This window comes from Acidicapsa dinghuensis (assembly GCF_025685685.1).
GTDB classification, from domain to species: domain Bacteria; phylum Acidobacteriota; class Terriglobia; order Terriglobales; family Acidobacteriaceae; genus Acidicapsa; species Acidicapsa dinghuensis.
In genome coordinates, this window is record NZ_JAGSYH010000010.1 from 1 (window position 1) to 115,343 (window position 115,343).

At 56.7% G+C, this 115,343-nt stretch carries 95 protein-coding genes (1 of these 95 running past the window's edge); 49 read left to right on the forward strand and 46 right to left on the reverse strand.

The annotated features are described in order from the left end of the window. On the forward strand, positions 1-121 hold a 121-nt coding region (locus OHL22_RS23075), incomplete at its 5' end, for an integrase core domain-containing protein (RefSeq protein WP_263342294.1). A 96-nt stretch (positions 122-217) separates the two neighbouring features. Here the strand turns inward: OHL22_RS23075 and OHL22_RS25165 are convergent. Genes OHL22_RS25165 through OHL22_RS23090 form a run of 4 tightly spaced genes read right to left on the reverse strand, consistent with a single transcriptional unit; the run spans position 218 to position 4,467 of the window. Then, positions 218-388: an HNH endonuclease gene (locus OHL22_RS25165; RefSeq protein WP_377819774.1), complete on the reverse strand. Its 171-nt coding sequence runs from the start codon at positions 386-388 to the stop codon at positions 218-220. A 40-nt stretch (positions 389-428) separates the two neighbouring features. Next, positions 429-944 (reverse strand): hypothetical protein, encoded by a 516-nt coding sequence (locus OHL22_RS23080; RefSeq protein WP_263342165.1) that lies wholly within the window; start codon positions 942-944, stop codon positions 429-431. Positions 945-991: 47 nt separating this feature from the next. Then, positions 992-3,472 (reverse strand): glycoside hydrolase family 38 N-terminal domain-containing protein, encoded by a 2,481-nt coding sequence (locus OHL22_RS23085; protein ID WP_263342166.1) that lies wholly within the window; start codon positions 3,470-3,472, stop codon positions 992-994. Between the two features lie 2 nt (positions 3,473-3,474). Then, on the reverse strand, positions 3,475-4,467 hold the full coding sequence (locus tag OHL22_RS23090) for an ROK family protein (protein WP_263342167.1): 993 nt from the start codon (positions 4,465-4,467) through the stop codon (positions 3,475-3,477). Positions 4,468-4,938: 471 nt separating this feature from the next. Here OHL22_RS23090 and OHL22_RS23095 point away from each other — a divergent pair, with 471 nt between their 5' ends. Together OHL22_RS23095 and OHL22_RS23100 are read left to right on the forward strand one after the other, a co-directional pair. After that, on the forward strand, positions 4,939-7,209 hold the full coding sequence (locus OHL22_RS23095; protein ID WP_263342168.1) for a fused MFS/spermidine synthase: 2,271 nt from the start codon (positions 4,939-4,941) through the stop codon (positions 7,207-7,209). A 40-nt stretch (positions 7,210-7,249) separates the two neighbouring features. Then, on the forward strand, positions 7,250-8,236 hold the full coding sequence (locus OHL22_RS23100; RefSeq protein WP_263342169.1) for an SMP-30/gluconolactonase/LRE family protein: 987 nt from the start codon (positions 7,250-7,252) through the stop codon (positions 8,234-8,236). Positions 8,237-8,943: 707 nt separating this feature from the next. On the opposite strand, the gene OHL22_RS23105 is transcribed toward OHL22_RS23100, so the two are convergent. The 7 genes from OHL22_RS23105 to OHL22_RS23135 all read right to left on the reverse strand — a co-directional run bounded on the left by OHL22_RS23105 (position 8,944) and on the right by OHL22_RS23135 (position 20,495). Continuing rightward, positions 8,944-9,537, reverse strand: coding sequence for a hypothetical protein (locus OHL22_RS23105; RefSeq protein WP_263342170.1), 594 nt, complete (start codon positions 9,535-9,537; stop codon positions 8,944-8,946). Positions 9,538-9,681: 144 nt separating this feature from the next. Next, a complete protein-coding gene (locus OHL22_RS23110; RefSeq protein ID WP_263342171.1) occupies positions 9,682-10,233 on the reverse strand; it encodes an REP-associated tyrosine transposase in 552 nt (183 codons plus the stop codon). A 104-nt stretch (positions 10,234-10,337) separates the two neighbouring features. Further along, positions 10,338-11,006, reverse strand: a complete 669-nt coding sequence (locus OHL22_RS23115) for a hypothetical protein (protein ID WP_263342172.1) — start codon at positions 11,004-11,006, stop codon at positions 10,338-10,340. Between the two features lie 316 nt (positions 11,007-11,322). Further along, complete coding sequence (locus OHL22_RS23120) at positions 11,323-12,648, reverse strand: Hsp70 family protein (RefSeq protein WP_263342173.1); 1,326 nt, start codon at positions 12,646-12,648, stop codon at positions 11,323-11,325. A gap of 260 nt (positions 12,649-12,908) precedes the next feature. Next, positions 12,909-16,784 carry a beta strand repeat-containing protein gene (locus OHL22_RS23125; RefSeq protein WP_263342174.1) on the reverse strand — a complete coding sequence of 1,292 codons (3,876 nt, stop codon included), beginning with the start codon at positions 16,782-16,784 and terminating at the stop codon, positions 12,909-12,911. 236 nt (positions 16,785-17,020) lie between these two features. After that, positions 17,021-19,765 carry a bifunctional YncE family protein/alkaline phosphatase family protein gene (locus OHL22_RS23130; RefSeq protein ID WP_263342175.1) on the reverse strand — a complete coding sequence of 915 codons (2,745 nt, stop codon included), beginning with the start codon at positions 19,763-19,765 and terminating at the stop codon, positions 17,021-17,023. Between the two features lie 304 nt (positions 19,766-20,069). Next, positions 20,070-20,495 carry a VOC family protein gene (locus OHL22_RS23135; RefSeq protein WP_263342176.1) on the reverse strand — a complete coding sequence of 142 codons (426 nt, stop codon included), beginning with the start codon at positions 20,493-20,495 and terminating at the stop codon, positions 20,070-20,072. A gap of 225 nt (positions 20,496-20,720) precedes the next feature. On the opposite strand from OHL22_RS23135, the gene OHL22_RS23140 reads away from it, so the two are divergent. Beyond that, positions 20,721-22,241: a glutamate decarboxylase gene (locus tag OHL22_RS23140; RefSeq protein ID WP_263342177.1), complete on the forward strand. Its 1,521-nt coding sequence runs from the start codon at positions 20,721-20,723 to the stop codon at positions 22,239-22,241. 598 nt (positions 22,242-22,839) lie between these two features. Continuing rightward, on the forward strand, positions 22,840-23,730 hold the full coding sequence (locus tag OHL22_RS23145) for a DUF535 family protein (RefSeq protein ID WP_263342178.1): 891 nt from the start codon (positions 22,840-22,842) through the stop codon (positions 23,728-23,730). A 185-nt stretch (positions 23,731-23,915) separates the two neighbouring features. On the opposite strand, the gene OHL22_RS23150 is transcribed toward OHL22_RS23145, so the two are convergent. Together OHL22_RS23150 and OHL22_RS23155 are read right to left on the reverse strand one after the other, a co-directional pair. Beyond that, positions 23,916-25,061, reverse strand: a complete 1,146-nt coding sequence (locus OHL22_RS23150; RefSeq protein ID WP_263342179.1) for a lactonase family protein — start codon at positions 25,059-25,061, stop codon at positions 23,916-23,918. Between the two features lie 237 nt (positions 25,062-25,298). After that, positions 25,299-25,949: an HD domain-containing protein gene (locus tag OHL22_RS23155; protein WP_263342180.1), complete on the reverse strand. Its 651-nt coding sequence runs from the start codon at positions 25,947-25,949 to the stop codon at positions 25,299-25,301. A gap of 72 nt (positions 25,950-26,021) precedes the next feature. Between OHL22_RS23155 and OHL22_RS23160 the strand changes: the two genes are divergently transcribed. Next, positions 26,022-27,671 carry a VWA domain-containing protein gene (locus tag OHL22_RS23160; RefSeq protein ID WP_263342181.1) on the forward strand — a complete coding sequence of 550 codons (1,650 nt, stop codon included), beginning with the start codon at positions 26,022-26,024 and terminating at the stop codon, positions 27,669-27,671. A 57-nt stretch (positions 27,672-27,728) separates the two neighbouring features. Here OHL22_RS23160 and OHL22_RS23165 read toward each other — a convergent pair whose 3' ends face one another. Further along, on the reverse strand, positions 27,729-28,097 hold the full coding sequence (locus tag OHL22_RS23165) for a DUF7677 family protein (RefSeq protein WP_263342182.1): 369 nt from the start codon (positions 28,095-28,097) through the stop codon (positions 27,729-27,731). Between the two features lie 136 nt (positions 28,098-28,233). On the opposite strand from OHL22_RS23165, the gene ald reads away from it, so the two are divergent. The 3 genes from ald to OHL22_RS23180 all read left to right on the forward strand — a co-directional run bounded on the left by ald (position 28,234) and on the right by OHL22_RS23180 (position 30,634). Continuing rightward, positions 28,234-29,349 (forward strand): alanine dehydrogenase, encoded by a 1,116-nt coding sequence (gene ald, locus OHL22_RS23170; protein ID WP_263342183.1) that lies wholly within the window; start codon positions 28,234-28,236, stop codon positions 29,347-29,349. Positions 29,350-29,401: 52 nt separating this feature from the next. Further along, the gene (locus tag OHL22_RS23175) at positions 29,402-29,746 is read left to right on the forward strand and encodes a cupin domain-containing protein (RefSeq protein ID WP_263342184.1); all 345 of its coding nucleotides are present in this window, start codon (positions 29,402-29,404) and stop codon (positions 29,744-29,746) included. A gap of 81 nt (positions 29,747-29,827) precedes the next feature. Next, positions 29,828-30,634, forward strand: coding sequence for an NIPSNAP family protein (locus tag OHL22_RS23180; protein ID WP_263342185.1), 807 nt, complete (start codon positions 29,828-29,830; stop codon positions 30,632-30,634). Positions 30,635-30,702: 68 nt separating this feature from the next. Here the strand turns inward: OHL22_RS23180 and OHL22_RS23185 are convergent, their stop codons facing one another. Then, positions 30,703-31,188, reverse strand: a complete 486-nt coding sequence (locus OHL22_RS23185) for a DinB family protein (protein WP_263342186.1) — start codon at positions 31,186-31,188, stop codon at positions 30,703-30,705. Between the two features lie 43 nt (positions 31,189-31,231). Between OHL22_RS23185 and OHL22_RS23190 the strand changes: the two genes are divergently transcribed. From OHL22_RS23190 to OHL22_RS23200, 3 genes are read left to right on the forward strand one after another with little or no spacing between them, the layout of a single operon-like run. Next, complete coding sequence (locus tag OHL22_RS23190) at positions 31,232-33,571, forward strand: sensor histidine kinase (RefSeq protein ID WP_263342187.1); 2,340 nt, start codon at positions 31,232-31,234, stop codon at positions 33,569-33,571. Positions 33,572-33,607: 36 nt separating this feature from the next. After that, a complete protein-coding gene (locus tag OHL22_RS23195; RefSeq protein WP_263342188.1) occupies positions 33,608-35,407 on the forward strand; it encodes a CocE/NonD family hydrolase in 1,800 nt (599 codons plus the stop codon). A gap of 11 nt (positions 35,408-35,418) precedes the next feature. Next, positions 35,419-36,795: a sigma-54-dependent transcriptional regulator gene (locus OHL22_RS23200; RefSeq protein WP_263342189.1), complete on the forward strand. Its 1,377-nt coding sequence runs from the start codon at positions 35,419-35,421 to the stop codon at positions 36,793-36,795. Positions 36,796-36,851: 56 nt separating this feature from the next. Here OHL22_RS23200 and OHL22_RS23205 read toward each other — a convergent pair whose 3' ends face one another. Continuing rightward, positions 36,852-37,550 (reverse strand): toxin-antitoxin system YwqK family antitoxin, encoded by a 699-nt coding sequence (locus OHL22_RS23205; protein ID WP_263342190.1) that lies wholly within the window; start codon positions 37,548-37,550, stop codon positions 36,852-36,854. 116 nt (positions 37,551-37,666) lie between these two features. Here OHL22_RS23205 and OHL22_RS23210 point away from each other — a divergent pair, with 116 nt between their 5' ends. Further along, positions 37,667-39,475, forward strand: coding sequence for a mechanosensitive ion channel family protein (locus OHL22_RS23210; RefSeq protein WP_263342191.1), 1,809 nt, complete (start codon positions 37,667-37,669; stop codon positions 39,473-39,475). Positions 39,476-39,531: 56 nt separating this feature from the next. On the opposite strand, the gene OHL22_RS23215 is transcribed toward OHL22_RS23210, so the two are convergent. After that, a complete protein-coding gene (locus tag OHL22_RS23215; protein WP_263342192.1) occupies positions 39,532-41,607 on the reverse strand; it encodes an alpha-galactosidase in 2,076 nt (691 codons plus the stop codon). Positions 41,608-41,819: 212 nt separating this feature from the next. Here OHL22_RS23215 and OHL22_RS23220 point away from each other — a divergent pair, with 212 nt between their 5' ends. Together OHL22_RS23220 and OHL22_RS23225 are read left to right on the forward strand one after the other, a co-directional pair. Then, positions 41,820-42,179 (forward strand): PadR family transcriptional regulator, encoded by a 360-nt coding sequence (locus tag OHL22_RS23220; RefSeq protein ID WP_263342193.1) that lies wholly within the window; start codon positions 41,820-41,822, stop codon positions 42,177-42,179. A 15-nt stretch (positions 42,180-42,194) separates the two neighbouring features. Then, complete coding sequence (locus tag OHL22_RS23225; RefSeq protein ID WP_263342194.1) at positions 42,195-44,825, forward strand: ADOP family duplicated permease; 2,631 nt, start codon at positions 42,195-42,197, stop codon at positions 44,823-44,825. Between the two features lie 33 nt (positions 44,826-44,858). On the opposite strand, the gene OHL22_RS23230 is transcribed toward OHL22_RS23225, so the two are convergent. Further along, positions 44,859-45,884 (reverse strand): hypothetical protein, encoded by a 1,026-nt coding sequence (locus tag OHL22_RS23230; RefSeq protein ID WP_263342195.1) that lies wholly within the window; start codon positions 45,882-45,884, stop codon positions 44,859-44,861. A 205-nt stretch (positions 45,885-46,089) separates the two neighbouring features. Between OHL22_RS23230 and OHL22_RS23235 the strand changes: the two genes are divergently transcribed. Further along, a complete protein-coding gene (locus OHL22_RS23235; protein WP_263342196.1) occupies positions 46,090-46,413 on the forward strand; it encodes a hypothetical protein in 324 nt (107 codons plus the stop codon). A gap of 207 nt (positions 46,414-46,620) precedes the next feature. Next, positions 46,621-49,371, forward strand: a complete 2,751-nt coding sequence (locus tag OHL22_RS23240; protein ID WP_263342197.1) for a TonB-dependent receptor — start codon at positions 46,621-46,623, stop codon at positions 49,369-49,371. A 33-nt stretch (positions 49,372-49,404) separates the two neighbouring features. Here OHL22_RS23240 and OHL22_RS23245 read toward each other — a convergent pair whose 3' ends face one another. Beyond that, positions 49,405-49,941 (reverse strand): O-acetyl-ADP-ribose deacetylase, encoded by a 537-nt coding sequence (locus tag OHL22_RS23245; protein WP_263342198.1) that lies wholly within the window; start codon positions 49,939-49,941, stop codon positions 49,405-49,407. Between the two features lie 152 nt (positions 49,942-50,093). Between OHL22_RS23245 and OHL22_RS23250 the strand changes: the two genes are divergently transcribed. From OHL22_RS23250 to OHL22_RS23280, 7 genes are all read left to right on the forward strand, one after another. Next, positions 50,094-51,746, forward strand: a complete 1,653-nt coding sequence (locus tag OHL22_RS23250) for a CTP synthase (RefSeq protein WP_263342199.1) — start codon at positions 50,094-50,096, stop codon at positions 51,744-51,746. A gap of 619 nt (positions 51,747-52,365) precedes the next feature. Beyond that, positions 52,366-52,965 carry a hypothetical protein gene (locus OHL22_RS23255; protein ID WP_263342200.1) on the forward strand — a complete coding sequence of 200 codons (600 nt, stop codon included), beginning with the start codon at positions 52,366-52,368 and terminating at the stop codon, positions 52,963-52,965. 110 nt (positions 52,966-53,075) lie between these two features. Beyond that, the gene (kdsA, locus tag OHL22_RS23260; protein WP_263342201.1) at positions 53,076-53,897 is read left to right on the forward strand and encodes a 3-deoxy-8-phosphooctulonate synthase; all 822 of its coding nucleotides are present in this window, start codon (positions 53,076-53,078) and stop codon (positions 53,895-53,897) included. A gap of 28 nt (positions 53,898-53,925) precedes the next feature. Next, positions 53,926-56,004 (forward strand): S9 family peptidase, encoded by a 2,079-nt coding sequence (locus OHL22_RS23265; RefSeq protein ID WP_263342202.1) that lies wholly within the window; start codon positions 53,926-53,928, stop codon positions 56,002-56,004. A gap of 174 nt (positions 56,005-56,178) precedes the next feature. Next, on the forward strand, positions 56,179-57,192 hold the full coding sequence (locus OHL22_RS23270; RefSeq protein WP_263342203.1) for an HNH endonuclease: 1,014 nt from the start codon (positions 56,179-56,181) through the stop codon (positions 57,190-57,192). A 248-nt stretch (positions 57,193-57,440) separates the two neighbouring features. Then, positions 57,441-57,827, forward strand: coding sequence for an ArsR/SmtB family transcription factor (locus OHL22_RS23275; protein ID WP_263342204.1), 387 nt, complete (start codon positions 57,441-57,443; stop codon positions 57,825-57,827). Next, positions 57,805-58,314 (forward strand): SRPBCC family protein, encoded by a 510-nt coding sequence (locus tag OHL22_RS23280; protein WP_263342205.1) that lies wholly within the window; start codon positions 57,805-57,807, stop codon positions 58,312-58,314. Before OHL22_RS23275 ends, OHL22_RS23280 begins: the two co-directional genes overlap by 23 nt. A gap of 133 nt (positions 58,315-58,447) precedes the next feature. Here the strand turns inward: OHL22_RS23280 and OHL22_RS23285 are convergent, their stop codons facing one another. Together OHL22_RS23285 and OHL22_RS23290 are read right to left on the reverse strand one after the other, a co-directional pair. After that, entirely contained in the window at positions 58,448-59,431 is a 984-nt protein-coding gene (locus OHL22_RS23285) for an SPFH domain-containing protein (RefSeq protein WP_263342206.1), read from the reverse strand. Between the two features lie 390 nt (positions 59,432-59,821). Continuing rightward, positions 59,822-60,277, reverse strand: coding sequence for a hypothetical protein (locus tag OHL22_RS23290; protein WP_263342207.1), 456 nt, complete (start codon positions 60,275-60,277; stop codon positions 59,822-59,824). Positions 60,278-60,780: 503 nt separating this feature from the next. On the opposite strand from OHL22_RS23290, the gene OHL22_RS23295 reads away from it, so the two are divergent. From OHL22_RS23295 to OHL22_RS23315, 5 genes are all read left to right on the forward strand, one after another. Beyond that, positions 60,781-63,276, forward strand: coding sequence for a hypothetical protein (locus OHL22_RS23295; protein ID WP_263342208.1), 2,496 nt, complete (start codon positions 60,781-60,783; stop codon positions 63,274-63,276). 149 nt (positions 63,277-63,425) lie between these two features. Further along, on the forward strand, positions 63,426-64,319 hold the full coding sequence (ribH, locus tag OHL22_RS24945) for a 6,7-dimethyl-8-ribityllumazine synthase (protein WP_317890917.1): 894 nt from the start codon (positions 63,426-63,428) through the stop codon (positions 64,317-64,319). Beyond that, positions 64,316-64,741 carry a transcription antitermination factor NusB gene (nusB, locus tag OHL22_RS23305; protein WP_263342209.1) on the forward strand — a complete coding sequence of 142 codons (426 nt, stop codon included), beginning with the start codon at positions 64,316-64,318 and terminating at the stop codon, positions 64,739-64,741. The genes ribH and nusB overlap by 4 nt, the downstream gene beginning before the upstream one ends. Positions 64,742-64,783: 42 nt before the next feature. Then, complete coding sequence (locus OHL22_RS23310) at positions 64,784-65,566, forward strand: enoyl-CoA hydratase-related protein (protein ID WP_263342210.1); 783 nt, start codon at positions 64,784-64,786, stop codon at positions 65,564-65,566. A gap of 133 nt (positions 65,567-65,699) precedes the next feature. Continuing rightward, entirely contained in the window at positions 65,700-66,245 is a 546-nt protein-coding gene (locus OHL22_RS23315; RefSeq protein ID WP_263342211.1) for a hypothetical protein, read from the forward strand. Between the two features lie 224 nt (positions 66,246-66,469). On the opposite strand, the gene OHL22_RS23320 is transcribed toward OHL22_RS23315, so the two are convergent. Beyond that, positions 66,470-67,123, reverse strand: a complete 654-nt coding sequence (locus OHL22_RS23320; protein ID WP_263342212.1) for a PadR family transcriptional regulator — start codon at positions 67,121-67,123, stop codon at positions 66,470-66,472. Positions 67,124-67,299: 176 nt separating this feature from the next. On the opposite strand from OHL22_RS23320, the gene OHL22_RS23325 reads away from it, so the two are divergent. After that, positions 67,300-67,596, forward strand: a complete 297-nt coding sequence (locus tag OHL22_RS23325) for a hypothetical protein (RefSeq protein WP_263342214.1) — start codon at positions 67,300-67,302, stop codon at positions 67,594-67,596. A 10-nt stretch (positions 67,597-67,606) separates the two neighbouring features. Here OHL22_RS23325 and OHL22_RS25170 read toward each other — a convergent pair whose 3' ends face one another. From OHL22_RS25170 to OHL22_RS23340, 4 genes are read right to left on the reverse strand one after another with little or no spacing between them, the layout of a single operon-like run. After that, the gene (locus OHL22_RS25170) at positions 67,607-67,894 is read right to left on the reverse strand and encodes a type II toxin-antitoxin system RelE/ParE family toxin (protein ID WP_377819777.1); all 288 of its coding nucleotides are present in this window, start codon (positions 67,892-67,894) and stop codon (positions 67,607-67,609) included. Further along, the gene (locus OHL22_RS23330) at positions 67,891-68,157 is read right to left on the reverse strand and encodes an antitoxin PaaA2 family protein (protein WP_263342215.1); all 267 of its coding nucleotides are present in this window, start codon (positions 68,155-68,157) and stop codon (positions 67,891-67,893) included. Before OHL22_RS23330 ends, OHL22_RS25170 begins: the two co-directional genes overlap by 4 nt. A gap of 42 nt (positions 68,158-68,199) precedes the next feature. Then, positions 68,200-68,571: a hypothetical protein gene (locus OHL22_RS23335; RefSeq protein WP_263342216.1), complete on the reverse strand. Its 372-nt coding sequence runs from the start codon at positions 68,569-68,571 to the stop codon at positions 68,200-68,202. A 43-nt stretch (positions 68,572-68,614) separates the two neighbouring features. Further along, complete coding sequence (locus OHL22_RS23340) at positions 68,615-70,102, reverse strand: aldehyde dehydrogenase family protein (protein ID WP_263342218.1); 1,488 nt, start codon at positions 70,100-70,102, stop codon at positions 68,615-68,617. A gap of 255 nt (positions 70,103-70,357) precedes the next feature. Here OHL22_RS23340 and OHL22_RS23345 point away from each other — a divergent pair, with 255 nt between their 5' ends. From OHL22_RS23345 to mreD, 4 genes are all read left to right on the forward strand, one after another. After that, entirely contained in the window at positions 70,358-70,831 is a 474-nt protein-coding gene (locus OHL22_RS23345) for a site-2 protease family protein (RefSeq protein WP_263342219.1), read from the forward strand. Positions 70,832-71,105: 274 nt separating this feature from the next. After that, positions 71,106-72,170, forward strand: coding sequence for a rod shape-determining protein (locus OHL22_RS23350; RefSeq protein ID WP_317890918.1), 1,065 nt, complete (start codon positions 71,106-71,108; stop codon positions 72,168-72,170). A gap of 59 nt (positions 72,171-72,229) precedes the next feature. Continuing rightward, positions 72,230-73,549, forward strand: coding sequence for a rod shape-determining protein MreC (mreC, locus tag OHL22_RS23355; RefSeq protein WP_263342220.1), 1,320 nt, complete (start codon positions 72,230-72,232; stop codon positions 73,547-73,549). Between the two features lie 2 nt (positions 73,550-73,551). Then, the gene (gene mreD, locus OHL22_RS23360) at positions 73,552-74,073 is read left to right on the forward strand and encodes a rod shape-determining protein MreD (RefSeq protein WP_263342221.1); all 522 of its coding nucleotides are present in this window, start codon (positions 73,552-73,554) and stop codon (positions 74,071-74,073) included. 163 nt (positions 74,074-74,236) lie between these two features. Here the strand turns inward: mreD and OHL22_RS23365 are convergent, their stop codons facing one another. The 4 genes from OHL22_RS23365 to OHL22_RS23380 form a co-directional block, all read right to left on the reverse strand. Then, a complete protein-coding gene (locus OHL22_RS23365; RefSeq protein ID WP_263342222.1) occupies positions 74,237-75,832 on the reverse strand; it encodes an NAD(P)/FAD-dependent oxidoreductase in 1,596 nt (531 codons plus the stop codon). Between the two features lie 243 nt (positions 75,833-76,075). After that, the gene (locus OHL22_RS23370; RefSeq protein ID WP_263342223.1) at positions 76,076-77,617 is read right to left on the reverse strand and encodes a DHA2 family efflux MFS transporter permease subunit; all 1,542 of its coding nucleotides are present in this window, start codon (positions 77,615-77,617) and stop codon (positions 76,076-76,078) included. 36 nt (positions 77,618-77,653) lie between these two features. Next, entirely contained in the window at positions 77,654-79,051 is a 1,398-nt protein-coding gene (locus tag OHL22_RS23375) for an isoprenoid biosynthesis enzyme family protein (protein ID WP_263342225.1), read from the reverse strand. A gap of 122 nt (positions 79,052-79,173) precedes the next feature. Further along, a complete protein-coding gene (locus tag OHL22_RS23380; RefSeq protein ID WP_263342226.1) occupies positions 79,174-79,893 on the reverse strand; it encodes a sterol desaturase family protein in 720 nt (239 codons plus the stop codon). Between the two features lie 158 nt (positions 79,894-80,051). On the opposite strand from OHL22_RS23380, the gene OHL22_RS23385 reads away from it, so the two are divergent. From OHL22_RS23385 to OHL22_RS23410, 6 genes are all read left to right on the forward strand, one after another. Then, complete coding sequence (locus OHL22_RS23385) at positions 80,052-80,957, forward strand: GntR family transcriptional regulator (RefSeq protein WP_263342227.1); 906 nt, start codon at positions 80,052-80,054, stop codon at positions 80,955-80,957. A 272-nt stretch (positions 80,958-81,229) separates the two neighbouring features. After that, a complete protein-coding gene (gene mrdA / locus OHL22_RS23390) occupies positions 81,230-83,455 on the forward strand; it encodes a penicillin-binding protein 2 (RefSeq protein WP_263342228.1) in 2,226 nt (741 codons plus the stop codon). Next, on the forward strand, positions 83,455-84,555 hold the full coding sequence (gene rodA / locus OHL22_RS23395; RefSeq protein ID WP_263342229.1) for a rod shape-determining protein RodA: 1,101 nt from the start codon (positions 83,455-83,457) through the stop codon (positions 84,553-84,555). Before mrdA ends, rodA begins: the two co-directional genes overlap by 1 nt. Positions 84,556-84,669: 114 nt before the next feature. Further along, positions 84,670-85,158: a hypothetical protein gene (locus tag OHL22_RS23400; protein WP_263342230.1), complete on the forward strand. Its 489-nt coding sequence runs from the start codon at positions 84,670-84,672 to the stop codon at positions 85,156-85,158. Continuing rightward, positions 85,082-88,153 carry an Rne/Rng family ribonuclease gene (locus OHL22_RS23405; protein ID WP_263342231.1) on the forward strand — a complete coding sequence of 1,024 codons (3,072 nt, stop codon included), beginning with the start codon at positions 85,082-85,084 and terminating at the stop codon, positions 88,151-88,153. Before OHL22_RS23400 ends, OHL22_RS23405 begins: the two co-directional genes overlap by 77 nt. A gap of 198 nt (positions 88,154-88,351) precedes the next feature. After that, the gene (locus tag OHL22_RS23410; RefSeq protein ID WP_263342232.1) at positions 88,352-89,173 is read left to right on the forward strand and encodes a porin family protein; all 822 of its coding nucleotides are present in this window, start codon (positions 88,352-88,354) and stop codon (positions 89,171-89,173) included. 85 nt (positions 89,174-89,258) lie between these two features. On the opposite strand, the gene OHL22_RS23415 is transcribed toward OHL22_RS23410, so the two are convergent. From OHL22_RS23415 to OHL22_RS23440, 6 genes are read right to left on the reverse strand one after another with little or no spacing between them, the layout of a single operon-like run. Beyond that, positions 89,259-89,645 (reverse strand): hypothetical protein, encoded by a 387-nt coding sequence (locus OHL22_RS23415; protein WP_263342233.1) that lies wholly within the window; start codon positions 89,643-89,645, stop codon positions 89,259-89,261. Positions 89,646-89,648: 3 nt separating this feature from the next. Next, complete coding sequence (locus OHL22_RS23420; RefSeq protein WP_263342234.1) at positions 89,649-89,990, reverse strand: hypothetical protein; 342 nt, start codon at positions 89,988-89,990, stop codon at positions 89,649-89,651. Between the two features lie 11 nt (positions 89,991-90,001). Then, positions 90,002-91,372 (reverse strand): M24 family metallopeptidase, encoded by a 1,371-nt coding sequence (locus OHL22_RS23425; protein WP_263342235.1) that lies wholly within the window; start codon positions 91,370-91,372, stop codon positions 90,002-90,004. Between the two features lie 59 nt (positions 91,373-91,431). Further along, positions 91,432-91,650, reverse strand: coding sequence for a hypothetical protein (locus OHL22_RS23430; RefSeq protein ID WP_263342237.1), 219 nt, complete (start codon positions 91,648-91,650; stop codon positions 91,432-91,434). Further along, a complete protein-coding gene (locus tag OHL22_RS23435; RefSeq protein ID WP_263342238.1) occupies positions 91,637-91,930 on the reverse strand; it encodes a BrnT family toxin in 294 nt (97 codons plus the stop codon). The genes OHL22_RS23430 and OHL22_RS23435 overlap by 14 nt, the downstream gene beginning before the upstream one ends. Positions 91,931-91,939: 9 nt before the next feature. Next, positions 91,940-93,604, reverse strand: a complete 1,665-nt coding sequence (locus OHL22_RS23440) for a cellulose synthase family protein (RefSeq protein WP_263342239.1) — start codon at positions 93,602-93,604, stop codon at positions 91,940-91,942. A gap of 490 nt (positions 93,605-94,094) precedes the next feature. Here OHL22_RS23440 and OHL22_RS23445 point away from each other — a divergent pair, with 490 nt between their 5' ends. From OHL22_RS23445 to OHL22_RS23460, 4 genes are all read left to right on the forward strand, one after another. Further along, positions 94,095-97,754, forward strand: coding sequence for an Ig-like domain repeat protein (locus OHL22_RS23445; RefSeq protein ID WP_263342240.1), 3,660 nt, complete (start codon positions 94,095-94,097; stop codon positions 97,752-97,754). A gap of 270 nt (positions 97,755-98,024) precedes the next feature. Then, positions 98,025-98,453: a YtxH domain-containing protein gene (locus OHL22_RS23450; RefSeq protein WP_263342241.1), complete on the forward strand. Its 429-nt coding sequence runs from the start codon at positions 98,025-98,027 to the stop codon at positions 98,451-98,453. Between the two features lie 115 nt (positions 98,454-98,568). After that, on the forward strand, positions 98,569-99,069 hold the full coding sequence (locus OHL22_RS23455; RefSeq protein ID WP_263342242.1) for a hypothetical protein: 501 nt from the start codon (positions 98,569-98,571) through the stop codon (positions 99,067-99,069). Between the two features lie 92 nt (positions 99,070-99,161). Further along, a complete protein-coding gene (locus OHL22_RS23460) occupies positions 99,162-100,265 on the forward strand; it encodes a YncE family protein (protein WP_263342243.1) in 1,104 nt (367 codons plus the stop codon). Between the two features lie 25 nt (positions 100,266-100,290). Here the strand turns inward: OHL22_RS23460 and OHL22_RS23465 are convergent, their stop codons facing one another. From OHL22_RS23465 to OHL22_RS23485, 5 genes are all read right to left on the reverse strand, one after another. After that, entirely contained in the window at positions 100,291-100,647 is a 357-nt protein-coding gene (locus tag OHL22_RS23465; protein WP_263342244.1) for a bleomycin resistance protein, read from the reverse strand. 850 nt (positions 100,648-101,497) lie between these two features. Further along, entirely contained in the window at positions 101,498-101,752 is a 255-nt protein-coding gene (locus OHL22_RS23470) for an aminomethyltransferase beta-barrel domain-containing protein (protein WP_263342245.1), read from the reverse strand. Continuing rightward, the gene (locus OHL22_RS23475) at positions 101,752-102,105 is read right to left on the reverse strand and encodes a nitroreductase family protein (RefSeq protein WP_263342246.1); all 354 of its coding nucleotides are present in this window, start codon (positions 102,103-102,105) and stop codon (positions 101,752-101,754) included. Before OHL22_RS23475 ends, OHL22_RS23470 begins: the two co-directional genes overlap by 1 nt. 3 nt (positions 102,106-102,108) lie before the next feature. Next, the gene (mnmA, locus tag OHL22_RS23480) at positions 102,109-103,275 is read right to left on the reverse strand and encodes a tRNA 2-thiouridine(34) synthase MnmA (RefSeq protein ID WP_263342247.1); all 1,167 of its coding nucleotides are present in this window, start codon (positions 103,273-103,275) and stop codon (positions 102,109-102,111) included. Positions 103,276-103,285: 10 nt separating this feature from the next. Then, positions 103,286-104,476, reverse strand: a complete 1,191-nt coding sequence (locus OHL22_RS23485) for a cysteine desulfurase family protein (protein ID WP_263342248.1) — start codon at positions 104,474-104,476, stop codon at positions 103,286-103,288. A 230-nt stretch (positions 104,477-104,706) separates the two neighbouring features. Between OHL22_RS23485 and OHL22_RS23490 the strand changes: the two genes are divergently transcribed. After that, positions 104,707-105,276, forward strand: a complete 570-nt coding sequence (locus tag OHL22_RS23490) for a DinB family protein (protein ID WP_263342249.1) — start codon at positions 104,707-104,709, stop codon at positions 105,274-105,276. Between the two features lie 72 nt (positions 105,277-105,348). On the opposite strand, the gene OHL22_RS23495 is transcribed toward OHL22_RS23490, so the two are convergent. Then, positions 105,349-106,485 carry a citrate synthase gene (locus OHL22_RS23495; protein WP_263342250.1) on the reverse strand — a complete coding sequence of 379 codons (1,137 nt, stop codon included), beginning with the start codon at positions 106,483-106,485 and terminating at the stop codon, positions 105,349-105,351. A 379-nt stretch (positions 106,486-106,864) separates the two neighbouring features. Between OHL22_RS23495 and OHL22_RS23500 the strand changes: the two genes are divergently transcribed. Next, positions 106,865-107,695: a coiled-coil domain-containing protein gene (locus OHL22_RS23500; RefSeq protein ID WP_263342251.1), complete on the forward strand. Its 831-nt coding sequence runs from the start codon at positions 106,865-106,867 to the stop codon at positions 107,693-107,695. A 74-nt stretch (positions 107,696-107,769) separates the two neighbouring features. Here the strand turns inward: OHL22_RS23500 and OHL22_RS23505 are convergent, their stop codons facing one another. The 4 genes from OHL22_RS23505 to OHL22_RS23520 form a co-directional block, all read right to left on the reverse strand. Then, a complete protein-coding gene (locus tag OHL22_RS23505; RefSeq protein WP_263342252.1) occupies positions 107,770-108,396 on the reverse strand; it encodes a hypothetical protein in 627 nt (208 codons plus the stop codon). 191 nt (positions 108,397-108,587) lie between these two features. Next, complete coding sequence (polX, locus tag OHL22_RS23510; protein WP_263342253.1) at positions 108,588-110,375, reverse strand: DNA polymerase/3'-5' exonuclease PolX; 1,788 nt, start codon at positions 110,373-110,375, stop codon at positions 108,588-108,590. A gap of 317 nt (positions 110,376-110,692) precedes the next feature. Further along, complete coding sequence (locus tag OHL22_RS23515) at positions 110,693-110,926, reverse strand: cold shock domain-containing protein (RefSeq protein ID WP_263342254.1); 234 nt, start codon at positions 110,924-110,926, stop codon at positions 110,693-110,695. A 289-nt stretch (positions 110,927-111,215) separates the two neighbouring features. Beyond that, positions 111,216-111,944 carry an NUDIX hydrolase gene (locus tag OHL22_RS23520; RefSeq protein ID WP_263342255.1) on the reverse strand — a complete coding sequence of 243 codons (729 nt, stop codon included), beginning with the start codon at positions 111,942-111,944 and terminating at the stop codon, positions 111,216-111,218. A gap of 241 nt (positions 111,945-112,185) precedes the next feature. Between OHL22_RS23520 and bshC the strand changes: the two genes are divergently transcribed. From bshC to OHL22_RS23535, 3 genes are all read left to right on the forward strand, one after another. Continuing rightward, on the forward strand, positions 112,186-113,796 hold the full coding sequence (bshC, locus tag OHL22_RS23525; protein WP_263342256.1) for a bacillithiol biosynthesis cysteine-adding enzyme BshC: 1,611 nt from the start codon (positions 112,186-112,188) through the stop codon (positions 113,794-113,796). Positions 113,797-113,958: 162 nt separating this feature from the next. After that, positions 113,959-114,861, forward strand: coding sequence for an alpha/beta hydrolase (locus OHL22_RS23530; RefSeq protein ID WP_263342257.1), 903 nt, complete (start codon positions 113,959-113,961; stop codon positions 114,859-114,861). Positions 114,862-114,995: 134 nt separating this feature from the next. Next, a protein-coding gene (locus tag OHL22_RS23535) for a hypothetical protein (RefSeq protein ID WP_263342258.1) crosses the window boundary here: on the forward strand, positions 114,996-115,343 show its 5' end (the start). 459 nt of this gene lie beyond the right edge of the window; 348 of the gene's 807 nt are visible here — the first part of the coding sequence; its start codon is at positions 114,996-114,998; its stop codon lies off the right edge, out of view.

Here is a 115,343-nt window from a genome sequence, read left to right on the forward strand (position 1 = left end):
GGACTCACATCTGCAGCCATGGACTCACTACTACAACCACGAAAGACCTCATGGTAGCCTCAACTACAACCCGCCCATCAGCCGCTCCGAGATACCGCTCGCCGATGGAACAACCTCTTGAGCTTCTACAATTACCCAAGGCAAAATGTGCGGAAATTGCAACGGAGGACGAGGACACAACCTTTGTATAGAGATACGTGGCACTACCTGTCTTTCTCTAAATGTTCAGCAGGACTTTACACTCAGATATTGTCAACCATCCGCCGTTCAATTTTATGAGTCTATGCACATAACGATGGCAATTGGCGCATAGCAGAGCGAGATCTTTTAGCTTAGTTCGCGTCATTCCGATTTCAGAGATAGGAATGACGTGATGAACTTCAAACATGGCGTCTGATATCGTGATGTCCGAAAAGAGAGCGCCTCTTCTACAGAGTTCGCATTCGAGTGTACCGAAACGCTTCTTGTAAGTTAAAAAAACGCTTCCTCAAAGAAGCGCTTCGTTCGATTCTTCTGTGCATCTCAGATAGCGTACGACCCTCGAAGAATTCATCATCAGCCTCAAAGTCAAAAGGGAACGTAGCAGTTCTGACGATAGTCGTAGCGCGCTTGATTTGTTTGGCGAAGGCAATAACCTGATTGGGAATTTCACGGTAAGTTTGCCAAACCTCACGATCGATGCGCGAGGTGTTTCCCAGCCCATCTCCCGTATCCAGGTAATGCAGGTTTTGTAGCTTGAATGCAACGCCGTCCGGGTTCCTGAAGTTCTCTTTTCGTGCAGGGCCTTGGTGAAAAGGTAGATTGGCCAGCAACATTGAAAGTTCAATCACTTGTCGGTCAGTCTTAGGAAGTATTTTACGACCGACCTCAAAGTAGAGCGACAGCGCAAGCATGACTTCTTCGCGTGTCCACTTAGGATTGCCATGTCCATTGGTTCTCGCCATCGATCGTCAAACTCCTTGAGATAGGACGGGTAGCCTGAAGGCCCATCTTATATCTCCAATAATGAAACTTCCTTCACTTCACCCTTCACCGCACGTGTGATGCGCATGGTCTTTAACTCGCACGGCTTTAACGCAAACGAATGATCCAACCCAAACGCCTGGCTCTTCAACATCGCCGTCGTAGCATTCCCGCTCCGCTCCTGCACACGCACAATGATGTCCTGTGTATTACCCTCCGCCTGCTTCAATGCCAGCATCCATACATTCGCCGGGCTCACTTCCACCAGTGATCGCTCCCAGGGTTCCGTTCCAGTATGTCCTGAATCCATCACGTACTCAGCCGGTGTCTGCAACTCTTCCGCGCGACGATCAAGATGCATCGCTGCTGACAATCCACGCGCGCCCATCAGCCAGAATCGCCGCTCCTGCCGTCCTTGATCCTGCCAGGCGTTGTTGTCATCATGCGGCACCTGCCCCGGATTATGTCGCGCAAACGGAGCCGAGCGAATCAACACCGTGCGAAACAATCCATTCAGGCAGTCATAGCTGTACGTCGAGTTGTTCAGCAAGGCTACGGTGTAGTCGCTGCCATTCACCTTGCCCGTCACAGCGCCCCAGTCCTGGTAAGGTTCTTCCTGTCCATTCGTGCTGCGCTCCAGCACCTCACCCGGAACCTTCGCAAAGAACTTCGTATCCGTGAGCGCTGTCGGAATCTCCAGCTTCAACATCTGCTCATGTTCATGCCAGTCAATCACAAAGCGAAGCTCCACAAAATCGAGTCCCGCAAACTGCGCAATATCGAGAATGATCTCCGAGTTTTGCCACTTCGCATGATGGCGCGTCACCCGCGTCACGGGTCCATTTTCGACAACCGCGGCAGACGTCAGCATCGGCCTGCCCATCTCTTGTCGAAACTCATCAATGCCATGGGCCCAGGTATCGCTCGTATCCGAAATAACCACCAGCCCAATCGAACTCGCCAGCAACTCCGCTCCATCTTCTGCCTTGAGGGACGATATGCCAAAGCCACTGTTGGATACCTTAACGAATTCGCGAAAAGGCTCCGCATTCGGCGCATCTCCGTGAGCAAGCTCAAGCACCTTGTATCCGCACGGCGGCAAATCCACCCACGCTGAGAGCCGTGGAAAGAACGTCGTCATGCTCGCAGATGGCCTCCATTGAATCGGTATCCGCGTTCCATCCTGTGTCTTCAAGTGCGTGATCTCTGCAGTACCCGATGGGTTGCGCTCAGCGTAATACTCAACCAGCGCCTTGCGAGCCCAAGGCAAAGGATTGAAGAGAAACACCGCGCTCTCCTGCACACTGCTCAGATCGACGTGCTTCGCCATCGTCTCAAGCGCCTCCACCTTTGAAGTGGTAGCCACTTCACACGCATAACCCACACTGTCGCGCACGTCCTGATAGTCGCTGTACAGAGATGTTCCAGCCATCATGTCATGAAACTGGCAGAACAATACCTTCCACCACGACTCGGCGTATTCATTGGCTGGATAAGCATGCTTTGCCGTCAGCGAAGCTGCAAGCGATATCGTTTCTGCCTGCACCAGCGAGCGCTCCGCACGACGATTAAGAAACTTACCCTCACCATTTGCCGAATAGCACCCGCGCGAGTGATGTTGCAATTCCGTGTGTATCGTCGGCAGATTAGCAAACGCCGCTGATTGCTCCACTGCGCGAAAGAAATCGCGCAGCGTGCTGAATCGCAACTCAGGCAGAGCAGAATCATGCTGCATCGCCAGCACCTGTTGTATCTGCGCCTTCGTCACTGCGCCGCCATGATCGCCCACGCCAAGAAAGAAAGCAGCATGATCGAAGCCGGGTGCAAACGCATTGTTCGCAGCCGCTCGAATCAGGTCCGCATCTCCGTCGTAGTTGCGCCAGATGCGCAGCGTCAGCACACGCGAACCGTCCGCTGCCTCCCACCAGAAAAGCAGTGGCAGTTTCATCTCATGCTCCTGCGGCCGCATGAAGACGTAATACTTGTAGCCTGCATGATGCAGCACAGTCGGCAATCCCGCCGCGTGTCCAAACGAATCCGGATTGAAACCGATGTTCACATCCACACCAAGCGCCTCGCTGCAATACGGCTTGCCATAGAGCGCATGGCGCACAAAGCTTTCAGTAGCCGGTATGTTGCAGTCCGGCTCGACAGGCCATCCACCAACCACCTCCCATCGGCCCTCACGAATCCTCTGCTGAATCTCGGCAAACATGCCAGGGTCGGCGCGCTGCACCCAGCGATAATGCGCCGATGACGAATGCGAGTAGCAGAAGCCCGGCGTTTCTTGCATGCGGTTTAGCGCACTGCGAAACGTCGTCAACACCGTATCTGATCCATCACGCCACGGCCAGAGCCAAGCTGCGTCGATATGCGAATAGCCGATGATGTGCATCACCTTCGACTTCGGTCCAGCCTGTGCAGCAATCTCGCCCAGCAAAGGCTGCGCAGCCGCTGCTCCAACAGCAGTAGCCGAGCGCAACAAAAAATCTCTTCGTGATACCGTCATAGTCATAACTCCGAAAACGCGTGAATTGATTCGCGAAACATGGGACTGGTCACTGCAGCCATCAACGAAGCAACATCGCCGATGTGACTGCCAAGCGCACATGGCAGCAGCTCGCATGCAGAAGCGGCCTGTGGCAATGCCTCCTGCGCAATGACCTTGCGCGCAGGTCCAAGAATGCGTTCGCCAAGCACGACGCCTAGCGAACCGAAGACGATGATCTGAGGATTGAACGCGTCAATGAGTAGCGACAGGCCGCGGCCCATGTAATGGCCAGCCGCGGCTGCCACCTGCATGGCATCCGCATCGTTGGCAAGCATTGCCTCGACGAGATCGCGAATAGGAGTGGATTGCTGCCATCGCGAAGGAAACATTTGAGCCGCTATTTCGATCAGTCCTTGACCAGACGCAAACGATTCCCATGACCCTCGCTTGCCGAAGCCGATCGGGCCATTCTCGGCGAGACGCCAGTGACCGATTTCGCCAGCGGTATCGGTGGCTCCACGCAAAATGCGCCCATTCACAATCAGCCCCGCGCCAATCCCCGTCCCAAACGTAAGGAAGATCAAATGCTCAAGATTGTTTCGCGACTTTCCAACCCCGAAATGAAATTCCGCTAGTGCGCCGGCGTTGCCGTCATGTTCCACGTAGACCGGCAGGCCGGGCAAAGCCTGTTCCAGGTGTTGCTTGAGCGGTGTGTTGAACCAACCGGGCAGGTGCGGCGGATCGATTAGGAAACCCTCCTCGATCCGCAGCGGTCCACCAATAGATACGCTGATTGCAGCGATGTTGCGGCCATGCGCCTGAGCTTGGGCTATGACTTTGTTGGCATGATCGACGAATGCCGGGAAGGTTTCGGCGAAGGGTTTAGTGGCCTCGGTGGGGAACTCGATGCGCTGGAGGATTTCGGCGTTGTGGGTGCCTTCGACGATGGCGGTTTTAGTGCCGCCGATGTCGAGGCCGAGGATAGTAGAGGTGTTGAGTGGGAGCTTTGCCATGCGTAAGAGCTTCGCCGACAAGTGTAGCTGGGCAGACTTGAAAATTGCTCCACGTGGAGCAATTTGCGTTGGGAGGGGAGTATTCCACGTAGCGCAATTCCTATCCAGGTTTCGCGATGTTCAAGCGGATTTGTTGGAAGTGGGAGCGTTGTACTTGCGATTGTGAGGAATTTGGGTCGTTTGTGTGTAGAGCCTGATGGTTGCCAGCTGCTTTCGCAGACGGCAATAGGATATGTACGCGATTAACCAACTACTTTGATGGATGGCTGAGGAGTGGTGGATACCAGGCTGAAACCGCGGAGCTTTTGTTTCGAGCGTGGGTATCGAAAGAGTGCTTTGGCGTTGCGTAGAGTCTCAGGGGAGCCTCGTGGATCTTCATCTGAGTTACCAATTCGAGTTATTGAGTACTCCAATTGTTTTCGTCAATAGTAAAGTAAATACACGATTTCCATCGAATCTGTGAGGGACGGAATGTCTGTTTTGGTAAAGCAGAGGGAGCTGAATGTCCGCGATCCCGAAGTATCCAGTGCACACGTGCGCTGGTATTTCGTTTTTTTTGTGATTTCCGGATTCTGTGGACTGGTTTATGAAGTGGTCTGGACGCGACTGGCCATGGCCAGCTTTGGGGTGAACACAGCTCTCGTTTCCATCGTGATTGCAATGTTCATGGCCGGTCTGGGTTTGGGATCGTGGGGCGCTGGACTATTTACGCGCCGGCTTCTAGTTACCAACGGGCGGCTGGCACTCCGAATTTACTCTATGACCGAATTGCTTATCGGTGTGTCGTGCCTGGCGGTCCCCATCGAGTTGACATTTGGGCGTGAGCTATTGCAAAAGATTGGAAGTTTTGCAGGGTGGCAAAGCTCTCGTTACTTCCTCGTAGTGGGCGTTTGGCTGGCCATTACTTTGATCCCTTGGTGCGCTTTTATGGGGTCAACTTTTCCGATGCTGATGGCTGTTATCCGTCAGGTTGCAAGACCTGCCTCCGAACGTTCGTTCAGCTACCTGTATGTCGCCAATGTTCTTGGCGCACTTATTGGCACCCTCGTTTCAGCTTTCGTAGCAATAGAACTACTTGGCTTCAAAGGGACGCTCTATGTTGCAGGTTGTCTCAACGCGGTTGTCGCGTTGCTTGCCTTTGGCTTGAGTTGCACTATCAGCTCATCTTGTTTCATCGATCAGCCAGCAGCAAGAGAAGAGGGGAAGCTCAAGCTCTATGGTCTGCCCCCGAAGATGGCTCTCCTTCTGTTGTTCACGACCGGTCTCGTGAGCATGGGCATGGAGGTCGTTTGGATACGGGAGTTTACTCCCTATCTTGGGAACGTCGTTTATACCTTTGCCGAGATCCTCGCAGTTTATTTGCTGGCAAATGTCGTGGGGTCGCAAGACTATCGCCGCTGGATTAAGACGCATAAACCAGAAGAGAGCACTTCCGCGTGGAGTCTGCTCGTGCTATTTTCTGCGATTCCTGTAATTGCCGCGGATCCCCGCGTGTCGTTAGGCCCCTTCCAACTTTCGGGGGTGAGACTGGCGTCCATTGGGATGTTCTGCTGTATGACAGGTTTCCTTACGCCATTGCTGGTGGACTCCTGGTCATCCGGGCGGTCCGATAAAGCTGGAACTGCTTACGCAGTGAACATTGCGGGCTGTATCTTCGGACCGCTCGTAGCAGGGTTTCTGCTCTTACCTTTGCTTGGAGAACGGTGGGCGCTCCTGGTTCTGTCTCTCCCGTTGGTTGCGATCGCGGCCTGGACCGCTTTCCAAAAGCCGCACGAGTCTGCCGCAACGAAGCCCGGGCTCGGGGCGAAGTATAGGTTTGCGCTTGCCATCATTGCCACGATGTTGATTTTTGCAGTGGGCCGAGACGTCGAAACGAAGTATGCCCAACGAGAAATAAGACGTGATTACACCGCGAGTGTTGTTGCGACGGGAACGGGGTTTCATCGACAACTCTTAGTCAACGGGTATGGAATGACAGTCCTCACTCCAATCACGAAGTATATCGCCCATTTACCGCTCGCCTTCATGGCCAGGCGCCCTCAGAATGGATTGGTAATCTGCTTTGGAATGGGAACCAGTTTTCGCTCCATGCTTACATGGGGAATTCCTACCACAGTAGTGGAATTGGTTCCGAGCGTCCCCAAACTGTTTGGCTATTACCATGCTGATGCGCAGAAAGTGGTTAGCTCTCCTTTGGCCCACATCGTTATTGATGACGGACGCCGCTTCCTGGACGGCTCAGCGCAGAGCTACGATGTCATAGTCGTAGATCCTCCACCCCCACCGCAAGCCGCGGGGTCCAGCTTGCTTTACTCACGCGAGTTCTATGAAGTGGTGAAGAAACACCTGAGGAAGGACGGAATTTTTCAAACCTGGTACCCGGCAGCAGATGGCGATACGGCTACCACAGTTGCAATTACCAAGGCGCTTGTGGAGTCGTTTCCGTACGTTCGAGCTTTTTATTCCTTTGATCATGCGGGGATTCATTATCTTGCGAGCATGACGCCGATCCCCGCAACTTCAAGTTCGGAACTCGCGGCGCGCATGCCGCCCGAAGCGGTCGCGGATTTGGTGGAGTGGGGCCCGAAGCCAACTGCTCAACAACAGTTCGAACTGGTCCTTTCCTCCGAGCAAAATGTGGGGCAGTTGATTGCCGAGAATCCTCGAGTGCCGGCATTGTGTGATGACAAGCCCATCAACGAGTATGACCTGCTACGAGATCGATTTCATCTCCTTCGATGAAGGGAAGCACTGACTGCAATTGTGCTGGAGAGCGATGCTCATGACGATTTCTCGATTTGTGGCGCGGCGATTTTATGAGCCTGAGATTGAGGCTCTGCGGTATTTGCCAGAGGGACCGCGGGTGTTGCGGAATGCTCCGTTTGCAGAGCCGACTGTGGCGTGGGTGGCGATTCAGCATGGAGCCGATGCGAGGGAGGGAAGCATCAATCTGCTGGATTTGAAAACGCAGCGCAACCGGAGCTTTGTGTTGCCGGGCAGGCCGGGGTTCTTTGTGGAGACGATTGAGCCGGGGTTATTGCTGGTGGGCATGGAGCGGCGGCTGGTGTATTTCGATCTGGTTAACGGACGGGTAGACGAGACGGGAATTGTGGTGACGAATGATGAGAGGGTGATCATCAACGATGGGTTAGCAGTCGACGGTGGGGTGGTGTTCGGGACTAAGCATCTGGGGTTCTGCGAGCCGGTGGCGGCGTTGTATTTCTACGACGCTGCTACGCGGACGGTGCGGACGCTGTTGGAAGAGCAGGTGTGCTCGAATGGCAAGCACCTTTGTCGCGATGCGGAGGGGTTGTTGCTGGTGGATATCGATTCACAGCCGAAGACTATTAGCACGTACCGGATAGATGCGAGGATGGAGCGGGTGGTATCGCGGTCGGTGGTGGAGTCGAGTGGATTTGCAACGGGGTTTCCGGATGGAATGCGGGCTGCGCCGAATAACACAGGGCGGATGGAGGATGAGAGCGTGGTGGTGGCTTTCTACAATCCGGAGCTGGTGCCGGATGGGATTGTGCAGCAGATTCGCGTGAGGGATGGAGCGGTGTTGTGCGAGTGGGTGGTGCCGGGTGCGCCTCGGGTGACCTGTCCGGAGTTTGTAGAGATGGATGGTGAGGTGAAGCTGTTGTTGACTACGGCGGTGGAGGGGATGGCTTCGGAAGGGCGTTCGGTGGCGCCGGGGTCGGGGGCGATGTATCTGGCGGATACGGGGTTTGAGCGGATGCCGGATTCAGTGCCGTTGGTGGCGGTGTGACGAGCGAGGCTGGTTCTAAATTGCTCCACGTGGAGCAATTCTGTAGGAGTTCATGCAGAAACCAGAATTGCTCCTCGTGGAACATTTTGTGTCGGGGCTATGAGGAGCGAAGAGCCGTGTCAAGCGAGATTTCTTGCAACTGAGTGACTTCGTTCGTGATGCAGTTGCGTGGAATTATGGGGTTTTGTGCATCGGCAGATGTGCTGTCACGGATTTATATCTGTTGTGGTATGTTCCACACGGGAAAGCGATGGAGAAGGGAACGGGACGAAGATGTTGCGTGGTTCGTGCTGCGCACGAATTTGATCCCAGGTCTCAAAAGCGAGACCTGGGGCACCCTCGGTGGTGGGATTTCAGATCTGGGTCACCCGCCAAAGGGAATAACCCATCTCTCCCATCCATTGCCTTGGATGGTGGGTTGGATTGAGGGGTTTTGAAGAACACTGTCCCAGGCACTCTCAGTAGTTGTTATGGGATCATCTGCAAAAACGCCATGAATTTCTCGAAGCGGGTCGTCAACACCATGCCTTAATACGTGTTGCGGGGTGGTTTCTCCATCCCATCTTGGTCTTGACCAATCTAATTTCTTGCATCGACAGTTGGCATTGTGAACTAAGAAGCCGGTCTCACCGACGAAGTAATCATGATCCTTGGCGAGAGACTACGATCTGCGCGATCAACTTGGATTGCAGTCAACGCATGAGGTTTTATTGAACCGCACCTAAATTCGCCAAGACGTGTGCATAGGCGTCTTCTTGCGAAGAAAAGGTGCCAAGCACTTCAAAAGATTCAGCTAGTACTTCGAACGTTCGTGCTTTGAAATAGAAGAAATAATGATGATTTGCGGTGATTCGGCGGGTCGCTGCGGGATACGGCTCACGCTTATCCCGGATTGAGTTGACTTCTTGACTCCATCCAGAATTCATTACTTCAAAAATGCCATATGGCCTCAGGCCTTTCCCCGCCAAAGGATGCTCATCTGCATCATCATCGCCAAGAGCTAAAACACGGTAAGCGCCAATACGCCGAAATACGACTAAGGCCAATTGCTTCGATTTAGTTTTCAAAATGAGGAAACAATTGAAGCAGTCGGCGATTACGAATGGGCAATCTTGGAAACTGTCACGCTCGACAGGAATGTCAATTTCATCCAGGTAAGCTGCTCCCTCCTCTTTGGCGATTGCTCGCTCCAATTCTAGAATTTCATGTGTCAACCGAAACGTTTCTGGTTCGATGTGACGAGCAATGACAAATTGCTCGTATTCCAGTTTTTTCGCTGCTAGAGCCTCGCGCAAGTTCATGACTATCCCCTATTCACAAGGCGGCTCAAATGGTCCGCCTGACTCCTCCAAGTGCTTTCGGACAGTGTTCCATATTTTGCTGCTGTCAAGGCCATTCACTGGCACGTTAAAGAGCCCTGCTTGAATTGGCGGGTGACCCAGATCTCATGTTTTGTTTACCACTGAGGGTGCCCCAGGTCTCGCTTCTGAGACCTGGGTTTCAGCAATGCCTTGTTCTCTGCGCATGGCTGTCCACCAGGATTCTATCTCTACCGTGTCACGGTCTCCGGTTTGGTAGTGCCGGAAGCTGGACCACTTCCAGTCTTCCGGTTTTTGAACAAGGCCACGAGTGACTGGGTTGCAGTGCATGTACTTGAGTTTCTCAACGTGTTTCGCGTTCGTGTATACGTTGAAGTCATAGTAGCGTGCCTGCCAGAAGGGCCTTTCCCTGCGCTGGACGGCGACCGAGAGTTTCAAGGCCTGGATGGCTTTGGAAAGAAGCGCACGGGTCGGTTCGCTTACAAGAAGATGTACGTGCTCGGGCATGACGACGTATCCGAAGACAAAGAAGCTATAGCGGTTTCGGATGGTTTCCAGAGATTGTTCGAAGAGATCTCGCGCGCCTTGTGAGTTGAGGTACGCCTGCCGCCTGTAACAACTGAAGGTGATGAAATGGAAGTCACCTGTCTGCTGATACCGTATAAGCGGGTTGGTCATGCGAGCATCGTAACCCAGGTCTCAGAAGCGAGACCTGGGGCACCCTCGGTGGTACGAATTCAGATCTGGGCCACCCGCCGACCAATTTGATTGAGGACATCCGCTCAAGCCGGCGATCTAAAAATGTCAGGGTTTCCAGCCTCTTTACTAAATTCGTCCAACCAGGCGCAGAAGAGAGTATACGCGGAATGATCGTCGATGCTCCAAAAATTGACTATTTTGAACCAATGACGAAATTGTTCAGAGTGGTTCTTTGTTGCTTCTACCCACTTCTGAAACTTGATAAAGAGCAACTGCCCTGCATCGAAATCTGATCCCATTTCAACAGTGGCGAAGATGTCTCCCATGAGCATGGAGCAAAATCCTAGAAAGGTTTGGGAACCGATGTACATTGCGGGACATTTGCGAGCGCCTCTCACCAAGCCCGCAAATCCTTCTTTCTCACCTGAAAATACGTAGACGTCCGGACTCTTTGCTTCTTGGGAACGGAGATATTCTTCCAGGAGGTCAAAGTACTTATAGAAGGCAGTCTCTTCTGAGAGAAAGAAAGAGGAAACAATCGAAACATCTGCAATCGGTGATGCATAAAGTATCTGAAACCTATCGCAGAGCCATCGATGAAAATCCATTCGGTCAAATGCGGGGGCAAAGCTTCCTTGATCTTCCAGCCTTCGATGCCGATAGCCACCATAAAAATGCATCCACGCCCGCAACGATATCTCAGGCAAGAGCGACTGAGGCTCTTGCCGAATGATCTTGAACAAGTCATTCATGGCGCGGATTCTCTGTTAGATTACGTGTCCATTTCACTGAATTGGAGTGTCTCATGAAGAGGCATGGCGTCGTCTGTTCTCTTACCTGAATAGCCATTTCAGCTTCAACGTGAGCAACTGGTAAGAGGCGCTTATGTGGAGTTCGCTTGAATTTTCATGGAGAAGCAGCTCCCCTTCGGGGATGACAGAAAGAAAGCAAGTGCAAAAGCAAAGGCACAAAGCAGATTCTTCGCTTCGCTCAGAATGACAACTTAACTGGATGGTTCGCCCCGGACTATGGCTCATACGGAAAACCAGCCTCTTACAATCGACAAACTCAGGCTGTGCGGGTTTGACGTTCTTGAGCGTGGAGGGCGAGGCCGCGGGCTACTGAGGTGAATTCGTTGCCGCTGCGGACTTTGGTTTTGGTGAAGCGGCGCTCGAAGATGCTGCGGACTGCGGGGACGAAGGATGTGCCGCCGGTCAGGAAGACTCGGTCTACTTCTTTGGGGTCGATGCCGGTTTGCTGGAAGAGAGAGTCGATGCAGGTCTCGATAGCGGCGAGGTCTTCGGCGATCCAGCTTTCGAATTCAGTGCGGGTGACTTGCTGACGCAGTTCGAGTGTGCCATCGATGAAGCGGAACTCGGCACTATCAGAAGATGAAAGCTCGTACTTAAGGCGCTGTACGGCTTGATGAAGCTGGAAGCCGAGGTCTTCCTCAACGAGAGTGATGAGGGCCTCGATCTTGTCTGGCTCGACGGCACGGGCGTGGGCGCTTTTGAGGATTTCGGTGACGTTGCGGGTGCGCAGGAACGAGAGATAGTGCCAACGCTCGAGGTTGGTGTAGATCCATGCGGGAACTGCGGGGAGATGTTTGCTTGCGGGGCGCTGGAGCGAGTTAGACCCGAGAGCGGGTGAGACGAGATGGCGGACGATGCGGGCGTCGAAGGTGTCTCCGGCGAGGCCGAGGCCACTGTTGCCGAGGAGGTCTTGTGGGCTGCGGCCACGGCGGCGGATGTTGGGGCCGACGCGCAAGAGGGAAAAGTCGCTGGTGCCTCCACCGAAGTCGCCGATGAGGATGAGTTCGTCGCGGTCGAGTGTGGCTTCGTAGGCGTAGGCTGCGGCTTCGGGCTCCATGACGAAGTGGACTTGTTCGAAGCCGGCGAGGGTAAAGGCCTGCTGGAGACGTGACTGGGCGAAGGTGTCGTCGGCTTCGGTCTCTGCGCCGACGAAGCGAACGGGACGGCCTACGGTGGCGTGGCGGATTTCTGTTTTGAAATGGCGTTCGGCTTCGAGACGCAGGTCGGTGAGGATGCGAGCGATGAGGTCTTCAAAGCGGAAGGGGCGGCCGAGGATTTCGGTGCTGGTTAGGTTGCTTGCGCTGAGGTAGCTCTTGAGGGACTGAATGAGGCGGCCTTTTTTCTCGGCGTCGAGGTAGTGTTCGATGGCGGATGGGCCGGTGTGGGTGGTGAGGCGGAGATGGCCGGCGTGGCGCGTGCGGTCCATGTAGAGGACGGAGCGGAAGGATTCGGTTGTGCCGGTGCGGGAGGGGAATTGGACGAGGTCGATGGAGCCGTTGGTGGAGGCTCGGGCGATGGAGCTGTTGGTGGTGCCGAAGTCGATTCCGATGCCTGGGGTGGGGGAAGGATGCGGTTGACGCATCTGGTTATTTTCTCAGGTGAGAGTGACCCAGGGCGTCGCGTCTGACGTTCGTCAGGCAGGCTTTGCCTTCGGTTGGTATGAGATGCGCCTTTGGCGCATGTTTGCGGGTTTTTCACGGCGTAGGCTTTGGTGGTACCCAGGTCTCAAAATCGAGACCTGGGGCACCCAAATGATGGTAGGGCGAGTGAGAAGCAGATCCCCTTCGGGGATGACAGCAAAAAACAAAAACAAAACGAAAGCCAATCTCGAAGCGATTTGTATCAGGGGTTGAGGAGGCCGAAGACGGCTACGCCGGTGGGGGTGCCGACGTAGACTTTGCCGTTCACGATCATGGGTGTGATGTACTTGTTGCCGTTGCCGAAGCTGTCGCGTCCGTCTGCGGCCTGGTTGCTGTTGTAGAGCTCGTGGGCGAGGTTGGAGGCGTCGAAGGCGTGGAGCACGGCTGCTGCATTGCCGCCGGATTCGAGAGCCCAGACGATGCCGTTTTGCGTGCCGTTGGCAGAGACGCTGGGGGTGGCTCCCGGATAGGCGAAGGTGTTGGCGGAGTTGCTTGAGGATTGAGAAGCCAGCCGCGCGTTGGTCATGGGGATGGCTCGAAGGACGTCTCCGGCTGCGCCATAGTAGAGGGTTCCGTTGAAGAACGCGGGAGTAGAAAAGACGCCGGTGGCAAGAATGCCGTTGGCGAATTGATAGAGATACGTGTTTGAGTTGGCTCCGTTGACGAATTTGCCCATGTTGTCGCGATCGGCAACGTAGATGTTGGCGTCTTTGCCTGCTCCGACGATGAGATGACGGGTGTTGCCGGAGGCGTCGGTCTGGTCTGGCAGAAGGATTTCGCCACCTGAGCCAAAGTCGGTGTCGTTAACGGATTCATTGATGGTGTTGTAGGGTTCGAAGTAGTCCGTGACTGCGAGTGAGCCGCTGGTGGAGATTTTGAGGATGCCGTTGCCGTAGTCGCCCTGCGAGGGGAAGCCATTGCTGTTAAGCGTGGTATCGAAGGTGCCATTGGCGTCGAGGAAGTAGATGTTGCCACTCGAATCGGCAGCGGGACCGCCGCCGCTCATCCAGATGGAGCCCTCGGCGCCGTTGGGTGTGATGTTGAGCAGTTTGGTCTGCTGGAGCGTGGATTCGCTGTAGCCGATGATCCATCCGGTGTATGGAGGGTCGTCGCAGTGAGATGTCCAGGTGGTGTAGACGGTGCCGTTGAGCAGGAGCAGGGAGGCACGCTCGGCGTACTGGCTGGGTGCAAAGACGACGTAGCCGTTGGAGGAGCCGTCTCCGATGCCTGGGTAGCTGGCGGTGATCTCGGTGGGACTGCCCGCAATTTCAGCGCCGGTGGTGAGGTCGAGCGCGTGGATGCGATGGTGGTAGTTGCCACTGGAATCTTTGGTCATGCCGACGACGAAGATGGTTCCGTGAGCGCCCTGGTTGCGATCGATGACGGGCGTGGAAGTGATGCCGATTTGTGGCGAGATCTGGCCGCAGTTGCGATCGTCGCTGGTGGTTTCATTGGCGCCGATGACGGAGGTCTGCCAGATTTGCGCGCCGATGTCGGCGTCGAAGGCGTAGACGCTGTCGTTTTCAGTGACGACGTAGAGGACGTTGCGCGTGTGACCGCCGGCATTGATCTGGGAGAGGTAGAGTGGTTCGCCATCGACGCGACCGTCGACGGAGAGGAAGTTGATTTCGCCGAATTGGGTGGAGTTGACGTTGGCGAGCGTGAGGGTGGTTTCCTGGGAGTTCAAACCGTCACGGGAGTTGTCATAGTGGTAGGTGGTGACGTCGATTCCGCTAGAGGTGGTGGATACGGGAACCACGGTGAGCGCCACGGTTGCGGAATGCCTGAGGGTGCCGGATGTGCCGGTGAAGGTGATGGTGGCGGTGGATGCTGGAGCGGTGCCTGCAGCGGCGAGGGTAGTGCTTTGCGCGACGCCTGGAGTGAGCGTGAGAGTGGAGGGGCTGGCGGTTACTCCGCTGGGCAGGCCGGTGATGGAGACGGCGACATTGCCGGTGAAGGAGTTAAGAGCTGAGGCGGTGAGCTGAACTTTAGAACCTGACTGGCCGGCTGTGATTGTGAGGGATGTGGGCGAGGCTGAGAGGGAGAAGTCCGGCGCTGGAGCGACGGTGAGACTGAGGGTGGTGGAGTGGGTCAGTGTTTCTGAGGTGGCTGTGACGGTGATGGTAGAAGAGCCTGGGGTGGCGGAGGATGAAGCGGTGAAGGTGACGCTCTGCGGCGTGCCGGGTGTGAGAGTGAGCGATGAGGGGCTGGCGGTTACGCCGGATGGTAGGCCCGAGAAGGTTACGGTGACTGGACTGCTGAATCCATTTTGTGCGGTTGATGAGAACTGGATTGCTGTGCCGGTCTGGCCCGGAGCGAGGCTGAGGGATGTGGGTGACGCAGAGAAGGCGAAGTTTGGCGCAGCAGCGACGGTGAGGTTAAGAGTGGCGGCGTGCGCGAGGCTGCCGGAGGTTGCGGTGAAGACGAGTTGATACGTTCCTGGGGTGGTGGTGCTGCCGGCAGCAATGGTGACGGATTGCGGAGTGCCAGGTGTGAGGGTGGATATAGCGGGGGTTACGGTGACGCCGGTGGGAGCGCCAGCTACGGAAACAGCGATGGAGCCGGTGAAGGAGTTCAATGCCGTGGCGGAAAGCTTGATGGTTGAGCCGGATTGTCCGGCGGTCAACGAAAGCGAAGTTGGTGAGAGCGAGAAGGAGAAATCGGGTGTGGCAGCAGAGGCGACATTGAGGCTGAGAGCGGTTGTGTGTGTGAGCGTGCCGGAGGTTCCGATGAGAACGATTTGCGCTGTGCCTGCGGCTGCTGTGGAGGCTGCGGTGAATGTGATGTTCTGCGCTGCGCCGGGGGTGAGAGTCAGAGATGACGGCGAGGCGGTAACGCCTGCGGGAAGTCCAGAGAAAGAGACCGTGACGGAGCCGGTAAAGGAGTTGAGCGCTGTGGCCAGGACGCTTATGGAAGAGCCGGTCTGACCGGCGGTGAGGTTGAGAGAAGCCGGTGAGGCTGAGAGCGAGAAATCTGGTGCGGGAGGGGCGGCAGCGACGGTAAGGCTGACGGTGGTGGAGTGTGTTAGTGCGCCGGATGTGCCGGTGAACGTGATCGTCGCGGTGCCGGCGGTTGCTGTCGAGGCAGCGGTGAAGGTGATGCTCTGAGCTGTGCCGGGGATGAGTGTCAGAGACGAGGGCGAGGCAGTTACGCCTGAGGGAAGTCCAGAGATGGAGACGTTGACTGAGCCTGTGAAGGCATTCAGCGCGTTAGCCAGAACACTGATCTGTGAGCCGGATTGACCAGCGGTGAGCTTCAACGAAGTTGGAGAAGCAGAGAGCGAGAAGTCGGGTGCGGGAGGCGGCTCGGAGATATTGGCAGTGATGGTGGCCGAATGCGTGAGCGCGCCTGAGGTCCCGGTGAAGGTGATCTTGGTGGAGCTGGCGGCTGCAGTGGATGCGGCGGTGAGCGTGATGCTTTGAGCTGCGCCGGGGGTGAGAGTCAGCGATGAGGGCGAGGCGGTTACGCCTGCGGGAAGTCCTGACAGCGCGACATTAACGGAACCGGTGAAGGAGTTGAGGGCGGTAGCCAGAACGCTTACCTGCGAGCCTGATTGACCGGCGGTGAGGCTTAGTGAAGATGGCGATACGGAGAGCGCGAAATCGGGAGATGGGGGTTGCGTCGCCGAAGAGATGGTTGCCGCCACGGTGGTGCTATGGCTGATGCTTCCTGCGTTCGCTGTGAAAGTCACAGAAGCGGTACCGGAGGCAGCTGTGGTGGAGGCGGAGAAAGTGATGTTCTTTGCTACACCGGGGGCGAGTGTGAAGCTTGCCGGCTGCACGGTTACGCCTTCGGGAAGTCCGGTGATGGAGGCATCGACGGATTGCTGGAATCCATTGGAGGCGATGGCTGTGACGCTGATGGTTTGGGTGGATCCGTTGGCTACAAGGGCGATAGTTGTAGGCGATACGGATATGGAGAAGTCTGGAGTCGCGGCGGGAAGATGAAAGCCGTTGTCGCAAGCCGAGAGCGTGATGAGCGCGAAGAGAGAAAGGAGCAGAGCCGGGATGGAACGTAATTTCAAAAAGGGCCAGCGGGCTGCGAATGAGTTCGATTGGTATGTTTGCAGGGCTTCCATTCGTGAGGGGTAACTCCAGAGAAATGGGATCAAATTGAGGAGGAATGCAATCAGATCATGATTTCATGGAGATGGGGCAGCCGATAAATTGTCAGTGGTACCCAAAGCATGGATTACTTTATCGCATAATCGATGCTTTGCGTTGAGCACATTGCGTAAGTTATTTCAATAGAGTTGATGGTAACAATGAAAAAGCCCGATGCGCAGACATCGGGCTTTTTCGGTTTCAGAGCCAGTTAGTCGTTGTCTTTATCGCTGGAGGGACGTTTTAGGGTCGATTTTGATTTTTCGAGCTGCTGCTGGATTTTTGGCGCATCGTCCATGTCGAGTAATTCAGCGGCTTCCTGTTTGGTTTTGGGTTTGGCGAATTTTGCTTTGGCGGGATCGAAGACGCGGGTATCGCCGGGGACGTAGGTGAAGGACTGCAGGTTCGGCTTTTCGGTGAAGATGCCGGTGAGGTCGCCGGCCAGCGCGTCCTCGAGATTCAACGAACCAACGCCTAAGAGCGCGTTGATGGTTCGTGTGATACTGCCCATGCTGCTGTGCTGGTGGCTGACGGAGTCGGGTGTGACCCACGGACTGGCAACGAGCAGGATGCTGCGGTGGGCATCGACGTGATCGATGCCGCCCTGTGCGTCGTCTTCTGTAACGAAGAGGGCGGAGTCTTTCCAGATGCTGGTTTTGGAGAGGAAGGCGACGATGCGGCCGAGTGCTAGATCGTTGTCGGCGACGTAACTTGCGCGGTAGGGATAGCCGTCTGCAGGACGTGGGTCCGCTGTGTGGTCGCCGCCGAGACGGATGACGATGAGGCCAGGAACCTTGGACGGATCTTTAGAGGCGAGGGCAACGCGGCGGGAGAAGTCGCGCTGGAACTCTTCAAAGCGGAATTGATCGGGGATGCCGAGATTGAAGGTGGGATAGCGGCGATCGGTGGATTCGAAGACGGGTTTAGGAACTGGTGAGTCGAGGAAGAGGCGCTGGCCCTCAGGCTGAGAGCCGGCGAGTTCGTCATTGCCTTCGACTTCGAGGCCTTCGCCGTAGTTGAGGATGCCGAGGCCGGAGCCGGCAATGTGTTCCCAGAGAGAGCCGAATTGCGGCTCGTCTTCGGGCATAGGTGCGTCGGCTCCGCCGAAGAGGGCGCGGCGTCCGGGACCGGGCATGGCGGTGAAGGATTTGCGGCGGCCGCCGTAACCGCTGGTCCATGCGGTCTGGAAGAACGGAGTGGGGTCGATGCCGAGAACCCAGCGATGACCGTCGGCGGAGACGTCGGAGTCGACATAGAAGTTGTCGCTGATGGCGTACTGGTGGGCGAGTGCATGCAGATTGGGCGTGACCTTGAGGTGGTCGAGGACACTCGCGGGTTTTGCGCCACCGCGGGATTTGTGCTCCTCTGCCCAGCCGTCGATGCCCCAACGCGAGAGGGATGGGTCGCCATTGACGTGGGGTAGGTCTCCAAGGATCTCATCGAAGGTGCGGTTTTCGCGAATGATCAGGAAGGCGTGCTTAAGATGCGGGAGCGGTGGTTGATTGGCGATGCCGTAGGTGTTATTCGCGACTACGGCAGCGGTGAGCTCAGCAGGAGCAGGAAGAGATGCAATCTGGATGGTGGAAAGGCTGCCATATTCGAGCTCGCCGATGTAGCTGGGGGCGTCTTCGGGATGGAGGCTGCCGCCATTCGGTCCGGCGCCTTTGCCTTTGGTGTTGACGATGTAAAGCGTGTCTCCGCTGGGCGAGAGAGCAACGGCGGAAGGGTTCCATCCTGCTGGGATGTGCTCGACGATCTGCATGGTGTTGGTGTCGAGAACGGCCACTGCATCGATGCCTGCTTCGGCGACATAGAGACGGCCGTTACGAAACACAAGACCTGACGGCATGACGCCGCGCAGGGGGCGATGCTGGGCGTCTTCGAACTGTGGGCCGGAGAAGGGGGAAAGCTGCGTTTGGGTGAGAAGTTGTTTTCCGTCGGGGGAGACTTTGGCGATGGCGTCCTGGTGGGAGAGAGAAACGTAGACGGCATTGTCGTCGGCGACTACGCCTGTGGGGGCTGCTCCGCCGACGTCACCGTTGCGGGCTTCGGTGATGCGGTCGCCGAGGCGAAGCTCAGCGATTTTGGCGGGATGGGTTAGATCGTGAATGTCGTAGGTCCAGAGTGAGCTGCCGCGTGGGGAGTTTTCGTCGCCGAGGCCGGGAATCTTTTTGCCGTCAATGGTGACGCCTTCGCGGGCTTCTTTGCTGGGGTAGCCGAAGGGCGGGAATTTGAGGCCGGTCTTGAGCTCGTCTTTCTGGTCAGCGCCGGGAATTTGCTGGTATTCGAAGAGTCCGGTATTGGTGAGGTAAAGGCGTGAGTTGTCGGGCGAGAGGGCTATGCCCATCGGATAGGCGCCGGTGGGCAGCGAGGCGACGACTTTTTGCGAGGCGATATCGATGACGGCGACGCGCCAGTTGCCCTGGTCGAGGACGAAGAGGGTTTTGGCGTCTGGGGAGATAAGGATGGCGGCGGCGTAGCTGTCGGTGTAGTTCTTGCCGTCGATTGCGCCGTCGAGTGGGATTTCAGCGATGTGATGCCAGTCGCTGGTGGCGTAGAGGGCTACTTTGCCGGAGTCTCCGGTGGAAACGTAGAGGATCTGGCCGTCGGGGGAGTAGACAAGGCCATCGTGGACTTCGATGCCGGGGTCGCTGTCATGGCTGCGGCCGGGCTTAAGCGAAGGGAGTTGGCGGATAGCCGGCTGGGCATCAGCCGGGTTGTCGATGACGTTGAGGGCGAATGGAAAACCGATGGAGGGGATCGCAGCCTGGGAGCCGTCCGGTTTGAGCGCGATGGCGAATGGATAGGGTGCGAGAGTGGTCCATGAGCCTGCGGGGCGGATCTGGCGGCCATTGGGAAGGACGGCTTCGACGCCGGTTTTGGCTACGAGCTGGGCCCGGGATGGGATGGATGCGGCGAGCAGAAGAGTAGTGACCAGTGCGCTGATTCGAGGCATATCTTCCAGAATGCACGGGAGATGTGAATTGGGGAAGAAAAAGCGGGCAGTGGGAGAATCTCATTCATCGTGCGATGGCGGGTGCCCGGCAGACTGTGAGATGCGCTCAATGTCTTCCAGCAGCCCGCGACACTGCGCACAGGATTGAGCGTGCGGATGACGGAAAGGGTCCGCGCCTGTATTAACAAGCCCTGGCACCTCCCGCTGGAATGTCACACAGTCGAGGGTTTCGGATTCGATGAGCATAGGGTTACATCCTTTGTGACTTGGATGCCGAGCTCGATCTTCATGGCGAACAGGACCATCACTCGATATGGATGGGTTCGCCGCCCCAGCTGGCGGGGTCGATGTCGGCGATGGATTGGGTGAACGTCCAGCGATGGCCAGCGAAGTCGACGGCGTTGTACTGGCGTTCGCCGTACATGTGGTCGGTGGGAGGGGTGGTAATGGTGGCGCCGTGTTGCCGGGCGTGTTCGCAATGCGTTTCGGCGTCGGGGACGCGGACCATGATGCTGTGGATGGCAAAGGCGGCCGAACCGGGCTCAGGGAGCTGGCCCTCGTGAATGACGAAGCAGCCGTCGCCGGCGCGCATCTGGATGCGATGGTTGCCGATACGAAGACGGATGGTGAAGCCGAAGGCGGCGCAGAGCCATTCGGCTGCAATGGCTGGGTCGGGGTAGTGGAGGGTGGGGATAACGGTGCAGGGTGGAACGGAGCGATTGGTGAGCATGAAGACTCCAGATCGAGGACTCGGATTCGTTCCTGGCTGCTTGTTGCAACGGCAGGATTGGGAGTGAGATGGATGTGTCTAGCCTACTTTGGCTTTTCCCGATGCCATTGGCTACTCCCCGAAACGCTTCGTAGAAAGCATAGAGGATTTGCGGAGATTTGATGCGAGCTTATGCCACTGGTGCGTAGGATGGGGAATCTGAAAATGTGAACCGGAGGTATGGCGATGTCGAACGAGACGGTGGGACCGCAGGACGGATATTCAGTGACGAGCAGAGAAGCGCAGGAGATTGTCGGTGAGCATGCCGCTGCGGGGAATGGAACGGCGGAACGGCATGCGCACCTGGTGAATAAGTCGCGGGAGCGGCATTTGAGCGGGGCGACGCGGCCTATGTATGCGCGGCATTGGTTGCTGGGTCCGACGCCGCGGCATGCGGTGCCGGAGGAAGGCATGCCGCCGACGACGGCGTATCACTTGATTCATGACGAGCTGATTCTGGATGGCAGTTCGCGGTTTAACCTGGCGACGTTTTGCTCGACATGGATGGAGCCGGAGGCGCACAAGCTCATCACGGAAACGCTCGACAAGAACATGATCGATAAGGATGAGTATCCGCAGACAGCAGAGCTCGAGATGCGCTGTGTACACATGCTGGCGAAGCTGTGGCACTCGCCGGATGCAGAGGGGACGATCGGGACTTCGACGATTGGGTCGAGTGAGGCTTGCATGCTTGGAGGGCTGGCGCTGAAGTGGGCGTGGCGTGAGCGGCGCAAGATGGCTGGGTTGGCGACGGACCTGGACGATGCGTCTGTGCGGCCCAACCTGGTGATGGGGACGAATACACAGGTGTGCTGGCACAAGTTCTGCCGGTACTGGGATGTGGAAGCGCGTGAAGTGGCGGTGGAAGAAAGCGAAGTGGTCACCGATCCCGAGCGCGCCGCGGCGGCCTGCGATGAGAACACGATTGGGGTGGTGAGTGTGCTGGGCAGCACGTTCACTGGGCATTACGAGGATGTAGCTGGTTTGAGTGTTGCGCTGGACCGGCTGCAGGAGCGGACGGGACTGGATATTCCGATTCATGTGGATGGGGCGAGTGGTGGGTTTGTGGCGCCGTTTCTGCAGCCGGAGCTGGTTTGGGATTTTCAACTGCCGCGGGTGAAATCGATCAATACATCGGGGCACAAGTATGGGCTGGTGTATCCGGGTGTCGGATGGGTGATCTGGAGGGAATTGAAGGATTTGCATCCAGAGCTGGTGTTTAACGTGGACTACCTGGGCGGATCGATGCCGACGCTGGCGATCAATTTTTCGCGGCCGGCAAGTCAGGTGGTGGCGCAGTATTACAACCTGATCAGGCTGGGGAAAGCCGGGTATCGCGCCGTGCATGAAGCGTGCCAGGAGGTCGCGGTGGAGCTGGCGCGGCAGATAGGAGAATTGGGACCGTTTGAGATTCTGAGCGAAGGCCGTGACCTGCCAGTGATTTCCTGGACGTTGAAGAAACCAGAGGCGATGGGGTGGTCACTCTATGATTTGTCAGACCGGCTACGCGACCGTGGATGGCAGGTGCCTGCTTACCGCATGCCTGCTAATCGGCAGGCGATGGTGATCATGCGAGTGGTGGTGCGGAATGGATTTACTCACGACTTAGCGGGAATGTTAGTGAGAGATATCCAGCGGCATCTGAAGTGGTTTGAAAATCAGCCCGGCTTCCGATCGTTAACTGACGGGACGGGATTTCATCACTAGAGGTATGTCAAAGGATTGCTTTGCAATAGAGAGTGGGGTGTCAACGAGACGCCCCATTTCGTTTTCGGGAATAACTTTCGCTGAAGTAGCTTAATCCAGGGTCGTTGTCCGGAATGTGCCAGAGGTAACGAATCTTTTGGTTGTGCAAATTAACACAAAAGAGTCAGTTTGGATTCGTGATTCAGTTCGAATTTGCGATTACGTTTGCTAGGATTTCATAAAGAAGCCATAAGGATCGGCTCTCGCTCGAATTCCTTGCCTGGTGTGACGTTTTGACGTCTGTTTTGCGCATAAACAATTGAGGCCTTGCATTATCGGGCATGTTGACTTAAGCGACTAGTTTTCAACCATGAACGACGAACTGTAGGAACTGGTTGATTCGAGCCGTGGCACGGCGGAGATCCGGAGATAACGTAATTTACGGAAGAGTTTCAGGCATCTAATTTCGAAGTTTGCCCAAGATGTTTGACAGGCGGCCAGACTCTGCTGGTGTTCCCCGTCAAAAAATGAAACAACACTAAACGGATTGATGAAAATCGTGCTTCCCAAGAAGGCAGCTGACCCCCGAGAGCCATGGACCCTTGCGCGAATAACGCGAATGTCCAGGACAGGTCTGCGCCTGATTACCAGCCTTCCGTCGCAGTTCGAGATTCTGCGGTGTATGAGGCATCCGGTGTTTGCTGAACTGTGGCGCAATCACTGGCGCATTCCGCTCAAATTTGCCGCAGATGATTATCTTGTGCAAGAGCTCACGATCGGTGAGCGAAAAACATGTTTTCTCCATCACTACGATTGGCTGGCTAAGTCTTTTCCAGAAAAGATGCTGCGAAAGATCATGATGGACCGTGTGACGCTCTTTGAGATTTTCGAAGGTGGAGAGCGGTACGAGATAACGCTGCATTTTTCTCACTCTTCGGAAAAAGAGGGCGAGCTCACGCTGGACCTGCACGTACAGGGGAATGACCTGTATGTGATTTCTTTTACGGTTGTGCCGGGAGCTATCGTGAAGTCGAGCGAGCCCGATGTACTGCTGGTGACGCGTGTGCAGGGCTTACGAGGAGAGTATCGCGCGATTCAGCAAGCTACGAAAGCATTGCGTGATGTAGCTCCGCCCGCGCTGCTTATGGCTGCTCTGCAGGGCTTTGCAGACGGGCTTGGGATACGCGAGGTTGTAGGCATATCGGCGGTGCGTCAGTCGGCTTATAGTGAGCAATACAAGGAAGTATTCTTTCGCTCGTACGATGAGTTCTTTGTGGATGCGGGACTGACCGCGGCAGAGGACCATCTATATCGCAGTCCGATTCCGATACCTGAGAAGCCGATTCAGGATGTGAAGCGCGGACACAAGCTGCGGACGAAAGAAAAGCGTGCATTGAAGCGGGAGATCATCGACGGGGTGCGTGGATTCTTTGATCAGAGCTTGCAGGACTATGGGAACTATCCGCGGCACGAACAGACGATCCCCGTTACGGCGCAGCCTGAGGCATAGTCCAGGGAAGAGAATGTTTTCCGCCCAAAGTAGAGCTTTTTCTACTTTCACCAAGTGCGTCGGATGATTCTCGTGGATGCGCGCTCGGGTTTCCGGAGTTATCACCCAGAGCGGACGCCGCGCGGCCAGACAAGCCGGGGCGTCCGCAGGGCTGAGTGATTCAGTTGCAGATATAAGACGTGGTGCTACTCGGCGGCGATGCCGTTGAGGCCTGTATTTGCGGGAACGCCTGGGATTTCGCCAGCCGGTGTGAGGGAGCCATTAGATTGGATGGTGAAGACGCCGATGGCGCCTGCACCGGAGTTGAGGGTGAAGAGATACTTACCGTCGCCGCTGACTGCGATGTCGAGATTGGTTGCGCCTTGCGGGTTTGAGGCGAGGACAGTGTTGCCGAGGGGCGTAAGCGCGCCGTTCTTGCCGATGGCGAAGCCGGAGATGGTGGCCGAGGCGGCGTTGGAAACATAGACGTACCTACCGTCGGGCGTGATGGCGTTCCAGCAGTTGGCTGAGCCGAAGGTTGGCAGTGCGTTGGTGATGGGCGTGAGCGCGCCGGTGGCGCCGACAGCGTAAGACGTGATGGTTGAACCATTGGTCGCGCCGGCCGGGCCTGTTTCAGAGACGACGAGATTGCCCTCAGGAGCAAACCTGGCTGCGAAGGTGCCAGGGTTGACGGAGGAATCGGTGACGATGGAGCCGAGAGTGCCGTTGGCGTTGATGGGGAAGACATCGATCTTATCGGAAGCGCGCTCAGTAACGGCTAGAAACTGTCCGTTGGGACTGATGGTGATGGAAGAGCCGCCAACATTGGTTCCGGTGAGGAAGGCGCTGCTGTTGGGGATAGAGGTCAGGTGTCCATCATTGGAGAGATGGAAGCCGACAACAGTGCCGGGACCTGCTTCATTGAGGACATAGACTAGGTTGCCCCATTGCGCTACGGCAGCCGGCTCTGCACCACCGGTGGGAGCGCGGTCGATGAGAATGAGGCGGTTTTGAAAGACGCGGAAGACGCTGAGAGTGCCGCTGCCTGCGTTAACGGCGAAGAGCAAGGAGTGATCGCTGGAGAACGTAAGCGAGCCCTGCGAGGTGAGCGGATCGGTTGTGCCGCCACTGCCGCGTCCGCCGGTTTCGAAACGGCCTGTTTCATAAAACTGACCGTCGCGCGCGGACGCAAAGGCGATGATCTCGTTGCGGTCGGCGTTGTTGGTCATGGCGAAGACAGTTTCGGTGGGGGCTGGAGTGACGGCTGAGGCAAGAGTTGCCGCGGAGATCATCGACAGGGACGCGCCTGCTCCGATGAGGATGGTCCTGAGACCACCGGAGAGTCTGAACATGATTGGCTCCTAATGAGAACTTCTGCGCACGCTGAGCCGGGATGATGCGCGCCTCATCCTGGTTGTTGTGCGCATCGGTGTGAGGCGTGGAAGACAGGAAAAGTTACGAGAAAAGAGAAGATTTTATTTGCGATTACGTTTCGAGATGCATGGCGTCTAAAGCCAATTTTGTGCTGATTTTATGCGGGTTTTTGAACGAAACGAATAAGATGCACGAGATTCGCTTGAGGTTACAACTTAGGAAGTGGTGATTTCAGCCAGCATGCCTTCATAGAAACTTTGCAAAGTTTGCGCACGAGATATGGCGAGTGCCTGGCCGGTGGCTGTGGTGAAGTTGATGGCGAGCTTCAAGAGTTTTTGCGGGAAGTGATCGAGGGCAAAGCTGCGGTCATCGAGTGGGCGCGATGAGGCGGTTGGGTCGTCTGCGTGGTAGAGCTGGGAGTTCATGCGACCGGCGGTGTAGAAGCAGCGTGCGATGCCAGTGAATCCGATGGCGTCGAGGCGGTCGGCGTCCTGAAGAATGCGGCCTTCGATGGATGTAGGTGTGAGCCCTGCGGAGTAGCTGTGGGTGCGTATTGCGCTAGCGACGATGGCGATGTGGTCAGCAGGCCAATGGAGGGTTTGCAGGATATGTATTGCTTTGTCTGCCGCGAGCTGCGAGGCCTGGTTGCGCTGGGGTGAGTCTTTGGGCACGAGGATGCAGTCGTGCAGGAGGACTGCTGCGCAGAGCAGCTCGAGGTTGCCGCCTTCGCCCGCGTGGATGGCTTTGGCGTTATTCCAGACGCGGAGGAGGTGGGAGTGGTCGTGGGAGCCGTCTGTGGTTTGCAGAAGGTTTGGGATCAGGGCTGCGGCTAAGGATTGAAAAGGGGTGAAGTGAAAGGAGTGCATGGCTCACCTCAGGGTATCGTCTTGTGCGTGTCTCCGTGGTAGGCTTGTGTCGCTTCAAAAGCGGAGGCGGGTATGGGATTTGCTCTGCGAGCTGCGATCGGCGGCTTTTTGCTCATGATCTCTGGCACTGCTCCGCTGTGCTGGGCACTGCAGAATCAGCCGGGAAATTCCACCATCCGCACGACGACGCATCTGGTGCAGTTCGGAATGATCGTACGAGACAGGAATGGCGCGGTCAGGAATCTCACGAAAGACGATTTTGTTGTTAAGGATCGCGGCAAGATCCAGCCAATCAATGTCTTCTCGGTTGATGTGTCGGGCACAACCGCGCAATCGGCGCAGCCGCTGCCGCCGAATACCTATTCCGATATAGCTGGTTACGGTACGGAGAAGCCTAGAAGCGTCACGATTGTTCTGCTGGACAATTTGAATGCTCTGTTTGGTGCGGCGCCGGAGCCTTATGAGCGGACTCCGCGATGGCTTGAGGAGCATGCTCTCACGAATGCGAAACAGCATCTCATGGAGTTTTTGCGGACGATGGATCCGAGCGATCGCATTGCGATCTATGGCCTGACCGACAGGCTGCGCGTGCTGTGCGATTTTACCTGCAACCGGGATCAGCTACTGGCGGTAGTAGGCAAATATGATGCGAGCGCAATGACGGCGCGCGGCGCGGTAGAGCCTGGGTCAGTCCATGTGCCGGAGATGCTCGATCCTGACTCAGCTCACCTGGGGGCTCCTATCGCAGAGGCAGGACAAGAGCTAGCAGGTTTCAAGAATCAAGATCGCGCGCAGTTGACGATGGAGGCGATTGCGGCAATCACGGAGCATGTCGCGGACATTCCCGGCCGAAAGAATCTGCTCTGGTTGACGTCAAATCTTCCTTTTTCAGGAGAAGCAATTGCACGTGTGCTGGCGCGCGGCAATGTAGTGGCTTATCCACTGGATGCGCGCGGTCTTCTGCCGCGAAGCCCCGTCGTCACGATGGAGGATGCAAATGAGGATGACTACGCCATGGGCCGAGTGGGTGGACTTATGGGTGCCGATTCGGGACCGACCGGCATTGGGACGATGCAGGAGATGGCGGCGGATACGGGTGGTCACGCATTCGTCAATACCAACGATCTGACCAGCGCTATTCGCAGTGCGATTGAAGATTCTGCGGTGACGTATACGCTGGGCTTTTATCTACCGGAGAGTGATGTTGATGGGAAATTTCACAAGATTGCGGTGCAGGTGAAGCAAGCGGGATTGAGTGTGACCGCTCCGCGCGGGTACTTTGCGGACAAGGATACGGATGCAACGGAGAGCGAAACACGCAGCGCGTTTATCGCTGCGATAAGGAGCCCGCTGGACGCGGCGGCGTTGCCACTGGTGGTGAGGATGGAGCGCCAGGATAAGGCGGCGCAGAATTCAGTGGAGATTGTCGGGTCGGTTGGTTTGAAGAGTGTGCAGGTACATCAGGAGGGCAGTTTTCGGAAAGGCACGCTGGATATTTACACGATCGAGCAGGATGCGACAGGGAAGGTTCTGCATCAGGGGAATGAGCGGCTCAATCTTAAGCTTACCGAGCAGCAATATATTTCATATTTGCAATCGGGGATTCTATTTCACCAGGTTTTACAACCGCAGCAGGATACAAAGGTCTTGCGGGTGCTGGTGCAGGACCACGGGTCGGCGAGGGTTGGTAGTGTGATTATTCCGTTTGCGCATGTGAAGTGAGTTTGCTGTGGCTCGCGGAAGATGTACTTGTGATCGAGACGTTAGCTCTACCGACTATTATGCACCGGGCTCGCCATCGCAAGGAATCGTTGTTGATCGCTTTGGATCGACGCGTGGAGGAGGGCCGTGTAGCTCTACTTCCCAAAACTCGAAGGGAGGAAGCACTTCGTAACTTCGGTCAATATAGCGGCGCAACCACTGCGCTGCGCGACGTTCTGCGTACTTTGCATTTACTACAACACCATTGTCATCGAGCTCAATAACGTTCGCAAAGATCGCGTAGAGCTGCTCCATAGCGCTTGCATCTTTCAGAAGTATGGAACGGTAGTCGATGCCCTCTAAAATGCGATAACCAACTGTTCCGTTGGCTATCCAAAACGAAAATGTTCTCAGAGCTCCTGAAAATGAACCGCCTAGCTTCTTCATAGTTATCCTCCGCAAGTTTACAGGATCATCATTTGTCGAGTACCCGCCGAACCGATCTTCATTCGCGACCGCTGTGGTGCGGCCATCTACAATGGTTGCGGCGGGCTGGTTTGCGCCGTTTTAAGGAGAGATACGCATGATTATTGGAGTGCCGAAGGAGATTAAGGACCACGAGGCGCGCGTTGGCGTGACGCCGGCAGGTGCGAAGGCGCTTGTAGAGGCTGGGCATGTGGTGCTGGTGGAGACGCATGCGGGGACGCAGTCTGGGTTTCCGGATCATGAGTATCAGGATGCGGGCGCGGAGATTGTTGGCGAGGCCGGCAACGTTTGGGCCAACGCCGAAACGGTTGTGAAGGTGAAGGAGCCGGTCGAGAAGGAGTATGTCTTCTTTCGCGAGGGGCTGGTGCTGTTTACCTATCTGCATCTGGCTCCGTTGCCGGAGTTAACTAATAGGCTGCTCGAAAAAAAGGTTATCGGCATTGCGTATGAGACTGTGCGCGACCGTGCGAATACGCTGCCGTTGCTGACGCCGATGAGCGAGGTAGCGGGGCGGATGAGTGTGCAGGTGGGCGCTTCGTATCTGGAGAAAGAAAAGGGTGGCCGCGGGATTCTGCTGGGGGGCGTTCCGGGTGTGCCTCCGGCGAATGTGTGCGTGATTGGCGGCGGCATTGTAGGCACGAATGCAGCGAAGATCGCGGTGGGCATGGGCGCTCATGTGACGCTGGTGGATGTGAATCTGAACCGGCTGCGGGAACTGGATGATCTGTTTCTGGGAAGGCTGCACACGCTGGCCTCGAACAGTTACAACGTGGGGCGGGCAACGCGCGAGGCCGATCTGGTGATTGGCGGAGTGCTGATTCCGGGAGCGACGGCACCGAAGATTGTGACGCATGCGATGGTGAGCAAGATGAAGAAGGGCGCGGTGATTGTGGATGTGGCGATCGATCAGGGAGGATGTGTAGAAACGGCGCGTCCAACATCGCACTCCGATCCGTCTTATGTTGTAGATGGAGTTGTTCACTACTGCGTAACGAATATGCCGGGGGCGGTGCCGCATACTTCGACGCTGGCGCTGACGAATGCGACGTTTCCGTATCTGATGCGGATTGCGAATCTGGGCGCGACGGAAGCATTGAAGGCGGATGCGGGGTTGGCCGAAGGGCTGAATGTGTGGAAGGGACAATTGACGCATCGTGGCGTGGCGGAGTCGCAGGGACGAGAATGGGTGGCACCTGCTTCGGTCCTCAACTAGACGTGCGTGAAAGAACGATGATGGTGAGTAGATGAATTATCAGGCGATCAGTTTGACAAAGAAGTTTGGACTGTTCTCAGAGCAGTGGACTCCCAAGGTGATTGCCGAGATGAACGACTATCAGTTCAAGATTGTGAAGCTCCAAGGTGACTTCGTGTGGCACGATCACAAGGACACCGACGAGACATTTTTTGTGATCGATGGTGAGCTGCGCATCGATTTTCGCGATGGCGCGGTGCGTATCGGGCCGGGCGAAATGTTCGTGGTGCCAAAGGGTGTCGAGCACAAGCCTTATGCGGAGCGTGAGGTAAAGCTTATGCTGATTGAGCCGCGGGGGGTAGTGAATACAGGCGAAGCCGGCGGCGAACGAACGGCGCAGAATGATGTCTGGATTTGAATTCCGATGCGAAAAGCCAGATATGAAGCTCTTCTCAGTGCTTAGAACGAAAAAGTAAGTTAATCCTCTCAGGGAGACGATATGGAACGGCGTAAGTTCATAGCTGCATCACTTGCTACTTCTGCTTTGGCTCTGGGACGTCGGGCTGAGGCTCAGGCCGCTGCAAAACCGGGTTCGATTGCGGGGCGCGAGTTTTACCAGATTCGGCGATACAAACTTTTCAATGGGCAGCAGACGAAGCTGACCTCGGAGTATTTCGAGCATGCGTTGGTGCCCGCGTTGACGAGGCTTGGGCTGGGACCGATTGGCGTATTTTCGCTGACGTTTGGATTGGAGACGCCGACCGATATCGTTGTGATTCCGGGCCCGTCGGTAGAGGCGCTGACTACGGTGGATCTGCATCTGAACGAGGATGCGGAGTTTCAGAAAGCCGCGGAGCCGTGGTGGAGCGCTCCGGCGAGTCAGCCATCGTTTCAGCGTGTTGAGAGTGCGCTGTATATCGCGTTTGAGGGGTGGCCGAAGCTTACACCTCCCGAGGCTTCGGCGACGAAGGGTAAGCGGATTTTCCAGATGCGCACGTACGAAAGCCCGAGCTACCGCGACCATGTGGTGAAGGTGGATATGTTTCACCATGGTGAGTTTGATTTCTTTAAATCAGCAGGTCTGCATTCGGTGTTTTATGGCGATATGCTGGTGGGTCCGCGGATGCCTTGCTTGACGTACATGCTGAGCATGGATTCGCTGGAGCAGTTGAACGACAAGTGGGCTGCGTTTGGGAATAATCCCGATTGGAAGAAGCTGTCGGCCGATCCGCGCTATGGGTTTGAGCCTACGGTTAGCAATATCGACAACCTGGTGCTCGCGCCGCTGGGGATGTCGCAGATTTAGGGACCAGGGAATGCAAACCGAGCATATATAAAGGGCAGCCCAGGGCTGCCCTTTATATATGCAGGCGGCTACCATGTGTCTCCGCCGCTGGGTGGAGGCCAGTTATTGAAGAGCTGGCGCAAGAGAACGATGCGGCCTAAGTGGTAGGCGTTGTGGGAGGCGAGGCTTTCCAACTGTTCGCGGATGGTCATGTCGGGGGCGCGGCGCTGGGGGTTGGTAGGGCAGTGAACGATGTGGTCAAGGTTTATGACGTCGTCTGCGATGGCGGCGGCTTTCACGGCTCCGGTAAGGAAGCGGCTGCGGACTTGATCCCATGGCTCGGCGGTGTCGGACGGAAAGCCGGCTCCCGCGTGTTCAGGATGAGGAACCGGATTGCCTTGCACCCATTCGATGCTAATGTCCTGCCAGAAGGCAAGATGCCAGACCTCTTCATATATGCTGCGCGGCGAGCCCGCGGGTTTGGCGTGCGCGATGGAATCAGGGATGGCTTCGAGGACATTGGCAGGTGATGCGAAAGCGCTGTTGCCGTTGAGGGCGCGTGCGAGCTCGGTCATGCGGATAGTGTACGTGGAGGTTGACGCATGAGCGAGACGGCTGATGGAGAAAGTAAGCAGGGCCTATAATCTCGGCATGTCGGTTTTTAGCAGCTCGCGGCAGCGAACGATCGCATTTCTGGCAGCGGGCGCGTTTGCCGTTGCGGCGTTGCTGGCGATGCTGCAGGCGTTTAATTTGAGCCAGTATCTGTCGCCGCGATCTCCGAGCGACATTCTTGTTTTTGCCGCGACCTCGGTGATTGTTTTCCTGGTGCTGCTGGCGTTTCTGGTGCTGCTGATCCGAAACATTCTGAAGTTGTTTGCAGATCAACGCAGCAGCGCGCTGGGCTCGCGACTGCGGACACGGATGGTGCTGGGTGCGGCTCTGATTGCGCTGGCTCCGGCCGCGTTCATGTTTCTTTTCAGCTTCGGGTTGTTGAATCGTTCGGTGGATCGATGGTTTTCGCAGCCGACGGCGGAGCTGCGTGAGAACTCGACTCGAGTGGTGCTGGAGCTGGCGCTCTATGCTGCATCCAATGCTCGGCTGGAAGCGGAAGCGATTGTTGCATCAGGGTTGGTGGATGGCGACGCGGCGACAGCCAATGCAGAGATTCATTCACGCCGGATTACCCTGGAGGGTGGGTTTGTTGCTTTGTATGGAGCGGACAAGCAAGAGATAGTCCTCTACCAGGTGCCTGCGAACAGTGCGAATCTGAGCATGCTGCCATTGCTTGATGACGGCAAGACCAGCGCAATTCCGCTGCAGGGCACGGTGATGCAGGGACTGCTTGCCGCTGCCCAGCGCACAGATGGGCCGATACTGACTGTGGATACGGGGCAGGAACGGCGCGAGTATGCGATGGGTATTGCGGCGACTCCAACGGGGCGGCTGGTGGTGGTTGGGCTGCCCATGCCGCAGGGATTAAGCCAGACGGCCAATCAGATCCGGATCGGCGCAACTCAGTACTGGGCGTTGTTCAGGTCGCGCTATACGATTCGTACCACGTATTTCTTCATGCTGCTGCTGATTACGACGCTGGTGTTTTTTTCAAGTATGTGGCTGGCGTTGTACTTGTCGAAGCAGATTACGCGCCCGGTGGAAGCGCTGGCGGATGCGATGGATGAGATCGCCGACGGCAAGCTGGAGCGGCGGGTGGGGATTGAGACCAGCGGTGAGATGGCCGAGCTGATCAGGGCGTTCAACCACATGGCTCAGGATCTGGAGTCGGCGCGGCACATGGCTGAGAGTTCGCGAGAACAGCTCTCGACAGTCAATCAGGCTGTAGAACAACGCCGGCGGGAGTTGGAAACAATTCTGGACACGATTCCCAGTGGCGTGGTGACGCTGGATAAGCATGGCGCTATTTTGCTGGCAAATCGCGCGTTTGCGTCATTGGCGGGGAAAAGCGAAGAGAGCGATCTGAGCGGAAGAAAGATTGAGTCGCTGTTTCCGGCAGACTGCAGTGACGATCTGGCGCGGGTGATTCGCAGAAGCTATCGCATGGGCGCGGCGTCGACCGAGATTGAGACACATGGCGGCGGGCGCGTGATGCACCTGGCGGTGACAAGCGCACGGCTGGAGTTGGGAGCGGGGCAGGGCGCGGTGCTGGTGGTGGAAGATACTTCAGAATTACTGCGAGCGCAGCGGCAGTTGGCATGGAAGGAAGTGGCGCAGCGCGTCGCGCATGAAATTAAGAATCCACTGACGCCGATTGCGCTTTCAGCAGAACGGATTGGAAAGCATTTGGACCGGCCTACAGAGGACTCGCCCGGGGTGATTCGCAAATGCGGCGAAGTGATTCTCAGCTGCGTGGCGACGCTGCGCACTCTGGTAGATCAGTTTGCAGCGTTGGCGCAGTTTCCGGCTCCTCAGCCGCGACCATCGGATATGAACGATATTGTGGATAGCGCGCTGGAGATGTTCTCCGGGCGGCTTGAAGGGACAACGATCCGGAGGAAGCTCGAGCCGGATTTGCCGATGGTGATGGCTGATCCGGATGCGGTGAAGCGGGCGCTTGCGAACCTTATCGACAATGCGGCAGAGGCAATGCAGGCGAGCCTGCTGCGTGTTCTGACGGTGGAGACAGGGTTGAGTGAGGACGGAGCGGCGGTGGAAGTGAGTGTGTGCGACACGGGGTATGGACTGACAGATGAGATTCGCGAGCGACTGTTTCTGCCGTTTTATTCGACCAAGCAGCGTGGCACGGGACTCGGGCTGTCGATTGCAGCGAAGATTGCCCAGGAGCATCACGGCTCGATACGAGCTGAAGCGAATTCGCCGCAAGGGGCTCGGTTTATTTTGAGCCTGCCGGTGACAGATGGACTGGGCGGCAGTGGAAAGTTTGGAGTGGATTCAGGTGTGGAAGGCCATGTAATTCCAGTTGAGCCGAGTGCGGTGCAGTAGACGGAACAGAAATAAGCAGCGGGGGATTCGCAGAGAATGTTGACTGAAAAGTGGATGGGACGCGAACGGCTGGTTCGTGTGGTACTGGTGTGTGTGCTGGCGATGAGCGGCGCACTTGCATGGGCACAGCAACCGCTGCAATACGAGCGCAACGTTCCGATGCGGACGAGAGATGGCGTGGTGCTGCGTGCGGATGTCTACCGTCCTTTGACCGGAGGAACACATCCGGTGCTGCTGCAGCGGACTCCTTACAACAAAGATGGCGGCGTGCAGTTTGCGCTGGAGGCTGTCGATCGCGGATACATGGTGGTGATCCAGGATGTGCGTGGGCGCTATGCATCGGACGGGGACTGGTATCCGTTTAAGAACGAGATGAACGATGGGTACGACGCGGTGGAGTGGGCAGCGGGACTGCCGGGGTCAAATGGCAAGGTGGGCATGTGGGGCGGCTCTTATGTAGGCGCGACGCAGATGCTGGCGGCGGTAACGCATCCACCGCATCTTGCCGGGATATGTCCTGTGGTGACGGCGAGCAACTATCACGAGAACTGGACATACCAAGGCGGAGCGTTTGAGCAGTGGTTTAACGAGTCATGGACTTCAGGGCTGTCGCAGGACACGCTGGATCGGAAGATACGGCGCGAGTCAAAGCCCGCGGATGATGTGAATGTACTGCCGCTGACGCAGTATCCAGTGCTGCAGTCGAAGATGCAGACGGGATCAGTGGAGACTTCGCGGGAACTGGCTCCCTATTTCGAAGACTGGGCGAAGCACACCGAATACGACGACTACTGGAAGCAGTGGGCGATTGCGGAGCGGTATGGCGAGATTCGCGTACCTGCGCTTACGGTGGCTGCGTGGTACGACATCTTCCAGGGCGGGTCAGTCAGGAACTATATGGGAATGCGGGATCACGCGGGCACGGAAGAAGCTCGCAACGGACAGAGGCTGCTGATCGTGATTGGTGGACACGCAGGCGGCGGCCGGAAGATTGGCGCTGTCGATTTTGGCGATGCTGCTGCGGAGTATGACGAAGGCAAGGTGACGCTGGATTGGTACGACTACCTGTTGCAGGGCAAGCAGAATGAGTTTGCGCGGCCGGACCGGGTGAAGCTGTTTGTGATGGGCGACAACAAGTGGCGATGGGAGAAGGATTGGCCGCTGGAGCGCGCGAAGGAGACGAAGTTTTATCTGCACTCCGATGGGAAGGCAAACAGCTCTGCTGGAGATGGCAAGTTGTCGTTGACAGAGGCTGCCAAGGAAACAGCGGATAGCTTTGTGTATGATCCGGCGAAGCCTGTGCCCACGACGGGAGGGCCGCTGTGCTGTGGGCCGTTTAATGGAATGCTGGGACCGCAGAACCAAAGCACGGTAGAAGATCGCAAGGATGTGCTGGTGTATACGACGGCGCCACTCGATCATGATGTAGAAGTAACGGGTCAGGTGAAACTGGAGCTGTATGCAAAGTCATCTGCTGTGGATACGGACTTCACGGGGAAGCTAGTGGATGTAGGACCGGATGGTTTTGCTAAGAACCTCACTGAGGGAATCTTGCGTGCGAAGTATCGCGAATCGACGCTTGGTGCGGCAGAGTTGATGAAGCCCGGCGAAGTTTACAAGTTCGAGATCGATTTGTGGTCAACGAGCAATGTGTTCAAGAAGGGGCACTCGATACGGCTAGAGGTTTCGAGCAGCAACTTTCCTAGGTTTGATCGCAATCTGAATACTGGGAAGAGCGCGAGTGAAAGCGCCGCGATGGTGAAGGCTACGAATACGATTCTGCATGACGCAGCGCATGAGTCGGTGCTGGTGTTGCCCATGGTCCCGCAGGAGTAGAAAGCAGTTCGATGAATCACATTTTGATTGTGGATGATGAGGCGGAGATCCGAGGGTCGCTCGAGGAGATTCTGCGTGAAGAAGAGTATGGCGTAGCCACGGCGGGTACGGCAGCCGAGGCAATGGTGATGGTGCAGGATGCGCCGTACGATGTGGTGTTGCTGGACATCTGGCTTCCGGACCGCGATGGACTGGATGTGTTGGGCGAGATCCATGCACTGCCGGCGGAGTCGCGGCCTGAGGTGGTGATTATCTCGGGGCACGGCACAATTGAGACTGCTGTGAAGGCGACGAAGCTGGGCGCGTATGACTTTCTCGAAAAGCCGTTATCGCTGGATCGCACGCTGATTGTGCTGAAGAATGCCGTGGAGGCGCGGCGGCTCAGGCGCGACAATCTGGAGTTTAAGCGGCAGTTTTCGCTTGGGAGCGTACTGACAGGCGAGAGCGTGCCTGCGAAGGCGCTGCGGCAGCAGATACGGCTGATGGCTCCGACCAATGGGCGCGTGCTGATTTATGGCGAATCGGGCACGGGCAAAGAGCTGATTGCGCGTGCGATTCATGCGGAGAGTGAGCGGCGCGACTCGGTGTTTGTGGAGCTGAATTGCGCTGCGATTCCAGAAACGCATATTGAGGCGGAGTTATTTGGATATAGGCATGGGGCTTTTCCGAGTGGAGGAGTCGTGACGGCTCAGGGTGCTCCGCCGGAAAAGCGTGGCGTACTGGAGCGCGCGGATGGCGGGACGTTGTTTCTGGATGAAGTGGGCGACATGAGCTTGAAGACGCAGGCGAAGGTATTGTCTGCGCTGGACGAGCAGTTGTTTACTCCGGTGGGTGGGACGCAGCCGATTCGCGTGGATGTGCGGGTGATTGCGGCCACGAATAAGAGTCTTGAAGAGGAGATCACGAAGGGTAATTTTCGTGAAGATCTGTTTTACCGGTTGAATGTGGTGCCGTTTTCGGTACCTCCTTTGCGCGAGCGCAAGCAGGATATTCCGCTGCTGGTGCGTGAGTTTCTGAAGGAGTTTGGCCGGCAATATGGAAGGCCGCGGATGGAAGTGAGCGAAGAGGCATTGGAGGCGCTGGCGCAGCACACCTGGCCGGGGAATGTGCGTGAGTTGAAGAATCTTGTGGAGCGGGTGCTGATCCTGAATCCGCGGGCGCTGCGGATTGAGAGGAAGCATCTGCCGCCGCTGACGCAGAAGGCTGGTCGCGGGCAGGAGGAGTTCTCGACGCTACAGCAGGCGCGCGATGCGTATGAGCGGGACTACATTTTGAAGAAGATGGAAGAGGCGAAGAGCAATGTGAGCCGCGCGGCGGAGTTGCTGGGCCTGGAGCGGAGCCATCTTTACCGGAAGATGAAGGCGTTGGGGATTGCGGTCAGAGAATAGAGACGTGGCTAGTAGTTAGTTGCTAGTGAATGGCTCAAATTGACTGTGCAGATATCTCAGCTGACTTTGAGCGCAGAAGCCACTTCTGGAGGAAAGACTCTAGCAGGCATATTATCTGTTTGCTTGAATGGTGGAAGGTTCAGATCTTTTGCGCTTGCGCGAAGGTATTGGCGTTTGGTGACCTGCTGATTGTTGATCCAGTACCTGGGATAACCGCGTTTAAGTTTCCCTTGGTTATTCCACTGGCGTTCGATACCGTGTTGCAGGTTTTCCCAGAAGTGATTTTCTGAGTAGATCGTTCCGTCGCCGTCAAAGTTGAACCACCACTCAAAGCCATGGAGCTTTCCATTCCAGAGATAACGGGCTTCGCTAACTCGGATTGAGCCCTTTTCATGAACTTGAATGCGCCAGAGGTCCCATCCAGTTCCGTGTTTCATTGTGAATGTTCCGATTAGCTTGCCATCTATCGACCACTGACGCGCGGTGCCATGTGGCAGGCCTTTCCGGTGAGGCCAAGCGAAAGTGACTTTCAAAATACCGCCGGGTTCGTTGTCAAAGTAATATAGATTCCCGTGTGTGAGCCCGTTGCGGAGAGGTGTTTCAGTCCCCAACATGCCATCATCACGGAAATATCGGTAGCCCATGACTTCACCATTCAGGGTGTATTCGGCTCGCTCCTTGGAACGCGTCGCGATATGCCATGAAAGCACGCGTTCTTCAGCGGATGCGGGGATTGCGGAACGATAATTTTTCACCGATCCAGTCTAGCCTGAAGTTTCTGTGAGGCTTGGAGGTATTACTGCTCAGTAAAAGTGAAATCCATGGGCTGCGGATTGAACTGGATACTTGATGCCAATGAGAAAATGAGGGCATGGCTACTGCTCCCAAGACAGATTTAACAAACGATGGAAATAAGCGCAGAGCGACGAAGCCGCTGTTTGGGCGGTGGGCTTTGGGTTCGCTGATTGCGCTTTGTCTGCTGATTGTTATCGGCGTCATTTTGTTATGGCAGACGAATGGAACAGCGGCAGGTATCGCTTCTTTGCCGAAGAATGGCAAGAGAGCGGCGAGTGCGCAGAAGACGCTGGTGGATGAGAGCCCATGGGATACAGCGAAGACTCTAACCGCGCTTGCGATAACGCAGGAAGAACTTACTTACGCACGCGAGGCGGAGCGGCTGGCCGATCATGATGTAGACCAGGCGTTCGCTGCGGCGCTACGTGCTGCAACTCTGCAGCAGAAGCAGTTGACGGGCGCAGCGCTTGAGGAGCAGCAGCGGGTAAAAGATCTGCAGACTGCTGTTGCTTCGGATCAGCAGTCGGTGCAGCAACTGACACCAAAGGGTGGCAATGATCTGGATGTTGCGAAAGCGCAGCTGGGGCTGGATCAGGATGAGCTATCGGATGCGCAGGAAGATCTGGCGCGGGCCTCGGGCGATCAACGTGGAGAGATTCAACAGGAACTGACGGCGCGCGAGGCTGATATGAAGCGATTCGATGCTTCGCAGGCTACAGGCGAGGCAGCGGTTGTTTCGGTGCATCGCTATCGTACGCTGGCTGGGCTGATTGGAGCGTGGCAGAAACAGAACCAGCGATATTCGCTGCTGGTGCAGGCGAGAGATGCTGCGTCGCAGGCTGTGGCTAAGTTTGGCGCGGAGCATGATGCGTTGGAGAAAGATGCGAAGACTGGAGGCGGCGCGCAAGGGGATATATCCGCTGCGCGCGTGGCTGGATTGAACTGGTTGAGTCTTGAACGGCAGTTGATCAGCATCTACGACGATCGTGTGGATACTGAGCAGAGGCTGGCGTCGATCTACGATAAGTGGGCTACGCAGGTAGAGGTGCAGCACAAAACTGTGCTGCGGCTGATTCTGATTCAGACTATGTGGATCTTTGTGATTGTGATTGCGGCGATTCTGCTGGATGCGGTGATACGGCGCATCACTGAGCATGAATTGCTTGATCCGCGCAGGCTGCGGACGCTGAGCGGCATCTTCCGGCTTGCGATTCAATTGCTGGCGTTCGTGGCGATTTTGCTGGTGATCTTCGGAGCGCCGAGTCAGATTTCGACGGTAATTGGGCTGACAACCGCTGGCCTTACTGTCGCGTTGCAGGACTTCATTCTCGGCTTTGTTGGCTGGTTCATTCTGATGGGCAAGGGCGGCAATGCAGTTGGCGATGTGGTGGAGATTGATGGCGTTGCGGGTGAGGTGGTGGAGATTGGGTTGTTCCGTACGACGCTGCTGGAGACAGGGAACTGGACTGCAAAGGGACATCCGACAGGCAGGCGCGTGGCGTTTAACAACAAATACGCGATCAGTGGAAAGTTCTTTAATTTCACGACTGCCGGGCAGTGGATGTGGGATGAGCTGACGGTGACGATTCCGCTAAATGAAGGCACGCACGATGCGATTGAGCGTGTGCAGACTGCTGTGGCGGCGGCAACTCGTGACGACGCAGAGCAGGCGGATCGCGAGTGGAAGCAGGCTGCGAATTCGCGTGGGCTGACGCAGTTCTCCGCGCAACCTGCGGTGAACCTGAGGCCTTCCGGTGGCGGGGTGGACGTAGTTGTTCGGTATGTCACGAAAGCGACTGAACGATTTGACGAGCGCAACAGGATCAATCAAGGCGTGCTGGATGCGCTGCGCGCAGAGAAAGAGCCCGTAACGAACGAGCAGTGATGCACTGGCGGTGATGCGCGACGCGCTTGGTAAAGGCAACGCGTCGCTGTTACTGACTATCTGGCGACAAGATGAAGCAGGCGAGACTCAGCTGGGCCAAGCAGGAACTGCATCTGGCTTGTGACGTCCTGCTCTGTTCCGGTCCAGAGGTCGGTGGCACGATAGGTTTTCGCGGGGTCGAGGCCGAGGCGCTGAAGATCGACGGTGAGGGTGGCGGGTTTGGTTTCGCTGTAGTTGAAGACGGCGAGGTAAAGGCTGCCGTCTTTTTCTTCGCGTACAAATTCCGGTGAAGCGTGAATGCCGGAGTTACCTTCAACAGGGCGGAAGGCGATGCCGGCGCGGGCCACGTCGAGAACGGCTTTATTGGTCAGAAGCTCTTTTGCACGGGATTGTCCGTAGCCGTCGAGAAGATCATCACTGTCTATGAGCAAGGTTCCGGAGATGACGGTGGCGTTGACGCGCGTGCGTGCCTCGGCAAATGTCTGAATACTGCCTTTGACGGCCTCGCCATGATATGGATCGGTATCGCGAGCGATGACGGTGTGATCGGGATCGTTGAAGTCGTAGAGCGTGCCATTGGCCCACCAACTGTAGGATGCTGCGTTAAGCAGATAATCACTGTCCTGGATGCGGCCGAAGGCGTCGCAGGAGATGCGGCGTGCATGGCCGTAGGCGGGGAAGAGCGGCGCAATGGAGAGGCTGATGAAGAAGGAGCGGCCGATCTTTGCGGGATCGAGGTCGGATTCGATGCGCTTCATGCCGAGGTTATAGGCGGCGACGCCGGTGGCGATGGCGGGATCGTAATGGTGGCCCTCCTGCGCGCCGCAGTTGAGGAAGTCCAGTTTGACTGAGTCGTATCCCCAGGCGACGAATTGCGCGAGTTGCCAATCAATGCGCGCAAGCGTGCCGGGGTTTGTCGGGTCAAGCGGCCGCGCGCCATCGACTTTTGGAAGAGGCTGGCCGTGTGAGTCACGCAGGATGATATCGCTGTAGTGATATTTTCCGTTGGTACCTTCGACCTCTTTGGAGAGATCGTCAGACCAGTAAGAGAACGGCGTGTAGTAGATGCCGGCTTTTTCGCCGAGTGAGTGGACATGCGTGGCTGCGGCGCGGAGATCGGCTTCGCTGAATTTGTTCCAGCCTGAGTCCCAATTGATGTAGGCCGTATTGTTGTTTTGGTAGCCGCGGGGCTCAAGCTGATTGTGAATGAAATCAGCTACGCCCTCGTATTTTTGCATGTCGATTTTTTCGAGATAGGCTGCCCAGCTATTCCAGCCAAAGGGGACGCCGTCTTTCCATGCGAGCGGCGGCTTGATGCGCGCGTTTTCGCGGCCATAGGCTTCGAGTCCATTGCGCCAGTCGGTGAAGTATCCGACGAGGATGGTGGGCGACTTAATGTCGGTTCCTGAGACGAGACCGTGCGGCTCGGCATCGTGCGACCAGTGACCGGTGGCTCCGCCGTAGACCTCGAGCTGCTGGATGCGACTATTCGAGATATTGCGCGCGAGGATGCCGGTCTTCCAGAGATCGTGCGTGATGGAACCCAGAACCAGGCCATGACGTGAACCATTGTCAAAGATGGCGGTGACTTCGTAGCTGTCGGGGTCTTTCGCTGGATCGATGGGTTCGTTGTAGTGGACCCACATGTCGTTGTCGAAGGGGACGAAAAGGACGGTGGGCTTGCTTGCGCCTTGAATATCTGCGCTGCCGTTGGTTGCGAGGACGAGCGGTGAGATGTGGCGCGTGCCGACGGGATGAGTGGCGAGGACTTCGAGGTCTGTAAGGATATAGGGCTGGCCGTCCGGAAGGCTGATGTGCTGAATGAGAACGGGCGCGCCTTTGAGGCCGAAGTGGCGGATGGTGAGTTCGTCTGGATGGGCGCTAGGCTCGATCTGATGTTTTGGGAAATCGGTGGTGGCGAAGTGCTTACCGTCGCTGAGTTCGACGGAAGCGGCGAATGGGCCGATATCAGCGCTGGACCAATGCGCGGTGCATGAGCCATTGTGCGTGTCGCAGCTGAGCGTGAGCTGATTGTTACGGAGGACAGGTGCGTCGGCGGCGAGGCAGAGACGTACAGCCCCAAGGCAAGCAAGAAGAGCGAAACAGCAATGCAGGAGGCGGGAGTAAGTCATGGGTGATCCTCTGAGGCTTAGTGGCTCATGCTCTCTTGAGCGGCGGATCGATCGGTGGTGAGGCCGCTGAAGGAGAGAGCGGTCGAACAAGCAAGTTTACATGAAAAGGTTTACATGCCTGCCAGGGAAATTACAAATCAATTGATCCGAAGGGATGATGAACATAGACTCCCCTTGACATTCGACCTGAAGGACAAGTAGACTCTAGTCGAATGTCGACTAGAGCGCCAAAAGAAGAATTGGAACTATTGCAAGGGACGCTGGATCTGCTGATTCTGCAGACGCTGGCCTTTGGACGCGCACATGGGCACGCGATTGCTCGTACCATCGAACGGCGATCAGAGGAAGTGTTGCAAGTTGGGCATGGGTCGTTGTATCCGGCGTTGCAAAGGCTTTTGAAGCTCGGTCTGATCCAGGCAGAGGATGGAATCTCTGAGAACAACCGCAAGGCTCGCTTCTACCGGCTAACCGCGAAAGGACGCAAGCGGCTGTATGTCGAGACCTCGCGTTGGGAGAAGTTGTCCAACGCGATAGCGCGGATTCTGTCACCACTGCCGGAAGAAGGCCGGTAGAGAAGGGACAATTGGATGTTTGGATGGGCCCGTCAAAGACGTCAATTGGTAGATGAGATCGAAGAGCACATTGCGCTTGAGACACAGGAGAACATCGACGCGGGCATGAGCCCGGATGAGGCGCGCCGCGCGGCGCAGCGGAAGTTCGGTAATGTGCCGCTGGCGCTGGAGCGATCGGGCGAGATATGGGGGTGGTACTGGCTGGAGAGGATTGTCCAGGATGTGCAATACGCTCTCCGCGGCCTTGGAAATGCGCGTGGTTATACCGTTACGCTGATATTGACGCTCGCGCTCGGAATGGGCGCCGTGGCTACGATACTGGCGATTGTGGACTCGGTGCTGCTGAGGCCGGTGAGCCTGCCTGAGTCGAAGCAACTGATGCTGTTGTATGCGGAGGGACGGCGTGAAGGGACAGGGGTTTCGTCGTATGCGCTTTCATATAAACAGATCGATGCGCTGCGGCGTTATGTATCTTCGTTTGCAGGCGTAGGGGCATACAACACGCTTGTGCGCCCTGTGGATACGAAGAGCGGCACGAAGATGTCGGTTGTGACAGAGGTGAGCACAGACCTGTTTGCGACGCTGGGTGTGAAAACCAGGCTGGGGCGGCTGTTTGTTGCCGGGGATGCCAAGGAGCAGGTGGCGCTGGTGAGCGACGAGTTCTGGCGCGATGAGCTGCAGGGCGATTCGAAGACAATTGGATTGGCGATCCGGGTCTCAGGAAAAATGGTGACGGTCGTGGGCGTGCTGCCTGCGAATATGCGCTTTCCGCAGGGAACGGCGGAGCCAACGGTTTATGTGCCGATTTCGCTGAATGCGCAGGGCGCAGATGACTACATGATGGATTCAGGGTCCACGATTGTGCGGATCAGGCAGGGGGTCTCAAAGGAGACGGCGCTCGAAAATACGCAGCAGATTTTCGCTCACTCCGACGAGAAGAATGCAGCGATGCATAACCAGTTGCGGATGGTTTCGTATCGCGAGTATTTGACGGGGGATGTGCAGAAGCCGTTGTGGGCTCTGCTGGGTGCGGTAGCTGTGCTGCTGCTGATTGCATGCGCCAACGCTGCGAATCTGCAGATCGGCCGCGCGGCGAGCCGCATGCCGGAGATGGAAGTGAGGATGGCGCTGGGCGCGAGCTATCGACGGCTGCTGCAACAGTTGATCACGGAGAACATTCTCGTTTCGCTGGTGAGCGCGGCGCTTGGGAGCCTGGCGGCGTGGATTGCGGTGCTGCTTACCCGGCGCGCCTACGGCGGGCAGTTTGCGCGCTTTGATGAGCTTTCGGTACATCCCCCGTTGCTCTGTGCTGTTGCGCTTCTGGCGATCGTGGTGGGTACGGCGGCGGCGTGTGGTCCGCTGCTGAGTATCAGGCGGCAGAGGGTGGCGCGGGGAGCGGCGAAGAACGTTACGCGGCGATCGAAGCTGCCGGCGATCCTGGTGGCTCTGCAGGTTGGGCTCACCTGCGTGCTGCTGATGGTGAGCGGGTTATTCCTGCGGACCTTCCGCTCGCTGGAGAATGTGAAGCCGGGGTTCGATCCGCATGATGTTACGACGCTGGTGTTGATGCCGAAGGATCAGCATCAAGACGCACAGATCTCGCGCGAGACCGAGACGCGGCTGCTGCATCGGTTTGAGTCGCTGGCGGGCGTCGAGTCGGTGACGATGCAGACGGCACTTCCTTTTTCGAGCTACAACTTCGTGCTGGATGGAACGACAGAGGTCGTTGGGCGTCCTTTTCACGACGGAGAGACAGCGCACTACAGCATGGTGAGTACAGATTTTGTACGAACGAGCGGCATTCATCTGTTGCAGGGGCGCAGCTTTACGCAGAGCGACGAGAGCGGCGGGACACTTGTGGTGTTGGTGAACGAGGCGTTTGTGCACAAGTATCTCGCTGGCCGCGACGCGGTGGGTGCGACGATTCATTTTCATCGCAATCCCGGCGAGACGGATGCGGATATTCCTTTTGCGCAGATGATGACGGTCGTCGGCGTGGTGGAGAACGAATTGGAGGGCGGCGATCTGGGAGCACCATATCAGCCGATGGTGTATATCGACTATCTGCATTTGCCGAAGGAGTCGCTGTTGAGCATGGTCTTCAGCATGATGGCGCAGTATGCGGTGCGATCGAAGCTGCCGGAGTCGACGATTGCCGCTGAACTGCGGTCGGCGGTAAAGCAGGAAGCTCCGGAGATGGCGGAGATGACACTAAGGCCGATGGAGCAGGGCATCGCCGATTCATTGAAGCAAAGGCGGCTAGCGCTGCGGTTGGTTGGAGGATTTGGTGCGGTGGCGTTGTTGCTTTCGGCGGTGGGGATGTATGGTGTGCTGGCGTATTCGGTGACGCTGCGGCGGCGTGAGATTGGGATTCGCATGGCCCTTGGTTCTTCGCGGACGCGTGTAACCGGGCTGGTGATGAGACAGGCTGGTGCAATGGTATTGTTTGGCTTAATTCCCGGCATTGCAGGAGCATGGGCAGCAGGCTACGCGGTGCGGTCATTCCTGTTTGGAGTGAAGACTCTCGATCCGGTAACCCTTGCTGGCGTTGCGCTGGTGCTGGTGGCTGTCGCAACAGCGGCGGCGTTTATGCCTGCGCTTCATGCGGCAATGGTTGATCCGATGGAGACGCTGCGGGCAGAGTGATGGCGTCCGCAGCGTTGTACGTGTTGGGGTCCGTTAGTTGGCGTCGATGGGGACGATGGCGGACTCGTTGATGCCGGCCTGGGGGTTCACTTGGAAATCCCATACGTTGGCGTTCATATCTTTTGAGTCCAGGATTTCGACCAACGCGTATTCGCCGATGGTGAGCGGCTCGGTGGGGGTGAGCTTGAGCCAGTACTTGCCGGGCAGGATTTCGACTTTAGTAGGGATGACGTTGTCCTGCTGCGTGATCTGGCCGGTGGGGCTTACCTTGACGGTGCCTACAATGCGGACGTCTCTGCGCGAGTCGACATGCACGATGGCAAAACCGCTGTTGGGCGATGTTGCGCCGCGCTTGCCGTGGGCGTAGGTCGATGCGCCCTTGGTATCGACAGTCATGGCGTGACCGATGACCTGGTTTTCAGCGGTTTTGCGATTGTCAGGGTCGTCGAGCGAGAGATAGAGGACAGGCTCATTGACGTGGAGGTGAACTTTGGCTGCTGGGCCTTCCAACTCGACGCGAGCCATCTGGCTCTGTAGCGGGAGCACGCTGCGGAGACCGTGCTGGCGTGACATCTGAAGGTCACCCGTGGAAGGGACAAGTTCGACGAGCTGCGGCTCGCCCTGGTAGGTATCGAGAACGAAAACACCATCCTGATCAGGAAGGTTAAGGCCCCGGGCGACCTCGGGCATGCGGTCTTTATTGGCGGCGCGCTCGGCGGCTTCTTCCTTGTCGATTTCGCGGGCTTCTTCGACTGCCGGGGAATCGGCCTCTACGGCGGCTTGAGCTGCCTGCTGTTCCCATTTCTTGGTGGCGGGCCAGTCTACAAGATCGTAGGGCAGTTCTTCCCAGTCGCCGGAGCGTTCGACTGAGATGTAGCGAACACGATCGCCGATAACCTCGTACTTCCGAACGACCTGATAAGTGCCGTCCTTGAGAATGAGGCGATGATTGACCTGGACGCCAGGGACGTCCGGTTTGAGCGGAAGCTGCTTGCTCTGTTCGTGCTGGTCGGTGGATTGCGCGAGAGCCGGAGTCTCAAGAGAGAGGGCAGCCGTCAAAACAGAGAGGGTTCCGAGCAGGCACGCGCGAGAAAACGCGGCGGCGAACGGGCGTCGCGAACTGGATTTACGGGACATCGCCGACAGTTTAGACGATGGACGGGCCGGTAGGTCGCGTGAATGGTGCGAAGCCGTTCCGTTTGATACTGCGAACGTTCCAGATTGAGAGTGAAATAGTCATATTCTGGTAAAGTAGGCGTAAGGGATGAAACAGAGTACACAGCAGCAAAAGCAGGCATTTACGGGACGCAGCGCTAGTTTACGGCGCGTCACGACGATCGCCTGCCTGCTGTTGCTGACGCTACTGGCCTTTGTGCAGGTGGCACATGTACATCCAACGGCGGCAGATGCCGATCATTGCCCGATTTGCGTGGTGATGCATTCTGCGGCTCCTGTAGCCGCGGTTGCGGCGGCCATTATTGTGGTTCACGCGTCGGAGCCGCTGGTGGTGCAGGAGATGGCATCCGTGGTTCGTCCTTGGCACTGCACCCTGTTCAATCGTCCGCCTCCTCAGGCCCGCCAGCTATAGACGATGCATGCGGCAGTTAAGTCTGGCCGCGGCAAATTGTTTCCTGCAGTTGAACTTATGTATGTGGTTCGTGGGCCCGATCTTCTGGATCGCTTAGTCACACGAAAACGAATCGCTACAACAGAAGATCCTGCAACTTCATTCGGGAAACATTAAACCGGCAAAGGTATCAAGCCGGTCTCTCCGCCAGATGGCAATGGAGGTTTTATGGCTCGTTTTTGCGGCCGTTATTTTCGCAATATTTTGGTTTTCCTTTGTGTACTGGCAGTTGCCGGCGTTTGTGCGATGGCGCAATCAGGGACGAATTCAGGCACGATTGCAGGCACGGTGACGGACAGCAGCGGGGCCCTTGTGCCGGGCGCGACGGTGACGATCCGGAATCCGGTGAGCGGCTACGAGAGGACAGCTAAAACCGACAACCAAGGACAGTACCGTTTTGCTAACCTGCCGTTCAATCCGTATCACATTGAAATCAAGGCGCAGGGCTTCAACGGGTATCACCATGATGTGAACGTGAATTCACCGGTGGTGATCAATGAGACAGATGCTTTGCAGATTGGTACGGCGGCGACGACGGTCACTGTGGATTCGGGCGATCTGGTGGAGAACGATTCGACCGTACACACGGACGTGGATCGCGGGCTGATGGAGAAGATTCCGCTGGAGAGTCAATCGTCGGGATTGAGCTCGCTGGTGACGGAGACCTCGCCGGGTGTTTCGTCGGACTCGAACGGGCAGATTCACGGGCTTGGCGATCATGCTTCGAACACGTTTTCGATCGACGGGCAGGATATTTCGGATCAGCAGAGCAAGGTGTTTTCAAACCAGTTGCCGCAGAACTCGGTGCAGTCGGTCGAGGTGATTTCCGGCGCGCCGCCGGCGGAGTTTGGCGGTAAGACGAGCCTCATTATCCAGGTGACGACACGATCGGGCATGGGGGTAACGAAGCCGACGGGCAGCGTCACGACTTCGTTTGGGAGTTTTGGCACGGCTAGCGGCGGCATTGATCTTAGCTATGGCGGGAATAAGTGGGGCAACTTTATCGAGGTAGATGGGCTGAATACAGGACGTTTCCTCGATCCGCCGGAGTTCAAGGTCTTTCACGCCAAGGGTAACGAGCAGAACGTCTTTGAGCGCGTGGACCGGAGCTTTACCCAGAATGATTCGGTGCATGTGGATTTCAATTACAGCCGCTCGTGGTTTCAGACGCCGAATACATACGACAACCTGAATGTGCAGAATGTGTTGAGTGGAGGCGCGACGCCCGATCCGGTGCTCGGGAGCGTAGGTGACGCAGACCAGCGGTCTCAGATCGGCACGTTCAACATCGCACCGACATATACGCGGGTGATCAACACGGCTTCAGTGTTGAATTTTGGCGCGTTTGTGCGCCGCGATGCTTACAACTATTATCCGAGCAACAATCCGCTGGCTGACAGAGGACCGGCAAATCTGCAGACCTCGTCGATCTCGCAATACCGGACACTGACGAATTCGGGGGCTCATGCAGATTTGTCGTACTCGAAGGGCATACACAATGCGAAGTTTGGAGCGATGTATGCGCAGACTTTTCTGAACGAGAACGACACGCTTGGAATCGTTGATCCCTTGTACAACGCGCCGTGCGTCGATGCAAATGGGAATGCGGTTGCGGGATACGCGAGTCCGGATAATTGTGGAGACAATTTTGCAAATTCGAATTATCTCGCAGTGCTTGGGCCATATGACCTGACGCGCGGCGGCGGACTGTTTGCCTTTGATGGTCATAGCGATGTGAAAGAGCTTGCCCTGTACGCGCAGGATCAGATCACGCTGGGCAACTGGCTGTTTAATTTGGGCTTACGCGAGGATGTTTATAACGGGCTGACGACTGCAAACCAGACTGAACCGCGGCTTGGGCTGTCTTACAAGATCAAGCCGACGAACACGGTGCTGCGGCTGTCGTATGCGCGCACGCTGGAGACTCCGTTCAACGAAAACCTGGTGCTGTCGAGCACGGGCTGCGAAAATGCGGTGCTTTCACCGTTGCTGGCATGTTCCGGAAACTCGCTTGGAACGCTGCGGCCAGGGTTCAAGAATGAGTTTCACGCGGGCTTCCAGCAGGCGTTTGGGAAAAACCTCGTCGTCAGCGGGGATTACATCTGGAAGTACACGCACAACGCGTTTGACTTCAGCGTGCTCGGCAACACGCCGATCACGTTTCCGATCGACTGGCACAACTCGAAGATTCCCGGCCTTGTGCTGCGGGCTGATGTGCCGAACTGGCGTGGGATTTCGGGATATGTTGTGATGTCGTCGGTGGCGGCGCGATTCTTCCCGCCACAGGTGGGTGGCGCGGGAGCGACGGTTGGACAAACCGGCTTGCCATTCCGCATCGATCACGATGAGCGGTATAACGAGACGACGCATGTGCAGTATCAGGCTCCGTGGAAGTGGGGAAATTTCATGACTCCCTGGGTGAGCCTGAACTGGCGCTATGACAGCGGAATGGTGGCTGGTTCAGCGCCGTGCTACAACCTGCTATCGAACGATCCGAACAGCGCTTGCGGAGACACTTCGACGACGCTGGATGGTCAACCCGCCGTGGATCTGAGTCATCTGACCGCGGACGAGGAGTTCCAGGCCGGAATGGTTTGCAACGGCCAACGGGCGACGCCGGGGAATCCATTGCCGGCGGTTTGCCCTGCTTCGGAGTATTCTTCGACGCTGATTCATATTCCAGCGCCGGGAACGGGAGACAACGACAAGGCTCCCCCGCGCGTGGATGGGCGCAGCCTGATTGACGCTTCAGTCGGGCAGGACAACCTGTTTCACGGGGATCGGTATAAGTGGAGCCTGCATCTTTCTGCGGTGAACATCACGAACAAATACGCGCTGTATAACTTCCTGTCGACCTTCAGCGGCACACACTATGTGACGCCGCGGGCATTGACAGCGGAGCTTGGGTTTCATTTCTAGAGAGCCGGGGATTGGGGACCGGTTGGGCAGGCTTTAGGCCTGCCCATTTTCCGTAACAGGATATTTTGCGAGCTGGCTGTGATAGGCGTCGAAGACGTCGTCGCTGAAGCAGGCGAAGGTCACCTGTTCGATGGCTGGATTTGCCTTAAGTGCGTAGAGGGTCTCGCGGACGGCGATTTCGGTAGCTTCGGGGATAGGGTAGCCGTAGATGCCGCAGCTGATGGCGGGGAAGGCGAGAGTGCGGAGATTGTGTTCGCGGACCAGGGCGAAGCAGGAGCGATAGCAGCTTGCGAGCAGATCGGGTTCGCCTTGGCTGCCGCCATTCCAGACTGGGCCGACAGTGTGGATCACGTGACGCGCCGGAAGCCGGTAGCCTTTGGTGATTTTGGCGTGACCGGTTTTGCAGCCATGGAGCAGTCGGCATTCGGCAAGCAGCTCAGGGCCGGCAGCGCGGTGGATAGCTCCGTCTACGCCTCCGCCGCCGAGCAGGGAGCTGTTGGCGGCGTTGACGATGGCGTCTACTGTGAGTCTGGTGATGTCGGTTTTGAGGACGGTGATGCGGTCAGGCATGGGAATTTAACCTCGGCTTTCCACAAGTTTAGCGGCGAACCGGTGAAATCCGGGGCTCATTTGCGGCTTTTCACCTATCCCGGAATCTGTCATACTTGATTGTGCCCACCAGGTACGTCCAATCCCAACAATCCAATCCAGAGGTCGCAGCGATGTCGGCGAAGTACATCTTTGTCACGGGCGGTGTCGTGTCCAGTTTAGGTAAGGGGCTGGCTGCAGCCTCCATCGGTTGTCTGCTTGAAAGCAGAGGACTTAAGGTCAACCTGATGAAGTTTGACCCCTACCTCAACGTCGATCCGGGAACGATGTCGCCGTTTCAGCATGGCGAGGTCTTCGTGACCGACGACGGGGCTGAGACAGATCTGGATCTTGGCCACTATGAGCGGTTTACCCACGCACATTTGAGCCGTGAGAACAACCTGACGACCGGGCGGATCTATGAGCAGATCATCCTGAAGGAGCGGCGGGGAGACTACCTGGGCAAGACGGTACAGGTGATTCCACATGTGACAAACGAGATCAAGAATGCGATGCGCAAGGTGGCGTCGCATGGGGCGGACGTGGTGATCGTGGAGATCGGCGGGACAGTGGGCGATATCGAGTCGCTGCCGTTCCTGGAGGCGATCCGCCAGATGCGCCAGGAGCTGGGGCGGGAGAACACGATTTTTGTCCACGTGACGCTGGTGCCGTGGATTGCGGCGGCACAGGAGTTGAAGACGAAGCCTACGCAGCACTCGGTTAAGGAGCTGCTTTCGATTGGAATCCAGGCAGATATATTGTTGTGCCGGACTGACCGTTACCTGCCTCGGGATATGAAGTCGAAGATTGCTGCTTTCTGCAATGTGGAAGAAAAAGCGGTGATTACGGCAAAGGATGTGGGCTCGATTTATGAGTGTCCATTGGTGTTTGCGCAGGAAGGCGTGGATGAGCTTGCGCTGAGGTACTTGCACATGGATGCAGCCCCGCCGGCCCTGGATAAGTGGAAAGACATCGTCGATCGTGCCTATAATCCGAAGGATTCGGTATCGATTGGCATTGTGGGCAAGTACGTTGAGTACGAAGACAGCTATAAGTCGCTGAAGGAAGCATTGGTGCATGGCGCCCTGGCGCACAATCTGAAACTCGAAGTTACTTGGATCGAAGCGGAAGGTCTGGAATCGAAAGAGCCCGGCGACAGGAGTTACGAATCTCAGTTAGCTGGATTTGATGGAATCCTGGTGCCGGGAGGGTTTGGCAAGCGCGGCATCGAAGGAATGTTGAACGCAATTCGGTTTGCTCGCGAGAATAAGACGCCGTACTTCGGTATCTGCCTTGGCATGCAAACCGCTTGTATCGAGTTTGCGCGGAATGTATGTGGGCTGAAGGCGGCGAATTCGAGCGAGTTCGATCCGGCGACGGAACATCGCATCATATACAAACTGCGCGAACTGCTTGGCGTGGAAGAGATGGGCGGCACGATGCGGCTGGGAGCATGGGAGTGCGTGTTGGAGCCGGGATCGCTGGCTGCCAAGGCTTACGGGCAGACACAGATCAGCGAGCGGCATCGGCACCGGTATGAGTTCAACCGCGAATACGAAGCACTGCTGACTGGCGGCGGGTTGCGGCTTACAGGCACGACGCCAGATGCAACGTATGTGGAGATCGTCGAGATTCCGGATCACCCGTTCTTTCTCGGTTGCCAGTTCCATCCGGAGTTTAAATCGAAGCCTTTGGAGCCACATCCGCTATTCCGCGATTTTGTAGCGGCAAGCTACAGAAATCGTGCGCATCGGCTGGCGCCGCTGGCTGTTGCGGCGCGGGAGTAGTAAGCATTGACCGGTAACGGAAGCCAAGAACGCCGGGTCAAGCCCGGCGTTTCTTCTTGCGCCATCGAGACGCTATAGTCTGCTTTTGAACGAGAGAAGATCCAGACCGCGTGCGAGCCTTATGGGTTACCTGATTGCCCGAAGGTAATTATCAAGAACAAGCTAAGGTTGTAACTGGTTATCGATGCCTGCTGTTTGTTTATTAAATAGACAGACGTTTTGAAAAGCCTGTAGCATCTCTGTGACATGAGTCACTTGAATACAGAGGATCGTCAAACCGATAGTTAGTAACTATTTCCCGATTGACTTTATTAGCTTCTCGATGCCACTATCAGTGGCGAGACTTCCCCCAAGGTCGAATCAACAGAAATCAGACAGCTCGATAAGCGAATTATCTTTCGTTCGTCAGTGCCCAAGACCTGCCAGAGGTAAAGGTTGCGGGATAGCTGCCGAAGAAGAGGGCAAGCCTTTCGCGAGGCAAGTTAGCGCTCATCTGAGGCATATCAACTGATCGCGCATGGACTGATGAGAGTTGAGGCCGGGAGGCAGGTCTATGATGATGGGTCGTGCTTTCGCTACCCGTGAGCGCACCGCGTTCTTCCTATGCAATCTGGCGGGATTGGTCGTGCTGGTTTTGCTACGGCGGTTCTGGTGGGCTTCCTGGGCCGGAGCAATGATAGCTTATAACTGCTTTTTTGCCTGGTTGATTCTTTTCGATGAAAAGAAGAGGCGGCTTTCGCATAGCGTGTTCGGTACCATCTCCGGCCACCTGTTTTGCGTGGGCATGCTGATTGCTTTTAAGTTCCTGATAGCGATGGCCATCACGAGTTTCAGCCGCTCTCAACCGGTGACCGCGTTCATGCTTGAATGGTATTTCCGGATGCGGATCCTCCGAATCCTGTTTCTAATGGCGATGTACGGGATGGCATTCTGGGAGCGGAGCTGGCTTTTCGGAGGCGAATCGAATGGTTCGCAAGGGGAGCCGAAGGGCGCGGCCCCTTCGATGTTTTCGCTCGAAGCGCTGCTTGGTCCGAAACCCTCTGAATTGCAGCCGGCCACCGGTGCAGATCACGAGGCGTGGGTTCAATATCGAGCTCAGAACCGCATTTCGTATGATCCGCGCTATTCCGTGAAGGATGATTTTGAGCGCTGGTTACGGAAGCGGGGGAAGTCAATGTACTCGGTCGCGACCGATGATCGGACGGCTTCGGGGGACTGACTCGAGGGGATTGGGCGGCTGCCCTTGGCTCGACGAGACCTTTCGGCACGAAGTTGGGTCGGTTAAGCCTCTGACGGCCGGCCCGCCGCTTGTGTTCTCATAACAAAGATATGAGCCGAACGTTTGAGATTGGGCCGGTACAGGTTGGGGCTGGGCAGTTGTTTCTGATTGCCGGGCCGTGTGTGATTGAGTCGGAAGCGCATGTGCGCAAGATGGCAGACGCCATTCAGCGGATTACGTCGGACCTGGGCGTGCCGTATATCTTCAAAGCGAGCTACGACAAGGCAAACCGCACAAGTGTGAAAAGCTTTCGTGGGCCTGGGTTGGTAGAAGGCGCGCGCATTCTTGGCGCATTGGCTCGGGAAACAGGACTGCCAGTACTGACGGATGTGCACGAGCCAGGGCACTGCGATGTTGTAGCCGAGGCCGTAGATGTACTGCAGATTCCGGCATTTTTATGTCGCCAGACCGACCTGCTGGTGGCGGCTGGCAAGACGGGCCGCGCGGTGAATATCAAAAAGGGCCAGTTTGTTGCTCCGTGGGATATGCGTTACCCGGTGGAGAAGACGAAGTCGACCGGGAACGAGCGTGTCTTTCTCACCGAGCGCGGCGCGAGCTTTGGGTACAACACGCTGGTGGTGGATTATCGGTCGCTGCCGGTGATGCGAGAGTATGCTCCGGTGGTTTTTGATGGAACACATTCGGTGCAGCAGCCCTCGGTTGCTGGCGGTGTAAGCGGCGGACAGCCAGAGTTTATTCCGCTGTTGGCGCGGGCGGCAGTGGCAGCGGGCGTGGATGGGCTGTTTCTGGAAGTGCATGATGACCCGGCGAATGCGAAGTCCGATGGGGCGAATGCGCTGGATTTGAAGCGGTTGAAGCCGCTCCTGGAGACGCTGCTGGCGATTCATGCAGCGGTACCACAGCCTGCTTAGATTGCACGCCGCCTGATAGCATGCGGCTATGTTGAATACCGTCCTGTCTTCCAGGAAGCGCATTGCTTTCTGTGCGCTGATTTCTTTTTCTTTCTGTGCATTTGATTCTGTTGCCTCCGCGCAGGGGACGCTTTCGCGATCGCGTGTTGAGCAGGTACTGCAAGGCCTTGGGCGTGCGCATGGGCTCGGGTCTGTGGCGATTTCTCCTGATGGGACGAAAATTGCCTTCGTGAGGCAGGCGGAGCACAACTGGCAGGTGATGGTAGCTCCGTTTGGCGATTTGGCGAAAGCGGCGCGGGTGACGGCTGCGAAGCGGGACGAAACAGGATGTAACGAGAGCAGCGTGGCATGGGGGCCGGACTCACGGCATCTGGCGTTTCTGGGGAATTGTCCGCTGGGTGAGAGCCAGGAGAATGTGTACCTGGCCACGTTTGAGAACGGCACAAAGTATTCAGTCGAGCGGCTGACGGACGCGCATGGCGAAGTTGGATATCCCAACTTCTCGCCGGATGGATCGAAGATCGCATTTCTGTATGTAGAGGGTGCGACTCGGGCAGCGGGTGCGCTGGCGGCGATGAAGCCGTGGGCAGGCGTGATCGGTGAGGATGGCGTGGAAGTGCAGCGCGTGGCAATGGTTTCCGCTACGGCGCATAATGCAAAGCCGGAGTTTGTTACGCCGGGCAATTTGCATGCGTATGAATTCGATTGGTCTCCTGATTCAAAGGCGCTGGCGTATGTGGCCGCTGAGCCACCCGGCGAAAACAACTGGTGGGTTGCGAAGCTCTACACGCAGCAGCTCGGCGGAGGTCCAAAGGCGATTCTGGCTCCAGCTGAGATTGCTGGGCCGCTGCATGGGCTGCAGATTGCCGTGCCGCGCTGGTCGCCGGATGGAAAGCAGATTGCGTTCATCGGCGGCCTGATGAGCGATCAGGGATCGACCGGCGGCGATGTGTGGGTGATTTCGTCTGAAGGCGGAGAGCCGCGCGATGTGACGCCCGATACAAAGACGAGTCCTGCGTGGATGGTTTGGAAGGGCGACGACGAGCTCTTTGTGAGTGAGCTGGCTGGAGGCAATAGCCAGTTGGTGGATATGAAGTTAGGCGGTGATGCGCCCCGGGTGGTTTACAGCGTGCCGGGTACAGTGGGCGACGGGCGCATGGAGCTAAGCCTATCGACGACGCAAGATCGCTCGGTGTTTGTCTTCCATGCGGTGTCGTTTGAACATCCAGTGGAGATTTATGCGGCGCAGGCTTCGGGCTCGGCCAATGATTTGAGCGGACTGAAGCAGTTGACGCACGTGAACGATGGCATCACTCCGATATGGGGCAAGAGCGAATCGGTGAACTGGAAGGATGAGGGATTTGATGTGCAGGGGTGGCTGCTGTTCCCGGCGCACTATGACCCGGCGAAGAAGTATGGACTGATCGTGTTGGTGCATGGCGGGCCAGCGGGGGCTGCGCAGTCGAGCTGGGGAGGACGCGGGAGTTTGAGTGCTCCGGCGTTTTCAGCGATGGATTACTTTGTGCTGGAGCCGAATCCGCGCGGGAGCTTTGGGCAGGGCGAAGCGTTTACGCAGGCCAATCGCAAGGATTTTGGATACGGCGATCTGCGCGACATTCTGGCCGGTGTGGATACGGTAGTAGCGAAGTATCCAATTGATAAGGATCGCGTGGGACTGACGGGCTGGAGCTATGGCGGATTCATGACGATGTTTGCCGTGACGCAGACGCATCGTTTCAAGGCTGCCGTGGCTGGTGCGGGCATCTCGGACTGGGAGAGCTACTACGGCGAGAACTCGATCGACCAGTGGATGATTCCGTACTTTGGCGCGTCGGTGTATGACGATCCCAAGGTGTATGCGAAGAGCTCGGCGATCGATTTCATTCATAACGTGAAGACGCCAACGCTGGCGGTGGTGGGTGATCGCGATGGGGAGTGTCCCGCGCCGCAGTCGTTTGAGTTCTGGCATGCGCTGCGCGACGAGCATGTACCGACGCAGCTTGTCGTCTATCCCAACGAGGGGCACGGATTTGTAAATCCCGAGCATCGGACGGATGTGCTGGTGCGGGCGCTGGAGTGGTTTGCGAAGTATATGCCTGCGGAGTGAGTGCTTCCGGCTTCAGGCGTTGCGGGTGCAGGGTTGTTGCCCGGCGCATGGCTTCCCACAAGCTGACTTCTCAGGACTAATTCGGATGCGCGGCTCAGCGTCGGACTTTCTCAATGCCCTTCTCCTGAAAGTTGAGCGGTTTAGACTGGCCGTCATGGGGCTGTAAAATTTGCCATGCCAATATGCTTATTCTGCCTGCGAGACGAAGAAGCCGACGCGCTCACTTTTACAGATGAGCATCTTTTCCCCGCTGCGCTTGGCGGAAACTTGGTGATAAAGGACGGCAGTTGCGGCGGCTGCAATCACGGCAATTCCAAGTTCGAACAAGCACTAGCTGCCGAACTCACTCCCATAAGAATGCTTCTCCAAATCCCTGATCGGTACGGAAAAGTGCCGCGTACAGCTGCGACCATTGTCGCGCCTTCAGAAACCTACAAAGGACACGTCCAAAGCGACGGAAAAGTTGTACTTACACCGTCTGTCACGAGGGAGACGAACGAGAAAGGTGAGCACGAGGCCGTCTATCGATTCTTGACTGATGCTCGGAAGGAAGAGCTCCGCGCGAAGGCGAAGAACAAAGGCCAACGATTGATCGAGATGGGTCCAGGAGATCCCGTCACGGTTGAAGTTCATATCGGAGGCGATTTGGTGGTCATTGGTTCGGAGGCTGGGCTACGCATGGTGGCGAAAATCGCCTATACGGGGCTTGTCCATCTCGCAGGCGTCAGAATCGTCACTAGTGATGCTTTTAGAGAAGTACGCCAATTCATTTTCGAAGGTACACCCCAAGGTGTTGCGCGGCTTTTCGTCAACCATAGTTATCTCAAGGCGTGCGAACAAGGCCCGCACCAGCATTCTGTCGCAATTGCGGCACGACGAGACATCCATCGAGTGGATGCAATAGTCCGGCTCTTTGGAGAACTCACATACTTTGTCGTGCTGTCCGATCACTATGATGGACCCGACTTCGTAAACACGCTTGTATATGACGCATATCGCGGCGAAGAGAATGGAATATTTTTCGCCCACATTCAAGCTGAGCTGCTTCAGACTGAGGAAGTCAGGAATGACAAGGAAACTGTATGGGACGATGTGGAGCACTTCGTAGGGAATTTTTGCGAATTCCTTGACCGTGCATTGAAACAACGAGGGATTCAGGATTTGGGTGAAATTAATGCGCCCGGGTAGTCGACAAACACATTCGAATCGAACAGTGCTGGAAATTCATGCAGTGACTACATAAAGTAGGCTTCTTAGAAACTTGTCTGATTGTAACGAGAAACGCCCTTAACGGACCCCGATCGATCACTGACGACACGCCGACTTACCCGAACCAATTCACACTCGAAGAGTGCATTGGCGACGTATCACTCGTCGCGCGGGTGTCAGGGGTCAGAGATCAGGGACCATAAATCTGGAATCGCGAAAAATTTCAATTGACATTCAATGTGAAAATCCACAACTATACGGTTGTGGATAGATTGGGTACCACATTTGCGGCTTTGTCTGATCCAACCCGTCGGGCGATGATCGAGCGGCTCTCGCATGGACCTGCCTCTGTGCATGGCTTGACGGAACCATTTGCGCTCTCGCAGCAGATGATTTCAAAACATATTGCCTGCCTGGTGCGGGCGCGGATTGTGATCAAGACCAAGCGTGGGCGAGAGAGTATTTGCACGCTCAGGCCAGAGACGATCAAGACCGTCAGCGACTGGGCGATTAGTTATCGCCAATTCTGGGAAGAGAGTTTCGACAAGTTGGAAGCGGTTGTGAAGGAAATGAAAAAAGTGGAGGGAAGAGATGACACAAAACACGGCAAATGAGACGGAGCGGATGGTTGTTACGAGAGTTTTTGATGCCCCACGCGAGTTGGTTTGGAAGGCGTGGACCGACCCAAAGTACGTGATGCAGTGGTGGGGACCGAAGGGTTTTACCTGTCCTGTTTGCAAGATGGATTTTCGTGTGGGAGGGAAGTATCTCTACTGCATGAAATCGCCGGATGGATGGGAGGGCTGGAATGCAGGCGAGTACCATGAGATTGTTCCTTACGAGAAGATCGTTTCCACGATGTACTTTGCCGATTCGGAGGGCAACCGGGTTGAGGCTGCGGAGTTAGGAATTGAACACGAGGCCATCGACGATTCGCCGGACGTGATCACATTTGAGGATCTTGGGAACGGCCAGACGAAGGTCACCTTCACTGGAAACGAGACCATGCAGAATGCGATCAAGAGCGGTCAGGTTGAGGGCATGAACCAGATCCTCGATAAGGCTGCTGCGGTGATTGCGGAGCTGGCGCGGGTGAAATAAGAAGCTGAAGCTTTGATGATCGTCATGCGTGAGCTACCGAACGTAAAGCAAGATGTGGGCGCTCCAACAGCAACAAAAAGCCCCGGATTCGCATTGCGCGAATCCGGGGTTGTGGTTTGACGGCTGTTGCTGATTAGTTAGTATTTTTGGGCAGTTCCATCAACAAGCCACCGTTGCCGGTTTGTACTGTAGGAAGCTGTCCATTCCAACGCTCGATCAGCTCTTTCTGGTTCTCGATCTTGCGAAGCTCCAGAAGCTGTGGCGTCAGTGAACTCTGGCGAATTCTATTTGCCTCCGCCTCACCTTGCGCGCGCGTTACTTCAGCCTTTGCATCGCCGTCTGCGGCGGCAATCTCTTTTGCCGCCTCGGCCTGCGTCTTCGCTAACTCGTTCCGTGCGCGCTCGGCATCCTGGATCGCCTGTGCCTTCGCTGTGATTGCGTCTGCGATCACAGAAGGTACGCGCGGGGCACCGATGAACCCGAACTGTTGAATCAGCACGCCTACCGGCTCCATCTTCTGCTGAATGATCATCTGCACCTTGTTGATGAACTCAGCCTTTTGCTCTCCATAGATCTGCTCCACGTTATATGTCGAAGCTACCTCGTTCAGAGAGTTGCGAACTACATCCCGCAGAATGCCGTGAGTGAAGAGATCGAGATCGTTGACACGATACTTCACGTAAAAGTCAGGCACATGTTTCGGATCGATTGCATAGCTCAGCGAAACATCCGAGTAGATCTCCATTCCTTCTTTCGAGTTGAAGCTCATCTCTTCGTTGGCTGCGCGGCCCTCGTTCAGGTCGTGCGTCCACTTGACCGTCTGCACAAATGTTGGAAACTCGATGATCTGGCTACGCAGCGGGCTGTAGAACACCCAGCCGGTGCGCACCGGAATCTCCGAGGCTCCCCGCTGCGATCCACTAAGCAGCACCTCGACGCCCACATAGCCGGCGCCGATGCGCTTGACTGAAGCTACATAGTTCAGAAAGATCGACAACGCGATCAGCGACGCCAAGGTAACTACGCCAAATTTCGCCCAGCGACGAGCGTTTTTGGCGAACAGATCGTCACTGCCCCGGCCAGTGCCGGAGCCCATCACCTCTCCAAAGAGAGTCATTGTCTTTTCCAGATTCTTCCGAGACTGAAGAAACCGCCGACTGCCACGCTAAGCAGAAGGCCCACGCCCACCATTACAGCTCGATTGCTCGGCAAATTGAGCTGGTGGAACCCCGTCACCATCACTTCAAAAAGAAGCAGCGAGACGAGAAATGTTGCAATCAACCTCCAAAACAACCACGTCATTCAGATCCTTGGCCCTTCCTTTCACGGCCAACATCCGTCAAACGCACGGTCACTAACAATACTCCTGGTGACATAAGAAGTGTGTAAGGGAGCGGGATGCCAGGAAGAGGCAGAGGTTTGTGAATCCGGAGCACCGGACAGATGTGCTGGTGCGGGCGCTGGATTGGTTTGCGAAGTATATGCCGGCGGAGTGAGACGGCTGGCGTCAGGGCTTCTCTTCGGGTATCTGAGGCTGAAGGGGAGGCTGATCCGGAACGCGCTCAAAATGCCAGGGTGGCACGTAACCTTTTGCCCAGTGGAGCTGGGCGTGATTCGGATCGGTAAGCGTCATCGGAATGACGTCGTAGTCTGTCCTCTCTCCGACGAGCAGCTCCAGAGATTTGTTCTTGAGCTTCCTTGATCTCACCGGTTTTTGTTTCAGTGGAGGCTTGAGCTCATACAGGCGGCCATCCCCTTTTTCGTCAAGATAGCTGGGCGCAATCAGGATACCTGTCAGCTTGCGTCGAGATACGTGAGTTCGTATGACCATAAGGTTTGCACCGGATTGCTTCAATACCCATTGGCCTGCGAACGGTTGCAGCCGTGCGTTGCGAAGGCAGCCGGCAAGCGGCATTGCGAAGAGCAATAAGCTCGTAAGCCGGATTAGTGCTGTGATTCGCAAAGCATAATACCTCGCAGGCAATCGTAGCATTGCTATGAAATGCTATTTAACTCGATCAATGTTCTAAAGACTTCCTATCTTTTCGGGAATAGGACAAACATGCAGGTGGAATTTGAGCGGAAAGGTCACGATCCGGGAATGGTGGCGGAGATCGGAATCCGATTGTGCCTGCCGGTGAGTAAAAGGTGCATGTTGGCGGCGGACAACCTGGGACAGACGCGCCTGGGCTTGATAGAAAGTTCAGCATTAAGCCACAAGTGCCCCCGACCGAATAGGCTGGCTGAATGCGGTTTTTGTGGCAGATGTGAAGCCGAGGGCAATCCCCGGCTTTCGTTTGGGCTTCCCGTCCGTCCATCATGCACAAGAATGAGTTGTTAGGTGGGGTGGGGTGCGCCTGAAGAGGGCAGCTTCACCCTGATACACTTTTCTTTCGGAATCATTTCGAACTTTTTGAAGTTGAGATTGACCGTTTCGCTGGTTTGAGGGCGGGACGGGGAGGATGCATGCGGCGGTTGCTGACGCTTGTTTTTCTGCTGGCCCTGACAATTCCGGCTGGCATTTCGATCACCGGTTGCACGCGCAATCCCGCAGGGAATTACTGCAATGGTGAAGGTTACGGACTGAAGCTGACGGATGTGGCGACTATCATTCTGCAGCCACAGACGACCGGCATCTCGCTGGCGTATGGGCAGACGCAGCAGTTGGCGACACCTACGGCCAAGACCTGCAAGGGCTCGTCGGCTTCGGTTACGTCCTGGATCTACGGAACTTCGAACAATCAGATCGTCGATATTTCGCCGAGTGGCAACCTGTGCGCGGGCACGTGGAACCGGCGCAGCGGCGGCGGTATTCCTGACTACACGATCTGCAATATTCCGTCGCCGTTGCCCTCGACAAATGGCTATCCCTATGAGTCGGCGTATGTGACGGCGACGGGCGCCGGCGTGACCTCGAACCAGGTAACGGTCTATACACATCCACAGGTGACTGCGGTCTCGCTGGTGCTGGAAAATGCCGCCAATACAGCGCAAATCATCAATGGTTGCCTTTCACAAACGCAGACCGCGCAGCTCGATTCGAAGGCTTACTATACGCTCAACGGGCAGCAGACGCTGTTGTGCGAGCCGAACACTTCTGGGGTGCCTTCATGCTCGACCGCTATCGGCAATCTCTCCTATACGGCGCAAAACACATCAATTGCCACGATTGACGAATTTGGCGTGATCACGGCACAGCTGCCTGGAACGACATACATCACTGCTTCGGTTGCGGGATCGGGTTCGTCGGCGGGTTATTTCTCGACCTGCCCGCCAACCAACATCAGCGTGACTTTGAACGGATCGACCAGCGGCACGGTTACACAGGGCGTCACGCAGAACGTGGTGACGACGGTTACAGATAAAAACGGCTTCACACTTACTGGTCTGACACTCGACTATCAATCGACGAATCCGCTGGATATCAGTGTGACTTCGAGCGGTGCGGTTACAGCAAATTTTGCTGGGCAGGCTTCCATCTACGCGGTGTGCCAGCCGACGACCTGTAATCCCTCGCCGATTGATAAGGTTGGTGTCAATCTCACAGGAACTTCGATCACGAGCAATCCGGTGACGATTACGACGCCGGGCATTGCAAGTGATTATGTCTGGTATTCCAGCCCGCAGTCGCCTGCCTATCCTGTCAGCTCCTCAAACCAGTATCCAATCAGCATTCCGGGGTACGCGCCGAGCACCGGTTCTCAATATTTCACTCCGGTAGAGTTGATCAGCGGCACGGTGGGACCAACAGTAAAGATGCCCTATGTTCCGAATTCCATGAAGATGGATAACCTGGGTACCAGCCTTTACTTCGGGTCAAGCCACGAACTGATGATTTATGCCACGGCATCGAACGCGTTGACCAAAGAAGATACAACCGTGCCGGGTATGGTGTTGGCCGTGGCGCCGAATAATCAGACCGTTCTGATCAACGACCCACTACGGCAGATTTTCTATCTGTATTCACCCAGTGCCGGTACCAGCACAACGTATAGCGGAACCGGGCTGGCTGCGCAGTGGACGCCCGATTCGAAGACGCTATATGTGCTGGGATATGTGACCAACTCGGCCAACACATCGACGCCGTATACGCCAACGCTTTTTGTCTATAACGTGAATACCGGGTGGACAACATATTCACTAAGTTCATCAGCAATGAGTCAGCCGCCTACAGCGCCTAGTACTACCACCGCTGCGGTCGATTGGCCGGTAAGCACGACAGTGACGATCCCGGGAGTTGGAGCGTTTCTGAGCAGTAGTTCAGCTGGTAGCTCAACCGCGACCTCGACGCCGTTACGTGCGTGGTGTCCTTCCCTCAGCGGTAACACGATCGTTCAGGCCTATCCGCAGGCTGCCTCGGCGACTGCGCAGACCGACGTATTGGCGGCTACTACCGATGGCGCTCATATTCTGGGTGTCGGGCTGGATGGTGGCACCTCGCCAACGCTGTCCGACATCGGTTTGAATTTCGCTAACAGCCTGACGAATGGCGCTTGCCCGTCGTCGGGTGGATCGAGCACGAACATCGTGAATTCACCTGTAACGCAGGTCTTGACGACACCGAGCGGCGCGCTTGGATTCCAGGCGAGTGCGTTGGATCAGGTCGTTGCATCACCTGCTTCCAACCTGGCGTTCATTACCTACACGCCAGTTTCCGGAACGACCACTGCTGCGACTCTGCCGTACTATCAGCCCAACAGCAATGGCACTCTGGGCGTTGTGGGGCAGGTGACGTTGCAGGAGCCAAGCGGAAGCACGGCAGTGCCCACGGCTCCGGTGGCTGGTGCCTTTAGCCTGGATGACACAACATTCTTTGTGTCGACCTCTGGTGACAACCTGGTGCACTACATCACCGTGAATTCGTTGACTGACACCAAGCAAGTCAAGCCAGGTCTGACGGACGGTAACGGTAATCCAGTTCCAGCGACAGCCATCGCGGTGAAGCCGAGGACTACTACCTAGCTTTACGATCATTCCAGGAAGCAAGTACAAAGAGGCCCGCATCGAAAGGAACGGTGCGGGCTCTCTGCTGTGCGGGTTTAAACCCGGCTCGGGCGGCATTGATCTGCTGTGTGCAAGACCGGCGGTTCAGGGAGATAGAATCGAAACGTATGATCAAGGGAATTTCAATACTGCGTCCGGCAGCGACGGCGGAAGAGTATGCGACACTGTCGAGTTTTTTCGACGCGTTAGGGTTTGAGCCCGGTAAGGGCTGGGATGAAGAGAAGAGCCGTGGTGCGTCTTTTCTGGCTCCAATGGGAAATCTGGAATTGATTGAAGGCGAGATGCCTTCGGCTGCAGCAGTGATGGTTGAAGTCACCCAGATCGATGCAGTGCGCGAGGCTTCATTGCGCTGGTTCGGCAACCGGAAAGTTGCGCCGGAAGCGCGCGTCAGTGCAGTTGCGGAGACCGACTGGAAGTCACGCATGTTTACGGCCGAGCCGGTGGATGGGCATATCTTCGGCTTCTGGGAGTGGTCTGACCCGTTGCGCGGGAAACCGGTGGCGATCGAAGGCGATCTGTCGGCGGAGGGTATGCGCTTCGCGATTGTTGTTTCGCGATGGAATTCTGTGATTACGGACCGGCTGCTGGATGGCGCATTGGATGGATTGCTGCGAAGCGGCGCGGCGCGACGGCAGATCGAAATTGTGCGTGTGCCCGGCGCGTGGGAGATTCCAGCCGCAGCACGGACCATTGCCGAACGTGTGGCTTCCTTTGGTGGACCAGGCACGGTGGACGCCGTGATTACGCTCGGATGCCTGATTCGAGGCGAAACGGCGCATTATGAAGCCATCTACAACGAGGTATCGCGTGGCATCGGACAGTCGCAGCAGGAGACAGGCGTTCCGCATGCGTTTGGAGTGCTCACCTGCGAGACGCTGGAGCAGGCGCTGAACCGTGCGGGCATCAAGGCCGGGAACAAAGGATTTGAGGCTGCCGTGGCAGCGATTGAGATGGTGTCATTGCGGCGCAAGCTGCTCACGATGAACGGCGAGGACGCATGACCACTACCGGCGTACGACGCAAGGCCCGCGAACTGGCCATGCAGATGCTGTTTCAGGGAGACATGGGCAAGCAGACTCCCGAGCAGGTGGTGAAGACCTTCTGGGTTGCCCGCGAAGAGTCTGACCCGGATGTGCGTGGATTTGCGCAAGATCTTTATCGCGTGGCGACTGCACGTGCGGATGAGATCGATGAACTGATCACAAAGCACCTGGTGAAGTGGCGCATCGAGCGCATGCCGGGAGTGGACCGGAATGTACTCCGGCTGGCTGCGGCGGAGATGCTCGGCTTCAAGTCGACGCCGTTTCCGATCGTGATCAATGAAGCTCTCGAAATTGCGCGCCGTTATTCCGCGCCGGAATCGGTGAGCTTTCTGAATGGTGTACTCGATTCAATGGCGAAGGAGCTGGTGCAGCGAATATGATTCGCGTGCCGGCGATGTAGCCAAACCAATACGGAGGGATCCGTGGAGTTTCTTCATCTCACCTATGAGAAGCGCGCGCCGCTGGCGTGGATCACGATCAACCGGCCAAAGGTGCTGAATGCTCTGAATGCCGCTACGCTCGAAGAGCTTTCCCAGGCTGTCGAGATGGCGGCTGCGGATGATGAAGTTCGCGTGGTGATCCTCACCGGAACGGGCGGCAAGGCATTTATTGCAGGCGCGGATATCGGCGAGCTTGCCGTACTGGACGAGACTTCGGGACGCACCTTTGCACAGCGCGGGCAGGGGATATTCCGGCGCATCGAGACGTTGGGCAAGCCGGTGATTGCTTGTATTCAGGGCTATGCGCTGGGCGGCGGCTGCGAGCTGGCCATGGCCTGCACGCTGCGCATTGCTTCGGAGGACTCACGACTGGGACAGCCTGAGGTGAAGCTAGGTATCCTTGCCGGATTTGGCGGTACGCAGCGCCTGCCGCGGCTTGTCGGGCGTGGTGCGGCAATGAAGATGCTGCTGACAGGCGCGATGGTTTCGGCAAATGAAGCGCTGCGCATCGGGCTGGTGGATGAGGTTGCGGCTTCGGACAAGCTCATGGCGCGTGCGGAAGAGCTGGCGCTGGAGATCGCAAAGAATGCTCCCATTGCCGTAGAACGCACCATGCGGGCGATCGACTATGGTTTGGATCACACACTTGAAGATGGCTTGCTTGAGGAGGCGCGGCATTTCGGTCACTGCTGTACGACTCAGGACAAGGTCGAGGGGACAAACGCCTTCCTTGAAAAACGGGCAGCGGTGTGGTCAGGAAAATAAGGAAACCAGGTTCTGGCGACTGTTCAAGACGGAAGATTCCGTTGCCGGTTGAGATTCGCGCCCTGTGCTCTCAGTTGGCCTCCTGCGGCGTCTATCTCCTGCTGCTGATATGCTCAGATAAGTGAAATCGCCAGTGAAAATGCCGGTTTTGGTGACGCTGACGGCCGTGCTGGCCGTCGTGCCGGGCTGCAAGAAAGAAGAACAGGCGGTCAGCAGAGTCGCTCAATCTGCGGTTTCCGCGGAGCAGAAGGCGCAAGTGGCTTCGGCGGAACGAGATAAAGAGCGGGCTGAATTTGCTCGCATAGCCCTCCCCACCAAAAGCCGCTATGCGGATGTACACGAGCCGGGCGCGTGGATGAATCCATTTTTGAGCTTTGATGCGCAGTGGGTCAATCTGCGCATTACGCGAGCGGATGCGAACCCGTCGGCGCTGGGGCAGGGCGGCATGCTGCGGCCTACAGCGGCAAGGCGTCAGGAACTGCAGATTCGGCAAAAAGAGTTGGTGGATGCTTTGATTGCGCTGCCTGACGGTGCGTGGCCTTATGGGCGCGTGGTGGCAATTGAAGAGTCGCCGCTGGCAGATCCGAAGGCGCGGCCGGCGATCCGGCGGCAGATTGAAGCGGCGATTCAGCAGCTTAACGATCTGGGTATTGTGGTGGAGGAGTGGCCGTCGCGCTGATGGTGGCGGCCATCTCCTGTTGAGCGAGCCGGAGTCGTAACTGCTCGTTTTGAACGAGCAGCTCGCCAACCAGGACTTGTAGATTGCGGTTCTGTACTTGCAGAGCAGCGATCTCGTCCTGTGGCGGCCCAGCTTGAGTGGCGGATTGAGTTGGATTTGGGTGCATCCTGCCTCTCTCATCGTGCGGTGTTGCTGATTTGGAGATCAGAGACTGTTGATCGGTCTCAAACTTCACTGATGGTCCTCGCTGCGGCATCAATCGCGTCGCAGATTTTGCGGGTCTGCTCTGCGGAGAGATTTCCCTGGCTGGCGCGCATCTTGAGCGCGAATTTCAGATTCATCAAAGCGCGCATGATCTGAGGCGAACGTCCACGGCCGAAGACTTTGCCGGCCTGTTCAATACGCCCGAAGATGGCCTTGATAACGGGTTCGTTGGTTTTGAGGTAATCGGTACCCTGCTCGGTAACGGTGTAGAGCTTCTTGTTGCCGTCGGTGGAGGTTACGGTTGCGTAGCCTTCTTCTTCAAGCAGAGTGAGGGTGGGGTAAACGACGCCGGGAGATGGTGCGTAGCCGCCGGAAAGGCGCTCCTCGATGGCCTTGATGATTTCGTAGCCATAGCTCGGCTTTTCCGAGAGAAGCTGCAAGATAACGAGGCGAAGCTCGCCGGAATCGAAGAGGCGTTCCCGATCTGCGCCGGGGCCGAATCCGCCGAAGCCGCGTCCGTGATGACGTCCCCAAAAGCCTTCAAAGCCGCCGTGGCGTCCGAAATGGCGCTCGTGATGGCCGCATCGGCCAAAACCGGGCTGGCCCGCAAAGCGGGGGTCGTCCATTCGTGGATCGCCAACTTGTTGATCTGAATAGTGTTGTTTGCCAAACATAATGTGTTCCTTCTTTCATCTGAATTGCGATACATCGAAAATATCACTCTCGATATATCTTAAGATATATCTAAGATGTGATTTGGACGCAACTGGATTCCTGAAAAATTCAGATGAGCATTTTGACACAGCAATGCGTGTTGTTAGAGCAGCACTGTTAATCCAAACAGGACGATATGACGCTCGAAGAATTGATGAATGACGCCTCTCAGGCTTGTATCGATGAGAGAGAAACCTACCTGATCATGTTTACCGAGGGGGTAAACGGCTATGTCTGCCGGAACGATTCGGCGGCGATCGAGAGCCGGGCGCTGTTCAAGGGGACGTACCGCGAGTGTCAAGTGTGGGTGGAGCGGCGTGGGATCGCTATTGCGCTGCAGGTGGTGCTGTTGCGGATGGCAAAGGTGACCGAACTGAACGATGAGAGTATGACCGGAAAGGAAATACTGAAGCGGATTGCGCGGTTACTGTAGAGCTTTCAGCTCAAGCAAAGCCTTTGGGCCATTTTCGTGTGCCGCGGATTACGCGGAGAATGCGGATTTCGTCGGGCTCGACACGGTAGATCAGGATAAAGGGAGTTCTTCCCACTACTCGCTCCCGAGTTCCGGCGATGCGACCAAGCCGACCAACCAAAGGAAATTCGGAAAGTGCAATCGCCGTTCGGTGAATTCGGGTTTCAACAAGAGCGGCGTTTTGCGGACTGTCATTTGCTATATAGATTGCTATTTCATCCAAGTCGCGGATGGCTTGCCGGTTCCAGGTGATTCTCATGCAGTGTTTTTGAGTCGGCGGGCTTTCTGAATAGCGTCGTGAAAACGCTGCATTGCTTCTTCATGAGGAATCCCCGGCGAAGTGTCGGCGATGGCTTCTTCGACACTGGCGCGGAACCATTCATCGTAGCCGGGTTCGGGTTCGCCTGCTTCCTTCTGCCACTTAGTGAATTCGTCCTCCTGCAGGGAATTGACGAGCCAGTCTCGCTCTTCGGAGGGAAGTTGGCGGGCTGCTTCGAGGAGTTCGGCGACGGTTTGCGGCATAGGGAGATTATACGGCGATTTCAGAATTAGTCTCGTTGTCGCTTACACAGAGTCTTCGCACTTGCTGTTGTAAATATCGTGCAAGAATTCGACTTGCGGATTATTCAGTACCAATGTTTCCGATCTATTTGAGTAGATGAGTTTCAGATCGCCTTTGTTGGGGCCATCTTCAAAGACCGTAACGCCATCTAGAACACAGAAAAAGCCAAATACGGCGAGTTGCGCCGCTTGTCTTATTACCTCCGTGACGTGTTCTTGATCGCTGCTTGATAGCTCGTTAAACCACTCAGAAAGCATGACGAGTTTTGGATCAGGTTTGCGTCCTGACGGAGCACGAAGCTGAGCAACTGTTCCGCGCACAGCTGCGTCGCTCGTTTGAACCTTCAAAGCATTCACGAAGTTCTCTGGCGTCATCGGGCCACTCTCTCTTGAGATTCCAATTGATCGAATCTTTGGCCTACTCAGCGTTGTCGATCTGGGCGCGCTGTAGTTTGTCGCTGTAGTCGACGTAGACGGATTTCCAGGTGGTGTAGAAGTCGATAGCGCCGTTGCCTTCGCGATGGCCGTTGCCAGTTTGCTTCACACCGCCAAAGGGTAGGTGGACTTCTGCGCCGATGGTGGGGGCGTTGATGTAGGTGATGCCGGCTTCCAGGTCGCGGATTGCAGTGAAGGCGCGGTTGACGTCCTTGGTGTAGAGCGAGGTCGAGAGGCCGTAGTCGATGGAGTTGGCGATCTGGATAGCTTCCTCGAAGGTCGAGAACTCAATGAGCGAGACGACTGGGCCGAATACTTCTTCGCGGGCGATGCGCATGTCGGCTGTGACACTGCCAAAGACCGTTGGAGCAAAGAATGTGCCGTTCGCGTGGGGGCCTTTACTCAGCCGGCTACCGCCAGTAAGCAGTTTTGCGCCCTCGGCCTGGGCGATCTGGCAATAACTGGTGCTGGTCTCGATCTGTTGACTGTTAATCTGGGGGCCGACTTCAATGTTAGTGTCGAGGCCGTTACCGACCGTAAGCGCTTTGACGCGGGCAACGAGCCTTTCTGTAAATTCGGCGGTGATTGCCTTGTGCAGCAGGATGCGGCTGGTTGCGGTACAGCGTTGGCCGGTAGTGCCAAAGGCTCCCCAGAGTGCGCCATCGAGGGCGAGGTCGAGATTGGCATCGTCCATGACGATCATGGCGTTTTTGCCGCCCATTTCCAGCGAAACGGGTTTGAAGTTGGCGGCGGCGCGCTGGGCGACGATGGAGCCGACAGCCGACGAGCCGGTGAAGCTTACCGCGCGGACATCCGGGTGCTCGACGAGAGGCGCGCCCGCTTCAGGCCCGTAGCCGAAGACGATGTTGACGACGCCGGGAGGCAAACCGGCATCCATGAGGGTCTGAACGAGGTTGAGCGTTGAGAGCGGAGTGTCTTCGGCGGGCTTGATGACGCAGGTGTTGCCGGAGACGAGCGCAGGAAAGAGCTTCCACGAGGGGATGGCCATGGGGAAATTCCACGGCGTGATCATGGCGCATACGCCTACGGGCATGCGAATGGACATGGCGAACTTGTTCTGCAGTTCAGACGGGGTGGTCTGGCCGAAAAGACGGCGGCCTTCGCCAGCAACATAGTAGGCCTCGTCGATGGCTTCCTGCACGTCACCGCGGGTTTCGGCGAGGACTTTGCCCATTTCGCGGGTCATCTGGCGGGCGAACTCTTCCTTGCGCTCGGTCAGCAGTTGGCCAGCGCGATAGAGGATTTCAGCACGCTTGGGAGCAGGAACGAGACGCCAGGTTGCGAAGGCCTTCTTTGCGGCGGCAACAGCGAGCGCAACATCTGCTGCACTGGAGGCGGGGAAGTCTCCGATAACATCGTTATGGTCGGCGGGGTTGAGATTCTGAAAGGTCTGCCCGGATTGTGAAGGGAGCCACTCGCCGCCGATGAGATTGTGATAGTGCTTTGCCATATTCATTTCTCGCTTGCCGCCCGCAGTTGTAAGGGCTGATTCGATAGCCGGCGCGTTGCGCTCGCAGCCAACCTTTCAGATTAGCGCAGGGGAGCGGAGGATTCATGCTTCGCTCTCAGGGGATTTGCACCTCAACCAGGGCACGAGGTTACGCGGGTAGTAACTTCGTGCACGAGTTTCCTGAAGCAGGAACGCCGAAGGCAAGTCTTTCGTAATCTGGCGTAGATATTGGCCCAGATGGAGCATCCTAAGTACATGCAGATGGACGCAGACAAGGTGGCGACAATACAGGCAGAAAACCGGTGGGAAGTACCGTTCCGGATGCAGTCGGATGGGTGGATTCTGGTTTTGCTGTGCCTGCTGATTGGCGTGGCGATGGGCGGGTTCAGGTTGGGGCTGCCAATTGGGGTATTTCTGGTTCTCAGCCTGCTGCTTCATGAACTGGGACATGCGACGATGGCGATGCTGCTGCGAGTGCGGGTGAGTGAGATAGGTCTCAGTCTCAAGGGCGCGTATATTCGCCGGGCGCACTCGGGGCGCCGGTATGACGAGGCGTTGATTGCATTTGCTGGCCCGATGGTCAATTTTTGCTTGGTCGTTCTATTTCTTTATCTGCCGTGGATCGGTCATCGCCTGGCGGTGTGCAATCTGGCGATAGGTGCGATCAATTTACTGCCGATACCATCGAGCGATGGGAGGCGTATCTGGAAGGCTCTGTGGGGTGTGTAAAGCCGACGGCTCCCGCACTTGGCAAGGTCTGACTAGTCAAGATGGCCGGGGACGATGCGCAATCCTTGTCTGACGTTGCGCAATAAATGAGCGCCGCTGCGCAATCGCCGACGGACTATGCGCAATCGGCGTCGTGCAGTGTGCAATCTTTGAGCGATGATGCGCAATATACGTACTTTTCCACTTTCTGCGCGCAGGTGGCGAGTGGCCGTACAATAGTCGAGAGTCCCTGAATGCCCAGCCGGGTCTGGCGCTAGAGAGTTTATTCAAGCAAATGTCTTCGAACGGTTTTTCTTCGCGCACTACGCGTTCGCACGGGTTTCGCTCCCTGTTCAGCATGTTTTCGAGCGATCTGGCGATCGATCTTGGCACTGCCAACACACTGGTATATGCGGCGGGCAAGGGCATCGTCGTGAATGAGCCCTCGATTGTGGCTCTGAACAAGAACACCGGCGAAGTGGAGGCCGTGGGGCGCGAGGCCAAGGAGATGCTGGGCAGGACGCCGGGCAACATCGTGGCCATCAAGCCGATGAAGGACGGGGTGATCGCGGACTTCAAGGTCACCGAGAAGATGCTGAACTACTTCATCCAGAAGGCACACAACCGCAAGATGCTGGTGCATCCGCGGATCGTGATTGGCGTGCCTTCGGAGATTACCCAGGTAGAAAAGCGGGCTGTTGAGGACTCGGCGTATCGGGCCAAAGCCAGCGAGGTATATCTGGTGGAGCAGGCGATGGTGGCGGCGATCGGCGCGGGACTGCCGATCACCGAGGCCTACGGCAACATGGTGGTCGATATCGGCGGCGGAACGACGGATATTGCCGTGATTTCTCTGTCGGGGATTGTGTATTCGCGGTCGGTGCGGATGGCTGGCAATCAGATGGACGAGTCGATCACCAACTATCTGAAGCGCAAGTACAACCTGCTGATCGGCGAGCGGACCGCGGAGCAGATCAAGATCGAGATCGGGTCGGCCTATCCGTTGGATAAGCCGCTGACGATGGAGATCAAAGGACGCAACCTGATTGAGGGTGTGCCGAAGACGATCTCGATCGATGACAGCGAGATTCGCGATTCTCTGGCGGAATGCATTTCGGTAATCTTGAATGCGATTCGTGTTGCTCTGGAGCGGACACCGCCAGAGCTTTCGGCGGATATTTCGGATCGTGGCATTGTGCTGACGGGCGGCGGAGCGTTGATCAAGAATCTCGATAAGCGGATTCGAGAGGAAACCGGATTGCCGGTTTCGGTGGCTGATGATCCGCTGGCTTCTGTGGTGCTGGGAACGGGCAAGATGCTGTCGGATTTCCGGTTGCTGCGGAAGATCAAGATTGACTGAGACGAGTGCGAGTGTGAAAACATTCCCCGCTCACACTCCACACTTCACACTGACTTTCTATGGAATCGTTTTTTGGCCGCTATCGCAACCTGATCGTCGTGCTGGCGGTAGTGCTGGCGCAGGTGATGGGGCTGGCTGTGCAGGTGCGCAAACCCGCAGTGGCACAGGGTTCCATGCCGGGACAAACGCGGCCAGAAGGCAAGGGAGTCATGCTCATTCGGCTGTGGGCGGTGAGCGCGGTGTCGCCGTTTGAGCGGGGATTCCATGGAGTCAGCGATGACCTCACTGGGTTCTGGAACAACTATGTCAATCTGCAGCATGTGCGCGACCAGAATAAGCAGCTACAACAGACGATCGACCGGCTGAGACTGGAGCAGGCAGAACTGCATGAAGACGCTCTGCAAGGGCAACGGTTGCAGGCGTTGGTGAAGTTTCGCGAGGGGTATGCGTATGCGACGTTGCCAGCGCAGGTGATTGGGACGAGTGGAAGCAACCAGTCGCGGGTGCTTTATCTGGATAAAGGTCTGGACGATGGGCTGAAGCCGGATATGGCGGTGATTACCGGCGATGGCATCGTCGGTAAAGTGCGGGATGTGTTTGCGCGCACGGCTCAGGTGTTGCTGATCAACGACCAAACAAGCGGAGCCGGGGTGGTCCTGGAGAAGACGCGCATTCGCGGGATTTTGCGGGGAAATGCGGCGGGGCAGCCACAGGTGATCAATATTCTGGCGGATCAGCGGATACAGCCGGGTGAGCAGGTATTGACGGCAGGTGGGGATCAGATTTTTCCGCGCGGACTGCCGGTAGGGGCGGTGGAGAAGGTGGTTCGTGATCCGGAGCGAAGCGGCTTTATTGAGGTGGTGATCAAGCCGGCGGCAGATCTGCAGCACCTGGATGAGGTGCTGGTGATTACGTCGCTGGACTCGAAGATGTCTCCGCAGCAACAGAAGGACCTGGCAGCGAGCGAGGATCAGAAAGGCGCGGAAGCCGCCGAGCTTGCGGCTGAGGCGGAGCGCAAAAAGGCAGCCCAGGAGATGGAAGAGCGGCTGCCGGGGCTTAATAATCCGAATGCGCCGGATGCAGGTGGAGCGAACCCGGCTGGAACGAATCCTGCTGGAGCGACGCCGGCTCTTGGACAGATGGGGCCAGACGGCAAGCTTGCAACGAATGCATCGCAGTTGCCGACGCCGAAGCCGATACCAGCGAAGCACCCGGACCGGTTCTCGCCGGGGGTGTTATCCGATGGCGTGACGGGTTCTGGCACTGATACTCCGGGGCAGACGCCGAATGGCGGGGAGACTCAGCCGAAACCAGCCAATCCGAAGCCGATATCGATTACGGGCGCGGTAAAACCACGAACTTCGCGGAGGGTCCAATAGCAGTGCAGGCGCTCATTCCCGACTACCGCCGCGATCTGGAGATCCGGCGTTATCCGCTGCTGGTGTATGTGTTTGTGCCGCTGGCCGCGCTGGTATTGCAGGCGTGGCTGCCGCGGCTTATGGGTCGGTACGCCTACATGGATCTACCGCTGCTAGTGACGATTTATTTTGCGATCAACCGGCGGAGCCCAATTCATGGAACGTTATTGGGAGCGGTTCTGGGCCTGATGCAAGATGGATTGACGCAAAGGCCGATCGGGATTCACGGGATTGCGAATACGGTGGTCGGTTTCCTCGCTGCTTCGATTGGAATCCGGCTGGTAATAGAAAACAATCTCATTCGCATGCTGCTGAATTTTGCTTTCACGCTGCTGTCCAGTGCGCTGATGCTGTTTATCGTTGGCATGATGCTGGGGCTCAGCTGGCAGGTGAACTGGGTCGATGAGTTATTACGCGCGGGTGGGAATGCGGCCATTGGCCTGGTGGTATTTCCATTCCTGGACAGGTTGCAGACGAGGGACTGAGCAATAGCCGCCGCGGCGGAAGAATCAATCGCCATGCCTGTAGGCTTATCAAGTTAGCGGGCGAGTCGATAGTCCAGACGACGACTTTGATATTTGTATCCCTGCGATGCTCGCCAGCGCATATTACTGTCGGGTGATGCTGCATCGAGTGAAAAAGCGGCACTTAGGCCTGCTTTGCTTCCGCTTTATCTTCGTGGTATTCCATCTCGGTGTTGATGGACCAGATGTTGTCCTTTGAGGTGATGCCGTTGACGATGTTTTCGACGGCTGTCATGGCGGTCAGCATCGAGTGGTCCTGGTTGTTGTATTTGTGCATCCCGTTGCGGCCAACGAGAAAGAGATTTTTGAAAGTATCGGTATAGTTGCGAATGATGTCGAAGCAATCATAGCTGCCGAAGTAGGCTGGATAGGTTTTTGCCACACGCACGACGTGATAATCTTCGACGTCTTCTGCCTTGAGTATGCCGATACGCGAGACTTCTTCAATGGCTAGTTTACCCATCTCTTCATCGCTCAGCTTCCATAGGGGATCCGTATCGTTGCAGAAATATTCGAGCCCGATCCAGGTCTTGTTCGGATTGGCGACGAGCCATGGGCTCCAGTTATTGAATATCTGCAGACGGCCTACGGTGACGTCAGACTCTTGAATGTAAATCCAATTGTCTTTTAGCGCAGAACCATCGGCTTCCTTGACGATGAGTTTGTTGGCCAGCAGGCCAACAGTGATGAAATCGCGATATAGGAGGCCTTCGCTAATCTCTCTTACGGGGCTGGGCACAGGCGAACCAATGGCGCGGATGAGATCGCGGACGGGCATGGTGGAGAAGAAATAATCTCCGGTCCAAGTGGTGCGTTGTCCGGCTTCGTCGATGGCTTCGATGGCGACGACGCGATCATTTTCGACGCGGATGCGATCCACTTTGAGGCCGAAATGAATTTCGCCGCCATTTTCACGCACGATATCCGCGACGTGTTCCCAGAGCTGGCCTGGACCCAGCTTGGGATAGAGAAATTTTTCGATCAAAGAGGTTTCGACCTGCTTCTGTGCTATGTCATTCGCCTTTTTACGAGAGAAGGTCTTCTTGAGGAAATGAACGGCGACGGCTTTGAGAGATAGCCCTTTGATGCGCTGGGCACCCCACTCGGCACTGATCTTGTCGCAAGGCACGCCCCATACCTTTTCGGTGTAGGACTTGAAGAAGGTGAGATAGAGCTGCCTGCCGAAGCGATTGATAAGGAAGTCTTCGAGCGAGTGCTCTTCGCGCTGTGGAAGTACGGCAGACCAAAGATAGCTGAAGCCGCAGCGTACGGTGCGAATGCCACCCATCTTGCGGAGGGTATCTGCAGTGAGCTTGATGGGGTAATCGAAGAAGCAGCGGAGAAAGTAGATGCGGCTCTTACGCTGGCGAACAAGCATCACCAAATCATCGCTGTTTGGATCGGGGGCTGAGGTGAATTGAGGAACTTCACGTATTTTGCCTTGATGACGTAACTCAGATTTATCTGCTGCGCTGGCTTCCACTGGCATCAGGTCGAGCCACCATTGCATGACGCGGTCTGATTTTGAGAAGAAGCGGTGACCGCCGATATCCATACGATTGCCTTTGTAGACAATGGTTCGCGAGATGCCGCCAATTGCATGACTGGCTTCGATAAGGATGGGCTTGATGGCAGTCTGCCGCTGTAGTTCGAGCGCGGCAGTTAGTCCGGCAGGCCCGGCGCCAATGATGATGGCCGCCCCGCACTTGTTATCTGGCATGGATTCTCGTGAAGAGATTGCGGATCGTGATGTAAGCGAACTGTACAGTCATCTTTAATGTGCGTAACTTACTTCACGCCTTGTTGAATTCTGTCTGGGTGATGATGCCGTTATGTTCAATGCACGGATGGGTTTTCGTCAAAGGAATTTATTGATGTGTTTTCTGGATTCAACCAGAGCGTCACCACAGATCTTGTGGACGAATATATCGATATTACGGTGATCGAGTTTTCCGATGAAGGATTAAGGATGTTCAGACGCGGGCGTGGTTTTGTGCTGGCTGACGCTTTCGCCGTCGCCGGGGCGCAGGCTGCGGAAGACGAGCGTCGAGAGGATGGTCAGACCGCCGAGGAAATAAAAGGCTTTGTGGATGCCGTGGATGAAGACGATTGGCTGCTGGTAGGCGGAGGGCGGCAGGAAAAATTCGGTCGCTAAGCCCGCGATGGCGACGCCGAAGCTAATGGCCATCTGCTGCATGGTGCTGGCGATGGTGCTGGCGTTGCTTGTGTCTTCGTCGTCTATGTCGGCGTAGACCAGGGTGTTCATGCTGGTGTATTGGAGTGAGCTGAAGCCGCCGTAGATGAAGACGAGCAGGAGAATGAGCCAGATCGGTGTCTTGAGGCCGATGGTTCCGAAGAGGATAAGCAGGACCCCGATGAGGATGGTGTTGGAGGCGAGAACTCCGCGATAGCCGATGCGGCGGAGGATGGCGGACATGTATGGCTTCATAATGCCGGAGGCGATGGCTGGCGGCATGAGAAGCAAGCCGGACTGGACGGCGTTCATGCCCATGCCAACCTGATAGAGCAGCGGCAGAAGAAAAGGGACGCCGCCGATGCCAAGACGGGTGACGAGGCCTCCGGTGACAGCGGCGCGGAAGGTGCGGATGCGAAAGAGGCCGAGATGCAGCAGCGGATGTGGTGCGGTGTTGGCGTGGACCGCATAGCCGATGATGAGGGCAACGGACATGGCGAGAAGCGCGGCGATTTCGCGGATGCTCAGGGTGTGGTCACCGAAGACTTCGAGGACGTAAGAGAGCAAACCGATACCGGAGCCGAAGAGGATGAGGCCGACGAGGTCTATAGGCGCGGTGCCTTCTTCGCGGTAGTCGGGAAGATGCAGGTAGACCATGACGAGGCCGAGCAGGCCGATGGGCAGATTGAGGAAGAAGATGAGACGCCAGTGCAGATAGTGGACGATGAGTCCGCCGGCGACGGGACCGAACATAGGCCCGATGAGCGCGGGGATGGTGACGAAGCTCATCACACGCACGAGGTCGTATTTGGGGAAGGCTCGAACGAGTGTGAGGCGGCCTACGGGAACCATCATGGCTCCGCCGAAGCCCTGGATGATACGGCAGAGAACGAGTGTGTGGATGTTGCTGCAAAGGCCGCAGAGGAGTGATCCGAGGGTGAACATGCCGATGGCGGAGGCGAAGACGCGACGTGTGCCGTGGCGGTCGGCCATCCAGCCGCTGATGGGAATGAAGACGGCGAGAGCGAGGGTGTAGCTGGCGAGGACGGCCTTCATGGCCAGTGGGGCGACGTTGATAGCGGCCGAGACGGCGGGGACGGCGGTGTTAAGAATGGTGGTGTCGAGCGACTCCATGAAGAAGGCGACGGCGACGAGCCAGGGAAGGAGCTTGAGTGTGGATGGCGAAAGAAGCGGCGTTGCAAGCGCGGCGGCTGGTCCCGCTGTGGCGGAAATCGGAGATTCGCCGAGTCCTGAAGTGGGGTGTGCGGGGTCAGGCTTAACTGTTAGTGGGGTTTGGGGAGGAGTGGCCATCTGCGTTGGTTAGGATGCAGATTCTGTTATAGCTGGTCAGGGAACCAGAGAGGGCATTTCGGTCGAGAAAACGGGGCTAAAGGATTCGGGAGTCGGCAGGTCTCCATGACCCGTCGCAGGGACTGCGAGGAAGGCGTCGAAGAGGGATTTGTAGAGGCCCTGGCGGCCGGCGAGGCGGTCGCGGCGGTTGCGAAGGAAGCTGAAGCGGAAGGAGGAGATTGATTCGGCTTCGGCGAGGAATTCTCTGGAGAAGTGTTGGTGCGAGTATGCGATGGCGCAGAGGATGAGAGAGCGCCAGGCCATGCGGAGCAGGCTCCGGAAGGTGGGCGTGCCGTGTGGAAGCTGCTCCAAGCGGGCGGCAACGCGGTCAGAGAAGCGGAGAAGCTGGCGTGTCAGATCGTCGAGGGGAATGCCTCTTTTAGCCGCCAGGGTGAAGAGGGTCATGGATCCGCGCTGCTGGTCTTCGGCGAGATCCTGCAGGTCGTCGCCGAGTTGCAGGAGCACTCCCCATTCGAAAGCGAAATGGATCTCGGGTGCGGTGAGCCAGCCTCGGGTGAGGATGGCGTCGGCGAGGACGGATGTGCCGCCTTTGGCGCAGCTTATGGCGAGGATTTCTGCTTCGCTGAGATCTCGGTTTCTAAGCTGGCAGAGGCTGTTTTCCTGCGCCTGATGGATAGCTAGCAGGCAATCATAGACATGTGGAAAATCGACGCGCGGGTATTCGCTTTCGATGAGGTGGATCATGGTCTGGAGGGCGAGTTCGCGCGGATCGTCGATAGGGAGTTCTTTGCCGTAGAGACGCTGGCGGAAGCGGGCGCTGAAATGGAGCTTGGCTGCGGAGCTGAGATCTTCGCGGTCGAGGAGGTTATCGCTGTACGGGTAGAGCAGGCTGTAGCCGAGGATGGACGGGGTGAGGCGCTGCGGCATACCGAAAAGCGGCTGGAGGCCGCAGGCTGTCCACGCATTGCGGCTGGCCTGGATGATGTCGGCCATGCTGAGCGAGGGATCGAAGCTGCGCGCCCAACGGGCGAGCTGCGTGCCGGTGGGAAGGAAATCGCGGGTCAGGAGATCGATGGCATCAGCGCTGAGGTCGAGGCCTTGTGCGGCGAATTGGGCGAAGGCATCGGTGACGCGAGATTGGGTGGCTAGATTCTGTTCATGGTTGCTTGTGCCGAAATCGGGCCGAGGAGCTGGGAAAATCCATCTGAATGGTGGAAAACGCCGTGAAGAGGAGCCGCCCAGATTCTTAGAGGCCCGCTTTAGTTCGGCCTCTACCGCGTAAAGAGCTTCGTCATAAGCGCGCTCGCGCTGGTGTTGTTGACGGGCGGTGAACAGCGGAGCTTCGGGAGCCGGTCCGGTATCGCATTCGTGCCAGAGGGCACTGGTTGTGGCGGACTGCTCTTCGACCCAGGGCCAGCTATAGAGCTTATCCATACGATTGGAAATACGTTGAGTCGGGGATGATGGTTCCTTCGCTCTGCTCGCGCGCTTGATGATTAGGTATGCCCTACAAAGAGGGTAGCTTCGCAAATCAACGCGATGTCCTAGTTCCAAATTCAGTAATTGTCGTGAAATGCGATCATGCGTCCGAGATTTTGCTCGTGGTTGTTGGGGAAGCCGCACGAGGGTGCGAATTCAGCAGTGTCGCGGAAGGTGCCAAATATACGATCCCACCAAGTGATATCTCCGTAGTTGAACTCGTGGACATCGAGTTGGTGATGGATAGAGTGGTGCTCTGGGCGCTGTAGAAAGTAACCAATCCAATGAGGAGTTCTCAGATTACTGTGGTAGAAATACTCACCGATAACCGCATAGGCATTGAACCAAGCGGCCGCTTCCGGTGAAGCTCCCATGAGACAAAACATCAACAAGCTGGCGAGGATGGAATCGGCGATGATTTCGACGGGATGCTTATAAAACGAAGTCAGCATTTCAATACGTGTCGGACTGTGATGGACTTGATGGAACACGCGCCAGAACAGATCGAAATGGTGACGCGCGCGATGCCACCAATAGAAAAGAAAGGTTCCGATGAACCAACCCAGCAGGCCCGCAAGAAATGGCGGCATGCTACGGGGAATGTGGAAGAGTGAAGAGCCCTGAAGCCATCGGTTCCAGGCAACGCCGGCCAGCAGGACGACCCCAAGCTGCGCCAAATTCAGGACGGTTGCACGCACGTACCACCCTGGTGCCTCGGGAAGTTCCCGTCCCGGAAATGTACGTTCAGCAACGAAAAACAGAATAGTGGCAAAAACGATAATTGCGGTTGGAATCATGTCTCTCTCCAGTTACGTGAAGTTCTGTGAACTGAAAATAGGCGATCTCTTCCTCAGGCTCCATCGAGCGCATGACAGTTTCTGGGAGTGTCACAGCAGGCCACACTTTCGCAATGGGAAGAGATCAGACAGAATCCAGGAGTAGAATCACCTAGTTCATGAACATTTCTCTAAGTCAGGACAGCGATGTGCCGCTCCGTCAGCAACTCTCAGAGCAAATTGTTTTCCTGATTACTACTGGCGAGCTCCAGGCCGGAGAAGAGATGCCGAGTGTGCGTGCCTTGGCTCGTCGCGCCAAGGTGCACCACAATACCGTCAGCAAAGCGTACCAGGATCTTGTGCGTCGTGAGTGGCTTACGCGAAAGCGGGGGAGTCGCTTGGTTGTCGGAATTCCCGCAAATAAAGGGCAGCAGTCGGATCTCGGGCTGGACGAACTTATCAACGAGACCATTCGACGTGCCAGGAGCCTCGGCTATTCGCTTCAGACGTTACGGAACCGCTTGCGCGAACACCTTATTGAAGAGAGCGCGGACCATCTTCTCGTTGTGGAACATGAGACGGGGATACGCAAGATTATTCAGCGCGAGATTGAAGAGAAGGTCCAATGGCGGGTTGAGTCTTGTTCGTACATCGATATCGTTCGAGAACACGGCCTGGCCATCGGGGCCCAGGTTCTAGCTCCGACCTATATGACCGGGAGCCTGGCGCAGTTCGTTCCTGTTCATCGTCCATGTTTTTCAATTGAATATTCCAGTTCTAAAGACTACCTCGCTGTCATTCGCGATCTGCAGGTTCCATCGAATATCGCTGTTGTCTCGGTCAGCGAAAGCCTATTGAAAACCGCACGAAGCCTTCTAGCTCCCTCGATTGGACGAGAACACACGTACCAGGATCTTCTGTTGTCGACCGATAAAGTGGTAGACATGCACGGGGTTGATCTGGTGTTTTGTGACTCGATTACCTTATCTCTCGTGTCTTGCAATCGTAAGGTGCACCATCAACTTATCTCTGCCGATTGCCTGAAGGAGCTTTCGATACTCTTGTCTCTCGGGATTGAGAAATAGGGGCCTTGATGCTGCCGAAGCCTTCGGATTTTTACCTTTCCACCGCTTGATGACAAGAATAGATATTGAGAAGTAACGCCAGAGACAAAAACCAAACCTTCAAATCAAGCCCCTGGGATTGCACGGGACTTGTGATGGAAATCCCCGATTCCAAGTGTCCTTGCGGTCATGCTTGGTCCTTCCCCGTTACTGCGGGATTACCGGATTTCCGCAGGGTGGGAGCGGGGAATCACGGCTCAGGCTATGCTTAATGGAGCGGTGTTTCGCGAACCATGCCTCAAGAAAAAGTGAATCGCGATGAGAAGCTGCCGCCGATCAAGTTGACGGCGGCGCAGTACGGCATTCTGGCATTGATGCTCGTCCTGATCGGTGGATTGTGGAGGCTTCAGGTGCTGGGTGCGGATTCGTACCGGGCGCTGGCCGAGCAGAACCGGATTCGCAAGGTGCCGATTCTGGCGCCGAGAGGTAAGCTCTTTGATCGAGAAGGGCGGCTGCTGGTGGATAACTATCCATCGGTATCGTGTTTCCTGGTGCGTGAGCAGAGCCACAACGTTGAAGCCGACCTTCCGCTGATCGCCAAGGGATTGGACCTGGATCTGGACCAGTTGCGGGCGACACTGAAGAAGTTCCGGATTACGCCGAGCTATCAGCCGATTCCGATCAAACAGGACATTACTCCAGATGAGCAGGCGTTTATCGAGGCTCACCGCAACGAGCTGCCGGAGCTGGAGACGATCGACGAAGAACGGCGGCTGTATCCGAGGGACGGATTTGCATCGCATTTGATCGGGTATGTGGGCGAGGTGAGCGAAGACGATCTGAACAATCCCAAGTTTGCCTACTATGAGCCAGGCGATGTGGTTGGCAAGGCGGGGGTTGAGGAGACGTACGACGAAATTCTGCGTGGCGAAGATGGCTCGATGGATGTGATTGTGGACAGCCATGGGCGAGAAGTTGGACGGCGCGGGATTCAGCTGGCTACTCCGGGGCAGGATCTGCGGCTGACGATTGACAACGATATCCAGCGCGCCGCGGAGCTGGCGCTTGGTAATGCGAATGGCGCAGTGGTGGCGATGGACCCGCGCAACGGCGAGATTCTGGCAATGGTGTCGCATCCTAGCTTCGATCCGAACGCCTTTGCGGTGAAGATCGGACGGACGGAGTGGAATCAGTTGATCACCGATCCGGCGCATCCGTTGATGAATAAGGCGATCCAGGACCAGCTTGCTCCGGGTTCTACGTTCAAGATCATCATGTCGGTCGCGGGGATGGAAGAGGGAGTGGCCGAGAATTTGAAGGTAATGTGCAATGGCGGAGGCACCTTCTATGGGCACTTCTTCAAGTGCGATAAGCATCATGGATTGTTGAGCATCCATGAGGCGATCCCGATGTCGTGCGATACGTATTTTTACGATCTGGCGACGAAGCTGGGGATTGACACGATTGCGAAGTATGCAACCGCTCTGGGAATCGGATCGAAGACGGGCATCGATCTACCAGGTGAGATGGCAGGCGTGATGCCCTCGACGCAGTGGAAGATGCGGACCTTCCATCAGAAGTGGTATGCCGGTGAGGTCGTTTCCGTGGGCATTGGACAGGGCGCCGTTGCGGTGACGCCGATTCAGTTGTTGCGTGCGGTCTCGGGAATTGCTTCGGACGGGCATCTGGTGCGGCCGCATGTGGTGAATCCAAACCAGTTAAATTCGAATTATCACCAAGCGGTGCTGGAAACATACGGGGGCTCAGGCGACAGGCAGTTGCCGCTCCGGGAAGATACGTGGATGACGGTGACGGAGGGGATGGCGCAGGCGACAACTCCGGGGCTGTACCACACGGCTGAGGGAGCGCATCTGGAAGGGATTGATTTTGCGGGCAAGACGGGAACGGCGCAGGTGGTAGGCGGCGGCGACACGCACGTAAGAGGTGGAGCGAAGACGCCGAATGCCTGGTTTGTGGGGATGGTGCCGCGGAGGAATCCGGAGTTTGCAGTGGTGGTCTTGCAAGAGCACGGCGACTGGGGATCTGGTTCGGCGAAGATTGCGGCGCAGATCGTTACGGCCTATGTGAACAAGAAGCGACGGCAGGATGGAAATCTGCTTGTTGTACCGCAGAAGACCGCGCCGGTGGAGATGGGCGCGATCTGGTCTGCTCCGCGTCGGGATGCTGGGCGGCACGAGACGCGCGTGGACAAGGGAGATCCGGAGATTGCGGCGCTCGAGGCGAGCGGGATGCAGGGCGGACATTTCCTGATTGGGCCGGATGGGTCGATTGCGGGGCTGGAGAATGGGGCATCCGAGATCCCCACCCGTTCCGCCGTTGAGGACGAAGCTTCCGTGGTACCCACCCTTTCAGCAATAGACGCGGAAAGGATGGGGCACCCAGAGTCGCTGTCTCCCCGGTCTCAGAATCGAGACCGGGGGCACCCAGATTTGGGGCAAGTCATTGGGTTGCCTGAGCGGTTTCGCGGGGTGCTGGCTGTTGGCGGGGGAACTCGCTGATGCGGCGGTATTTAAGCTTTCGCGATTTTGACTGGGCATTGCTGCTGATGGTGCTGGCGTTGTGTGTGCTGTCGGTACTGGAGATTTATTCGGCGACGCACCTGATTCCGAAGTATCACGGATTCCACACCAAGCAGATGTATTGGATCGCGGGCGGCCTGATAGCGATGTTTGTCCTTTCGAAGATCGACTATCACCGGTTGATTGATATTGTGTGGTGGCTTTACGGCACATTTTTCCTGCTGCTGGTGGCGGTGAAGCTGGTTGGTCACAGGGCGTTGGGCGGCAAACGATGGCTGAAGGTCGGGCCTGTCCTGTTTCAGCCTTCGGAGTGGCTCAAGCTGGTGCTGATTCTGCTGATGGCGCGCTACTTTGCGAACCTGGGCGGACAGAGCCTGACGTGGCGTGACATTCTGAAGGCGATGGCACTGGTAGGCGCGCCGATGCTACTGGTGCTGATGCAGCCGGATCTGGGAACAACACTGACGTATACACCGATATTGCTGGCGGGGCTGTTTCTGGGCGGCATCAATTTCAAGCAGGCGGCCATTATTACCACTGTGGGGCTGGTGGCGATCACGGGCGTCTGGATGAGCGGTAAGGTGCTGAAACCTTATCAGAAAGCAAGACTTACGAGCTTCATGAATCCGGATAACGATCCCAAGGGGACGGGGTACCAGGTGCGGCAGTCGCTGATTGCAGTGGGGTCGGGCGGAATCTGGGGCAAGGGCGCGGAGCAAGGGTCGCAAACGCAGGGAGATTTTTTGCCGATTCCTCATGCGGACTTCATTTTTGCGGCATTTAGTGAAGAGCATGGGTTTACCGGCGCGTTTCTTGTTCTACTGCTATACTTCCTTGTATTGATGCGTTTGATTCAAAACGCTCAAACCGCCGCTGACATCTCCGGCTCACTAGTAGTGATGGGAGTCGTGGCTGTATTGACCTTTCAGATTGCGGTCAATGTAGGCATGGTCATCGGCTTTATGCCGGTCACCGGAATTCCTTTACCGTTAATGAGTTACGGCGGGTCTTCGGTGATGGTCACCTTTATGGCGCTTGGCGTTGTGATGAATGTTCGCATGCGCCGTTTCGTGAATTAGGCATTCCAACCAAAGTTTTTCCTTCCTGCTCGCAGTTGGAGCATGGAAGTCTAGTAAGATCAATCACTTCGCCGGCAGGTTTCGATTGCAAGCAGCCCCGGCAGGATTGGATGAATGAGCACGCAGGGATGGGTTTTCCGTTGGCAGCGCTTTGATATGACGGAAACTTCCGGGATCGCGGCTTCGGCGTCTGGTGACGCAGGAGCGATGCGTTCCGAAGATAAGGTTTTTCGCGCTGTTTTCGGGCCGCCGTTTCAGGCCGCCCGCTCCCTGAACGCAATGAATTGCTGTAAGTGGCGCTTTCGTCACGGGTTCGACGAACGGTCGCTGTCCGGCCGCTTTCCCTCTTGGCTGGGTCCCATCGACGGTTCTTTTCCGGCAGAGTTTGGCTTCGAAACGGGAGCCGCAGCCGGTTCTCTTCCCGAACAGCTTCGTTTTGATTCTCCATTCCTGAATTGTGTGTCTCGATTGCAGTCGGCCTTGCCGTGGGTCCCGATGGGTAAACGCCCTGGGACGGAAAGGCAATATGGCCAAGGAAATTTGTATTTCAAGCACGCCGCACGAAACGCGGCTTGCGATTTTGGAAGACGATCAGCTCGCTGAGATTTATTACGAGCGAGAAAACGAATATACGCTTGCCGGCTCGATTTATAAGGGCCGGGTGACGCGAGTCCTGCCGGGCATGCAGTCCGCATTTGTGGACATCGGCTTGGAGCGCGACGCGTTCCTGTATGTCACGGACTTTCTGGAGATGGAAGACCAGGAAGATTCGGACGAGGTTGAGCGCGCGGCGGTGCAGGGTAGCACGCAGAGGCAGCCGCAGGGGCGTTCCGGACGCGGCGAGGACCGCGGACGGCGCGGCGAAAGCAGGGGCGAATCCCGCCCCTCGAACGTCAGCGAGCCCGAGGCGACAACATACGAAGGCGGAGATGCGACGCTGCATTTCGCGCCGACTACTTCGGAAATTCTGATTGAGGGCGGCGAGACTGAGCCGGTGGAGTCTGCCCCGGTCAGCGAAGAGATGGAGCAGGGTGCGCGCCGCTGGCGGGGACGCCGCCGACGACGGGGTGGCCGCGGACGGGATGAGGCTGAGGCGCGGACCGAGGGGCAGAGCGCTTCGTCCGAGCCCGAGGTTGACGCCGAAGAGGCGGAGCTGCCCGCGGTGGAGATTGAGGCTGCGGCGCACGAAGCGGTGCCGGAGTCGAAGCCGGCTGCGGCGACGCCGTTTCTGCTGCCCGGTGAGTCGCTGTCTAAGTATGGAAGCACGAATGGTGGTGGGGACGCACCGAAGGCGGGTGGGCTGACGATTACAGAGGTCCCGTCCTCCCCGGTAGAGTCGACGCCCCTGCGGACAGTGTCGAAGCCGTCGACACTGGTCGAGGGCGAGATTGTATGGGATGGACTCGGGCTGCTGCCGGGCGAGTCGCTGGCGCGGCATCGGCAGGTGGAGAATGCGCCGGTGTTCGCGGAGCCGTCGGCTGCGGTGGATGCTGAGCCTTCGGGTGAGTTTGCGCTGCCAGCGCACGGCGGTGAAGAGCACGTTCCCGAGCACAGCCATGGAACGTTTGAGTTCTCGGAGATTTCAGGAACGGTGCATGAACTGGTGCATGAGGAAGTCTTCGATGAGGTGGAGCATGAGGCTGGCGCCCCCGAGGCACATGCAGAGGTCCCAGTAGAAGAGACCGTCGAAGAGATTCATGATACTCCGGTGACCGAAGTGGTTGAGGAAGTGTGCGAGGCTCCCGAAGCGCACGAAGTTCATGAAGAACATGCTGAGGTTGCGCACGCGGCGAACGAAACGACTGAGGGCGAGGAGTTCGAGGAAGAAGAGATTCACGATGCTTCGGCGAGTCACAATGTTGATCCATTGCCGCCGAGTGAATTCCGGTTTTCGGATCTGTTTGGTGGGCGGAAAAAAAGTGACGAGCCGGAGTACGGGCATGAGCCGATGGCCGAGCAGCCTGCTCCCAAGCCTGCGGTAGCTGTTTCGGTTTCAGCGTATGCGCCGGGTGATGGCCTCGTGGAAGAAGAGGTCATTGAAGAGGAAGAGTATGAGTTTTCTCCGCTGAAGGCGCATCACGGTGACGAGCATGACCTTGATGAGCTGGAGGAGGAGACGCTGCAGCAGCAGATTCGCTCGGGGGCGTTGGGCGAGATGCTGGAAGAGGCTCAGCTCGACCATCGGCTGCAGGTTGAGTCGGTTGAGGAAGAAGAAGGTGAGGAAGGCGAGGAGGCTGCGGTTGCGGCTCCGAGCCGGCCTGGACAGCAGGGTGGGCGCGAGCGAGGTGATCGTGGCCGTGGACGCCGTGGCCGAGGTGGTGATGGCCGCAGCGGTGACGGACGGGGCGAGGGACGCCGCGGGCCTTCGCGGCGCTCAGCGCAGACGACGGATCTGCCGATTATCAGCGATCTGCTGAAGCCGGGGCAGGAGATTCTGGTTCAGATTGCGAAGGAACCGATTGCCAAGAAGGGTGCGCGGATTACGAGCCACATTGCGCTGCCGGGGCGGTTCCTGGTGTTCATGCCGACGGTGAGCCATGTGGGCGTGAGCCGCAAGATTGCTTCGGATGATGAGCGGCAGAGACTGAAGAGGATTCTGATCAGCGAACGCGGCGAGGCTTCGGGCGGATTTATCGTTCGCACCGCGGCAGAGGGCGCGACGGAAGATGAGCTGCGCGCGGATTTGCGGTTCCTGATCAATCTGTGGAATGAAATCAAGCAGCGTGCGGAGAATTCGCGTCCGCCAGCGCTGATTTATCACGATCTGAGCCTGATCGAGCGCATTTTGCGTGACCAGGTGAGCGATAACTTCTCGCATATCTGGGTCGATTCGGAAGCGGATTACGAGCGGATTGTGCGCTTCCTGAACCGCTTCTCGCCAGAGCTGGTGCGGCGCGTGAAGCTGTACACGAAGGAAGTGCCGCTGTTTGAGCACTTCGGCATTCAGGATGAGATTTCAAAGGCGCTGCGCTCGAAGGTGTGGCTGAAGTCGGGCGGATCGATTGTGATCAACCAGACGGAAGCTCTGGTGGCGATCGACATCAACACAGGCAAGTTCGTGGGCAAGACGGCGCGGCTTGAGGACACGATCCTTAAGACGAACCTGGATGCGATTCCGGAGATTGTGCGGCAGATTCGGTTGCGCGATCTGGGCGGCATCATCGTGATCGACTTTATCGATATGGATGAGCGCAAGAATCGTGCACGGGTGATGGCTGCGCTGGAAGAAGCATTGAAGCAGGACCGCGCGCCGACGAAGGTGCTGCAGTTTAACGACTTTGGTCTGGTGGCGATTACACGCAAGCGCGTGAAGCAGTCACTGGAGCGGACGTTGAGCGTGCCGTGCCCGATCTGCCAGGCGACTGGTATGGTTAAGAGCCCAGCGACGGTTGCGAACGAGATCTATGTCGAAGTTCGCAAGATGCGCAAGCATTTTGATCAGAATGAAGTGCTGCTGCGCGTGAATCCAGAGACGGCGAAGGCGCTGAAGGCCAACAATGCGAAATGGCTGACGGAGCTGGAGGAACTGGCGGGCAAGAATGTGCTGGTGAAGAGCGATGCAACACTGCATCCGGAGCAATTCGATATTCAGGGATAGCGTAGTGATGTGTAATTCCTGACGTATCGCTTACATGTTTCTGATGTTTGTCTGAAAGGGCTGAGTTTTTGAAACTCAGCCCTTTTTGCTTTAGCGGGAGTACGCAACCTTTATCGCAGAAATGTGTCTAACGGATTTAACAGGAGCATTGCACGACTCCTGTAAGCAAGCAGTTATTTCAAGGTTGAGGTCGAAGATATGTCTAATCGCGGTTCCCTGCCGCTACGGCTACGTGTGAGTTATTTAGCCCTCCCCGCTGCGCTGCTATTTGTCGCAGGATCTTTTCCTGCGATAGCTCAGTCGCAAAACAACGACAATTTTTCGAGTTCCAGTCAGGGGCTTGTTGCGTTCGATGCAGACCCTGCGTTGCCTGCTTCACCGTCGCCTGCGATGGCTGCGGGGCAAAACGGGACTTACGGGTATCACAGCAATAACTGGTCGAGCCGCTTGGCATTTGAAGCGGGTGGAGGCGGGAATGCTCCGATTGGCAACGATCAGCCGTTCATTACGTGGGGCGGCAACTTCACTGTGGGCGCGGGCTACAAATTTACCGATAGATTGAGTGCACTGATCGAATACCAGTTCATGGACAATAAGCTTCCCGGTGGCCTTATTGCCGACGCAGGTGCGGAAGGCGGCCACGCTCATATCTGGTCGTTGACGGTTGATCCGGTGTTTGATCTGTTTCCGAAAGCGAAGAACAGCGTGTATGTGACGGGTGGTGGAGGTTTCTACCGCAAAGTCACGAGCTTTACCGATCCTGAAGAAGTGGAAGAATGCTACTACTTCTGCGGAATTGGTTACGAGAACGTTGTTGTCAGTCATTTCTCCAGCAACCAAGGTGGGGTTAATGGGGGTATCGGATTTACGCATCGGCTGGGAGATTCGAGCATGGGCTATAGCAATATGAAGCTGTATGCCGAAGCCCGATATGTGTGGATCAACACGCCGGGTCTGGATCAGACAGATGGTCTGGGGACCACTGGATTGATTCCGGTTACACTTGGCGTCCGGTGGTAGATTCTCTCTACTCTAGCTCAAGTCTTTTATTCGCCTGCTCTGTGAAGTATCAACGGAGCAGGCGTTTTGTATGGAAGTAATTTGTTTATCCAATGATGGATTTATAGCGAAGCCAGCCGCCCAGCATTACGCAAGCTGGAGTGAGAACAATCATCAATATCTGATATGAGACAGGCTGCTTTCCGCGCTGGTAGACAGCGCTCATGCCTGAGAGCAGCAGTACGACAATGGCGAGAATAAGCGCGTAGTGGAGCGGATTTTCGCGGCCTACGATGCCGGTTACGAAGCCGCCCGCGATAGCGAAGACAAGTGAATACGCCAGATTTGCGATGAGATAGGCAGGGCGCGGGCGATCCTTCACGGCGACCCATTGAGGGGCTTGTTTCGTGAGGATGGTGGTGATGATGCCGGTGGGCAAAGCCATCGTAAGAAAGCCAGCCAGCAGAGCAAGGAATGCGCGGAAGATGTTCATGGTTTACATGCCACTTTCAATCTGCTGCAGGAAGGCTCGTGCGAGTTTCGGTTCGCCGGGGTCGTATTCGCCGTGGATGGTGCAGAGGTCGAGGAACTGATCGCAGAGGGGATCGGATGTTTCGCTCTGGGCGAGGATCGATTGCAGAGCGAAGGCGAGCTCGCGGAGGCGCGCGGCTTCTGGCCATGGTTGTATTTCGGTGGTGTCGGCGGGCAGATGCTCTACATCGGAGAATAGACCGTGACGGCCACGGGTGCACTCTTCAAGACATGCGAGGAGCTGGTCGCGAAAGGCTTGCTGCAGCGATTGGAGTTGAGCGGAATCGATGTGGTTTTCGTGATCCATGGTTGCGCTGCCTACTTTGATTTCATCGCCGCTTCGACTTCATCGGCGGTGTGAGGCAGATTGGCAGCGAGATCGATGAGCTTGCCGTCCTGGCCGACGACGAAAGTATCCTCAATGCGCACGCCGATTTTTTCTTCTGGAATGTAGACGCCGGGCTCGATGGTGAAAACCATGCCGGGCTTGAGAACAGCGGGATAATTCGCGGGATCATGCACGTTGATGCCGACCATGTGGCCGAGGCCATGAATCCAGTAGTCGCTGAGTAGCTCGCCGTGCAGACCTTTGCCGTGGGTGTTGATATAGTTCCACGCGGCGGTGTCGAGTGAGTTGGGATCGAGGTGGCGCGGGTCGTTGATGGTGGACTTGTCGGCGACGAAGGCGGCGATTGCTGCGCGTTGTGCTCCGAGGACGACATCGTAGATCTCGCGCTGGCGTGGCGTGAAGTGTCCGTTGACGGGAACGGTGCGGGTGAGGTCAGAGGCATACATGCTGTACTCGCCTGCGGCGTCGACGACCATGATGTCGCCGTCTTTGAGCGTGGCGGAGTTTTCGGAGTAATGCAACGTGGTGGAGTTGATGCCTGTGCCAACAATGGGCGCGTAGGATGGGCGTTCGCAGCCATTTTCCATAAGCGTAGCGAGGATTTTGCCTGCAATAGCGCGCTCGGTTACGCCCGGTCTGGTGGCCCGCATCATGGTTAGCTGCGCAGCGATAGAAGCGTCGGCGGCTTTCTTAAGGAGAGCCAGCTCGCCCTCGTCCTTAATGATGCGAAGCTCGGCGGTGAGGCCGGTGACATCATGTGTTGCGGGCGCCGCTCCGTTGCCGAGTGTGGTTGCCAGCCAGCTTACGACGGGCTGGGATTGTGGTGCGAGAGGCTGAGTCCAGAGTTTGTAAGCAAGGTTGCGGTCTTTGGAGACGTATTCGTTGAGCAGCTCGGGGAGAGCTGTCATGGGCTGCACTTCGTCGACACCAGCGGTTTGAGCTGCGCCGGGCGTAGCGGCGTCGAGCTTGATGCCGGTGTACTTTTCCATGCGCAGGTTGCGGGTGGGCAGGAAGAGGACTTCGCGATATTTGCGTGGGGCGATGGAGGCCGATGCATTCCCTTGCGATTCGGAGACGATGAGGAGCGCTGCTCCGGGTTCATTCCAGCCGGTGAGGTAGTAGAAATCCTCGTCCTGGCGGTAGGGCATGAAGTCGAGCAGCGGCTCTTCGGCGGCGAAGAGGATGGCTGCTCCGCCATTCAGCTTGGCGGCGAGGGCTACGCGGCGGGCGTGGTAGGTGGTAGCGGGCTGTTTTTCGAGGGCATGGAGAGATGAGATTCCGAGGGTGACGAAGAAGATCAGAAGCAGCGGAGAAGACAAAAAACGCAGGGCACGAGGCATAGGATTAGCGTCGTGTGCGTGGAGGAAAGCTGTCAAGCGCAGAAAGCGGCGAAGAGAATCTAGGCTGCGGGCTTGGCAGTTCTAGCAGCCTTGATGAGGATGCGCAGGGCTTCATTGACTGAAGCGGCATCGGGAAACGCTGCAGCGACATCGGGAGCCAGAAGAACCATTACTGCATCTTTGGGGAAGCGGCCCACATATTTGCCGCGAACGCCGTTCGAAAAGTCATATTCCGGCTGAATGTCGTTTTCCAGATCTTCATTGTCATCGCTCTTCATAATTCCTCCTTTCGCGAGGCTCGGCCTTTCGCGCGCTGATGATGCGAATTGTATTTATATTTTCCGTGTGAATAACGACGAGGAGCAACTGCGAACTTGCTCTGCCGAGAGCGGCCCAGCGCTCCTCCTCTTGAGAATGCGCCAAATCGGGAACAACTAGCAAGAGCGGGTCAAGAAAAACAGTCGCGGCATCTTCAAAGGTCACGCCGTGCTTGCGTTCATTGATGAGAGCCTTTGCGGGATCCCAGACTATCTGAGGTCCCTCGTATTCGCTTGCCATTGCCTCAGGTTACACGCCGACAGGAAACGGTTTGGGGCTGGACTCGTCTTTCGTGTTTGCTCCGCCGGATTTCCAGCGGTCGAAGCGACCCTGGAAGAGGCTCATCAGGCCGGTGTACCAATAGCCCATGACGAAGAGGATCAGGAACGGCGCGGTGAAATAGTTCTGGTTGATGAAGGTGTAGACGATGGCCAGGGCGAAATACGTTCCGATGGCTAGCTCAATCCATGGAGAGAGCAGGAGACGTTTGCGATATTTCTTACCGGCCTTGGACTTTTCGCCCTTTTTCGCAACCGAGTATTTGGGGGTGCGGGCGAAGGCGCTCTTGATGCCGAAGATGGCTTCCATCACGGCTTTGGTGTTGGTCACTGTGAGGCCGATGCCGACAGCCATCAGGAAGGGTAGATAGAGGAAAGTTTTCTTCCATGTGCGCGGGAAGAGCTCGCGTTGGCTCATGACATAGAAGACCGCGATCGACAGCGTGGATGCGGTGAAGAGCGGGAAGTCGATGAGCAGCATCTGGAACCAGCCCTGGTAGAAGCGAATGATCATCGCGGGGATGAGCAGGGCGGTCATGATGACCATGAGCGGGTAGCTCAGGTTGGCGGTGAGGTGGTAGACGGACTCGATCTTGATGCGCAGCGGAGCCTTAGAGCGGAAGACGACCGGTAGAACTTTGATGGAGGTTTGGATGAGGCCTTTCGCCCAGCGTGCCTGCTGGGTTTTGAAGGCGGTCATCTCGATGGGTAGCTCGGCGGGGCACTCGATGTCGGGAAGGTATTTAAATTTCCAGCCGGCGAGTTGCGAACGGTAGCTGAGGTCGGTGTCCTCAGTAAGGGTGTCGTGCTGCCAGCCGCCTGCATCGATGATGGCCTGGCGACGCCACATGCCTGCGGTGCCGTTGAAGTTGAAGTAGTCGCCAGAGCGGGCACGCGCGCCGTGCTCAAGAACGAAGTGGCCGTCGAGCAGGATAGCTTCGATCTGGGTGAGCATGGAATAGTTGCGGTTGAGATGTCCCCAGCGTGTCTGGACCATGCCGATCTCCGGTTCGGCGAAGTGATGGATGACCTTCATGAGCCAGTTAGGCGGGGGAACAAAGTCCGCGTCGAAGATGGCAATGAACTCGCCTTTGGCAATGTGGAGACCTTCTTCGAGTGCTCCAGCTTTGAAGCCATGACGGTTTTCGCGGTGGATATAGACGATGGGGTGTCCGAGAGCGGCGTAGCGGTCGACGATCGCTCGCGCGACCTCTTTGGTTTCGTCGGTGGAGTCGTCCAGGACCTGAATTTCAAGCTTGTCCTTCGGATAGTGCATGGCGCAGACGGCCTCGATGAGGCGATCGACGACAAACTGCTCGTTGTACATGGGCAGCTGCACGGTCACGTATGGCAGTTCGGCAAAGTGCTGAGGCGGCTCAGGATTGTAGTTCTTGCGGTATCTGAAATAGGTCCAGGCGAGCTGGTAGCGATGTACGCCGTAGATAGCCAGCAGGATCATCACGATGAAATATGGGATGAGCAGTGAGGCGTCAAAGGCGTTGAGGGTGTAAAGGCCGCGAAAGGGTTTGTCGGCATTCTGCGTGTGGAGGAAGTGCCGGAAGCCGTTTTGCGGTGCGAAAAAGGCAGAATAATGGGCGGTTTGAAACCCGTGCCACAGTAGGGAAGAAATATGCATAGGACTCGCCATCAAGGCTTTCAGTATGAGCCTCCTGGAACTCCCGTAACTTTCATCATACGGCAAAACATTTGATGCAGATTCCGGGTATGGGGCTGGAAGGGCGCTTTGAAGAGATCAAATGACCCTTTTGAGCAATGGAGGTGGAGCGGATGTGCCTCCAAAATGGGATAGCGGAAGAACTGTGCTCGATATTCCAAGAACATAGATAACCATTGGCAGGTTACTTTCAGGTAGAATTCGTTTGGTTTTTCGATTCACATACTGGAACGATGAAGAGTGCTAGCGATGCTGCCTGTTGTCTTTTCGTGGATCGACATGCAATCCAGCTTCATGACGATGGCAATGGTAAACGGTTCCTGTTTTTTGGCCGAGATACCGCGGTCTGTGATGTGCAGAGGATTGGTCGCAGATTTTGTTTTTCTCAAGGAACGAGTCGTTTTCATACGCTCCGAAGAAGATTCGAAAGACTTTCAATCGAGGTAAATTCATGAGTGCGCATAAAGCTGCTTTGAGGCCGGCGGAACGCTGGTTGCGTTGCCTGGTGAAGACAATCCTTCTCAGCGGAGGGCTGATATCCGGGCTGACGCTGATGGCACAATCGAACCGGCCCGCCCTGATTACGCGGACGGTGGACGATGCGCAGACTGTAACCTTGAGGGGCAATGTCCATCCTCTGGCCACCCGGGCGGCGGATCGCGGGGAAGCTCCGGCTTCGCTGGCGGAGGACCGCATGGTGCTGGTGCTGAAGCGGAGCGCGCAGCAGGAGCTTGGGCTGGAAGCGATGCTCCAATCGCTCCAGGATAAGAACTCGCCGAATTTTCACAAGTGGCTGACACCAGCGCAGTATGGAGCGCAGTGGGGGGCTTCCGATGCCGATATTTCGGCGATCACCGCGTGGCTTCAGTCGTATGGGTTCTCGGTGGCTGGGCCGAATGCGGCGCGGGATGCGATTGAGTTCTCTGGGAATGTGGGACAGGTGGAGCAGGCTTTTCACACTCAGATTCATCTGTATGAAGTGAACGGCGTGATGCATCACGCGAATGCGACGGATCCCCAGATTCCAGCGGCGCTCGCTCCGGCGATTGCAGGGATTGCGTCGATGAACGATTTTGTGCCGAAGCCGCAGATCCGGCGGGCAAACAAGGCTTCCTATAATCCTCGGACGCACAGGGCCCAGCCGAGCCTGACGGGATCGTGGCCGAATGAGATTGGCGCTAATTATCAGGTGTTGCTGGTTGGGCCGGCGGATGCGGCGACCATCTATAACTCACCCAATCCGGCGTTGAACAGCGGTGCTACGGGCTCTGCGTATACGGGAACCGGGAGCAAGATTGGTGTGTTGGGCGACTCGAATATTCAGGGCTCGGGCAGTAGTGGCTACCCGCAGAATCTGAATTACCGCCAGCTCTTTGGTCTTTCGGCTGTGGGGCCGACGGTGGTGGTGGACGGAACCGACCCCGGTGAGACGAACAGCGCCGATACTACGGAAGCGTATCTGGACACAGAGATTGCTGGCGGTATTGCGCCCGGAGCCAGCGTTTATCTCTACATTGCAAAGACCACGTTTTCCTCGTCGGGCGTTTTGCTGGCCGCAGAGCGGGCGCTGAACGATAACATCGTGGACATTCTGAGCATGAGCTTCAGCACCTGCGAAGCGGCACTGGGCACTGGCGGGAATGAATTTATCCAGGAGCTTTGGAAGCAGGCTGCGGCACAGGGTATTTCCGTCGTAGTCGCGACCGGTGATTCAGGATCAGCGGGATGCGACGATCCGACTGTTGATGCGCCTGCTGATTATGGTCTGCAGGTCAACGGACTGGCTTCGACGCCTTACAACGTGGCTGTCGGTGGTACGGATTTTGCGGTTCTTGCGGAACCGAATGGAACAGGGCAGGATTTACTCAACTACGTTTCCGCCGACTCAAATCCAACGACGCTGCTTTCGGCTCTGGGATACATACCGGAAAGCCCGTGGAATGATTCGATTCAAAATTCGCCTCCCGGAGCCTATTCCACGAATATTCCTTACCTCGATGGCATCGGGAATCCGAATATTGCCTCGGGCGGTGGTGGAAAGAGCAACTGTGCTGTTGGTTCGTGGAATGGGACATTCCCAGCCTGCACGTCGGGTTATGCGAAACCCTCATGGCAGGCGGGAACGGGAGTGCCGGCGGATCAGGTTCGCGATGTGCCGGATGTTTCATTCTTTTCTGGAGACGGCTTCAACTACGCAGCATGGGGCATTTGTACCGATCAGGATGCGGATGTCAACGGAAACGCGCTAACCGACTGCACCAAGGACAATAACGGAAACTTCAACATCACGATTATCGGAGGAACTTCGACTGCAGCGCCCACGATGGCCGGCGTGCTGGCGATGTTGCATCAGGCGACAGGGCAACGGCAGGGGCAGGTGGACTACGCGTTGTATAACCTGGCGAAAACTACGCCAAGCGTGTTCCACGATGTTACGAGTGGGAACAACTCAGTTCCGTGTACTTCGGGAACTCCCGATTGCAGTTTGAATACACAGGGCAATTACTTCATGGCTGGTTATGACGCGGGTGTTGGCTATGATCTGGCGACTGGTTTCGGCAGCCTGAATATCAGCAATCTGATCAAGAGCTGGACTGTTGCGGGGTTGTCCACAACGACGACAAACCTGACGGTTACTCCGACGACTGTGCAACATGGTCTACCGATCACAGCCAGCGCAACGGTGACGAGTCAGAACGACTATCCGACGGGCAATGTGATGGTGCTGGCGGATATGGGCAGCACGTCAACGACGATTGGAACGTATGCACTGAATGCGACAGGGAGCACGGGTACGATCGACGTGCCGTTGCTGGCAGGTGGTATCTACAACTTCATTGCGAATTACGGCGGATCGGCTGTGAATACGATGAGCTCGTCTTCACCCGTTGCGGTCAATATCACTCCTGAGCCGAGCACGACGGCGCTAACGGTGAGTGAGACAGATCCGGCGAATGGCTCGGCATACACACAATCCAGTCCGGTGCCGTATGGATATCCGATTTCGATAACGGCTCAGCCGTATGGGAACCATTCCACCGTGGTGAATGGACAGATTGTTCCCGATGGAACGGCTACAGGCACTGTGAGGCTTACGGCCGGTTCTTTGAATCTCGGCACGGACACGCTCGGGTCGGATGGGAAGGTGACGTTGAGCGGTGAGTTCCTGACGCCAGGCAGTTACACCATCAGCGCTGTTTACTCTGGCGACGCGAGCTTTGAACCCAGTTCCGCGACAAAGAGCCTGGTAGTTGCGAAGAACAATACGCAGCTTACGCTTAAGGCAAATCAGACGAGCTACCAGAACAAGCCGTTCGATTTCACCATTACGCTGGCGACTACCAGTGCAGGTGCTGCTCCGACAGGAACAGTGGAACTGATGAGCGGATCAACGGTGCTGGTCAGCGGCACTCTAACCGGGAAGGCAGGCAGCGGGAGTGTTCTTGCCAGCGGGTCGGTGACGTTTAATTCGGTCAATATTCCGGATACGCAGGAAGCGATCACAGCCAGATATTCGGGAGATACGAATTATGCCGCGTCGACTTCGAATACGGTGGACGTGACCGGGGCTCCTCCGTTCACGATTTCGAATCTCAACGTGACGCTGACTTCGGAACACTCGACCAGTGGCGGAACGCTTACTGTGACCTCGACCGGCGCGTATGCGGGAACGGTGGATATCACATGTCAGCTTATTTCTGCTGCCGCGCAGACCTCATCGCCGCCTTTGTGCGGAATGCTGCCTGCCTCGGTTACGGTGACGGCCGGCGGCACGGCGACGACAACGATCCTGTTCTTTGGCAAAGGCTCGAAGCTGCCGAATGGTGTCACGCTGGGCAAGATGGAGTCCGCACCTGGTCCCGGTAAGTGGCTTGCAGGCGGAGGGGCAGTATTGGCGTTCTGTGTGCTGTTTGGCATTCCTGCACGTAAGCGTCGATGGAAAGCGATGATCGTCTCATGCCTGTTACTTGTGGCCATTGGCGGGTTTACAGCTTGTGTGAGCACTCCAAAGTTCATTACAGCGGGCACATATACGTTCCGCGTCACGGGTGTTGACTCGAAGAATGCAAATTTGACGACAACTGCAACTGTGAACGTAAAGGTCTTGTAGGGAAAGATCTTAAACAAGCTGAAAATGGGGCATACCAGCCGTATGCCCCATTTCCTTTTCAGGTGGCCAATATACGAAATTGTGCGGAATGTGACGCCTGGTGTGGACATTCGGCGGGAAAAGCAACTTGGATGTGTAAGCTTACGTCCAATCTGGGTGTATCGAGGGGGACGGTGTTCTACACTGGCTGAACGTACCGCGTTCAGGCCTTGGATCACTGGATTTGTTAGTCTTGGTCCTGCTCGGGTTTATTGGGAAAGGAGCTTTCGTATGGCGAATGATAATCAGCAGGCTTTTGGATGGTTCCTGGCAGGTTTGGGAATCGGGGCGCTGGTGGGAATTTTGTATGCGCCAAAGAGTGGTCGTGAAACGCGTGAAGATATTGCGAACTCAGCCAAGGATGGAGCGGACTTCGTTCGGGTGCGCGGGCGCGAGTATGCCGATCAGGCAGGGCAATACGTGGATCGTGCCAAGGAGCAGGCCGGCGAGTATGCGCATCGTACCCGCGAGCAGGCGAATGAGTATATCCAGCGCGGCAAGGATATCGTAGACCGCGGCCGGGCGCAGTGGGAAGACTTTGTGGAGCGCGGCAAGGGTTTTGTGAACGACCAGTCAGCCAAGGTGTCGGCTGCGGTAGACGCAGGCAAACACGCCTACGTGGAAACTACGGCTGCACCGGGTGAAGGTCCGCTAACGTAATTGAACCTATCGTTGCACGCGAATCGCTTATGATGTGCGGAGGCGCTTGGCGACAGGCGCCCCTCGCGTTTTAACGAGTTTGCGCGACCATTCGTAATTCAGTGAGAGCGTGCCGATGACTTTCCAGAGTGAGACATTACTGATTATTTTTGTGGGGGCGACATGCGCTGCGGTTTTGCTGCAGGCATTTGTTTTGCTGGGGATATTCTTTTCGGTTCGCAAGTCAGCGAAGCTGATCACGGATGCGACGGATGAGCTGAAGACGACGGTGATGCCGATGGTGCATTCCACACGGCAGCTCGTGGATAAGATTTATCCGGAAGTGATCACGGTTACGGACGCACTTGCAGAATTTACAGTGAAGGCTCGCAAAGAAGCGACGCAGATTGATGTTTCTCCTGCGGAGTTGATCAATGGCATCAAGCGGCAGGTGCAGCGTATCGACTCGATGCTCACGGTGGGACTGGATCGTGTGGAGCGAGCAGGGAATGCGCTGGAAACGACGGTTGCCACTCCGGTGCGCCAACTCAATGGCGTGCTGGCGGCGATCAAGGCCACTGTCGATACCTATCGCTCATTTCCCGGTTCGAATGGGAACACGCGCGGCGGAGCTTAGAACGCGGCGGGACGTGGAACTTCCCTCTGACTGTAGTCTGATCTTTTCTTCTTTACGTCTTCCGTAGTTAGATAATCTGCGCGAGGCATTCCATGCGTACTCCAGTCTCTCTTTGCGTTGCGGCATCGGTCGCCGCGATTGTGTTGTGTGGCGCTTTGCCTGCAGTGGCGCAGCCTACGCCGTCACAGTCGCTGCTTGTGTTGTCGAAGCGGAATCACACGCTGTCGATTGTTGACCCAACAACATTTAAGGTGGTGGCGAAGGCGCCGGTGGGTGCCGATCCGCACGAAGTGATTGCTTCATCGGATGGCAAAACGGCGTATGTATCGATCTATGGAGGCGGAGCCTATCACACGCTGAATGTGATCGATCTGATCGGGCAGAAGGCTCTCGCTGACATTGATACGGGAGCGTTGAACGGGCCGCATGGGCTCGCTTTCGTCGGGGGCAAGGTCTGGTTTACCGCAGAGGGTGCGAAGGCCTTTGCGCGCTACGATCCGGCAACACAAAAAATTGATCTGATCCTTGGGACGGGGCAGAACCGGACGCACATGATCTATGTGACGCCGGATGAGTCACATATCTACACCACCAATGTGAATTCGGGCACGGTGAGCTATTTCGAGAAGACGGAACAGACGCTGAGGCCGCCGCCGATGCGGCCGGGCGGCCAGCAGGGGCCTCCGCCGGGACAGCAGGGACCACCGCCCGGAATGCCTCCCGGGGTTGGTGGACCACCCCGAATGGACTGGAATCAGACGGTGATTCCTGCGGGGCCGGGCGATGAGGGATTTGATGTTTCGCCGGACGGAGGCGAGCTCTGGACCGCGAACGCGCATGATGGGACGCTTTCGGTGATCGATCTGAAGGCAAAGAAAAATGTGGCGACGATTCAGGCTGATGTCGAAGGTGCGAACCGGCTGAAGTTTACGCTGGATGGGAAATATGTCCTGATCTCGATGCTGGGTGGCGGGAATCTTGTCGTCTACGATGTGGCTTCGCGCAAAGAGTTTAAGCGAGTGCCGATTGGGCATGGGGCTGCTGGGATTCTGATTGAGCCTGATGGCAAGCGGGCGTTTATCTCGTGCGGGCCGGATAACTATGTGGCGGTAGTAGACCTGAGTAGCTGGCAGGTCGTAGGGCACATTGAGGCTGGTGGTGAGCCGGATGGGCTGGCTTGGGCGACTCAGCAATAAGGCCGCTCTGAAGATCGAGACAGAGCTACTGGCTTAGTGGCTCTGTGAATTTCAGTTCGTTGCCGAACTCGTCTTTCACGCGAAAATCGCGATTGCCCCATGACTTGCGTAGTATCGGCTGCGTGATGTCCGCACCCCGTTGCGTCAACTCGGCATGCAATGTTTCGAGGTCTTCAGTAAATATGTGAATTGCGACAGGCGTGGAGGAGGTGGGATTGTTGCGGAAGAGATGGATAGCAATCTCTTCACGCTCTACGATTGCGTAGTCTCCCTGTGGCATCTCCATTACGGACTGAAAACCTAACTTTTGCTCGTAATACGCGAGTGAGCCCTTCAGATCGGAGACGGGGAATTCTGGCGCGATGCGGACAAGTTTGATCATGGCCTATCCTCCGGACGCCTGATGGACCTTAATCGTACCTTAGAGAATCCAACCGCTGCCGAGGATTCTGTCTATAGCAGACGCCCGGCCTGAATGAGAGGGAGGCCAAAGCACCTTTCCGTGGCCGCTACCAGATCCGGATGCAATAGATTAAAGCCTGCGGTTAGATCGGGGAAAAGCCATTTTCCAAATTCGAACTCAACCCAGAACCGTGCGAAGCCCCCTCCGGGCACCTCAATGTGCTTTCCTGTCCAGGGGTTTGTGAAGATTCCAACTGTGTCTTTGGGACCGTTAGGGTCATCGAACCTGATCTCGCCTTCTCCGGAGTCTACCCACTTGTCACTAGTGCAAACGGTGTCGGGTCGAAGATTACATCTAGCAGCACACAGATAATCATCTTTGAAAGGCGCTTCATCGGTAGTTATTAGCAAGATTGGGGATTTGTAAGAGGGCCATCTGCCTGAGGCGCTAATTGTGACATGAGGCGACTTCTCAATCGCCTGGGGAATCTCCGAAGGTTTCTCTAACTTGGTTCGGTCAGAGCTTGGGAAAGAACGCGTTTCTCCTGTCAATGGATTTCGGGCAATTCGAGGCGTTGCCGAAGGTGTACGCACGATCAGTCCGGGTTGAAAAGGAGGCACGACTGTGATCTCGAAGCTGAACGAGAGAAGGATCAGATTGAAAAATGCTTCGATTTGCGCTGGTTCAGGTACAAAGTTAGGGTCCGATGAGATAAGTAGATGAGCATACTGTTCCATGGCACTTACATCTTAACCGATAGCGTCCCGAACTCAGGGAGCAAAGACTTCTTGGTTTGAAGACTGTAGAGGTTCGATACACCGCTGCTCGGTTACAGAATCCAGCCGCCGCCGAGGACTTCGTCGCCGTCGTAGAAGACAGCGGAGTGGCCGGGGATAACGCGTTGAGGCTCGTCGAAGATTGATTTTTTACGCGTTGCGCGTCGTATGAAGCGGTGGCAGACCTGAGCAACTGGCAGGTTGGGGCACATTGAGGCTGGTGGTGAGCCGGATGGGCTGGCTTGGGCGGCGCGGCAGTAGCGAATTTGACTCTTGGCATTGTCGTGCAGGACGATCAGGAATGCCATTAATTCGCCGCGCTTGACTTGTGTTGCCGCGAGAACAGAACCGTGAAGCTGGTTTCGAAAGCCGGGTGAGCTACCTGTTTCCACCAATTCAAGTAACTAGGCATGCCAGGTAAGTGCTCGGCAAGAGCCTTTACAGCTGGCTCCCATCCTTCCATTTGCTCGTCCAATTCGATTGTTTGGTCTTCGAAGAAGATGGCTAGACAAATTAGATCGTAGGCAAAGATATCGCGCTTAAACGCATTCACTCTCTCGATTGCATTCCACCGTAGTTGAACCGTACGCGAACTACCGTCTCCCTCGGCAATCGTGACAGTTAATCCAGAATCATCGTATTGGATGGTGGTTGTACCCATGAATTATAGAATCCAGCCGCCGCCGAGGACTTCGTCGCCGTCGTAGAAGACGGCGGAGTGGCCGGGGGTGATGGCGCGCTGAGGCTCATCGAAGGTGATCTTTACGCGATCTGAGCCGTCTGGGCCGACAGTGGGCTCGAGCAGGGCTGGTGCGGGGTCATGGACGTGACGGATCTTGACCTGGGCACGCCGGGGCTGATTGAGGCCGGGGATGGCGATCCAGTTGAGCCGGTGGACGTGGAGGATCGGTGAGGTCAGCTCGGACTCGGGACCTACGGTGACGCGGCGGCTTGTGGCGTCGATGTTGAGGACGTAGAACGGGTTGGGTGCGGTGAGGCCAAGGCCCTTGCGCTGGCCGACGGTGAAGTTGTGAATGCCTTCGTGACGGCCCAGTGTCTCGCCGGAGGTGGAGACGAGTTCGCCGGAAGAGTCGGGCATCTCGCGGCCCTGCTCATCGAGGTAGTTGGCGATGAACTGCTTGTAGTTGCCGCCGGGGATGAAGCAGATTTCCTGCGAATCGGGCTTGTCGGTGAGGTGCAGCTTGCTCTCGCGCGCAACTTCGCGCACCTCGGGCTTGGTGAGATGGCCGAGGGGGAAGAGTGTGTGCGCCAGCTGGTCTTGAGTTAATCCGAACAGGAACCATGTCTGGTCCTTGGCGCGGTCGGCGGGGCGCTTGAGGATCCAGCGGCCGCGCGCGGGGTCGTACTCGTTGCGGGCATAGTGGCCGGTGGCGATGCGATCGGCGCCGATCTGGCGAGCGGTGAGCAGGAGCTGGTCGAACTTGAGGTGGTTGTTGCAGAGCGAGCAGGGGATTGGCGTGCGGCCATTGAGGTAGTCGTTGACGAAGGGCTGCACGACATCGTGCTCGAAGCGATCCTGCTGGTTGACGACGTAATAGGGGATGCCGATGGTCTCGGCGACACGGCGGGCATCGTAGACGTCGTCGAGCGAGCAGCAGCGGCCAGCCTTGGGTGCGTCGGGGACGCCGGGCTTGCCGGCGAGCCGGTTCTGATCCCATAGCTGAAGGGTGAGGCCGATTACTTCGTGACCCTCGGCGTGCAGCATGGCTGCGACGGTCGAGGAGTCGACGCCGCCGGACATGGCCACGGCGATGACCTCGGATACCTCCGGGTTTATCTGCTTTGAAACTGAAGAGACTGTTGTTGCCATTGTGGACCTGTTATGCGAGTGCGGTCGCGCTGAACGTGGGCTCAGGTGCTGGGGCCAGTTCACGCAGACGGGCTACAGCTTCGGGAACGACCGAGAGCACGTAGTCTATGTCGGCTTCGGTGACGGTCTTGAGCAGGCTGAAGCGCAGGCTGGCGCGGGCGCGGTTTTTGTCCAGACCCATTGCCATGAGCACGTGCGAAGGCTCGGTTTTTCCGGAGTGACAGGCTGAGCCGCCGGAGACGGCCAAACCCTTTAGATCGAGGGCGATGACCAGAGCTTCGCCTTCGAGGTTGTCGAACCAGATATTGCTGGTGTTGGCGGCGCGTGGGGCGATGGAGCCGTCCGTATTTACCCCGTTTACGCCGGTGCCAGAAATCTTCGATATCAGGCCTTGTTCTAGGCGGTCGCGAAGTTCGCCGAGACGGTGCATGACGCCGGAATCGAGTGCGTGCATGGCGATTTCCGCAGCTTTGCCGAGTCCGACAATGGAGGGTACGTTCTCCGTGCCGGCGCGGCGGCGGCGCTCATGGCTTCCGCCGACGATCAGCGAGCTTACCGGAGTGCCCTTGCGAATGTAGATGGCCCCGATGCCTTTAGGGGCGTGCATCTTGTGGCCGCTGATGCTGAGCAGGTGACAACCGATTTTCTGGACATCGATCGGAATCTTGCCCGCGCCCTGAACGGCATCGATATGGAAGTAAACGCCGGTCTGAGCGGCAATCTTGCCGATCTCTTCGACAGGCTGAATGATGCCAGTCTCGTTGTTGGCGAGCATCACGCTGATGAGGCGGGTATTGGGCCGGATGGCGCGGAGGATATCCATCGGATCGATGAGGCCGTTGGGCTGCGGATCGATCTTGGTGGTCTCGATGCCTTCCTGTGCTAGACGGTCTGCGGCGGCGATGACGGCGGAATGCTCTATGGAGGTGGTGATCATGTGATCGCCGGGGTGGAGCAGGCCGAAGAGAGCGGTGTTGTCGCCCTCGGTGCCGCCGGAGTTGAAGACGACCTCTGCAGCGTGACAGTTAAAGAACTGAGCGAGGATCTCGCGAGCTTCATCGACGGCAGTGCGGGCACGCTGGCCCTGCTGGTGGATCGACGAGGCGTTGCCGAAGTGCTCCATCCAGTATGGGCGCATAGCCTCCACAATCTCGGGCAAGAGGGGGGTGGTGGCGTTGGCGTCCATATAGACTCGGCGCATGGGCGTAGATCTCCTTATCTCCTCATTGTACGGGGAGTTTGGTTTGCAAGATAGCTTACGAAGCCGAATGGCGGTTTGCAAGGGGCTGGCGGCGGGAAAGTGGCATTGGAAAGTGCGGGTTGCGCCAATTCCGGTAGGGAAAAGATAGATAAATGCGTTGCAAGCCTGATAGAGTCGAGGCGCGGCGAGACCTCAAGTTCGCGCCGCTTTCATGGGAGGAGCTGAATCGTATGCAATTCAAGTCGCATTTTCACTCTCTGCTTGGCTGTTGTCTCCTGGCCGCCGCGTCCACCTTTGTCAGTGCCCAGGGCACGCAGCCGGCTGCACCGCCGCCAGGGACACATGTTTCCCCTTCCGCCACGTATGACAAATTACTTTCCGGAATGGAGAAGGAGTTTGTCGATGCAGCCGAGGCGATGCCGGCGGACAAGTATGGATTCAAGCCTTCGGTTGCAGGCGGTGAATTCAAGGATGTGCGGTCGTTTGGGGAAGAAGTGAAGCATGTGGCGCAGGCCAACTACTATTTCTTCCATGATCCGGATGCGCCTGCTTCTGACAAGAGCAAGGCAATCGGCACGCTTACGAGCAAGGACGACATCGTGAAGGCGCTGAAGGAGTCGTTTGCAGAAGCACATAAGTACATTGCCGGGATTACGGACGAAAACGCATTCGTTATGACGAAGAGCGGCACCCGCGGCGGAATGGCGGCGTTTGGCATTGCGCACTTCATGGATCATTATGGGCAGATGTGCGTGTATCTGCGCATGAATGGGATTGTTCCTCCGGCAAGCCGGAAATAGCAGTAAGAGTTTTAGGAAATGCGAAGGGCGCCGACTTGGCGCCCATCGTATTTGCTGGTGTGCAGATGCGCGTTATCCGCGCTGCGTCATCTGGATGTAAGCGTAGGGATATGCCGGTCCGATGTATTCGGCGCGGGGGCGGATAAGGCGGTTGTCATCGAGCTGCTCGATGACGTGTGCAGCCCAGCCGGCGATGCGGCTTACGGCAAAGATCGGCGTAAAGAGATCGAGGTCGATGCCAAGCGTGGTGTAGGTGGAGGCGGAGTAGAAGTCGACGTTGGCGTTGAGGTGCTTTTCCGCGTTGATGAAAAGCTCGATCTTGCGCGACCAATCGTACCACTTGGTGACGCCGGAGTCCTTGGAGAGCTGCTCGCTCATGCGGCGCAGGTGAGTGGCGCGTGGATCTTCGGTCTTGTAGACGCGATGACCGAAACCGGAAACCTTCTTCTTGGCGGCGAGCATCTCGCGTACGTATTGGACCGGGTCAGCGCCGGCTGCGTCGATGGCCTGCAGCATGCGCATGACGGCTTCATTGGCTCCGCCATGGAGCGGGCCCTTAAGAGCGCCGATGGCTCCGGTGACAGCGGAGTGGATGTCGGATAGGGTTGCTGCGATGACGCGCGCGGCGAAAGTAGAGGCATTGAGCTCATGATCCGCGTGGAGAATGAGCGCGATGTCCATCGTCTTGGTCGCGGTCTCGGAGGGTTTCTCGCCATTGAGCATCCATAGGAAATTGGCAGCGTGGCTCAGGGTTTTGTCTGCTTCGACGAGCGGCAGGCCCTTGCGCAGGCGATCGTAGTTGGCGACGATCATGGCGATCTGAGAGGTCAGACGAAAGCTCTTGCGGACGTTGGAGTCGTGCAGATTGTCTTTTTCGTCTGCGTCGTAGAGGCTGAGCGCGGAGACTGCGGTGCGCAGCACTTCCATGGGGGTCGCGCCGGCCGGGAAACTGCGCAGAAGCTGGATGATCGCCGGATCGAGAACGCGGGCGGCGGCGAGCTGTGCGTTGAATTCCTTCAATTCCGTTGCGCTGGGCAGACGGCCAAACCAGAGGAGATAGGTGGTTTCCTCGAAGTTGGAGAACTCGGCAAGCTCGTGGATATCGATGCCGCGATAGGAGAGAATACCGGCTTCGCCATCAATCCAGCAGATGCCCGAGTTGGTGGCGACGATGCCTTCCAGTCCCTTACCAGCTGTCGCAGTCGACATACGTGTGTGTTGCTCCTAAAAATGAGGTAGATGCAGTCTCTACAAGGTAGAGACGTATCAACAGGCCGCCTAGTTTGTGGGGATGGCTCAAAGAGAGTCGCCGCGAATGACAAGCGGGCCAGCAACCTTTTTATAGCGCAGCGCTTCCATGGTTGTCACTTTTGCGTATTTCAGGGTGAGACTGACTGCTTCTGCCCGCGCAAGAGCGGCGCTAACAGTTCCGGTATTCCGATTGCGGCAGACTTCAGTATGCTTATTGCGATCCGGAGCTTGCGCTGTGATTACAATGCTGGAATCCGGATGAAAGCGGTAACGGTAGCGCAGAGAACGAAACGGCCCGAGCGGTATATTCACGACGAAGCCGGAGAAAGGTGCGGATATGAGCGAATTGGATGCAACCCCGTCGAGATCGGTTTCGGGAGCCCTGCTTGGAGTAGTGGCTGCTTCGGTATTGCTTGGCGTCGGAGCGCTGGTTTGGAGTTACACGCTTTCAACCCGTCTTAACAGACAGGAGACGGCGCTGACCCAGGCCAAAGAAGACAACGCGAAGCTGGCGGCCGATCTGAGAGAGACCAATGCACGGCTCAAGGTGACATCGCAGGAACTGGGACAATCGCTGGGCCTGACGCAGAAGCAGCTTGAACTGCGATCGCAGGAGATTCTGCGACGTGAGCAGGCAGACAGCGCAAGGCTGGAAAGTGCGCAGCGTGCGACCAGCCAGCAGGTAACAGCGGTTTCGAGCGCAGTGTCTGATGTGAAGACCGATGTGGGTGGCGTGAAGACCGACGTCGCCAAGACGCAGAGCGACCTGGCGCAGGCTGTGAGCCAGTTGCAGTCGATGAAGGGCGACCTGAGCGACCACAGCAGTCTGATTGCGCGTAATCATGATGAGCTGGAGATCTTGAAGCATAAGGGCGACCGGAATTATTACGAATTCACGCTGGTGAAGGGGCAGCGCAAGCCAGTCGGTACGGTAAGCCTGGAGTTAAAGAAGGCAGACGCCAAGAAGAGCCGGTTCACGCTGGATGTTTATGCGGACGATAAGCGGTATGAGAAGAAAGACCGCAACCTGAATGAACCACTACAGTTCTACAGCGGCAAGGATCCGGCTCTCTATGAGATTGTCGTGAACAACGTATCGGCGAAGAACACGGTGACGGGGTATCTCTCAACGCCGAAGAGTGCGCCTGCACCGCCATCGATCAACTAAGACTTCATCAATTTCGAAGGCCGCTTCATCGGAGCGTCTGTACAGATGCGTAGCGAATGCGCCAACAGGCCTGATCAGATTGTCTGGATCGGGCCTGCTGGCGTGAGCGTGAGATCGGGGTGGTACTGGAACTGCACCGTGAAGCTGAGATCTTTGCGTGACTCCCACTGCTCTTTGGTTACGCGGAAGGATGAGACGACCATTCCGGAGAGAGTCTGTCCCGGAGAGATGACGGTCTCGCGGATGATCGGCGACGCTTGCAAATTCTTCAGCTCCGGATAGGCGACAAAGATGCGCTGATAGTCAACTGCGCCGGCGATATAGCTGGAGTGCGGTCCATCCTCAAAAGTCGCATTGGTCATAACGTCCCGCAGGACGATGGGTTTGTCGCTCTGGTTGCGAATACTCAGGTTGGCTAAGACCAGTACCTGGTCAAAGTTTTCAGGGGTGTATTGAACGCCGTTGGCATCGATGGGGGTGCTAAGTGTGTGGACTCCGTGCGCCCACATCTGGGTGACTGCGCCAGCCGCGACCGGCGGTTTGTGGATGAAGACCCAGAAGATCCAGACGGCTGCGGTGATGACGACCGCGGCGGCAATAGCAGCCCAGATGATATGGCTACTGCCTTTGGCGAGGTCTTCACCTTCGGAGCTGGCGTCGTGCTCATGAACGGGATCGTTTTGTATCTGGAGGAGGCTCATGGGGCAATTCTCCTTTGATCTGAAACTTTCAAAACCTCGCGACGGAAGGCCTTTTTCAGAGGAACGACCTGAAAGACGGCGGTTTCTGGAGCGGATTTGCGTGAGAACTGCTTCAGCGAACTCATCTTACTCCCATTTTGGGCCGGTTTCACGGGCCGGGTATTGGCAAATCCAGTTTCGCGGAAGTCCGTTCAGGGATGCGGCCGCAAAGCGGCAAGAAATTCGTCCGGACCAAGGGTGTTCAGGACGTCGCCCGGTGTGAGCCATGCACGGCGAAGCTGGCGGATGCCATAACGGATTTTGTCGAAATGCCGGGTGTCGTGTGAGTCGGTGTTGACGCTGATCTTGCAGCCCAGTTCTTTGGCCAGCCGCAGGTCACGATCACTCAGATCTAGCCGTTCCGGGGCGGCGTTGTGCTCGACTGCAACACCCAATTCGGCTGCGCGGCGCAGGATGGAGGGTAGATCGAGGGCGAAGGGCTCGCGGCGCAGCAGAAGACGACCGGTAGGATGGCCGAGGATTCGCACATAGGGATTTTCGATTGCGCGGAGGATGCGCTCGGTCATCTGCTCGCGAGGCTGGTTGAAGAGTGTGTGGATGCTGGCGATGACGACATCCATCTGGGCCAGGACCGAGTCGGGAAGGTCTAGCTCGCCGTCACCAAGAATGTCGACTTCGATACCGGGGAAGACGCGGATCTGGCCGGTCATTTCTCGATCGATTTCACGAATGTGCTGAATGTGTTCGAGGGCGCGCTCTTCATTGAGGCCGTTGGTCATGGCCAGGTTTTTGGAGTGATCGGTGATGGCAATGTACTGGTAGCCGCGGGCAAGAGCAGCGTCGGCCATTTCGCGGATGGAGTTGCGTCCGTCTGTTGCGTAGGTGTGCATGTGCACATCACCGCGGATGTCGGATTGCTCGATGAGGCGCGGCAGTTTGTGTTGCGCTGCGACGTCGATTTCGCCGAGGTTTTCGCGCAACTCCGGCGGCATCCAGTCGAGGCCGAGAGCGGCGTAGATCGATTCCTCGGTTTCGGAGGCCACGACGGATTCATCGTCGAGGCGGGCGAGCGCCCATTCGCTCAGGGTGTAGCCCACTTTGAGCGCGCGCTGGCGCAGTGTGACGTTATGCGCTTTGGAGCCGGTGAAGTATTGGAGCGCGGCTCCGTAGGAGCGCGATGGGAGAAGCCGCACATCGACCTGGAGGCTGTTGGCGAGGTAGAAGCTGACCTTGTTTTCGCCTTTGGCAATGATGTCTCGGATGCCAGGAAATGCGGCAGTGTATTCGATGGCGGCTGAGGTCTGGCCCGGTTCGCAGGCGGGGCCGGTGACAAGAAGATCGAGGTCGCCGCAGGTTTCGCGGCCACGGCGCAGCGATCCGGCAGGCGTGACACGCTCGATGCCAGGGAAAGCAAGCAGGTATTGAATAACGCGCTCGGCGGATTCTTCCGCTTCGTCGATGCGAAAACGGCCTGCGGATTTGCGGAACTCGTCAATGCCGCGGCGCAGCTTTTCGATCTGCTTCTCGCCCATGCGGGGCAGGCCGGCGAGCCGTCCGGCATCAATGGCGGACGCAAGCTGATCTATCGAGGAAATTGCGGCTTCGGCTGGTTCTAAAGTCGTGTTTGCTGGAGCCAGGAAAACGCCGGCATCCCAAAGCAGCGCGATGGTTTTGGGGCCCATGCCGGGAAGTTTGAGCAGGTCGAGGATTCCGGCCGAGTATTTGGCGAGGAGCTCATCGCGCAGAGGGATGGAACCAGTATCGACGGTGGCCTTGATGTTCGCGGCCATGCTCTTGCCGATGCCGGGTACTTCGAGCAGACGCGCTGGGTCGTTTGCAAGCGATGCGAGGTCTACTGTGCTTTGTTCGGCGGCGTCAGCAGCGCGGCGATAACTGCGGACACGAAAGGAATCCGCGCCGCTGATTTCAAGAAGATCGGCAGTTTCCGATAGCAGACGCGTGAGGGTGAGATTGTCCATGCGAAGAGTACTCTCCGTGGACAGTATCCTCTACGCGCGTGACAGCAGCCACATCCGTGGTTGTGAAAGCTGTTGATACCGCCATCACAGAGCGGTGGTATGTTGCCTGTTCATAGCTGAACACACCACCGCGTCTGTTTGAGATAGGAGAGAGATTAGAATCCCAAACCTTGGCAGGTCCTGGGCGCGCGATCAACAAGTGCATGATTCCGGCGGTCTTGCTCTGGATCATGCTGGCCGTATAAAAGGAAGGGCCCTAAGAATCTAATGAAGATTTCGCAGTTTCAGCACTCGAGCGCCCCGGTATGGCTGAGTGTTTACGCTGCCGCTGAAGGGCTTGCGTCCTTGTGGCGGACCACTGTGTCCGCCTGAGGACCCTTTTGCCCGTTCACGATATCGAACTCTACCTCGTCGCCCTCTTTCAAGGACTTGTATCCGTCTACCTGAATGGCTGAGTAATGTACGAAAACGTCTGGTCCGTCCTCACGCCCGATGAAGCCGAATCCCTTTGCATTGTTGAACCACTTGACTGTGCCTTTGTATTGAGCCACAGGTTCTCACCCTTCCTTTTTCGATACTGGCGACGGTTAAAGCAGAATCCGCATAGGCCTGTCCGGTCCGAAATCGGTGAAGCTGGATTTTTCCTTGATTGGAAAATCCGGTCTGGCATCTTCACCGGTGGATACGGTTGTGCGGATTCTGCTTCAGGGAAGCCGCTACAGGTACTGACGCACGAGGTTCGCGAAAAGTTGAACGCAACTGCGGTCAGAAATTTCGCAAAACTTCGCCGTTTCTTCGAAAAAAGAAGAGCTTTTTTAATTTTGTTGCGATTGCAGCGCCTTATTTCTTTCGCTTGACTCCGAGTTTGCGGGCATAGAGAAGGATGGTGGTGAGGGTCTTTCCATCCTTGATTCCACCCTTATCAATCAGTGCAAGCAGTTCCGATAGACGGACCAGACGAAAGTCGATCTGCTCGTCTTCTTCCGGATGCGCATCTCCGGGAATGAGCCCTTCGGCGAGGAAAACCTTCATGGATTCGGCGAGGAAGCCGGGGCTGGCGAAGTAGTCGATGAGATGCGACCATTTCTTTGCGCCGTAGCCGGTTTCTTCGGCCAGTTCGCGTTTTGCGCCATCGATAGGCTCTTCGCCGGCGTCGAGCTTTCCGGCTGGCAGCTCCCAGAGGAATTGTCCGGCAGCATAGCGGAACTGGCGCTCGACGACGATCCAGGGATCTTTTTTGCGTTTGCCTAGATCTACGGCAAGGATGACGACCGAGCCGTTATGGCGGATGACGTCGCGCTTGGACTCAACACCGCTTGGCTCAATGATGCGGTCGCGCATGACACGGAAGAGCGGACCTTCGAAGGCGACCTGCGATTCGAGGAGCTGTGCTTCTTCCTTGCCGGTGGGGGTGAGCTTCCTGCTTACCGGCTTCTTGCTGGGCTTCTGTTTGCCAGAGGGCTTGGCAGCTTTCTTCGCTTTTTCAGTTGTGACGCTTTTTGTACCGGTTGTAGATGCCACGGAGGGGTGCGTTTTTTCGCTTCCGGTCTTCTTGCGTTGCGCCGTCATGCTGGCTGCTCCTGAACTGAGTGATTGGCAAATCGCCAAAGATTACGGTATCACCATCGACGGATCGATGAGAGATAGAAGCGGCGAGTTTCGAAGTGCGCTTTTTCGCATCCTTTGCGGACAATTTGCATCCGAGTAAATGCTGTGCGGGATGTGCCTGTCCGCTTCTCCAGCTCGTGCAGGTACACTCGAAGTTGCGCGTCCTGTATTCAGTCGCCATAGGAAGGGAAGAAGGCCAGTCTTGAACGCTGAATGTTTCCCTGTCACTGTCGTGCCGGGCCACTCGCGGCTTTATCTGGATTATTGTGCGGGAGAAGGAAGCACACGCCGCTGGTATCCCGCAGGCGCACGCGATCGTAGCTGGTATCACTCGGCCAGACGGCAGGATGCGGAAGCGCGGAATACGCTTGCAGACATTCTGGAGAAACAGAATTCAGCACCCGAGTTGAAAGCGTCGCTGGAAAAGCTTCGTCAAGGCGCTGGCGCGGTTGTGACCGGGCAGCAGGTAGGGTTGTTTGGCGGCCCACTGTTCACTCCATTCAAGGCTGCAACAGCGATTGCATTGGCGGACGCTGCTTCGCAAGTAGGACAAGTACATGTCCCTGTCTTCTGGCTGGCGAGCGAAGATCACGATTTCGCGGAAGTGAACCACGTAACGTTCCCGGCGCGGCGAGAGTTAAAGACGCTGACCTATGCGAGCGCTCCCGAAACCGCGGTTCGCGTCGGCGGTGTAGTGCTGGACGAGTCCGTTGCGCCACTGCTCGATGCGGCGTGGGAGCTGCTCGGCTATTCGGATGCCATGGAGTGGTTGTCGGCTGCGTACCGGCCGGGAAACACGCTGGCTGGAGCGTTTGCGGAGTTTTACAGCAAGGTGTTTGCGAGTCGTGGATTGCTGGTGCTCGATGCAGCTGGCCGCGAGGTGCATGCGCTCGGTGCGCCGGTGCTGCGCGCGGCGATTGAGCGCGCTGATGAGTTGCATGCCGCATTGGAAGAGCGCAACAGGGAACTGGTTGCCGCCGGGTATCATGCGCAGGTTGCAGTGGCCGAGCGCGGAAGCCTGCTGTTCCTGATCGATGCGGAGACAGGAGCGCGGAATGCACTGCGGCGGAGTGCTTCTTCGGCGACTGAGCCGGGTGGATTGTGGCAGGCTGGACGCGAGAAGTATTCGACCGAAGAGCTGTTGGGCATACTGACGAGTGAGCCGGAACGGATCTCGCCGTCTGCCCTGCTGCGACCTCTGTTTCAGGATCAGATATTGCCGACATCAGCGTATATCGGCGGTCCGGCGGAGATTGCGTATTTCGCACAGTCTCAAGTCCTGTATGAACGCATTCTTGGCCGGGTGACGCCAGTTTTGCCGCGGCTTTCGGCCACGCTGGTGGAACCAGCCATCGATCAACTGCTGGCGCAGCATGAGCTGACGATAGAGACGGTGTTCGGGAGCACGGAGCAAGAGCTTGCACAGCGGCTTGCAGCGCGGGCCATGCCGGTAGAGGGTAAGAAGCTGCTATCGGTAGCCGGCAACGCGCTGGATGCTGAACTGACGAAGCTTACGGAATATATGGCTGCGATGGATGAAGGGCTGGGTAGCTCGGCGGAGACCTCGGCCCGCAAGATGCGTTACCAGATGAACCGCTTGCGGCGCATGGCGGCGAATTTCGAGCTGCAGAAAGAAGAGTCGCTGGCGCGGCATGCGCAGGCGATAACGCAAGCTCTCTATCCGCATCGCGGGCTGCAAGAGCGGCTGATTGGCGCGGCATATTTTCTTGCCCGCTATGGCGAGCCTTTGATCGATAAGGTGATCGAGGAAGCAGCGGGTGGTTGCCCAGGGCATAAGCTCATTCATCTATAATTCGCCTCGGACAATGCACAGGTTTTATGTCCACCAACTCCTCTCCGTCCGGGGTGTTTCGTGGGTCTGTTTTTCTTTCGTGAAGCCTTACGCTCTTTTTTCGTTTCAACAGGATTAATCATCGTTCTGTCGCTTGCTCGTCCGGGCATTGCACAGAGCGTGGTGTCTTCAAGCGGATGCACCGAGACAACGGCGTCCGATGCTTATCTGGGTATCTCGACGATTCGCTTGTGGCCAGGCGATGCGCCGCAGGCCAAAGGCGATGGGTGTGAGGATATCCCAACGCTGAGTCTGTTAAAGCCTCAACCTGGACGCGATACGGGCAGTGCCGTGATCGTGATTCCGGGCGGCGCCTACATGGGTCTGGCTTCGATTCTGGAAGGGCGCGAGGTGGCGGACTGGTTTACTGCGCACGGGTTTACCGCGTTCGTGCTGCGTTACCGGCTGGGAAAGAAATATATGCTGCCGGTGCCCCTGATCGATGCGCGGCGCGCGGTGCAATATGTGCGCGCGAATGCAAAGGAGTATCACATTGCCGCAGACCGGATCGCGGTGATTGGATTTTCCGCAGGCGGACATTTAGCTGCACTTACCGGAACGCAGCCGGTGCCGGGTGACCAGAGTGCCGCAGATCCAATCGAGCGTGTGTCGAGCAGGCCTGATCTGCTGATTCTTGGATATCCGTGGATTGGCGCTATCTCGACGAATACGGCGCACCTGACGTATTGCGAACTGACGGGATTACTGCCAGCTCATCGGGATGAATGTGAACGGCTGCGCAAGGCGTATTCGCCGGACTTGTTTGTGACGAAGGACACGCCGCCGACGTTTATCTATCACACAACAGACGATGGGACAGTGCCGGTGGAGCAGGCGCTCAGTTTTTATGAGGCAATGATCAATGCAGGCGCTTCGGTGGAGATGCACATCTTCGCACATGGAAGCCATGGCAGTGGGTTGGGCAGCGGCAGCGCTGCGCTGGATACATGGCCGATGTTGTTGGAGAACTGGCTGCGCGACCGCGGAGCGTTGACGGTGGATGAAACCGCTACGGGACATAAATAGCTCCTGCCAGTCACGCGCGTAACGTAGGCTTTCTGCGGGAATCAGGTTATTCTCTGGTGCGCGGGGGAAACGCTATGCGAGCTTTGCTTTTGCGGTGTGCGGTCTGGACTTTCATTGCCGGAATGAGTTGTGTGTTGCCAGCATCCGAGATGCTGGCCCAGCAGCCGGATGCGGTTGTGACGACCGATCAGGTGCGCGAGATTACGCCAAATGATTTTCTGCGCATCACGTTTGTGCCGGCAGGCGTCGCGGTAACGACACTGAATAAACCGGGTGCTCTTCGTGCTTTTGCTACAGCCACGGCTTTCTATGAGCCGCCGGTGGCACTGAAGGATTTCCCACTGTATTCGGGATTGGTGAACGATGACACAAAGACGCTGGTAGCGATGCGCTGCGAGCCGCTGCATCCAGAGGTGACGGATGCGGTGCTGGCGACGTGGCCGAATGTTTTCGCGGCGATCCAACGGGATCTGGGCATCGAC

What these genes read in the sequence shown, in the direction of transcription:
- OHL22_RS23445 (WP_263342240.1), top strand. Translation starts at nt 94,095, where the DNA reads ATGAGTGCGCATAAAGCTGCTTTGAGGCCGGCGGAACGCTGGTTGCGT.
- nusB (WP_263342209.1), top strand. Translation starts at nt 64,316, where the DNA reads ATGACCACTACCGGCGTACGACGCAAGGCCCGCGAACTGGCCATGCAG.
- OHL22_RS23340 (WP_263342218.1), bottom strand. Translation starts at nt 70,102, where the DNA reads ATGGCAAAGCACTATCACAATCTCATCGGCGGCGAGTGGCTCCCTTCA.
- OHL22_RS23220 (WP_263342193.1), top strand. Translation starts at nt 41,820, where the DNA reads ATGTCGACTAGAGCGCCAAAAGAAGAATTGGAACTATTGCAAGGGACG.
- OHL22_RS23375 (WP_263342225.1), bottom strand. Translation starts at nt 79,051, where the DNA reads ATGGATAAGCTCTATAGCTGGCCCTGGGTCGAAGAGCAGTCCGCCACA.
- OHL22_RS23190 (WP_263342187.1), top strand. Translation starts at nt 31,232, where the DNA reads ATGGAGAAAGTAAGCAGGGCCTATAATCTCGGCATGTCGGTTTTTAGC.
- OHL22_RS23125 (WP_263342174.1), bottom strand. Translation starts at nt 16,784, where the DNA reads ATGGAAGCCCTGCAAACATACCAATCGAACTCATTCGCAGCCCGCTGG.
- OHL22_RS23490 (WP_263342249.1), top strand. Translation starts at nt 104,707, where the DNA reads ATGCAATTCAAGTCGCATTTTCACTCTCTGCTTGGCTGTTGTCTCCTG.
- OHL22_RS23430 (WP_263342237.1), bottom strand. Translation starts at nt 91,650, where the DNA reads ATGAAGAGCGATGACAATGAAGATCTGGAAAACGACATTCAGCCGGAA.
- OHL22_RS23450 (WP_263342241.1), top strand. Translation starts at nt 98,025, where the DNA reads ATGGCGAATGATAATCAGCAGGCTTTTGGATGGTTCCTGGCAGGTTTG.
- OHL22_RS23370 (WP_263342223.1), bottom strand. Translation starts at nt 77,617, where the DNA reads ATGGCCACTCCTCCCCAAACCCCACTAACAGTTAAGCCTGACCCCGCA.
- OHL22_RS23210 (WP_263342191.1), top strand. Translation starts at nt 37,667, where the DNA reads ATGGCTACTGCTCCCAAGACAGATTTAACAAACGATGGAAATAAGCGC.
- OHL22_RS23320 (WP_263342212.1), bottom strand. Translation starts at nt 67,123, where the DNA reads ATGTTTGGCAAACAACACTATTCAGATCAACAAGTTGGCGATCCACGA.
- OHL22_RS23160 (WP_263342181.1), top strand. Translation starts at nt 26,022, where the DNA reads ATGGGATTTGCTCTGCGAGCTGCGATCGGCGGCTTTTTGCTCATGATC.
- OHL22_RS23150 (WP_263342179.1), bottom strand. Translation starts at nt 25,061, where the DNA reads ATGTTCAGACTCTCCGGTGGTCTCAGGACCATCCTCATCGGAGCAGGC.
- OHL22_RS23240 (WP_263342197.1), top strand. Translation starts at nt 46,621, where the DNA reads ATGGCTCGTTTTTGCGGCCGTTATTTTCGCAATATTTTGGTTTTCCTT.
- kdsA (WP_263342201.1), top strand. Translation starts at nt 53,076, where the DNA reads ATGAGCCGAACGTTTGAGATTGGGCCGGTACAGGTTGGGGCTGGGCAG.
- OHL22_RS23460 (WP_263342243.1), top strand. Translation starts at nt 99,162, where the DNA reads ATGCGTACTCCAGTCTCTCTTTGCGTTGCGGCATCGGTCGCCGCGATT.
- OHL22_RS23520 (WP_263342255.1), bottom strand. Translation starts at nt 111,944, where the DNA reads ATGACGGCGCAACGCAAGAAGACCGGAAGCGAAAAAACGCACCCCTCC.
- polX (WP_263342253.1), bottom strand. Translation starts at nt 110,375, where the DNA reads ATGGACAATCTCACCCTCACGCGTCTGCTATCGGAAACTGCCGATCTT.
- OHL22_RS23180 (WP_263342185.1), top strand. Translation starts at nt 29,828, where the DNA reads ATGGAACGGCGTAAGTTCATAGCTGCATCACTTGCTACTTCTGCTTTG.
- OHL22_RS23380 (WP_263342226.1), bottom strand. Translation starts at nt 79,893, where the DNA reads ATGATTCCAACCGCAATTATCGTTTTTGCCACTATTCTGTTTTTCGTT.
- OHL22_RS23335 (WP_263342216.1), bottom strand. Translation starts at nt 68,571, where the DNA reads ATGACGCCAGAGAACTTCGTGAATGCTTTGAAGGTTCAAACGAGCGAC.
- OHL22_RS23145 (WP_263342178.1), top strand. Translation starts at nt 22,840, where the DNA reads ATGTCCAGGACAGGTCTGCGCCTGATTACCAGCCTTCCGTCGCAGTTC.
- OHL22_RS23215 (WP_263342192.1), bottom strand. Translation starts at nt 41,607, where the DNA reads ATGACTTACTCCCGCCTCCTGCATTGCTGTTTCGCTCTTCTTGCTTGC.
- OHL22_RS25165 (WP_377819774.1), bottom strand. Translation starts at nt 388, where the DNA reads ATGTTTGAAGTTCATCACGTCATTCCTATCTCTGAAATCGGAATGACG.
- OHL22_RS23400 (WP_263342230.1), top strand. Translation starts at nt 84,670, where the DNA reads ATGAGCACGCAGGGATGGGTTTTCCGTTGGCAGCGCTTTGATATGACG.
- OHL22_RS23110 (WP_263342171.1), bottom strand. Translation starts at nt 10,233, where the DNA reads ATGACCAACCCGCTTATACGGTATCAGCAGACAGGTGACTTCCATTTC.
- OHL22_RS23135 (WP_263342176.1), bottom strand. Translation starts at nt 20,495, where the DNA reads ATGCTCACCAATCGCTCCGTTCCACCCTGCACCGTTATCCCCACCCTC.
- OHL22_RS23165 (WP_263342182.1), bottom strand. Translation starts at nt 28,097, where the DNA reads ATGAAGAAGCTAGGCGGTTCATTTTCAGGAGCTCTGAGAACATTTTCG.
- OHL22_RS23115 (WP_263342172.1), bottom strand. Translation starts at nt 11,006, where the DNA reads ATGAATGACTTGTTCAAGATCATTCGGCAAGAGCCTCAGTCGCTCTTG.
- OHL22_RS23245 (WP_263342198.1), bottom strand. Translation starts at nt 49,941, where the DNA reads ATGCCTGACCGCATCACCGTCCTCAAAACCGACATCACCAGACTCACA.
- OHL22_RS23465 (WP_263342244.1), bottom strand. Translation starts at nt 100,647, where the DNA reads ATGATCAAACTTGTCCGCATCGCGCCAGAATTCCCCGTCTCCGATCTG.
- OHL22_RS23475 (WP_263342246.1), bottom strand. Translation starts at nt 102,105, where the DNA reads ATGGGTACAACCACCATCCAATACGATGATTCTGGATTAACTGTCACG.
- OHL22_RS23235 (WP_263342196.1), top strand. Translation starts at nt 46,090, where the DNA reads ATGAAACAGAGTACACAGCAGCAAAAGCAGGCATTTACGGGACGCAGC.
- OHL22_RS23385 (WP_263342227.1), top strand. Translation starts at nt 80,052, where the DNA reads ATGAACATTTCTCTAAGTCAGGACAGCGATGTGCCGCTCCGTCAGCAA.
- OHL22_RS23440 (WP_263342239.1), bottom strand. Translation starts at nt 93,604, where the DNA reads ATGCATATTTCTTCCCTACTGTGGCACGGGTTTCAAACCGCCCATTAT.
- OHL22_RS23080 (WP_263342165.1), bottom strand. Translation starts at nt 944, where the DNA reads ATGGCGAGAACCAATGGACATGGCAATCCTAAGTGGACACGCGAAGAA.
- OHL22_RS25170 (WP_377819777.1), bottom strand. Translation starts at nt 67,894, where the DNA reads ATGAGAATCACCTGGAACCGGCAAGCCATCCGCGACTTGGATGAAATA.
- OHL22_RS23415 (WP_263342233.1), bottom strand. Translation starts at nt 89,645, where the DNA reads ATGAACATCTTCCGCGCATTCCTTGCTCTGCTGGCTGGCTTTCTTACG.
- OHL22_RS23185 (WP_263342186.1), bottom strand. Translation starts at nt 31,188, where the DNA reads ATGACCGAGCTCGCACGCGCCCTCAACGGCAACAGCGCTTTCGCATCA.
- OHL22_RS23405 (WP_263342231.1), top strand. Translation starts at nt 85,082, where the DNA reads ATGGCCAAGGAAATTTGTATTTCAAGCACGCCGCACGAAACGCGGCTT.
- OHL22_RS23295 (WP_263342208.1), top strand. Translation starts at nt 60,781, where the DNA reads ATGCGGCGGTTGCTGACGCTTGTTTTTCTGCTGGCCCTGACAATTCCG.
- rodA (WP_263342229.1), top strand. Translation starts at nt 83,455, where the DNA reads ATGCGGCGGTATTTAAGCTTTCGCGATTTTGACTGGGCATTGCTGCTG.
- OHL22_RS23095 (WP_263342168.1), top strand. Translation starts at nt 4,939, where the DNA reads ATGTCTGTTTTGGTAAAGCAGAGGGAGCTGAATGTCCGCGATCCCGAA.
- OHL22_RS23345 (WP_263342219.1), top strand. Translation starts at nt 70,358, where the DNA reads ATGCAGATGGACGCAGACAAGGTGGCGACAATACAGGCAGAAAACCGG.
- OHL22_RS23500 (WP_263342251.1), top strand. Translation starts at nt 106,865, where the DNA reads ATGAGCGAATTGGATGCAACCCCGTCGAGATCGGTTTCGGGAGCCCTG.
- OHL22_RS23455 (WP_263342242.1), top strand. Translation starts at nt 98,569, where the DNA reads ATGACTTTCCAGAGTGAGACATTACTGATTATTTTTGTGGGGGCGACA.
- OHL22_RS23090 (WP_263342167.1), bottom strand. Translation starts at nt 4,467, where the DNA reads ATGGCAAAGCTCCCACTCAACACCTCTACTATCCTCGGCCTCGACATC.
- OHL22_RS23250 (WP_263342199.1), top strand. Translation starts at nt 50,094, where the DNA reads ATGTCGGCGAAGTACATCTTTGTCACGGGCGGTGTCGTGTCCAGTTTA.
- OHL22_RS23325 (WP_263342214.1), top strand. Translation starts at nt 67,300, where the DNA reads ATGACGCTCGAAGAATTGATGAATGACGCCTCTCAGGCTTGTATCGAT.
- OHL22_RS23470 (WP_263342245.1), bottom strand. Translation starts at nt 101,752, where the DNA reads ATGGCATTCCTGATCGTCCTGCACGACAATGCCAAGAGTCAAATTCGC.
- mreC (WP_263342220.1), top strand. Translation starts at nt 72,230, where the DNA reads ATGGAATCGTTTTTTGGCCGCTATCGCAACCTGATCGTCGTGCTGGCG.
- OHL22_RS23330 (WP_263342215.1), bottom strand. Translation starts at nt 68,157, where the DNA reads ATGCCGCAAACCGTCGCCGAACTCCTCGAAGCAGCCCGCCAACTTCCC.
- OHL22_RS23270 (WP_263342203.1), top strand. Translation starts at nt 56,179, where the DNA reads ATGCCAATATGCTTATTCTGCCTGCGAGACGAAGAAGCCGACGCGCTC.
- OHL22_RS23085 (WP_263342166.1), bottom strand. Translation starts at nt 3,472, where the DNA reads ATGACGGTATCACGAAGAGATTTTTTGTTGCGCTCGGCTACTGCTGTT.
- OHL22_RS23420 (WP_263342234.1), bottom strand. Translation starts at nt 89,990, where the DNA reads ATGGATCACGAAAACCACATCGATTCCGCTCAACTCCAATCGCTGCAG.
- OHL22_RS23195 (WP_263342188.1), top strand. Translation starts at nt 33,608, where the DNA reads ATGTTGACTGAAAAGTGGATGGGACGCGAACGGCTGGTTCGTGTGGTA.
- mrdA (WP_263342228.1), top strand. Translation starts at nt 81,230, where the DNA reads ATGCCTCAAGAAAAAGTGAATCGCGATGAGAAGCTGCCGCCGATCAAG.
- OHL22_RS23495 (WP_263342250.1), bottom strand. Translation starts at nt 106,485, where the DNA reads ATGTCGACTGCGACAGCTGGTAAGGGACTGGAAGGCATCGTCGCCACC.
- OHL22_RS23435 (WP_263342238.1), bottom strand. Translation starts at nt 91,930, where the DNA reads ATGGCAAGCGAATACGAGGGACCTCAGATAGTCTGGGATCCCGCAAAG.
- OHL22_RS23225 (WP_263342194.1), top strand. Translation starts at nt 42,195, where the DNA reads ATGTTTGGATGGGCCCGTCAAAGACGTCAATTGGTAGATGAGATCGAA.
- OHL22_RS23200 (WP_263342189.1), top strand. Translation starts at nt 35,419, where the DNA reads ATGAATCACATTTTGATTGTGGATGATGAGGCGGAGATCCGAGGGTCG.
- OHL22_RS23265 (WP_263342202.1), top strand. Translation starts at nt 53,926, where the DNA reads ATGTTGAATACCGTCCTGTCTTCCAGGAAGCGCATTGCTTTCTGTGCG.
- OHL22_RS23485 (WP_263342248.1), bottom strand. Translation starts at nt 104,476, where the DNA reads ATGCGCCGAGTCTATATGGACGCCAACGCCACCACCCCCCTCTTGCCC.
- OHL22_RS23130 (WP_263342175.1), bottom strand. Translation starts at nt 19,765, where the DNA reads ATGCCTCGAATCAGCGCACTGGTCACTACTCTTCTGCTCGCCGCATCC.
- mnmA (WP_263342247.1), bottom strand. Translation starts at nt 103,275, where the DNA reads ATGGCAACAACAGTCTCTTCAGTTTCAAAGCAGATAAACCCGGAGGTA.
- OHL22_RS23100 (WP_263342169.1), top strand. Translation starts at nt 7,250, where the DNA reads ATGACGATTTCTCGATTTGTGGCGCGGCGATTTTATGAGCCTGAGATT.
- OHL22_RS23410 (WP_263342232.1), top strand. Translation starts at nt 88,352, where the DNA reads ATGTCTAATCGCGGTTCCCTGCCGCTACGGCTACGTGTGAGTTATTTA.
- OHL22_RS23365 (WP_263342222.1), bottom strand. Translation starts at nt 75,832, where the DNA reads ATGCCAGATAACAAGTGCGGGGCGGCCATCATCATTGGCGCCGGGCCT.
- OHL22_RS23505 (WP_263342252.1), bottom strand. Translation starts at nt 108,396, where the DNA reads ATGAGCCTCCTCCAGATACAAAACGATCCCGTTCATGAGCACGACGCC.
- OHL22_RS23105 (WP_263342170.1), bottom strand. Translation starts at nt 9,537, where the DNA reads ATGAACTTGCGCGAGGCTCTAGCAGCGAAAAAACTGGAATACGAGCAA.
- OHL22_RS23120 (WP_263342173.1), bottom strand. Translation starts at nt 12,648, where the DNA reads ATGCGTCAACCGCATCCTTCCCCCACCCCAGGCATCGGAATCGACTTC.
- OHL22_RS23155 (WP_263342180.1), bottom strand. Translation starts at nt 25,949, where the DNA reads ATGCACTCCTTTCACTTCACCCCTTTTCAATCCTTAGCCGCAGCCCTG.
- OHL22_RS23280 (WP_263342205.1), top strand. Translation starts at nt 57,805, where the DNA reads ATGACACAAAACACGGCAAATGAGACGGAGCGGATGGTTGTTACGAGA.
- OHL22_RS23140 (WP_263342177.1), top strand. Translation starts at nt 20,721, where the DNA reads ATGTCGAACGAGACGGTGGGACCGCAGGACGGATATTCAGTGACGAGC.
- ald (WP_263342183.1), top strand. Translation starts at nt 28,234, where the DNA reads ATGATTATTGGAGTGCCGAAGGAGATTAAGGACCACGAGGCGCGCGTT.
- OHL22_RS23285 (WP_263342206.1), bottom strand. Translation starts at nt 59,431, where the DNA reads ATGACTCTCTTTGGAGAGGTGATGGGCTCCGGCACTGGCCGGGGCAGT.
- OHL22_RS23350 (WP_317890918.1), top strand. Translation starts at nt 71,106, where the DNA reads ATGTCTTCGAACGGTTTTTCTTCGCGCACTACGCGTTCGCACGGGTTT.
- OHL22_RS23425 (WP_263342235.1), bottom strand. Translation starts at nt 91,372, where the DNA reads ATGCCTCGTGCCCTGCGTTTTTTGTCTTCTCCGCTGCTTCTGATCTTC.
- ribH (WP_317890917.1), top strand. Translation starts at nt 63,426, where the DNA reads ATGATCAAGGGAATTTCAATACTGCGTCCGGCAGCGACGGCGGAAGAG.